The sequence below is a fragment of the Pedobacter polysacchareus genome, assembly GCF_019802255.1.
In the GTDB taxonomy this organism is placed as follows: domain Bacteria; phylum Bacteroidota; class Bacteroidia; order Sphingobacteriales; family Sphingobacteriaceae; genus Pedobacter; species Pedobacter polysacchareus.
In genome coordinates, this window is the sequence record NZ_JAHYSS010000004.1 from 324,621 (window position 1) to 439,963 (window position 115,343).

Consider the following 115,343-nt stretch of genomic DNA (forward strand, 5'->3'; position numbering starts at 1 on the left):
TTTTGGTGGGAAATGAGGGGTTCGAACCCCCGACCCCCTCGGTGTAAACGAGGTGCTCTGAACCAGCTGAGCTAATTTCCCTTCTGCTGTACTCTATTTGTATCAAATACGAGCTGAGTAAGCTCTTTCCCGTTTTGCAAAGTTACCTTCGTTTTGGGATTGCAAATATACACCCTTAAATCAGTTTTGCAAAAATATTTTCAACTATTTTATGATAATATATCTTCCAGAACCTGATGTGAGCGGATTTCTCCAAAAGAAGCTGTGTGTAAGGTATAGTAAATCAGTATTTTATCAAGGATTCTACGACGGGTTTTATTATCTAATTTTATTTCAATTATTTTTTCGAAAGGCAAAATAAATAGTGAAATAAAGAGTGCTGCGTCGTCCTTATCGATAAAATGTGGGTGTACGGGAGGTAAAGATTTAAACTCTCCTTCTTGTAAATCGAAATAACTTTGGTCACTTTTGGTCTGTGAACTTGGTGCAAAACCGAGGTAACGCGATAATTTCAACAGAAAAGCCAGGTGAAAATTCACATTTGTACCCTGAGATTCATCAAACCAGCAGACCGCATTAAAGATAAAATCAAATAAATACTCGTCGGTCATCTGCTGACGGATGCTTTTATACAGCACTTCATTCAGGAACATGGCCATTGTACTTTTCAGAATGTCGTAAGGAATACTGCTAAAAATAGGAGATGGTCTCAGTTCAGAAATGCGTTGGATGCTGGAGTTTACTTTATGGTAAACCACCATATCTACCAGATGCAGGGGCTGCAGCATGTTCATTCTGATCTTTGCCTTCGGTTTTTTCACCCCGTTGATCAGGTAAGACTGCATGCCAAATTTCTCGGTAAACATTTGTACCACCACACTGCTCTCACTGTACAGTGTCGTTTTTAATACGATTCCACGTGTTTTATGCAGCATAATAGATTTTTGGCAGGAAAATGATCAATCCAATCAGAACAGCCGCAAAGGCTGCAATCAGCACTGCTCCGGCAGCCACATCTTTAATGATTTTTGCTTTTGGATGGATATCCGGGGAAACCAAGTCTACCAGTACTTCTATGGTGGTATTGAACAATTCTGAGCTCAATACAATCCCTGAAGCTGCTATAATCCAAAGCCATTCAGAGGAATCCAGCTGATAATACCATCCGGCAATGCCGACCAGCATCAGCACCACTACATGAAATCTGAAATTAAATTGGCTTTTGCTGGCGTAAGCGATTCCAGAAAACGCATAACCAAAACTCTTGATAAATTTAGTCATAGCTCCGGTACAAATTCTATTTTGTAACCTTACAAAGTACGTCATGCTTTACTGGATTTCCAATTATTAAATGCGCCATCTTGCTTTTAGTCGCAAATTGATGGAGAGGTCTCAGTGATGTTGGATCCGATTGCATAAATGTAGAAGATGATTTAATCCCGGTCGAAAATTAAAATAAGCTTACCTTTGGCGATCATTTAGCCGAAGGTAATGTCAATAGAGAAAAACGAGTTACACCCAAGAAACAAGCACCGTTCCAGGTATGATTTTCCGGAACTAATTAAAACATTGCCGGAATTACGTCCTTTTGTGGCGGTCAATCCATACGGTGATGAGTCCATAGATTTTTCAAATCCCATGGCGGTGAGGTTGTTGAATCAGGCGTTACTGAAACATTTCTATCAGATAGACTATTGGGATATTCCTGAAGGATACCTTTGTCCGCCGATTCCAGGAAGAGCAGATTATGTGCATTACCTGGCAGATTTATTGGCTTCCGTAAATGCTGGGGCTGTTCCTCAGGGCGGAAAAATTAAAGGCCTCGATATTGGTATCGGCGCCAATTGTATTTACCCCATCATTGGACATCAGGAATATGGATGGTCATTTGTAGGCTCTGATGTAGATTCTTACGCAATAAAGTCTGCTAAAAACTTAGCTACGATTAATCCAGCTTTATTGGCTTCCGTATTTCCAAGATTACAAGCGCATAAAAATCAGATTTTTAAAGGCATATTGAAACCGGGAGAGCTCTTCGATTTCACAATGTGTAATCCACCATTCCATGCTTCAGCGGAAGAGGCAAGAGCAGGATCACAAAGAAAAGTGAGGAATTTAGGTACGCAGAGAGGTAAAATTCCTGTGTTGAATTTCGGTGGACAGCAGGCTGAATTGTGGTGTGACGGTGGGGAAGTTGGTTTCATCAGAAAAATGATTCAGGAAAGTGAAACCATCGGGAAACAATGTTTTTGGTTTACCACACTGGTTTCTAAAAGCATGCATCTTCCTTTTATCTATACTGCTTTGGATAAAGTTAATCCGGTACAAATTAGAACAATAGAGATGGCACAAGGACAGAAGATCAGCCGTTTTCTGGCCTGGACATTTTTAACTATTGAGGAGCAGGAGCGTTGGAAGGCTGATCGCTGGTCTCAAAAGAAATAAGTACTGCGGCTTTTTTATTTTTGAAAGCGCCGATCGGCGCTTTCGTTTCTATATGTTTAAAGAATAACGCATCACTTTCTTTGAAGCGGTTTTTCACCATGCAATAAAGGTGAAGACATTTGATCCAATTCAGGGCAGTGGCTTTATCTTTCCATATTTCAGGATATAAATAAACCTCATTTCCCTCAATACGGATGATGTTTTTCTCTTCCAGTTCTTTTACATTGGCAATAATCTTTGCCGTTTGTGCGGCTAGATTTGCCGTATTTTGAACTTTCTTTTTTGCGTAAATCATGTGCTTAAGATTCTAGAAGTAAAGTATCGTCTTCATCATCGGTCAGGCTCAGTTGAATGGTGTCTGTACCGGCAATTCCTTCGATTGAGCCACGGATATGTGCGGCATTTAACATCACTTTTTCCAATTGTTTCTCTCTCGCTTTCCACATTTTCTCCATGGCATCACGTTCTTTCTGAATCGATAACTTCATGCTCATAAATCCTTCTCTGATTGCTTTCCACTGTTCAGAAAACTCGTTGCTGGTCAGGTAATCGTATAGCATGTGCATCTTATCACCACGGTTTTCCTGTGATTTGGCTGCAGAAAACAATTTCACAATACCATCCCTAAGGATGTAAGAAACTGCTTTTACCTCATCAAATGAACAGATCCATACGCCGTCCTTTTCACCAAAGCAATCCATTCCTTTCGGATAGCACTGGGTCACAATTACGGCTACATCTACACCCATGCTGCGCATGTCTTTCTTTAATTTCTCTATCCATTCTATAGAGAAATCCTTGGTACGCTTACTTTCATAAATGATTTTCCCACATTCCTGACCAAATTGATTCCTCACATGGTGAACGCAATCTGCACCTCTTACCCCCTTACCAACTTCGGTAATCAGGTCAAAGGGGAAGGCATTGCGCAATAATTCCTCAAGAATCAACTCCTGAACTTCTCCCTGTAATTGCATAGATCCTTGTTCCGCCTTGCGCTTCATTTCTTCCGCCAGCTTTTTCTGATCATCCAATTGTTTCTCCAGCTCTTTGACGCGGAGTTGGTGCTCGGTATCTTTAAGGTTGTTTTTTTCTGTTTCTTGTTTCCTGATCTGCTCCACCATTTCGGCACGCTGCTCCTGAAGTTTCCGATGCAGCTGCAGCTCCATCTCTTCTTCTTTCTCCTTCATTGCTTTTTCTTTCATCAGGAAATCCAGCTCTTTGGAACGTGCAAGCTTTAACTTTTCTTCCGCTTCCTTCTGGGCATTGTCCATCATGGCGAGTTTGTTCTCGAAATCACTTGCAATACTCTTCCTCAGCGTTTCCTCGATAGCTGTTTGCAGCATCTTCTTTTCTTCTGCCAACTGTTTCTCAAAAGCCTGGGCCTGCAGTTTTTGCTGCTGCTCATAAACCTGTTCCTGGTCTTTTTGCTGCTGTGTTAACTTGCTGAGCTTCTGTTGGTATTCTTCATCCTTTTGCTTTGTAAAAGTGACCATCTTTTCTCTGAGCTCTTTTTTATACTCCTCCGCCATCACTTCTTCTATTGGAAAAGTATGGGCACAATTCGGACATTTTATTTCTGTTGACATATTTTATCGTTGATGGAGGGTGATAAATAAACTTTCTGCAAACTTCATAGATACATTTCTGGCTTCCTGATCTGAGATCTGAATGCTCATAGAACCGTCGAAATCTATGCGTTCTAATACTTTTATAGGGGTTCCAATGGTAATTTCCAGTTTTTCCAGGTATTGCAGGAATACGGTAGAAGTATCTTTTACCGCGACTACCCAGCAAACTTCCTCTTCTTGCACTTCAGAAAGCAGGATTTTTTCCACTTTAGGCATATCGCCATTGGCTTTTGGAATGGGATCGCCATGTGGATCAAATTCAGGGAAGCCCAGAAATTCTTCTAACTTATCCACCAGCTTATTGGATTGGATATGCTCTAACTGTTCCGCGACCTCATGGACCTCATCCCAACTAAAATCCAGCTTCTCGTAAAGAAAAGTTTCCCATAACCGGTGCTTTCTTAAAATGGCAATCGCTTGCTGTTTTCCAGAATCAGTCAGTAAGATCTTTCCGTATTTCTTATAGCTGACCAATTCTTTTTCTTTCAACTTTTTCAGCATATCCGTGGCGGTGGCAGGCTTTACACCTAAATGGGCTGCCATTTCATTGGTGCCAGCTTCAGGCTTGTCCTCATTCTGAAAACTTAATTTCAGTAAGGCTTTTAAATAGTTTTCTTCCGTATAAGATAGCATGGAACAAATATAAAACAATAAATCTCAAATAACATTTGTTAGGTTAGTCTAACTTTTATAGTTTTGTATTGTTTTGTTAGTCTAACTTTTTGATTTAAGTATATATGAAAATAATTTTTACAAGATCCTTTGTCTTTATTTTGTTTTTACTCTGCAGTTTAGCGGTCGCCGCACAAACGGGTACTATCCGTGGAAGGGTGATTTCGGAAGGAAGTCCGCTTCCACAAGTCAATATTAGTATTGGGCAGCCGGCTATAGTGACCACTACCGATAGTGCTGGTTTTTATGAATTAACCTCATTAAAAGCGGGGGGGTATAAAGTTCAGGCCTCTGCAGTAGGTTTCAAGAAGATGTTTAAAAGCGTTGTTTTGAAACCGGAAGAAACGCTGCGGTTGGATTTCGACCTCAGTAATTTTCAAAACGACCTGAATGAAGTTGTGGTTACCGGTACGCTAAAAGAGGTGAACAGATTGGAAAGCCCAGTGCCAGTAGAGGTGTACACGCCTGCGTTTTTTAGGAAAAATCCAACACCTAGTATTTTTGATGCCCTGCAAAATGTGAATGGGGTAAGGCCACAGCTGAACTGCAATATTTGTAACACCGGAGACATCCATATCAATGGATTAGAAGGCCCTTATACGATGATTTTGATTGATGGGATGCCAATTGTAAGTAGCTTATCGACGGTGTACGGCCTTTCTGGAATTCCAAATTCTCTGGTAGAGCAGATCGAGATTGTAAAAGGGCCGGCCTCCTCTTTATATGGAAGTGAAGCCGTTGGAGGATTGATCAATATCATTACTAAGAAACCTCAAAATGCACCCTTGTTTACTGCCGATATCTTTGGAACTACTTATCAGGAGTTTAATGCAGATCTTGGGTTGAAAACTAAACTGGGTACCGCGACTGCATTAACAGGTGTTAATTATTATAAATTCGGGAATGTGGTAGACCATAACCACGATAATTTCACCGATGTAACTTTGCAGGATCGCATCTCCATTTTTCAGAAATGGAATTTTGAACGTAAAGATAACAGGTTGTTTACTGTTGCAGGTCGATATTTGTATGAGGATCGTTGGGGTGGGGAAACAAATTGGAATAAATCCTACCGGGGCGGCGATGAGGTGTATGGCGAAAGTATTTATACCAAAAGATGGGAATTGATTGGAAATTATCAATTGCCTGTTAAAGAGAAAATGTTTTTTGCCTTCTCTTTTAATAACCATGACCAGGATAGCCGATATGGTGATAAATCCTATATCGCCAGTCAAAAAGTAGGATTTGGTCAGCTGACCTGGGATAAAAAGATCAGCAATCATGATTTATTGATCGGAGCGGCTATGCGCTATACCTATTATGACGACAATACGCCGGCAACGGAGCTGAATAATCCCGCAAAAAATATCTGGCTACCCGGTGTTTTTATACAGGATGAAATCCGTTTGAGTGCTAAACATTCAGTTCTGGCAGGTTTCCGCTACGATTATAATTCTCTTCATGGTAATATTTTAACGCCAAGAGCGGCTTATAAATGGAAGCTGAACGATCTGAATATCCTTCGTTTAAATGCCGGAACCGGCTTTAGGGTGGTAAATATCTTTACCGAAGACCATGCCGCATTAACCGGTGCCAGGGATGTGGTCATTGCCGCAAAACTCAAACCTGAAAAAACGTATAATGTAAACCTGAATTTCCTAAGGAAAATGTACGCCAATGATGGGACATATTTTGGAATTGAAACCTCCGCATTTTATACACATTTCAATAACCGGATTATTGGAGATTTTGATACTGATCCGAATAAGATCATCTACGATAATCTTGATGGTTATGCCCTGAGTAAAGGCTTTACCGCAAATTTCGATATGGCTTTAAATAACGGTTTAAAAGTAGTTATAGGCGCTACCTACCAAGATGTAGCCACCTACGAACATGGCATCAAAAAACAGCAGATCCTGACGGAAAAATTTTCCGGAAATTGGGCAGTTTCGTATAAAATCAGAGCGCTGGATTTAGGAATTGATTATACCGGTAATGTCTACAGTCCAATGCGCCTGCCATTACTTGGTCCTCTAGATCCGAGGGAGGAATTTTCTCCGACCTGGAGCATCCAGAATATCCAGTTTACCTATAGTGGGTTTCAGCGTTTTGAACTTTATGGCGGTATAAAAAACCTGCTGAACTGGACACCAAACCGCGGAAATCCTTTTATCATCGCCGGAGCAAATGATCCTTTTGATAAAAATGTGGTTTATGACGACCATGGTAAAGTAAAACCCACAGAAAGTAATCCTTATGCCTTAACCTTTGACCCGAATTATGTGTACGGGCCAAATCAAAATATCCGTGGTTTTTTTGGCATCAGGTATACCATAAAATAGTACGAATAGTTTAACTTTATGGCATGATCTACTACTCGACCTATCAGGCAGCAAGGGTGATTGCCCCAAAAGTTGAAGCTATTTTTGCAGCACATCTTTCTGCTGCCCGGGAAAGTGGAGAGGATGATCTGGCGCCATTGCCTACTGCAAATGTGGTTGAAGCGATCATTGACGCTACTTTCTGGGCTAGTTTGCGCAAAGAGGAGGGTCATTCACCAAAGATTTCTTTGGCTTATCTTCCTCCTCAGCAGGCAGGAAATCCACTGCTTTTCAAACACCGACTGCCTTTAAGCGCGGGAATTCTAACTAAAATCGCACCTGGTGTGGAAAGAGCAGGAATTCACCTGGGGGTATGGATGGAAGATGATGAGCTTTTTATCTGGGGAACTACAGTAAGCATTCCTAATTTCTGCTTTGTACTCGATGTTTCTGAACCGGCTTTGTTGGTGATCAAACACCGCCGGATCTACGGATTTGGCAAGTTTACCAATATCGCTGTGCTCAAAGGAGATCAGGTGAAAATGGTAGAGGAAAACAATACCGATATGAGGGATTGTCCGCCGATGCTGCTTTCCCTGCTCGACCTTACCGCACCCTCTTATTGGAATGATTCGGTGAATGTGATGATTCAGCTTGCCGTTTCTATGCGGAGCCATGGACGAGGCGGAACCTTGCTAATCGTGCCAAATGAGACCAATCACTGGCTGCAATCTATTATCAAACCAATTCAGTACTATGTACAGCCGGCCTTTACAGGGCTTTCTAAATTACTGCAGCAAGACCGTAAAGAAGCGAGTCAGATTTTTTGGCAAACCGCCCTTAAGCGGGAAGTAGAACATTTGGCAGGTTTAACCGCTGTGGACGGTGCTACTGTGATCAGCAATGATTATGAGCTTTTAGCTTTTGGGGCTAAGATCGGCCGGGCGAAAGGAAAGGATAATATTGACGAAATTTCTTTCTCAGAACCGATTAAAGGTGGAGATGCTATTGTAGTTCATCCTACAAAAGTAGGTGGAACAAGACATCTTTCTGCCGCTCAGTTTGTTCATGACCAAAGAGATGCGACGGCATTAGTGGCCTCTCAGGATGGTCATTTTACCATTTATAGCTGGTCTGTCAGACAGGATAGGGTGCAGGCTCACCGGATTGATACCTTGTTGCTGTAATTCTTTATGGTAAAAAAGCTGAATGATCTTTTCTAAACGGATTTTGACCGCATAAAAAAAGCGTACAATAAGTACGCCTCAAAAATTAATTAATCTCTGTTTCTCCCCGATTTAGGAAAAAACAATCGCTCCAATAATCGTTGCCAGCAGCAAAAAGATCAGCACGATCCGATCTGCATTGATCCACTCTCTTTGCGTCAATGCCTTTTCAGTCTTTTCTTTCTTTTGCCTTGCAAAAACATGAAATATGGAAAACGATTTACTTAACATAGGTAGATGTTTTTCTTAGATATGCTTGATTTAATGCAAACTGCGAGCCAAACTTGCGGATAAATGTTGGAATGTTCATAAATTGTACTTTTCATTGATTTTTACATTTATTTAGTTCGTTTTTACACTCATTATCAGGTGTTTGGTGTGGTGTTTCCATTTGTACTGTACTCTTTTTAAGCTTTTTCTATAAATCTGTTGTTTTAATTGCTCATGAAAATAATGTCGCTGATTTTCAGCTATTTATGTGTTATATTTGTTTTTATATAGTACTATGCATTGCATATTACTATATAAAACACATAACTTTGAATTATGATAGCAGAAAATACACAAACACAAATGCGAAAGGGCATACTGGAATACTGTGTGCTCCTGATCATATCCAGAGGAGAGATCTATGCTTCTGATATTATCGCAGAATTAAAGTTGGCAAAATTGCTGGTGGTGGAAGGTACTTTGTATCCTTTGTTAACACGTTTGAAGAACAACGGCTTGTTGAGTTACAATTGGGTCGAATCGACTTCCGGGCCACCCAGAAAATACTACGTGTTAACCGAAGAAGGAAAAGCCATCCTTGGTCAGCTGGACCATACCTGGCAGGAATTGGCTTACGCCATCAATACCTCTAAAAAAGGAACATCTATGGAATCCGAAACCCAAATAAACCTAACCAAATCATGAAGAAGACTTTAAATATAAATATTGGCAACTCCATCATCCATCTGGAAGAAGATGCCTATGAGACGCTCACTGTTTACTTGAATGAAGTAAAACACCATTTTGCAAAAAATGCAGACGATTTCGAGATCGTAACGGACATAGAGAACAGGATTGCAGAGATGTTTGGAGAGCTATTGACGCAGCAGCAAAAGCAAGTAATCGATATTCAGGATGTGCAGTCGGTGATCGCCCAGATGGGTTCCGTTAAAGACTTTGAAAATTCGGAAGAGCAGGACGAAATACCGGGTAATCCGCAGCAGGCCATGCCCCCTCATGATGGGATAAAGAAATTGTTCCGTGATACGGATCAGGCTATGATCGCTGGTGTATGTGTTGGATTGGGACATTACCTGAATATCGAAGCACGCTGGGTGCGTTTGGCGGCATTGCTTTCCATCTTTATGGGTGGTTCAGGAATTTTAATTTACCTGATCATGTGGATCGTAATTCCTAAAGCAGAAAGCAAGTCTGATAAAATGGCTATGAGGGGAGAAGAAGCTAATTTGCGAGGTTTTATGAACAGTCACCAGAATCCTTTGGTAAAACAATCCCGTGGTTTTCTTGCCGAGTTCTTTGAGTTTCTTGGGAACTTTATCAATGGCACTGGAAAGGCTGCGCTTAAATTGGTGGCTACTGCCATCGTCATCTTCGGTTCCTTTTTACTGCTAATGCTGATCATCAGTCTGGCGGGCGTATTTGGAGTATGGGATGCAGATGTCTACTCTTATTTCCCTTTCAGTATCATCAATGAAGCTTATTTCAGCAAAATGATCCTCGCTGTTTTTGTGGTTTTCCTGATTCCAATCCTGGCACTGGTACTGTTTTCTATCCGGGTTGCTTTTAATGGCAAACCCATCCATAAAACAGTTTCTTTTGGCTTATTGGTGATTTGGCTGGCAGGTGTTGCGGTGTCAGTATTTTACATTGCTAAAGTAAGTGCTGAGTTTAAGGAAAGCGCGGAATTTGCACAGGTAAAGGAATTGGTGCCTCATCAGACGCTGGTATTGTCTGTTGATAAAACCAGGTTCTTCACGAAAGAAGACAGCTTGAACTACAAGATTGATCCGGTCAATTATAAAGGTCGCAGAATCTTAAAAGATGGCCGTGGGCCAATGGATCAGCCAAGAAATATGAACCTTAGACTAGAGAAAAGTGAGAACGGAAAAATGACGCTTTCGGAAAACTACAGTGCTATGGGGAAAACATTTGAGATGGCTTTGAAAAACGCGCAGAACATACATTATGATTTTCAGCAGCGCGATTCGGTATTGAATTTTAGTTCTGGTTTACAGCTGTTGAAGAAGGCGAATTATCGTGCTCAGGAAGTGCAGTTGGTTTTAAACATACCAGTGGGTACTCATTTAAAGATCAATCGCAATTTGAGAGAATACTTAACCGGGCACAATTACTGGGATTGTTATGCGGATGACAGCAAGGAGTTTTCGGAATGGGTGATGACCGAGAACGGATTAGAATGTCTGAGTGAACGTATAGACGATCACTCAGACGAATAAGTCTTATTATTTTACGGAGTAGCGGTAGACAAAGCGGCTTAAATTACCGAATTTGTCTACCCCTTCAATTACTGCTTTATACGTTCCTCTGCCATCGGCATTCCAATAGTCTAATACCAATGGTGCAGAACCATTAAAATTCACTTTAGGGTTCCAATAAATAGTGGTTCTCAGGTCGTTGAAGTTATAGGTGTTTGCAGGATTGATATATTTAGGCATATAAAATTCGCGCTGTTTGCTGAATCCTTTCGGGTTAAATTTAAGCATGTTTTCCTTAGGAAGGATTTTCTTTAAATCAGCAAGGCTCATCGTGCTTTTCACTACTTTTTTAGTGTTTACTACCAGTACACCATTCGTGTTGTACATCCTGTTGATCGTACCCAGATCGTCTTTTGTGAAGACCTCTACAGATTCTACTTCTTTCGGATTTACCCCTAATAATGCCATATAATCCAGGGCCATTCCATTGATAAATATTTGTACTGGAACCCTGCTGCCGGATTGGTAATCACGGGTCACATAGAAATTGTTCTCAAAATACGTTAAACCCATGGCCATTGTCTGTAAACATAAGGCCAGAGAATTGCAGTCCTTTAACCGGTCTCCATCAATTACTGTGGCATTGATAGAACTTAAGCCAGAAAGACTTGGATGGTCTGCATGACTCGGTCTTTTCACTTTAGCACCTTCAATTTTTACCTCTTTTAAGGTACGTAAGAAGTTGTATTGTTTCTTGCTATTGTTCAGGTAAGCAGATAAAGTACTGTCGATATTGTCTGCAGATCCAACATGGCTGATGTTCTTTCCTACATCGGGTAATGGAGAGCCATCCAGTAAAATCATCAGATTAGAACCATTGGTGCTATATTTTGCATTAATCAGCACTTCTGAAGAATCTGGAATAACCAGGTTTCCAAAAGCAAAAATACCCGAAGGGCTGGTAATCGCTTCTGCAGAAATACTTGTCCCAGGAACCGTTAAACGTAGCGCACCCTTTCTTACTGGCATCCCTGTACGATCTCTCAATGTGCCTGTAATGCGCATATCTTGCTCTGGTAATAAAGTGATTGATGCAGGTTTACCTGTTAGCAGTTCTTTCATGGCAAATCTGCGGAAGCCCTGTGTTAACAGGAGCAGGTCTAAATCTGCCAGCTTTTTCTCATCTGGTTTAGTGAAATAGTAATTCGGTTTTTCCACATAACCTTGTAGGTCTGAAGTTAATAAAAGAGAGCTCAATATGGTAGTTTCTGAATCTTCATCAACCGGAACCTTCGTTTCGTCGGTTACGGATACAGAGTAAGTGCCTTCTAAAGGTTGTGTCGCATTTTTAGGAATCACACTTAGTTTTACTTTTTGCCTTGGTTTATAGGTTGGCAAATCTGTTTTAAGGCTCAGATTCTCCTGTGTAGGATAATTGAATGCCAGACGTTCATTTAGCGGTTCTCCATTTTCAGCAATCAAAGTCACCTGTACGATTCCCGCTGGGAATTTTTCTTTAGGAATCTTTGCCGAGTTCACCTGTGTGGCCAGACGTGTTTTTGCGGCGTAATAGATGATCCCGCCTTGTGTACCTATAATAAAAAAGGTCTTTCCTTTATTTTGCTCAAAATATGGATCATTGGCAAGGATCTTCAGATTGAAATTAACTGGATCAGTATTGGTGATCTGGGTAATGATTCCTGAAGTATTTGCCTTTGGCAGATCAAAAGATTTCGTGCTGCCATCTTTGAAAGTCACATTCGCTTTATAAGTTTTTCCAGCTTCTGTGTTCAGGTAGAAGGAGCCCATTCCTAAAGCATTAGAGCTGAAGGAAGCCAAATTATTTCCTGCGTTATCGGTAATGTTTCCGGTTAATGGTGCAGCAAGGCCCTTTGCATTCAGGGATTTGAAACTCATCCTTACGGCCAGTCCATTGACCAATTCTCCACCTTCCGGGAAAAATTGGAGGTCATTGTCTGATTTAACCGGTCTTAAAGGGAAAGAGGAAGTCAGGATTTCTTTTTCTGTCAGGCTGAGGTCTGTGATCAACTCTCCATTGGTAATGAGCTCATTTTTTCTGGGCTCAATTTTGATTTTCAAAATTCCATTCTGATCTGTTGTCCCTTTTCCTTTACTTACCGTCTCATAATTAGAAATGACCCTCCAGTTCACTACTTTATTCGCCTGTACCACTTTATCCGCATTCTTAAATTGAATAATCGCGTTGATGCTTTGGCTTTTATCAGTTTGGGTGCTGGTATAATTGAAGTGGGTGATCAGTTGCTTTTCTATCGCTTCACCAATTGGAATGGTCTTTTTGAAAAAATACTGATCGCTAAAATTCAGCATCCATACTGTATAAGCCCTGATGAAATAGTTACCTTGTTTATAATTTCCAGGGGTTAATGGAATGTTTCCAGCAGCCACACTGTTTGTGGTTGGTAGTTTTAAAGTTTCTACCAATGAATCTCTTTCATTGATCACATCCACATAGACAATTTTACTGAGCTGCGATGGAATATTTTGCTCCATAGTCAGGTAAGCTTTAAACCAGATTGTATCCGCAACACTATAATAGGGCTTGTCGAAATGTAGGTACACTTTCTCTATAGGCTGTTCGTCGGAAAGTTTTTTGGTTTTGCTAATGATGTTGTTTAAAACAACACTGTCCTGTTGTGCATTTGCAGAAAAGTGCAAAGTGGTGGATAGCAAAAGAAAGGCAATAACGAAGTTTATCAGTTTCATCAAAATAGTTAAAAACGGTTAATATGGCTAATATATTCATTTATGGAGGGAATAGCCTTATGCTGAGTGATGTTTAACATATTTTTACATTTAAAAAAGGCGAAAGGAAGCAGAGTTTCTTTTTTGTAAATGTGGATTGTTTAATTGATTAAAGTGCTGATTGACTATAACTTAACAAGTTGTTATGGGCTTATCCACATAATTGTGTGGATAAGCGAGGTATTTATGGATTACTGATGTGGAAAAACTCGAAAATGTAGGGGATTTTTAAAGGATATACACATTTAATTTTTGTTCTTACCATAGGTTTTGGAGGAGAATGTGAGTTATGTAAGACTTTAAGTTGCTGTATTTATGATGATTAACAAGTTACTCACATTAGGTTGTTCACATTTGATTGTGGATAAGATCTGATGCTGTGGATAAACCACAGTTTTAGGCATAAAAAAACGCCTCTGTTTGCTGTTAAAGCATACAGAGGCGTCTCTTAGATAGATTTAACAGCTTTTAACTGTTAATAACCTTCCTTATTTAAATTCAATCAGGAAATCAGACATTGGAGTACGTACCTTTTTTAGGTTCACTAACCAGTCGCCAGTTTCTGATCTATATCCTAGAGGTAACAAAGTTGTGCTGCGCAATCCTCTTTCTTTTAATCCTAACAATTCATCTAATTGAGCAGGATCAAAGCCTTCCATTGGAGTCGCATCTACTTTCAATAAAGCGGCTTCTGCCAAAGCCACGCCGAAGCCAATGTAGGCTTGTTTTGCAGCATGATGGAAATTCTCTTCCGGTGTTTTTGCGGTATACATACCAATCAATCTGTTCAGGTAATCCGCATTGGCATCTGCTGGTAAACCACGCTCTATATTGCCTTGAGTAAATATGTGTCTGATGTTCTCTTCTGTATAGTTATCCCATGCTGCAAAAATCAACAGGTGTGAAGAATCTGTAATCTGCTCCTGACCAAAAGCTATCGCTTTGATTTTTTCTTTTAATTCCTGGTTAGTCACTACAATTACTTTGAATGGCTGTAAACCAGAAGAAGTAGGTGCAAGATGTGCAGCTGCAACAATCTGATCAACTTTATCTTGCGAAACTTTTTCGCCATTCATTTTCTTAGTGGCATAACGCCAGTTTAATGCTTCAATTAAGCTCATAATATATCTTTTATAATAAATATTCTTTTTCTTAGGCGTTAGTTATATAGCAACCAAATAAATAACACTGTTAGCAAATGTACGCATGTTACTATAATCTGTATTCATCTTTCTGGCTTTTTACTTTTAGATGATACTCGTTTATACCCAGACTGTACACTGTTATTCCTGATAGTTGTAAAATAACATTTGGATTATTTTAGTTAATTAACTAAACTCGTTAATTATTATGCAAGCATAGCTAATTTACTAAAACTCTATCTTACTATTATTGTTTAATAATTACCAATTTAATTCTAACCATATATGAAAAAGATTTTACTTAGTTGCTTGCTGGCCGTGCCCGTTCTGGGCTATTCCCAGTCTTTTCAGGTCAACCTGCAAGGACAAAAACAAACTGCCATGGGCGGGGCGGGGACAGGGCTGGCCTTAGATGAAGCCGCAGTGTTTTTCAACCCAGGTGCCGTATCCTTTCTGAAAAAGAATGGTGTACAGGCTGGAATCTCTCCATTGTACCTGAAAACAGCCTTCCGTGAGAATGGTTCCAATGTCACAGAATACAATAAAGATAAGATTGCAACCCCGATTATGGGGTATGCCGTATTCGGATCTCCTGAAAACAGGCTTCGCTTTGGTCTGGGAATTTACACACCTTTTGGTGGTGCCATGCACTGGAAGGAAGATTGGACCGGCAGATATTCAGTGACTTCGCTAGACTTGCAAGCCATTTATATCCAGCCAACCTTAAGTTTAAAGATTACTGATCACATCGGTATTGGTGGTGGTCTGGTTTATTCATTAGGAAAAGTAGACCTGAGAAAGGCCTTGCCTTATACCTTAAATGACGGCCGACAAGCTTCTGCAAAACTAAAAGGAGATGCTAAAGATTTTGGATGGAATGCAGGTATTTATGTGGAAACTGTATCTGGAGTCTCTATCGGGGTAACCCACCGCTCGCAGGTTACCGCAACGGTTAAAGATGGAGACGCTATTTTTGATGTACCTGATGCGATCAGAGGCCGTGTGCCTACTAAATTTGGTGCAGAACTTCCTTTACCTGCTACTACGTCACTGGGTTTAGGTTTCCATCCTTCGGATAAAACGACACTTGCCCTGGATGTGAACTGGGTACATTGGAGTAAATATAAAGAGCTGGCTTTTGATTATAACAATAATTTTGTGTCGCCTCCTTCTCCAAGAAATTACCATGATGCTGCGGCATTGCGTTTTGGTATTCAAAATCAAACCACCAATAGATTGGCTTTACGCGCTGGTATCGGCTATGCTTTTACCCCAGTAGGAAAAGGTTATGTGACGCCTGAAGTACCAGATGCGAACCGTCTTCTGCTGAGCGCAGGTATTGGGTTTAAAGCAACGGAGCGATTCAATATTGATTTCTCTTTCTTATATGAAAACGTGGAGAAAAGAAATGAAACAAATATTGAAACTCAGTTGAGCGGTGAGTTTAAAACACTGGCCTATATCCCGGGTATTTCTTTCTCTTATAAATGGTAATCCACCTCTTCAGACAAATCACAATGAACTCAAAATATATTTTTAGAAGTATGATTGCGGTCGCTATTCTTGGAATGGCCTCCTGCAAACCCGAACTAAGCACGATTACTCCATCTAAAGGAAACGCTGATTTTTCCAGATATATCGCTGTGGGTAATTCCCTTACTTCCGGTTATGCCGATAATGGGCTGTATCTGGAAGGACAGAAAAACTCTTTTCCTGAAATGATAGCTGCTCAAATGAAAACAGTTGGTGGCGGTGCTTTTTATACCCCTTTCTTTAATGAATCTCAAGCAGATGGTTCTGGATATAAGATCCTGAAAGGTTTTACCCCAGCAGGTCTGCCAATTATTGGTGATCAGAATACAAAAACCGCGGTGCGTGCGACTGCACCTACGGTATTGTTGACTAAATATGTTGGAGAAATCAACAATTATGGTGTTCCTGGAATTAAGCTGGTACATATCAATATCCCTCAATATGGTAACCTGAATAATTTCTACGAAAGAATGCTGCCAACAGATTTCCCTAATAACACGAGCACTACCTACCTGAATTTCGTGACTTCAAAACCATTTACCTTCTTTAGCATGTGGTTGGGTAACAATGATATCCTGGGTTATGCGACCTCCGGAGGGGCAAATCCTGCAGACCAGCCTACAGATAAAAATGCATTTGCCAGTTTGTATGCGGATGCAGCAAATAAGATGACCGCGAATAATGCCAAAGGTGTGGTAGCCACCATACCTGATATTTTGAAAACACCATTTTTTAATACGGTTACTTTGAATTCTCTATTGGCTGCCGTACATGTTACTGCTCCAACCATTAATACAATTTATATCAAAACAGGCAAGAATGCAACCAGAGCAGCTACTGTAAAAGACTATTTTGTATTGCCATTGTCATCAGCAAATCTTATTGGTACAGGAGCCGTTCCTTATGGTTTATTTCCTTCCAATCCAGTGGAAAGCCAATGGGTATTGGATGAAGATGAGGCTGGGATAGTTTCAGATTATGTAGCTTCTTATAATACAACAATTAAAGCTGTGGCTGCAAACAAAGGCTTAGCAGTGGTGGATGCTTTTGCATTGTTAAGAGAATATGGTGCTGGTAAAGTGGTAAATGGCGTGCCAATTAGTGCGGCTTACATCACCGGAAATCTTTTCTCTTTAGATGGGATTCACCTCACGCCAATGGGTTACGCCTTAGTCGCCAATGAATTTATCCGATCGATTAATTCGAAATATGGTTCTTCTATTCCAATTGTAGATGTAACGCGATACAGAGGGGTTAAATTCCCTTAATAAATACAGACTGAGCAACTGGTTTAGCTTTATATAAAACAGGGTGTATCATTATTTCTGATACACCCTGTTTTTTGCTAATGCCTCCCATTTAGGAGGTATACTATTGCGATGGATGAAATGTATCAAGGTTACTTCATGTCTTTTTTAAGCAAGTATTTATCTGCAAGAGGACCACTGATTTCTTTACCTTCCATGTCCAATTGTTTCAACATATTTTCTCCCACAAAATATTTACTTGGCCCATCTTTCAAGCCAATCAGTTCTACTTTTGATCCGCTCGTATCCCAGGCAAAAGTGCCATGATCTTCCGGAAAATGAGTGTCTTTACCCATATAATTGGTTTTTAGGGTATAGGTCATGTCTGAGTTTAAAGTTAGTTCTGTTTGAATGCCTTCGCAATCTGCACAAGGGGTGACGCCTTTATAAGTACCAGCCCAATCCAGTGAATTTTTTGCATTATGGGAATCGTTGATGACGGTGTCTGCTGATTTCTTTGTGCTATCGATATTGCTGGCCGTTTTTTGATCGCTGTTGCAGGCCATAAAAAACAGGGAAATGCTGGCGAGTGTTAAGATTTTCATTTTCATGGGTAGATTTTTTTAGTGTTACCTAAGGATGTACTGCCAATTAAACGAATTCATAAGGAATATGTTTGCAAAAAAAATCCCTGCCTGTTGATGTGTGATGCAATTGTTTTTACTCAATTGTACGGTTTAATTTTTTTTCAGCTTCGCCTTGAAAACCTTTTCCAGTTTCTCTAATTTAGGAAGGATGACTAACCTGCAATATGGCTGATTTCCATTCTTGTTGAAATAATCCTGATGGTAAGCTTCTGCTACATAAAACGGACCTGCTTTATCTATGGCAGTCACTACAGGTTTGCCATAAGCATTGGTCGCATTGAGTTCCTTTTTATACTTTTCAGCAATTTGTTTTTGTTCGTCATTGTGGTAAAAAACCACGGAGCGATATTGCGTACCTACATCTGCACCCTGACGATTTAATGTGGTCGGGTCATGACTTTTCCAGAATACTTCCAGCAACTCATCATATTTAATTTTTGCTGGGTCATAAGTGACCTCAATCACCTCAGCATGTCCGGTTGTTCCAGTACATACATCTTCATAACTTGGGTTTGGAACTGATCCACCTTCAAAACCCGATCTGACCGCCGTAACGCCTTCCAAACGTTGGAATAGTGCTTCTGAACACCAGAAACAGCCCATTCCAAAGGTCGCTTTCTGTAATTTCTTTGACTGTGCATCGACACTGCCAGCGGATAATAAAATTAGGATCATAATTGATAAATACTTCATGATAGTAGGGGCTAGTTGAAAACCATTCAAAATATAATACGTAAGTGTAGTGTTTATAGTTTTCTTAAAACCGTATCTATACCTAGTATTACAATCAACTGATAATTTACAGTAGCCTGTCTGTAAATGTGTATAACTTAATGTAGTTATTTTCAGTCAATTGCTTTTCATTTGTCTTGATATTTAACATTTATTAACAATACTTTGTTAAATTTGCGATGTTAATACCTATAAAAATATCGATATGTCAACACCTTATATTCCTAGTTTAGACCTGGGCTCATACATCAATGGAGATGATGCGCAGCGTAAAAAATTCTCTGATGAATTGGGCAGAGCTTTTAACGATTCTGGTTTTGTAACCATCACTAATCATGGTGTAGACCAAGAATTGATTGATAAACTATATGCCAACATTCAAGGTGTTTTTGCCTTGAAACCAGAGCAAAAGAAAAAATATGAAAGAGCAGAGCTTGCCGGTCAGCGTGGTTACACCAGTCCAGGTAAAGAGACTGCTAAAGGTGCTAAAACGGCAGATCTGAAGGAATTCTGGCAAATTGGTCAGGAAGTAACAGATGGTGATCCGATTAAATCGGAATACCCGGATAATGAAGTGCTGGAAGAACTTCCTGAATTTAATGCGGTAACCCGTGAAATTTATCAGCGTTTGGAAAACAATGGTAAACATTTACTGCGCGCCATTGCGACTTATCTGGAATTGCCAATCGATTATTTCGATAAACATGTGCACAACGGAAATTCAATTTTGAGAGGGATTCATTATTTCCCAATTGAAAATCCGGAAGCATTAGCGGCAGATGCAGTACGTGCGGGAGCACATGAAGACATCAACCTGATCACCTTATTGATTGGTGCAAGTGCTGATGGTTTAGAAGTATTGACCCGCAGCAATGAATGGCTGCCAATTAAAGCTGGTCACACAGATATCGTAGTGAATGTAGGAGATATGCTGCAGCGTTTAACGAATAACAAATTGCGTTCTACCACACATAGAGTAGTAAATCCACCACTAGAGCTGATGAAAACATCTCGTTTCTCTGTTCCTTTCTTTTTGCACCCACGTGCAAATATGGATTTGACAAGTCTGCCATCTACAGTGGATGAAGCCCATCCCAAAGTATATGCTGATATGACTGCTGGTGAATACCTTGATGAGCGTTTACGCGAGATTGGATTGAAGAAAATGTAATTATTTCCTCAAACAGGATTAAAAAGAGCGGCCATATCACATCTTGATACGGCCGCTCTTTTTTGATCAACAATAGTTGATTCTTTAAAGATGAAGGTGGTTATTTTCTTCTGCTGAACTGGATTTCCATGGTTTTCATTTCTTTTCCATCCGTGTTACAATACATTTCCATCACCTGATGGTCTTGGTCAACGAATTTGAAAACTTCACGGACATCCATGTCTTTTCCGGTCATCGGGTCAACGCACTTTCCTTTAAAATTAATGGTTTTTGTGGCGTCATCCCAAGTGCCTTCCATGTTCATGATGCCTGTACCCATGTTGTCTATCCAGGTGGAAAGAAAGGTCTTTTTTGAATTGTCGTAGCCCAATAGGCCCATTCCTTCAAAAGGCATTCCCATCATGCTTCCTTCATGAATAGATTGTTGATAACGGCCCCCCATGATCATTGTGTTTGTACTGCTGGTTTTACTTTTCGTGGGCGGAGCACCTGGCGCCATCCACATGGTAACGTCTCCATCCCATTTCCCATCGTCTTTTGCAATCATTTTGTGCACATCGCCGGGTGTCATGTACGCTTGCCATGCTTTCATCATGGCATCATCCTGAGCTTGAACCCGACAGGTTATGGCCAGCATCAGCAAAGCCACAACAGATAATGTTAACTTTTTCATTTTATTAGAATTAAGTTTTATATGGTATTCTAATTTACGAAAAACTGAAGCTAATTACTACCTTTTTCTATTGCTTTATAAATGGCGTCCTGGATTCTAGGTCTGATTTTTAAACTCCCTAACTTCTCTGATACTGTGGGATTTACCCGGTTGGATAGAAATACGTAAACAAGTCCTTTTGCGGGGTCTACCCAGACTGCCGTTCCGGTATAGCCAGTATGGCCATAAGTAAGGGGAGAGGCCAGTTGCGAAGGATATTTCTTGGTCGCGTCTGGATCCCATCTGTCAAAACCTAGTCCTCTTCTGCTCACATCTGATTGTTTCTTGGTAAACATGTCGACTGTTTGCGGCTGGAAATATTGGTTTCCGCCATAACTGCCTTTATTCAATAACATCTGGTAAATGATGGCGAGGTCATTTGCACTGCCAAATAATCCCGCATGACCGGATACGCCGCCTGCTAATGCTGCACCCTGATCATGCACATAACCTTCCAGCAATGTTTTTCTGAAATAATTGTCCTGTTCAGTAGGTACAATCTGATCTTTTGAAAAGCGGTTTCTCGGTAGGAAGCCGGCCGTTTGCATGCCCAAAGGTTTGTAGAAATTCTCCCATACATAGGTGTCTAATGGCATTCCGCTCAAGCGTTCACAGATTTCTTTCATCACGTACATGCTGATGTCGCTGTAAACGTATTTTCCGCGTGTTCTGATCGGGGAATTCAGCATTTTTGGCCACATCACCTCTTTGAAAAATCCTTTCTTGATGTAATAATTGTCGGCCACCTTAGTCGGAAAAACAGCACTGGAATCTCTGCTATAGTCTCCGGGTTTCACAAAATCGTGGAAAGGAATGAAAGGGATAAAGCCTGCCTGGTGCAACATCACTTCCCTTACTTTAATCTGATTCATGGGCGATAACCTTGCTTTAGGGATGTATGCGCCAATGTTTGTATCGAGATTTAATTTGTGTTCTTCAAATAAACGCATCACAGTTGGCGTCGTTGCAGTGGTTTTAGTGAGCGATGCCAGGTCAAAAATGTCGGTTACTTTTTCCGGTAAACCATTCACATAAGTATGATTACCATAAGCTTTATTGAAAATTACTTTTCCATCTTTCGCCACCAGGACCACAATTCCGGGAGCAGCTTTCTCACGGATGGCTTCATAAGCGATGTTGTCAATTTCCTTCAGATCATCGGAATTGACGCCTGCATCTTCCGGAAGCGTATATTTTAATCGGGTTTGGCTGGTACTGGCGCCTTGTCCAACAACATATTTCGGCGAGTAGCTGGCCGTTAATTTTTTAGTAAATGGAATGCCGCCAAAAATCATCTGAGGAACAGTAACCGCGGCTTCTTCATTGTATTGATTGCTCCAAACGATAGGCGCAGAAATTCCGTCAAATGCCAATAAGCTACCCGTTTCTCCAAATACGGCAATAATGATCTTTTTACTTTTCGCAATACTGTTGATGAAGCTGGTATTTCTTGGGTTGTTTATCGCCGAGACCGGTAATGCTACAATCACGAGATTGAAGTATTTCAAGTCATCTTCCAGGTCGTCCAGCGTAGTAGAAGCCAGGTAAGCATCAGAAGAAAAACTGCTGACTTTCGCATACTTATTTAAAAGGCTGTCAAACGAAGATTTGAAGCTGAAATCCAGGCTAACCGCAGCAATGTTTTTCTGATCCAATGCGGTTAAAGGGAGCAGATTTGTTTGGTTATTTAAGAGTACGGTATTGCTGCTGATCGTATTGATCACAGCGACTTTTTGCTGGTTCTGCTGATGGCTTTGCGCACAGGCGCTGAAAGTAAATAAGGCCATAAAGCTGGTGATCATGATCCCGGCAAGGTTACTTTTTTTGCTGTATTTTTTATTCATTTAGGTGTTTTTTAAGAAGGTAGGTTCCTTGCTGCTGATACTGCTGTAAAATTGAGTTGCGATCAGATCCGCTGATGATGTGTTTACAGCTGACGAATCGGAGGCTTCCAATAGTCGGGCCAATAGCTTTCTTTCCTGTCGATAAAGATAGAAAAAGGAACAAATAAAATGGAAATAGGCATTAAAAGACAAATTATTAACAAATGAAAACTGAGTATTGAGGCTTATTTTCCCTAAATTAGCAACCTTTACCAGAGAGAAATAAATGTCAGATATAATACAACTTTTACCGGATAGTGTTGCCAATCAAATCGCGGCCGGAGAGGTAGTGCAACGCCCGGCATCAGCCGTGAAGGAGCTTTTGGAGAATGCGATAGATGCAGGTGCAAACAAGATACAGTTGATTTTAAAAGATGCCGGTAAGGCATTGATTCAGGTGATAGATAATGGCTGTGGAATGAGCGTCACAGATGCACGCATGTGCTTTGAACGTCATGCTACCTCGAAAGTCAGAAAAGCAGAAGATTTATTCGCCATCCGTACGATGGGTTTCAGGGGCGAAGCTATGGCTTCCATTGCCGCAATTTCGCAGATAGAAATGAAAACCCGCCGCCATGAAGATGAGCTGGGTACCATGGTAGAAATCGAAGGTTCTGAGGTCACCAATCAGGAGCCGGTAGCTACTTCTGTGGGGACCAGTATCTCCGTAAAAAATCTCTTTTATAATACGCCAGCAAGAAGAAACTTTCTCAAAAGTACCTCCGCAGAAATGCGCCATGTGCTGGAAGAATTTCAACGCATTTCTCTGGCAAATCCAGCAATAGCTTTCAGCTTACACCATGACGGAGTGGAAATCCACCGTTTACCTGCCTCGGGCATGAAACAAAGGATCGTTCATTTGTTTGGAAATAATTATAACCAGCGCCTGATTCCTGTAGAAGAGGAAACGAGCATCATCAATATCAAAGGCTTTATTGGAAAACCTGAGTTCGCAAAGAAAACCAGGGGAGAGCAGTTCTTTTTTGTCAACAACAGGTACATCAAAGACGCTTACCTGAATCATGCAGTGAGCAAATCGTATGAAGATTTATTGCCTGATGATCATTTCCCAATGTATGTGCTGTTCATCGAAATTGATCCCGCAAAGATTGATGTGAATGTCCACCCTACAAAAACGGAGATCAAATACCTGGATGAGAAATCTATTTATGCGATCCTCCATTCTGCGGTAAAACGCTCTATTGGAAGGTTTAACATCAGCCCAACGATTGATTTTGATCAGGAAACTGGATTTAGCGGGATGATTACCCATAAAGCCCCGGAGGAAATTGTGCCGCCAAGCATCAGCTTCAATCCAGACTTTAACCCTTTTGCCGCGGATAAACCGACTAGGGAACCCGCTACTGCAGCAAGCTTTCCTACTGCCTTTCCAAGGTCAGGAAGTGGTGGCGGCGGAGCCAGCAGGGATGCCAGTGCTGCGATTGTACCAAATACCAAAGGCTGGGGCGCTTTATATGAAGTAGCCAACCATAGCGATACCGCACAGCAGGCAGCCATTGAATTACCTGGACAATTACCGGACGATTCTCTGGTACCCGTTCAGAAACAGCTGATGCAGCTGCACAATAGGTACATCATTTCGCAGATTAAATCGGGCTTGATGCTGATCGACCAGCAGGCTGCTCATGAAAGGATTCTTTACGAACGTTTCAGCAGACACCTGGATGATCGTAAAGGCGCTTCCCAGCAAAGTTTATTCCCGCAAACAGTAACCTTAAGTCCGAATGATTTTGAATTGGCAAAAAGCTTATTGGAAGACATTAAAAGCCTAGGTTTTGAGGTTCGGGAGTTCGGTAAAAATACGCTGATCATCGAAGGAATCCCAGTAGATTTAGGCAATAATAACGGCAATGAAACGCAATTGTTTGAACACCTGATTGAAGGATTTAAAAATTCTCAGCAAGAACTTAAACTGAGCAAAAGAGATGCGCTGGCCAGAAGTATGGCCAGAAACAGTGCCATCAAAAGCGGCGCAGTTTTAGGACAGCAAGAAATGAATACGCTGATTGAACAGCTTTTTGCTTGTCAAACACCTAACTTTAGTATGAGTGGGAAGCCGGTAATTCAAACCATCGGTCTGACTGAACTTGATAAAAAATTTGATAAATAGCAACGATGAATAATATCCATATTCCACCAGTAGTCAAAAACCTGCTCATTATTAATGCGCTTTTTTTCGCTGCCAAGTACGTGATGAAAAATGCAGGAATCGACCTGGATTATTTGTTGGGCGCTTTTTACTTCGACTCGCAGTTTTTTAGAATCTGGCAGCCGATCTCCTACATGTTCATGCATGGTGATTTTATGCACATTTTCTTCAATATGTTCGCCCTATTTATGTTCGGTGGTGTCATTGAAAACAGGTGGGGAGCGAAACGCTTTATAAACTTTTACCTGATCACTGGACTGGGGGCGGTAGCTCTGCAAATGGGGGTACAGGCCTATGAAGTATATCAAATTACAGGATCTGTACTGCATAACCCAGTAATGGTTGATTTAACCCGGGGGATGGCGCAGGTAGGTGTTCCCGGCATTTCCGCAGAAGCCAGAGATACCCTGATCGGGATTTATGGTTTCCCAATGGTAGGTGCTTCAGGTGCTATTTTCGGCTTGTTAGTGGCTTTCGGAATGTTATACCCGAATACGGAAATGTACATCATGTTCATCCCGATTCCGGTAAAAGCAAAATATATTATTCCTGTTTATATTTTAATGGAATTATCTTTAGGAGTAGCACGTGTTCCCGGCGACTCTATTGCCCATTATGCACACTTAGGTGGTGCATTATTAGGCTTTATATTGGTTAAACTGTGGAAAGACAAGGACAACAATAGATTTTATAAATACTATGAATAAGTCTTTTATTGAAGATCTAAAATACCGGGTGTTTCAATCCGGAAATCCGGTATATTTTTATATTGGCATCAATGTGCTGCTTTTTTTAATAGTGGCATTTCTGGGTATTCCTTTCTTCTTATCCGGTATCGGATCTGTAAATTTCCCTGCTTTTATCAGGGAATATCTGGGCTATCCGGCATCGATCGCCAAGCTGCCATTCCGCTTTTATACGGTGATTACCTATCAGTTTTTTCATGATGGATTTTTACACCTGCTATTCAATATGCTTTGGTTGTACTGGATGGGTAAAATCTTCCTGGATTTCTTAAAACCGCGTCAGTTTCATTTTGTCTACCTCGGCGGAGGGATTGCTGGTGCAGCAATGTACACGCTGGCTTATAACATTTTCCCTGTTTTTGCAGGATCAGTAGCAGGAGCAACAGTAATCGGTTCATCGGCTGCGGTAATGGCTGTAATTGTGGCTACTGCTACATTGGTGCCTGATTATAGCATTAGAATGTTATTGCTTGGGGATGTGAAATTGAAATATCTGGCCATGGCCTATATTGCAATGGAGCTGATTGGACTGGCTTCAGCCAATGCTGGAGGTAGTTTTACCCATATCGGAGGGGCCTTATTTGGCTTTGCTTACATTAAAGTGCTGCATAAAGGACGAGACTGGAGTCAGCTTTTCAAAAGAAAACCTAAGCTGAGAGTGGTGAGAAATGAACCTTCAAAATCTGCCCCAAAATCAACTGCAAGCTCCGTAAATCAGCATGAAATAGATGCGATTTTAGATAAGATCTCCAAATCAGGATATGATAAGTTAAGTAAAGACGAAAAGGAAACCCTGTTTAAGGCGAGCAAACATTAATGAAGCGATCAAAACCTACATTTTTTGATAAACTGGTCCGGGTATTGGCACTGGCATTGGCGCTGGCACTTGTACTGGGCTTTCTTGCCGGGAGATTTGACCCCAGGAAGTATCAGTTGATCGCTTTTTTTGGCCTTGCTTATCCTTTTATTCTCTTTCTGAATATTTTTATGGTGATCTGGTGGTGCCTGCGCAGACGCTGGATGTTTGCAATAGGCACAGTGGCGTTGATTCTGGTAGGATGGCAAGCTTTAACTGCAACCATAGGCGTTTTTGGCGATGAGGATAAAGGACCAAAATATAAGCCTGCTTCCTTACGGATGATGACTTACAATGTACATAGCTTTAAACCCTATGGACTGGAGAATGTAGAATCTGTGAAACAGCAGATGCTGGAACTGATCGAAAAAGAAAACCCAGATGTCATCTGTTTTCAGGAATATTTTACCCGTAAAAAAGGCTCATTCGACATTACCGATAGCCTTAAAAGAATCCTAAAAACCAAACACTTTTTCTTTGTGCCTTCCAGTAAGAATGATTATGAAGCAACAGGACTCGCCATCTTTTCCCGTTACCCGATCAAGGACACCGGAACGATCGCTTTCGGACCCAACTTTGGCGGTAATGCCAGTATTTTCATAGACATCGAAGTGAATCAAAAGAAATTAAGGGTGTACAATATTCATTTACAATCTATCTCATTTGATAAGCAGGATTACAGTTATATTGATAAGGTAGCGAAAAAGATGAATGCAGGAATTAAACCTTCTAAGAGAATTCTGGTATTGCTTAGAAATGCTTTTCTAAAGAGAAGTGAGCAGGTCGACATCATGAAGGCCCACATGGCCACTTGTTCGACGTCCTTCCTGATTGCTGGTGATTTTAACGATACCCCAGCTTCTTATGCCGTAACGCAGCTGACAAAATCTTTACACAATACTTTTCAGGAAGAAGGTACCGGCTTGGGAAGAACCTATAACGGGAAGTTTCCTAACTTCCAAATTGATTATATTGCCACTACAAAAGACATTAAAGTGTTGAATCATCTTGTGATTCCCGCTAAATTGTCAGACCATTTTCCTGTTCGCAGTGATTTGATATTAACACCCTAAAATTTTTACCTTTGCAAGATGAATACAGGCTTACAGCTCTACAATACCCTATCACGTAAAAAAGAACTTTTTGAACCGCTAAACGCACCTCATGTAGGTATGTATGTGTGCGGACCTACTGTTTACAGCGATGTGCACCTGGGCAATTGTCGTACGTTCATCTCTTTTGATTTGATCTTCAGGTATTTGAAATACAGTGGCTATAAAGTGCGCTATGTGCGCAACATTACCGATGCCGGCCATTTGGAAGGTGATCGTGATGAAGGAGATGATAAATTTGCGAAAAGAGCGAAACTGGAGCAATTGGAACCAATGGAAATTGTACAAAAATACACTTTGGGATTCCATGATGTATTGAGAATGTTCAACACATTGCCGCCAAGCATCGAGCCTACCGCTACCGGACACATCATCGAGCAGATTGAAATGATCAAAGAGATCATGAACAATGGTTATGCTTATGAATCCAATGGAACCATCTATTTTGATGTAGAAAAATATAGTGAGACTTATAACTATACCATTCTTACCAATAGAAACCTGGAGGATATGCTGGCGAATACCAGAGAACTGGGTGGACAAAATGAGAAACGCGGCAGGTTAGATTTCGCACTTTGGATTAAAGCAAAACCAGAAACACTAATGCGCTGGGCTTCCCCATGGGGAGAAGGTTTTCCAGGATGGCATATTGAATGTTCTGCAATGAGTGCCAAATATCTTGGTGCAGAATTCGATATTCATGGCGGTGGAATGGACCTTGCAGCAACGCACCATACGAATGAAATTGCCCAGTCTGAAGCTTGCAGTCATAAACAACCCGCAAAATACTGGATGCATACCAATATGCTGACCGTTAACGGTACGAGGATGTCGAAAAGTGCAGGTAACGGATTTTTACCGGAACAATTGTTTAGTGGAGACCATGCTTTACTGGAAAAAGGATTCAGCCCGATGACGGTTAAATTCTTCATGTTACAGGCGCATTACCGCAGTACACTTGACTTTTCAAATGAAGCTTTAGATGCTTCGGAAAAAGGATTTAAAAGGCTGATGAATGCCTTGAGTTTACTCGATAAATTGACACCAGCTGAAAGCAGCGATTTCGAAATCGATCCGATCATCGACAATTGCGTCAAAGCAATGAATGATGATTTCAACAGTCCGGTGGTGATTGCAGAACTTTTCGAAGCCAGCAGAATCATCAATACGGTGTATGATGGAAAAGGAAAGATCTCTGCAGCGGAACTGGACAAGCTTAAACAACTGATGCAGGATTTTGTGTATGATATTTTCGGACTAAAAGACGAGGAGACTTCTAATATCGCATTAAATTCAGTATTAGATATGGTGATCGACTTACGTCAGACGGCAAAAGAGAACAAGGATTACGCAACTTCTGATAAAATCAGATTGGGCCTGCAAAGTATGGGTATCCAACTGAAAGACAGCAAAGAAGGAACGACCTGGAGTAAAGCCTAAGGATGTTGAATTGTTAATTAATTTTGCAGCTCAAAAACATCAGAACAATTATATTCGTACCAAACAAAAATATCATTCAAACTATTTCAAATCATGATCAATAAATTCCTTTATACAGTAGTAGCCCTTTCTATGACAGTTGGTGCTTATGCACAGAAGTCGGACGGAACCACTAAATCTCTGGTTAAAGCAGAGAAAGAATTTGCCGAAAGCCTGGCAAAAAATGGCGCCAAAAGTGCTTACACTAGTTTTTCCGCTAATGATGCATTGGTATTTAGACCGAATCCGGTAAATGCGAAAACTTTTTATGCCACACAGGAAGATAGTAAAAATGTGAGTTGGACGCCAACTTATGCAAGAGTAGCTAAAAGCGGCGACTGGGGTTTCACTACAGGTCCTTATACAATCGATGGGGCAGAGAAAACTTACGGTCAGTACTTGACAGTTTGGAAAGCGAAAGATGGCAAATGGGAATTGGCATTAGATCTAGGTACTACGCATAATAAACCATTGAATAAACTGGAAACTGCTTATATCGAGCCTAAAGAATATTATAAACCTAAATTTGCAACCGATAAACAAAGAGCTGCGGGAACTGATATCATCGTGACCACAGAGAAAACCTTGAATACTACCCTGAAATCTTATGGTGTAGCTGCATTTGCAGGTTTCTTAAATCCTGATGCCAGAGTATTGTTCCCTGGATATGAACCGATCGTTGGAAAAGATAAAGCTATGGCTTTCTACAACGGTATGGTGAAAAATATGACCCTTAAAACGACGAAAGCAGATAAAGCCTTAGGTGGTGATCTTGCCTATACTTACGGTGTTGCAACCATTGATTATAAAGCAGACTTAAGAGAAAGCTTCAACTACGTGTTTATCTATGAGCGTCAGGCTGACCACAACTGGAACTTGATCATGCAGGTTTTCGCACCAGCTGAGCGTTAATCAAATGAAAATATAAGAGAAAAAGGGTTTTTAACAATTGGTTTAAAAACCCTTTTTTTATAGCTGATTTTTTATCCTTTGATCTTGCTGAGTTTTGTCTTTTGGATACCGCTTAGTATTAGCTTTTGAGATTTCCATTTTTAATCCTTTATTTTCATTGCGATATTGTTTTAATGTCCATCCATATAAGGATCATACTTTATCTGCGTTATGGATGAAGAGTAACCATAATTAATGAATAAATACATTTAATGAAGAAAAATATACTAATCCTTGCGGCAATGTTGATGGCCGGTCAAAGTCAGGCTCAGAAATTCGATTTACAGGGCCAGAGAGGCGCTCGTGGCATAATGCCTGAAAATACCATCCCAGGAATGATTAAAGCTTTAGATCTAGGTGTAAATACCTTAGTGATGAATACCGTGATTTCAAAAGATAAGCAGGTGGTGCTTTCCCAGGAGCCTTACTTTAATGCAGAGATCAGTTTGAAGCCAGATGGTAAAGCCATCAGCTTAAAAGATCAAAAGAAATACAACATCTACAAAATGAATTATGAGGAGGTGAAGAAATTCGATGTAGGAAGTAAAATTCACAACCGTTATCCTGGTCAGCAGAAATTTAAAGCATATAAACCACTATTGGAAGAAACGATTGATTCAGTGGAGTCTTATGTGAAATTGAACAAACTTGCTAAGCCTAATTACAGTATTGAAACAAAACTGATCCCTAAAGGAGATGGAGAATTTCAACCGGAACCTTCGGAGTTTGTAGACCTGATTATGGAAGTTGTGAAGAGAAAGAAACTGGAAAAAAGAGTGACCATCCAATCATTTGATATCCGTACACTTCAATACCTTCATGAGCATTATCCTAAAATCAAAACTGGATTGCTGATCGATGAAAAGGAAAACTTTGAAATTAACATAGAGGAATTGGGATTTAAGCCCACAGTATATAGCCCATATTCAGTATTGGTGGGAAAAAGCTTAGTGGATCGCTGTCACGAAGCTGGGATTAAAATTATTCCATGGACGATCAATTCTACTAAAGAGATGAAGTATCTGATTGATTTAGGAGTAGACGGTCTGGTAACGGATTATCCAAATCTGTTTAAACCATCCCTGCTGAAAGAAGATTAAAGGAAAGCAAATGCGGCATAAAAAGAAGGCCTTTGAAAATTTTCAAGGGCCTTGATATAAATCAGTTATCGTTATAAAATGAATGCTACTTTGGAATCGACCGATAGCCCTGTGTAGAACAGCGGAATCGCTTAATTTTAAAACAAGTTTTTAATGATCTGTTCCATAGAAAGACCTTCTGCTTCCGCACGGTAATTCCGAACAATCCTATGTCTTAATATTGCTTCTGCTACCGCCTGTACATCTTCAATATCTGGTGAATACTTCCCAGAAATCGCCGCATGGCACTTGGCACCAACTACAAGAAACTGAGAGGCCCTCGGACCTGCGCCCCAGCTGATGTATTTATTCACCTCCTCGGTCGCATGCGCAGTATGCGGACGCGTTTTACTAGCCAGTTTAACAGCATATTCTACCACATTATCTGCGATAGGAATGTTTCTAACCAGTTTTTGGAAATATTGAATCTGCTGTGCATTGATGACCTTTTTCAACTGAACATCCTGATTACTGGTCGTGTTTTTTACGATGGTCAATTCTTCTTGAAAAGAAGGATAGCCCAAATGCACATGGAACATAAAACGATCCAATTGTGCTTCTGGAAGCGGATAGGTGCCTTCTTGTTCAATTGGGTTTTGTGTCGCCAATACGAAGAAGGGATTCGGTAAGATATGTCTTTGTCCGGCTGCAGTAACTGCTTTTTCCTGCATGGCTTCTAATAGGGCAGCCTGTGTTTTCGGCGGCGTTCTATTGATCTCATCTGCAAGAATGATATTTGAAAATATCGGTCCTGGAATGAATTTAAAGTTGCGGTCTTCGCCAAGAATTTCCGCGCCAATGATGTCGCTGGGCATTAAGTCTGGAGTGAACTGGATCCTATTGAAATTAAGATCCAGCACATTCGATACGGTTTGAACCAGCAGGGTTTTAGCCAGACCGGGAACACCAACCAACAGACAATGGCCATTACTGAAAATAGCGATTAAAACCGATTTCACCACTTCATCCTGCCCAATAACCACTTTGCCAATCTCGGCCTTAATGTCTTTGTATACCTGATGTAAGGCGTCTACTGCTTTAATCTCATTTTCAAACGGCATAGATTTATTTTTTAGAAGTTTGAGCCCAGATTTTTAACTCATCGCACTGGTCATAATCAGGATTAATTCTGATGTAAGTATTTTCTCTTCTTTTCTCAAACCACTCACTCAGCGTACGGTCAATTTTAGCCTGCTGTGCTCTCTCTTTGAATTTCGAATAATCTTGTTCCAGATTTCCTTTGTGTGGTGGGATTTTAGATTTCAGATACAATAATTTGTAACCTTCTTTACCATCCTGACCTGTGAATAGCACTGGTTTAGATAGATCACCTACTTTCATCGTGTCTACCACTAAGAATACTTTAGGATCTAGTTTATCAGCAGGAATAAAAGTCGTTCTTGCGGTTACGTTATCTGCATAAAGCATCATTCCACCATTGTACTGTGATTCTTTATTGTCTGAATACAAAGAAGCAGCGGTAGAGAAAGTGATTTTTTTATTGACGATGTTGCTATAAATACTGTCTGCCTGCAGTTTTACACGCTCTAAACTGGCTGGCGTTGTTTGTGGACGAATTAAAATGTGACGGGCCTGGACTTGTTCTCCACGACGCTCAATCACCTGTAAAATATGGAAACCATGTTCTGTTTCAAAAACAGGGGAAACTTCACCGGCTTTCAATTTGAAGGCCCATGCTGTAAATTCTTTTACCATTTTTGTACGGTCAAAGAAACCTAAATCACCACCATCAGGTGCCGATCCTGGATCTTCAGAATATGATTTTGCAAGGAAGGCAAAGTCTTCACCACTTTTAACCCTTAACCTTAACGCATCGATTTTATCATAGAATTTTTGCTTCTCTGCTTTCGTTAGTTTTGGGTGAAGCACGATCTCTCCAACCTCAAATTCTGTAGGAATATCAGGTAAGCTGTCTTTTTTGTAAGAATCAAAGTATTTTTTTACCTCAAGAGGAGTGATGCTCACATCTTTTGTGATGTGCTGCTGCATATTGTCAGAAATCAACTGCTCTTTGATGTCTGGTCTGATTTCATCTTTGTATTGCAAAACAGAACGGTTTAAGAATTGCTCTAAGCGCTCTTCACCACCAGCACGTTGAATTTGCATACGCATCCTTTTCTCCACTTCATTGTCTACCTGATTCTCATCTACGGTAATTGAATCGATTTCCGCCTGTTGCTTCAGTAATTTTTGAGCAAGCATCTGTTGAAGGATATAACACTTTACCTTTTCATCAGGTGGGTTTCCAGAATTCAGGTATTGCGCATATTGTTGGTTCAAATCAGATAATAAAATGATATTATTCCCTAATACAGCAACAACTTTATCAATATTTTTCTTTTGCGCCTGTGTGTTTAAAAACAAACAGATTAAACCGCTTGCAATCACTAAAAATTTCTTCATTCTATGTACGTTCAATTATATTCTTTTGCAAATTTAACATTAATATTTTTGGGGCGCTGTGCTTATAATTTTGCCAGTTTTTTCAATTCCGCCTCATTTACTTTTACCGGATATCGATCCCTTAATTGGGTCACCCAATCTTTTTCCAGTGCTCTTTGATAATCAGCGATCACCACTCCTTTTTGTTCTTCAAAGGAACCATCACCATAAAGTGATTGATTTCTTTCATAAAAGTTGCGAAGCTGGTGGGTATCATTTTGAGCTTTATCCCAAACTTTTATCTCCGATACATTAAACATGAGTACCGCGTTCTTGTACTCATTGATGATCATCGAGTAGGTTTCCTTTGGAAGGGCCACCTTTTTCTGAGCACGCAGGGCGGTTTCATAGTATTTAATTTCTGAAAGATAGGCCGTATCCCTGTCAAATCCCATTTCTTTAGCATCGAGTACTTTAAGTTTGAAATCCAGGTAGAGGTTTAAATAATCTTCCAGTTCTTTAAATTCAATATTTGAAGTCCCAGGGTGGTTTTTCTTATAAACCCACATAAATTCTTTACTACTTACAGGTTTCCCATTAATACTGGCTACATTTTGTGCAAATGCGCCGGCAAAGGTCATACTGAAGAAGATAATGCAACAAGTTTTTCTCACGAAAGATATATGCTATATATATTTTAAGGCATAAAAGTAATAAATAAAGGCACTATAATAAGATATTTAACTAATTTTAACAGAAAAAAGATTTCCAACAAAATCAGCAATAATGGGTAGCGAACTAACAACCAACGGAGACGCTTTACGTTTATTTTTTACAGATGATATTTATTTGATTAAGGGGGAGGAAGGGTTTTCAACTGGAGAAGTACTGGAGTCTGATCTACAGAAAGTTAGCGCGCCGATTCCTGCGGAACCTATTGCTGCGGCGGATTTAGAAAATCCGGTGTCAGGGGTGGATACAGGTACTGTAGCTGCGGTTACTCCAATTCCTGCTCCTGTAATCCCTTCAGTCACGATCCCGATAACGATTCCTCAATTTCCTGCTATTGAAAAGCCAGCTGCCTTATCTTTCAAGTATCTTGGTCAGAATAAAAAGAAGATCCTTATTTTGGTAAATGATGCAGATCATGAGGTGAGTGATGAGGCAGGCAGAGAACTGTTGCGTAAAATCGTAAAATCGATCAATCTGACGGCCAGTGATTTTGCATTGTTAAATTATGCTAAATACCCGAAAACCAGCTTCTTGGATTTGCAGCAGCATTTTTCGAGCGTTTTGGTATTCGCTTTTGGCGTATCAGCGGCAGATTTACAGCTGCCTTCACATCCGGAGAATAAGATCGTGATGGAGGGGGATGTCCGCGTAATTTTCTCAGGAGAATTGAGAAAACTGGAACAGGATCCAGGCGGAAAGAAAACATTATGGGGAAGCCTTAAACAATTAGGACTATGATCACTGAATTGGTATTTGCCACAAATAATAAACATAAAACAGAAGAAGTCGGCAATTTATTGCGCGGCCAATATAAAGTATTGAACCTGTCGGATATCGGATGTACCGTAGACATTCCGGAAACAGGAAGCACATTTGCGGAGAATGCGACCTTAAAAAGCCAGTATGTATTGGAAAATTACCAGTTGGATTGCTTTGCTGATGATAGTGGTTTGGAAATCGAAGCCTTAAACCAGGAACCAGGGATCTATTCTGCCAGGTATTCTGGAATTAAGGATGATGCTGCAAATTTAAATCTTGTGCTGCAAAAGATGGAAGGGCAAACCAATCGAAAAGCCCGTTTTAGAACGGTAGTTTCCCTTTTCAAAAATCAGCAGAACTATCTTTTCGAAGGCATTATTAACGGTCATATCGCCGAAAAACCAATGGGTACGCAAGGTTTCGGATACGATCCGATTTTTGTCCCAGACGGTGATGACATCAGTTTTGCCCAAATGAGTATGGAGCAGAAAAATGAAATCTCACACCGTGCCATTGCCATGCGTAAGCTTATTGCTTTTTTGAAGGAGCAGTAACTGGTTTTGTTGTCGGGTTAAGAATAGCGGCTTTAATTGGAGCCGCTTTTTTTTTAATTACTTTTTTAAGACTATCTATTTGGGCGCTGTCTACCTTTAATGGGATAGCCTTTAATGCTTTTGTTTTTAAAGAATCTGGATTAAGGGAACCCGCTTTAGTTGCACTTGCTTTAATCGCTTCTTTTTTTATGGCCTCAGTGGAAGGAACCGGAACGCCATTGATACTTTTCGGCAGAGATTTCCCTGGAAGGATCTCCTTTTCAGAAATTGGCTTCCCATCAGGAGGGGCTACAGTGGCTTCTTTCTCATCTTTCTTTTCAGCCGGTGGTTTTGGCCCTTTAGGACCAGCTGGTTTCTTTGCGCCAGGTTTCGGTTTCGGCTTTCCATTGATGACTTCTTTCTTCGACAATGGCCTTAATTCCGGCTTCCAGATAAACCCGGTTAAGAAAACATCTGCTTTAAGCTCCTTAATCGGGGTTCTTACCCCTTCAGTATCTTTAATAGTGATGATCTCACTGATCTCTTTTTCCTTAAAAATGATCTTAATCCGGCTGCTGACCGTCTGGTTCATCTCTGTATAAATACTGTCTTTTTCCCTGTTGAAATAGATACTTTCCGCATTTCCATCTACAAACATCCTGTTCAGCTTGCCATTCACGAAAAATCCGGTGATCAGTTTCCCTTTGATTTGGTTGAACCTGGCAGAATCTAAATTTACATTCACCATAAAGGCGCTGCTGAGTACTTGTGATGTATTCAGTTGTTTATCTTTTAGTTTCAAATAAATGGTATCTCCAGTTTGCTGGGAACCTTCCGACCATAGTATTGGTTTGCCGTACCAGCGAAGGGTAGAGTCAGAACTGGTGTAGAACAAGGAGTCTGCTCTGGCCTGCATATTGGACTTGTAAACCCTCACATTGTGATAAGCCTTAATGATTCTTGTTTTTACCGTATCCGAAGGGTTAAAAGGAATTGAATCTTTGGCCATTACCGCATTCGCTGCTTTTACTGCTCCATTTTTAGCGCCTGCCACTGTTTTAGCTCCGGCAATGGCTTTATTTCCTGTATTGGTTTTTGCGCCTGAAATTGCCTTGTTTACTGCGCCTGCTTTATTTCCTGCCAGTGCTCCTGCAGTTTTTTTGGCCTCAGCGGCTGCCTTTTTCAGTGGATCTGTATTACCTTTCTCCAGCGCCGTTTTTGCGGAGTCTGTCAGCGATTCCGGCTGGATCACTTCCGCGGCCTTCAATACCACCAATATGGTGCTGTCTGCAACTATCTTTTTTGCGCCTTTTTTACTCAAGGGGGCTTCTTTCTTTTTTATAGGAATAGGATTACTTTTCAAGGTAATGGAATCCTTTTTCAAATGATCAGCGTCGTTTTTCAGTAGAATCGAGTCCTTTTTTAAGGGAGGGTTTCCTTTAGAGAGCGAACCGGCTGTACTGGGCAGCTTTGTTTTGCTGGAATCCGCAGCGCCCAGAGGGATTGCTGCAACCGGTTGTTTATCTTTTTTCTTATCTTTTCTTGGATCAGTCTCCGCAACTACAGCCGGTTTTTTGGTACCAACCTTCTCTTCCGGTGCTTCCTCTGCTTCTCCCATCTCATTGTCTTTCTTCAACACAGGGGAGGAGATTAATTTTAAGGTTTTAAGGAGTACCATCTGCGTTTCGAGCGTATCGGCACCCATCCATAAAGTATCCGGGACAAGTTTCTTACCCACCATAATAGAATCGGAAGTTCCCAGGCCTACATAAGGGTTTTTCGTCACCACCGTACGCTGGTCAATTTTGTAGTAATAGCCCAATTGACCGTACATCACGGTTTTATCCACCGTATCTCTAAACACAATGTTGCGGACGGCCTTACCGTATCCGGCAATCCCGTCATAATATAAACTGTCTCCTTTTAGCGATTTGGAACCTGTGGTATACAAGTTTTTTTTGCCGAAGTAAGCATATTGGGTTTTCGTATTGTAGGCACCGTTTTCTGTGTAAAGGTTGTCGTCTTTACCCATGATATTAGTTGGGCCATAGAAATAAGTCCAATTCGTTAAAGTGTTATACCTTAGCGTATCCGATTTAATGGTGGTTTCCGGGGTAACTACAACCACATTGTAGCGGAAGTAGGCGTCCCGGCTATTAGAAAAATAATAGCCGTTTTTGCTGGTCAGCGTTACGTCTTTATTGACAATCTTTCCACCAGTTACATAAGTTCCAACTTTACTGCCCAGGTTATAATCCAGGATATTAGTAGTTAAAATCGACTCTTTGTCGATCATTTTCACATTACTGGTCAAGTGTGCATTTTTTGTATTCCCATCATAGGTTAACCGATCCGAGTAAATATTGATCGTATCTGCCTGGTTGATGTGTACATTGCCAAAGGCATCAAACATATTTTTAGCTTCATAAAATATAGCACTATCGCAAGCCAAAGTCGCATTGTCCTGTTGAAATACCGGATTTCTCAGATAAGTCGTATTGCTATTCTTTTCTACCCTTGCACGCTGAGAGCTTTTAAGAATGATTTTGGTCTTCTGCTGAGCAAGTAGAGAAAACGATAGTAGAAATAAAATGAAAAAAATATATAGTTTCTGCACGTTACAAAGTTAGTTTTTTGCTTACCATTTTCATCAGAATAAATGGAGTTCAATTGCGCTATTTTTTTGTCTCCTAAATAGATCTGGAAATAGCCTTAGGGATCTTCTGATTGTCGCTACCCTCTAAACGTATAAATTACAATTATTGCTATACCGATCAAATTAAAATCCATTAGTAAATGCTATTTTTGAAAGATGTTACCTCTTCATCAATTTAAAGCATATATCCAGCAAAACGCCTTTTTCTCTAACGATGACCAGATTCTTCTGGCAGTGAGTGGGGGGAGGGATTCCGTTTTAATGGCCCACCTGTTTAAACTGGCAGGCTATAATTTTGGAATCGCACACTGCAACTTTAACTTAAGGGGCGAAGAATCTGTTCGTGATGAACATTTTGTGAAAATGCTGGGCACAACTTTAGGTGTACCCGTTTATGTAAAACATTTTCAGACGAAAGCATATGCCAATACGCATAAGATTTCCATTCAAATGGCGGCCAGAGACCTGCGTTACCATTGGTTTGAGGAATTGAGCAATCAGGAAGGTTACCAGCGTATTGCGCTGGCACAGCACCAGGACGATGCTATAGAAACCGTCTTGTTGAATTTAACTCGGGGTACAGGCATTGCCGGATTACATGGCATCTTGCCGAAAAGAGGAAAACTGATCAGGCCGCTGCTATTTTTAACACGTACCGCAATTAATGATTTAATCGATGCTGAAAACATTGATTATGTCGAAGACAGCTCCAACCTGAGCGCCAATTATGCGAGAAACAAAATCCGTTTAAAGGTCATTCCGCAGTTAAAGGAAATCAATGCAAGTCTGGAACTTACTTTTCAGCACAATATTCAGCGTTTCGCTGATACGGAACAGGTCTTACAGCAAGTGGTCACGGAATTGCGCAATGTGATGTTTAGAACTGAACACGACGGTATTTATCTATCCATTGAAAAAGTAAAAAGCCTGAATCCACAGAAACTGCTGATGTTTGAACTCTTGAAACCTTACCATTTTTCGGAAGCGGTGATTGCCGATCTGATCCAGGCATTGGACAAACAAAGCGGGATCTCTTTTTTCAGCAGCAGTCACCAGCTCACTTTAAATAGAGATGAACTCATCATCAGTCCAATACTATCAGTAGAAATCGGACAGCATTTACTCTGGCACCCAACAGCAGATAAACTAGAAACGCCAAATGGGACTTTCAGCAGCATTCGACTGAGCAAAGCAGCATTTGATGAAAATTACCAGATCGAAAGAGATCCTTGCAAAGCCTACCTCGATACCGATCAATTGATTTATCCCTTGATTGTGAGAAACAGGCAGCCAGGTGATAAATTCAAACCTTTCGGAATGAAACACTATAAAAAGCTCAGCGACTTTTTTATCGATGAAAAAGTTCCGCTTACCAGAAAAGATACGGTACCGATTTTGCTGAATGGAAATGGTGAGGTGATCTGGGTAGCTGGAATGCGCCAGGACAACCGCTATAAGCTGGACCCTGCCACAAAAAATATTACTATTTTAACCTTCTCAGCGCCATATATTACAAATTCTAAACAATCTTAACCCGGTTGCTTTACTATGCAAAGGAAAAAAAAAGTAACTTTATTGAAAATTATATAGATGGGGAACCGATACGCATTTTTGGAGAAACAATATATAGGCCGCGATTATATCCGAATCTGTATTCGTTTGGTCATGGCTGCATTTTGTTTTGCGGCTTATGTTTACGAACGTGACCGCGACAATACCCAGGACTTATTCCTGGTAGTCGGTTTCGGGATCATTGGTGTTTCCATTATTTTGATGTTCATGATTCAATATAAAACCATTATTGAAGACAAGAAGATCCTGATCGACGGATTATGGTCTGCTAGAAAGGTAGAAATCGACCTCAATACCATTAAAAGCGTCAGAAAAGATACTTATAGCAATTACCTGTTCAACAATCCTGTGTATAACCTGCACCGTAAAGGAAGTGTACGCTTCTATTCCTCTGGAAAAGATGCTGTTGTGCTGACCGATCATGATGGTTTTGAATACTTCATTGGTACCCAACGCCCCAATGAGATGTATTTGGTCATAAAAGACCAGATGAAATCTTAAATAATTGCATTTGTTTAACACAAAGCTCAGTTTAAGTATTGTTCTTTGCATCTGTAAAAACAAAAGAAATCAAACCGTTTTTCTGGATTGGTGTTGTCTTTACAGCACGTTAAGCAAGCGCTTGTGTCAGAGTAACATCACACAGCCTGATTCGTGTATTTGAGATAAGAATATCACAAAAAACAAATTCGCTAGAATGAAAATAGGTATTGTTTGTTACCCAACTTTTGGAGGTAGTGGTGTAGTCGCTACTGAATTAGGTAAAGCGCTCGCTGATGAAGGACATCAGGTACATTTTATTACTTATAGTCAGCCTGCACGCCTCGACTTTTTCTCTGCCAACTTATTCTATCATGAAGTATCTGTAAGGGACTATCCTTTATTTGACTACGCACCTTATGAATCTGCCCTGGCGAGTAAACTCGTAGATGTAGTTCGTTTTGAGCAGCTGGATATCCTCCATGTTCATTATGCCATTCCACATGCCTCAGCAGCATTTATGGCCAAGCAAATCCTGGAAACTTATGGAATCAATATTCCTTTTGTCACCACTTTACACGGAACAGACATCACCCTGGTAGGGAAAGATCCTACCTATAAACCTGTGGTTACCTTCTCTATTAATAAGTCTGATGGCGTAACCACGGTATCCCAAAATCTGAAAGAAGATACAGAAGCACATTTTGAGATCACCAACGAGATCAAAGTGATTCCTAACTTTATCGATTTCAACCGCTTTAGCTTAAAGCCAAAAGATCACTTTAAAAAAGCAATCGCACCTAATAACGAGCGCATCTTAATCCATACGTCTAACTTTAGAAAAGTGAAACGTACCCAGGATGTAATCCTGACATTTGAAAAGATTCAGAAAACAATCCCTTCTAAATTACTGATGGTAGGGGATGGTCCTGAACGTGTGTATTGTGAGCAGTTGTGCAGAGACCTGGGCATTTGCGAACATGTACGCTTTTTAGGGAAACAAGATGCGATAGAAGAAATTCTTTCCGTGTCGGATTTATTCCTGATGCCTTCGGAATCTGAAAGTTTTGGTTTGGCTGCATTAGAAGCAATGGCTTGTAAAGTACCTGCGATTACTTCTAACGCCGGTGGATTGCCAGAATTAAATGTTGACGGCTTCTGCGGTTTTATGAGTAATGTAGGAGATGTAAATGATATGGCTGCTAAAGGAATTCTGATTCTGGAAAATGATGAGGTGTTACAGCAGTTTAAAGAGAACGCCTTTATCAGAGCGCAAGACTTTGACCTGAAGAAAATTCTGCCAGTTTATGTAGACTATTACACGCAGATCATTGAAGAAGCAAAAATCAATAATCCTGTGAAGGGTGGTTTGAAAGCAGCAACCAAATAAGTTGAGTTGTTTTAGGAAAACACCTTCAAGAACAGTACACCATAAAAAGAAAGGCCTTTGGATCATCCAAAGGCCTTTCTTTTTATATTTTAATACCCAATTATATTCCACTCAGGTACTATAAAATCATTCCCTAATTATTTTACAGGAGCAAATACCAGGCAAACCGGTGCACCTACGGAAATTCTTTTTCCGGTGTCGGTCAGCGCGCCTGTTTCCAGGTTACGTTCAAAAATCACCACATCATTCGTATACTGGTGTGCAACCAGCAAATATTTTCCTGTTGGATCGATCGCAAAATTCCTCGGACCTTTTCCTAAAGTAGGTACATATCCTCTAACGCTTAGCAACCCACCTTTCTCAATAGCAAAAATGGTGATCTTATTTTCTGAACCTCTGTTGCTCGCGTACAAAAACTTGCCATCTGGCGATAAGTGAATATCAGCTGCACCATTTTCTCCTTTGAAACCATCTTCGGTAATTTTAGTTTTCTGAATTTCGGTCAGGTTCCCATCGCTATAACTGAATACAGTGATCCCTCCATCAATTTCATGGATCAGGTAAGCGTACTTGCTGTCTTTACTGAACACCAGGTGTCTTGGGCCAGCTCCAGGAGTGATGGCAACGCTGTCTTTAACCGTCAATACTTTATTACCGCCATCAGGATTGTAGGTGTATAAATAAACCTTATCTGTCCCTAAATCGTCTACGACAAGATATTTATGGTCTGGTGTAAATTGTGCCATGTGCACATGAGCACTTCCCTGACGGGCTTTATCTATGCTTTTTCCTGTATGTTTAACCAATTGTTTGATGGCGGATAGAGCACCACTTTTTTCAATGCCAAATACGGAGATACTGCCACCTGAATAATTTGCGGTAATCACATTCTTTTTATCTGCGATCACATAACAAGGATCTGCACCATTGGTGGCTTGTTTATTTAAGAAGGTCAGCTTGCCGGATGCCGCATCAAAGCCAAAAGCACTGACAGCACTGGTTTCTGAAGTTTCATTTACTGCATAAATTGCTTTATTACCATCACCTAAAGCCAGGTAACTTGGGTTCTCCACGTTTTTGGTCACAGTTTTTGCTTTAACAGCAGCGGTGTTAGTGTCGAAATCGTACACATAAATCCCTTCACTTTTCCCTGTATTCGTATAGGTACCTACAATTAAATTATAATCTTTTTTCTGTGCGCAGCTTTGTAGTGCCAGCATAATAACCGGGAAAAATAAGAGTTTCTTCATGAGGGCTAATTTATTTAAAATTATCTTAAAAAAACAAAAGCCTGTTCCTTACAGAAGTAAAGAACAGGCTAATGGTATTTTATTGGATCTTTTTACAAGAAATTACTTGATCAGATGCTTGATCTGAATCAATTCATGCTCTTCTAAATATCTCCATCTTCCACGAGGAAGGTCTTTTTTAGTCAGGTTACCGTAAACGACACGGTCAAGTTTCACAACATCATAACCTAAGTGTTCAAATATTCTTCTGACGATTCTATTTTTACCACTGTGGATCTGAATACCGATCTCTTTTTTACTACCACCGGCTACATAAGAAATGTTATCAGGTTTGATCAAACCATCTTCCAATTCTAATCCGAACTGGATTTTGTTGAAATCACCCTGACTTAAAGTCTTACTTAATTCTACATGATAGATTTTAGTGATGCCATTTCTTGGGTGAGATAATTTATCAGCAAGATCGCCATCATTGGTCATCAATAATAAACCTGTAGTATTACGGTCTAATCTTCCTACCGGATAAATACGTTCTCTGCTTGCTTTCTCTACCAATTGCATTACCGTACGACGTTCCTGAGGATCATCAGTAGTCGTAATGTAATCTTTAGGCTTGTTTAATAACACGTAAATTTTCTTTTCGCGTTTCAACAACTCACCATTATAACGGATTTCATCTTTCGCAGGGTCGATTTTATGACCAAGCTCAGAAATTGCTTCCCCATTTACAGATACTACACCAGCAGCAATCAGTTCATCCGCTTTACGACGGGAACAAATTCCTGAATTGGCGATGTAACGGTTTAAACGAATTAAGCCATCATCTTTAACGAAAGGTGCTTTTCTGCTGCGCATTGTGGTATTGCTACCTTCTTCGCGGTCAGGACGTGCATCACGAGGTTTGAAATCTCTTGAACCACCTTCGTCTTCTCTTTTTCTAAAAGGTCTGCTGTCCGTACTTCTTGAAGCGCCACCTTTATTATCATCAAATTTCCTGAAAGGCTGATCCCCTTTTCCGAAATGATCTTTCTTTATATAACTACGTGTTTTGTCAGAAGGAGGTACGTCTCTTGAGCTACCTGCACTATGAGGTCTTGAACTACCTTCACGTGGTTTGAAATCTCTTGAACCACCTTCACGTGGTTTGAAATCTCTTGAACCGCCTTCGCGTGGTTTGAAATCTCTTGAACCACCTTCACGTGGTTTGAAATCTCTTGAACCGCCTTCACGTGGTTTGAAATCTCTTGAACCGCCTTCGCGTGGTTTGAAATCTCTTGAACCGCCTTCACGTGGTTTGAAATCTCTTGAACCGCCTTCACGTGGTTTGAAATCTCTTGATCCACCTTCACGTGGTTTGAAATCTCTTGATCCACCTTCACGTGGTTTGAAATCTCTTGAACCGCCTTCACGTGGTTTGAAATCTCTTGAACCACCTTCGCGTGGTTTGAAATCTCTTGAACCACCTTCACGTGGTTTGAAATCTCTTGAACCACCTTCGCGTGGTTTGTAATCCCTTGATCCGCCTTCACGAGGTTTGAAGTCTCTTGATCCACCTTCTCTTGGGTTAAAATCTCTCGGGCCACCAAATTTTTTATCTTTCCCCTCTTTGTCGTCAAACTTGCTTTTATCTCTGTAAGAAGAGTCTCCTCCGCTACGATTTTGGCCTGTTGAACTTCTGTTGCCCGATTTGGACTTGTCATCCCGACTGTTCCTGTTGTTGTCTTTCATCATGATACGCTATTATTCCGCATAATTTATGCGGGTGCAAATTTAGTAAAAATCGAGCAATTTATTGCTACTATTTTGCGAAGTTGTAAGAGTTGTAAAAAATCGTGGTTTACGAGTGTTTAAACGTTGATTTTGGAAGCAGTTTTTGTAAAAGGTTGATAGTTAAGATAATATACGTTATCTTTGCAAACGTTTTAAAATTATTAACCAAAAAAAGGAGGAAAATGATAAAGAAACACATAATAACATTAACGGTAATTATAACATTACTGGTAATCGCAAAAGTGTTTGCTTACAACATGCCCCAAGCAGCAAAAAGTCTTTTAAAAGAAGAAAAAATAACAAAAAATACGGATACATTAGTATCAGAGATCGAGGAGCCAGCTCAAACAATGGCTGATCTAAAATTTGCAGAGGAAGGACTACCATTAGGGGATGCGATTGTGGAGCGGAAAATGGAAAAGGCCCTTGCTAAATTTAGTTACAGTAATCTACAAACCAACCGTTTGCACAATAAAGCAGCAGAATGGTTTCCTGTAATAGAACCCATACTTGCCGCCTACGGCATTCCTGAGGACTTTAAGTATATGCCTTTAGTGGAATCAGGGTTAAAAGCGGGCGTTTCTCCAAAAGGAGCAGCAGGATTCTGGCAGTTTATGCCGGCTACTGCACGCAGCTATGGTTTGAAAGTAAATTCGAAAGTTGACGAACGTAATAACTTACGCAAGTCTACGATCGCCGCCGCCAAATACATCAAAGAACTCTACGGAATATTTGACAATTGGGCACTCGTTGCGGCCGCCTATAATGTGGGAGATAACCACATGCGTAAACAGATCAACAGACAAAAACAAGACAACTATTTCAAGATGAAACTAAATAGCGAAACCGCTAGTTACGTTTACAAATTGATTTCCATGAAACAAATCATGGAATTTCCAAACCAGTATGGTTATAAAGCGTCAAGAGCGTTTTTAGCATACAGTGCGGAGAAGGCTGCCAGCGAAGCAGACAAAGTAGAGCGGGCAGAGTAATAAAAAAATTGACAAAGGGGGGAGCCGGAATTTATTCCGGCTTTTTGTTTTCTCGGAAAATCACTATTTTACTCGCCTATGAAACTGTTAAAATTGCGCATTACCGGGATGACTTATACACCGGGCGAAACTCTCCTCATCAGTTTTGAGCCAATAGCAGCAGAAAAACCTGTTTACCTGGCCGGACAATTCTTAACGCTTGTATTTGAGCGGAATGGAAAAGAATTGAGAAGATCATATTCCCTTTGCAGTTCCCCAGATCTGGAGGAACCTTTGGCAATTGCCATCAAAAGAGTAGAAAATGGAGAGATTTCCAGACTGCTGCACCACAATACGGCTGTTGGTGAGGAGCTGACTGCATTGGAACCGAACGGACAATTCAGCTATATTCCGCAGGAAGACATCAAAAGAACGGTGTTTTTATTCGCCGCAGGAGTAGGCATCACACCATTATTCTCGATATTGAAGACGGCATTGACCGTTGAAAAACATACTAAAGTCATTTTAGCTTACAGTAACAAATCTGCGGAAGGCAGCCTTTTCTATCAAGAACTGAACGAATGGCAGGCAAAATATCCAGACCGCCTAAAAATCATTTACCTTTTCAGTACGGCCAAAAACCTGATGATGGCCCGCTTAAACGGACAGCTGATTGAACGTATTGTAGCGGAAAATCTGGAATTTGAAAAAGACGATGCCTTGCTGTACACCTGCGGCCCCGTAGATTATATGGATGTCTGCAGAATTACACTATTGAACCTGGGTTTCCATCAGGCACAGATCAAAAAAGAAACGTTTGTGCTGCCGGAAGATGAGGCCGATGAAGACGATACGACAGAAAAGGTCATAAAAGACACGAATACCTATTCCGTGATCCTCCATTTTAAAGGAGAAATCAAGGAAATCAATGTGCCTTACCAGCAAAGCATATTAGATGCAGCTTTAGAACAAGGCATTAACCTGCCATACAGTTGCCATGCGGGGATATGCAGCACTTGTACTGCCAATTGCATCAAGGGGCGGGTCAGGATGGATTACAATGAAGTTTTAATGGACAACGAAATTGAAGCGGGAAGAGTGTTGGTTTGTACCGGACACCCCACTGAAAACGGCACCACATTAGTTTGGTAAAAATGATCAGCCATAGCGCTGTAAACTTTTCTTTTGATAAAATTTTTAGCATTTTTGTGGCTGAAAATTTGTTGTCTTAAATATATAGATATCAGTATTGTTTTAATAAAAATATGAGCAAAAATACCGTTGACCTGGGCGAGCAAAAGGATGTAGAAGTATATGGTGCCAGGGTACATAACCTTAAAAATATAGACATCTCCTTTCCCCGAAACCAGCTGGTAGTCATTACCGGATTAAGTGGAAGCGGAAAGTCCTCTTTAGCATTTGATACGATTTATGCGGAGGGACAGCGTAGGTACATGGAAACTTTCAGTGCCTATTCCCGCCAGTTTATGGGTGGAATGGAGCGTCCTGATGTGGATAAAGTATCAGGATTGAGTCCGGTAATTGCCATCGAGCAAAAAACAACCAGCAAAAATCCAAGATCTACTGTAGGTACCATCACTGAAATCTACGATTTTATGCGTTTACTGTATGCGCGTACTGCGGATGCCTTCTCTTACAATACCGGAGAGAAAATGGAGCGCATGAGCGAAGATCAGATCCTGAGCAATATCTATAAGAAATTTGAAGGGATGCCGGTCAATATCCTTGCGCCTGTAGTAAAAGGACGTAAAGGACATTACCGCGAGCTATTCGAGCAGATCCGTAAACAAGGCTATATTAAAGTGCGCATCGATGGAGAAATCCAGGACATGAGCCCTAAAATGCAGGTGGATCGTTATAAAATCCACGACATTGAGGTGGTGATAGACCGATTGATCATCGATAAAGAAGACCAGAAACGTTTACAGGACTCCCTGCAATCGGCAATGAAGATGGGAAAAGGCATCATTAAAATCAGTGATAAAGACAACAATGTATCCCATTTCAGTCGATTCCTGATGTGCCCGACTACCGGAATCTCTTATGATGAACCACAGCCCAACAGTTTCTCTTTCAATTCTCCTTATGGCGCCTGCGAAAGCTGTGACGGTTTAGGCTATATTTTCGTGATTGATAAGGAATCGGTGATGCCGAACCCTAAATTGAGCATCATGAACGGTGGTTTAGCACCATTAGGTGAATACCGCGACATCTGGGTGTTCCAGGTATTGAAAGCCCTAGCTAAAAAGTATAACTTCTCTTTATCTACTCCATTGGAAAAACTGACAGAAGAACAGATCGGGATCATCCTGGACGGTTCTCATGAGCTTTTAAGTGTGGCTGTAGAATACAACAAGTGGAATGTGCAAAACTACCAGATCACCTTTGATGGGATCATTAAACTGCTGGAAGAACAGCAGGAGAAAAAGGGGGAAGGCGCAATCGACGATATGGAAACTTTTCGTAAACTGAAAACCTGCCCGGTTTGTAATGGTGCAAGGTTGAAGAAGGAAAGTTTACACTTTAAAATTGACGGCAAAAACATCTTTGAGCTGGCAGAAATGGATATCAACAGCTTAAAAACTTGGTATGTAGACCTGGAAAGCCGCTTGTCGGAACGCCAGAATACCATTGCCAAAGAAATTCTTAAAGAAATCAGAACCCGGTTGGGCTTCCTGACGGACGTAGGGTTAAATTACCTTTCCCTGGACCGTACGGCACGTACTTTATCCGGTGGAGAGGCGCAGCGGATCCGTTTGGCCACACAAATCGGCTCTCAGCTGATGAATGTGATGTACATTCTGGATGAGCCGAGTATCGGCTTGCACCAGCGCGACAATGAGCGCTTAATTGGCGCTTTAAAAAACCTGAGGGATCTTGGCAATACCGTATTGGTAGTAGAACACGATAAGGACATGATTCTGGAAGCAGATCACGTAATTGATGTGGGGCCTGCTGCAGGTGTACGCGGTGGACAAATTGTTGCACAGGGTACGCCGGCAGAGATTCTGAAATCAGATACCTTGACTGCAGCGTATTTAAACGGTAAAAAAGGAATTGAAATCCCTAAAAAACGTAGAAAAGGAACCGGTCATAAACTGTCCATCATCAAAGCAAGTGGACATAATTTAAAAGATGTTTCAGTAGATTTCCCATTGGGTAAATTCATTGCCGTGACCGGTGTGTCCGGAAGCGGAAAATCCAGTCTGATTACGGAAACATTATACCCCATCTTAAACCATCACTTTTTCAGGGCCAAGAAACATCCTTTGCCTTATGAAAAGATCAATGGCATTAAAGAAATTGATAAAGTCATTGAAATCGACCAGGCACCGATCGGGCGTACGCCTAGATCGAACCCTTCTACTTATACAGGCGTGTTTTCTGACATCAGAAACCTCTTTGTACAATTACCGGAAGCGAAAATCAGAGGGTATAAACCAGGACGTTTCTCTTTCAATGTAAAAGGTGGAAGGTGTGAAACTTGTCAGGGGGGAGGAATGAAAGTCATCGAAATGAACTTCCTTCCAGATGTACAGGTGCCTTGCGAAGAATGCGGGGGAAGACGATACAACAGGGAAACCCTGGAAGTACGTTACCGCGGTAAATCCATCAGCGATGTGCTTGATATGAGCATTGAAGATGCTTGTGATTTCTTCGAAAACATGCCGGTGATCTACCGTAAAATCAAAACCCTTAAGGACGTAGGTCTAGGTTACATCACTTTAGGGCAGTCTTCTACCACGCTTTCCGGCGGAGAAGCACAGCGCGTGAAATTAGCGACCGAACTCTCTAAAAAAGATACCGGAAAAACATTTTATATTCTGGATGAACCGACTACTGGCTTACATTTTGAGGACATCAATGTACTCCTTGGTGTGCTGAACGAATTGGTAGAAAAAGGAAATACCGTGCTGGTGATTGAGCATAACCTGGATGTGGTAAAAGTAGCGGATTGGGTGATCGATTTAGGAGAAGAAGGTGGTGCCGGCGGTGGCAGGATCATCTTTGAAGGAACCCCTGAAGGATTGGTACAAAACCCGATCAGTTTAACCGGTAAATTTTTGAAGAAAGAAATGGGTTTATAAAAAAAATAATATGTCAGTTTTCCTGAATGCCTATTTGCCCGATACAGATCCATCGAGTAAAAAACAGGCCGTAGATCCTGGATTAACGAAACAAAGTACAGAATCGGCAGCTTCCCCTTATAAATTGGTGGAAGCCGCCGATATAAAAGGCATGCTGAAAATCAGGATGCCTTTTTCGCATAAAGGCACTTATGGTCATGCTTTGCTGATTGCAGGCGCACAAAAAACGATGGGTGCAGCGATTCTCTGCGCCAAGGGAAGTTTGTATGCTGGCGCAGGCTTGGTCAGTCTTTCTATTCCAGAGCAGGGCTTAACCGCACTGAATAGCATCTTGCCAGAGGTGATGTATCTGGAGCGTGCAGAATTACTCAGACCTAGAACATTAAATCACTATAATGCGATCGGGATAGGGCCTGGTATTGGCCGAATGGCGGAGCGTCAGCACATCATGCAAGCTATTTTTGAATTGAAACAACCGGCAGTAATTGATGCCGATGCTTTAGCGATATTAAAAGCACATCCGGATTCATTCCATCAGCTGCCAAAAGACTCGATCCTTACTCCGCATGTAAAAGAGTTTGATCAGCTCTTTGGTGCCCATGAAAACTGGTGGGAGCGTTTACAGACGGCCAGAAGAGAGGCTAAAAAAAGAGGGATCATTATCGTCCTTAAAAATCAATATACTTTCATTATCGATCATGAAGGTGATGTGTCTATCAATCAAACGGGAAATCCGGCGATGGCACAAGGCGGGATGGGAGATGTATTAACAGGGATGCTGACTGCCTATCTGGCTCAGGGATACAGCTCGAAAGCTGCGGCATTACTGGCTTGCTATTTTCATGGTAAATCCGGCGATGAGCTGAGCAGCACGCATTTCAATGTCACCGCCTCACAAGTTGCGATGCAGGTTCCTCTGACTGTAAAAAGTTTAGCTAATTTTTAGACCCCGCCCATGGCAATCATCTGATCCATAGTCGGACCAGGAGAACCACCTCTTTTTTCTAAAGTAACGGCAAAGGCCTCAGCACCTGCAATTTCTTTCATTTTCAAAAGAATGTGACTGCTGTCTGCTTTTACATCAAATACACCTAGATCTACCGGTTTTCCTTTTACCAGTGCCCACAGCTGATACTGATGCGCTTCATCATTTTTAGGAAGGCTCATTTTAGAGTTGTCCAGCATGACATGGCGACCAGAAGTATGCCAATAAACCGTCATTTTCGCCTCAGGATCCATTTTCGTACCTGCTAAACGTACCGTTTTCCAATCCGGATCTGCCGGCATATCTGCGATCGTCTGCAATTCCTTATTGGTTTCCGTCATGTAATTTACCGTAGTGGCAAATCGCTGTTTCTCTTGATTTAAAGCAATAATCTGATTTTTGGCTGTGCCTAATTCCGTATGTGCAGAATAAAGGGCAACACCTGCCACCAGCAGTAATGCAGCACAGGCTGCCAGTGCAATTCGTAAAGTTCTTATTTTTGATTCATACCCTGCTGGATATAGCGGTACAGTTGTAGCTTGCTGAGGCTCGGCAACAGCTGAAACTACATTCACTGCTGTTTTTTCCTGAACTACCGGAGCTGTAGCAACAATTTCCCCAAGGATGATCGTTTCCAATTCTGGGGAAGGTTCAATCGCATTGTGCATGGCATATTTTTCCATAGCAAGCTCAATTGCAGTAATTTCGGCTTTTACTTCCGGATATTTTGCTGCCATTGCTTCGACTTCATGTTGTTCCTGCGTGCTGAGCTCGCCGAGAACATAAAGTTCTAGTATGCCTGATTCGATATATGCTTTTCCCTCTTCCACCTTAATTAAAATGCTTTCTTAATTCCATAATAGCCATTCGTATACGGGTTTTAACCGTACCTAATGGCAAATCCAATTCCTCTGCCGCTTCGACGTGAGTATACCCTTTAAAATAAACCATGCTCAACACCTTGTTGAATTCCGGTTTAAGTGCGGTTACCATGTCTTTCAAACCAATCACGTCCGCGTTGAAAGTTGTGTCTTTCTGCGAGTCAATGAAATCTACGTTATTTTCGATGTCTTGGTTTTTATTCGCGTTCTTAAAATCTTTTGAACGGAGCTTATCGATAGCTAAATTCCGGGCAATATTCATCATCCAGGTAAATAGACGCCCTTTTGTGGCATCATAATGATCTGCCGAATTCCAGATTTTTAAGAAAGTTTCTTGTAGAACATCTTCCGCAACCTCAGTATGCGAAACAATTCTGGAGATGACACCAAACAAGGAAGCTGAATACATATCATACAATGCCTTCATGACATTGGTATCCTGAGCTTTTAAAGCTAGGATGAGCTGATCTTCAGATAGGGATATTTTCTTTGTCGTTGTCAAGGTCTACTAATATACAGTAATACAGTAAACCTTAACAAGGAAAATTGAAAATTTGTTTTTTTTACAGAAGATTTAAATCAAATAGGTGTTTTTCAGCATGGTAAGAAGAACGTACCAATGGTCCGCTTTCTACATATTTGAAACCTTTGGCCATACCTACTTCTTTATATTTAGCAAACTGATCTGGATGAATCCAATCCAGTACCGGATGGTGGTTGCGGGTAGGCTGTAAATACTGACCTAAAGTCAGGATGTGCACGCCATTGGCTACTAAATCGTCCATTGCTTCAAAAACATCTTCTTCGGTTTCTCCTAAACCCAGCATAATGCCTGTTTTAGTTCTCAATCCGAAATCAGAAATGCGTTTAAGACACTCTAAACTTCTGTCGTATTTTGCCTGGATGCGCACTTGTTTGGTTAAACGTCTTACCGTTTCAATATTATGAGACATCACCTCTGGTCTTTCTTCCAGTACGCGGTATAAATTGTCCCAAATCCCTCTGAAATCAGGGATTAAAGTTTCTAAAGTAGTCTCCGGACTTTCTCTTCTGATGGCTTGTAAAGTCTCGGCCCAGATGATAGAACCACCATCTTTCAGGTCATCCCTATCTACGGAAGTGATCACACAATGTTTCACCTTCATCAGTTTTACAGAATTTGCCACACGATTAGGCTCATCCATATCCACGGCTAATGGTCTGCCAGTGGCTACTGCACAGAAAGAGCAGGAACGTGTACAGATATTTCCAAGAATCATGAAAGTTGCAGTACCTGCACCCCAGCATTCGCCCATATTCGGACAATTACCGCTTTCGCAAATCGTATGCAGTTTATGCGTGTCTACCAGACTGCGTACTTGTGCATATTCTTTACCAACAGGAAGCTTAACTCTAAGCCAATCAGGTTTACGTTGTACTGTGTTTGCGGAAACCACCGGAAGTTCAATCATAGGACAAAGTTAAGCAATAGGTTTGAATAGTTATAAAAATGCAAGGTTTAACAACGCTAATCTGACAGTTTTAAAAAAATATGTTAATCTTGTGGTCTAAATACTAAAGCGATGGCAACTTCAAAAATAACTTATAACGGAGGTTTAAGAACAACTTCTGTACATGAACGTTCTGGAAATGAAATCATAACGGATGCGCCGGTAGACAACCATGGTAAAGGGGAGGCGTTTTCGCCGACGGATTTGCTGGCTACTTCCTTAGGAAATTGTATGCTGACAATTGTGGGGATTGCTTCCGCATCACATGGTTTTAACATTGATGGGGCCACTGCAGAGGTCACGAAGATCATGGCCGAAAATCCAAGGAGGGTTTCGGAAATTGTAATCAATTTCCAATTCCCAGCTAATGGTTATTCTGATAAGGATAAAACGATCATCGAGCGTTCGGCACGTACTTGTCCGGTAGCCATGAGTTTACACCCTGATATCAAGCAAACGGTATCTTTTAATTATTAATCATTTCGGCAACCTCCTCCGCGGAGATGTCGCTATGTGACGCATCAAGAATACAATCTCCGTCTTTGATCAATAAGATCTGCGGAGATTCATGATGCACCTGAAAGGTTTCCGCGATATTTGCGGAGATCTCTCTGAACGCTACTAAATCAAGAAAATATAAATTGGTAGCTTCAGGGATTGCTTCCCAGTCTAGTTCAAAACGTCTTTTTGCCATACTGCTCACCGAACAGCGGGTACTGTGTTTGAAAATTAAACTGTAACCCTCATTATTCTTTATCTCGCTGATCTGTGTAAGATCAGTTATCTGTTTCCACTGCATCAAAATTCTTTTAATAGGTATTTTTATTTAGTCCTTATCTTCTTTTCTGCGGATAAGAGCTGTAAGCCGGACAAAGTTTGTTCGAGCAGGCTTGCAGCAGCGTAACCGCAGTCCCTACGCAGAGCAATAAAATGACTAATTTTTTCATTCTCAACTGATTTAAAAAATTTCTTCTACGAAATTACCAATTTTAATACGAAGAAACAAAGCTTTGCTAGATAGTAACTGACAGTTCAGACATTTTCAGCGCAGTAATAGCCGCCTCATCGCCTTTGTTGCCATGTTTACCGCCAGCACGGTCAATCGCCTGTTGTAAATCATTGGTAGTCAGTACACCAAAAATTACCGGCTTGCTATGTTTTACACTCACCTGAGTGATTCCATTGGCTACCGCATCACAGATGAAGTCGAAGTGTTTGGTCTCCCCTTGAATCACACAACCTAAGCAGATCACCGCATTCAGGTCCTGGTGTTTGTTCAATAGCAGGTCTGCAGCTGAAGTCAGCTCAAAAGTACCCGGTACCGCAATAGAAAGAATGTTTTCTTCTGCAACGCCGTGCTCAAGTAAGGTTTTTAAAGCGCCATTAAACAGGCTGCCTGTAATTTCTGCATTCCACTCTGCCACCGCAATCGCGATTTTATAGGCTGATCCATTAGGAACAGTCGTGTGTGAAAAGTCAGATAGGTTTTTAAGTTGTGTTGCCATACTGCAAATATAAGTAAAGGGTACAAAAAAAGGCTAGCCGTAATGGCTAACCTTTGTCATAATATTTTGCGATCATCCTACTTGGCTTGAACAGCAGCGCGTGCGATGAATTCATCGATCATAGCTGCTTCCTGGCTTTCCGGATATTGAGTTTTAATTTTCGTGTAAGCATCTTCTGCAGATTTGAAATCTTTCAGGTGCTCATAAACCAATCCTAGTTTTTTAAGGAACATTGGAGAAGTGAATTTGTTGCTCGCTTTATCAGCTGCTTTCTTGTAATAAGTAGCCGCTTGTTTGAAGTCTTTCAACTCACTGTAAGCATCACCTAATAAACCTAGTGCCAATGGATCTGCTACCGGACTTCCTGTTTCAGCATATTTACCCAAAGCTTCAGTTGCTTTTTTGTACTCCCCTTTACGCAAATAAATACCACCTAAATAAAGGTTAGCTAAGTTTGCAGATTTGGTGTTGTCGTACTCTTCCGCAATTTTTTCTAAACCTGGATAACCACCATCGCCATTGATTGCTTTATTGGCAAGAGAATCTACTCCAAGAAACTGTTCTGCTTTATACATTTTTGCCGATGCTTCTACTGCTCTGTCTTTTAGATATACATTTTGATACCAAAAGTAGATCCCAATTAATAGCACTACAGCGCCTGCAATGAACAAAAGGCTTTTTGAATTTTCTTCTAAAAAGGAACCCTTTCTTACCGGGTGACTCGTTTCTTTTTCTGTTGTAGACATTTTATTTAAAAAAATTAAGGATTGCAAAAATACATTTTTATAGGAAAGTATCAACCCCTTTCGAAGGATTTCTTAAACTTTGTTGCCTAAATGGTTAAACAGAACTACCTGATGGTTAATAATCTACTGCATAGGGGCTAAAACCTGGTTTAGAGGGCGAATGATAAAAGGAGCGCAGCAGATGAAAAATAAATGACACAGTCACTTTACTATATGACAAAGCTAAACGGTAACTTTGCTCCATACAACTATGTGGTTAAAAAACATTACACTCCTCAATTTTAAAAATTATTCTGACGCCAGTCTAAGTTTTTCCAAAACTGTAAATGCGTTTGTAGGGAATAATGGCGCAGGAAAAACCAATTTACTAGATGCCATTCATTACCTGTGTTTATGTAAAGGGTATTTCAATCCCATCGACAGTCAGCAGATTAAAACTTCCGAAGATCTTTTCCTGATCCAGGGGGATTTTGAACGCGAGCAGAAAAATGAGAAGATCACCTGTGGGGTAAAAAGAAATCAGAAAAAACAATTCAAACGGAATAAAAAGGAGTACGATAAACTGGCCAATCACATCGGTTTATTTCCATTGGTGATGATCTCTCCCTATGATACGACCATTATTATGGAAGGTTCTGAGGAACGCAGAAGGTTTATGGACAATGTGATTTCCCAAACGGATGCCCATTACCTGGATGAACTGATCCTGTACAACAAGCACATGGGGAACCGTAATGCGCTGTTGAAGCAGATCGCGGTGACCAGAAGTTACGATCCCACCTTATTAGAAATCTACAATGAACAACTGGTCCTCTCCGGCAATAAAATCTTTGCCAAACGGGAGCAGTTCATGGCCGACTTTATTCCTTTATTTAATAAATATTATCAGTACCTGACGGATGATAAAGAGGAGGTAAGCCTCACTTATCTGAGTCAGCTGAAAGACACGCCTTTTTCAAAGCTCCTGAGCCAGTCTATCGAGAAAGATAAAATCCTGGAACGTACCACGACAGGTATTCATAAAGACGACCTGATCTTTACCATTACGGCAATGCCTTTAAAGAAATTTGGTTCTCAGGGACAGCAGAAATCTTTTTTAATTGCTTTAAAATTAGCACAATATGCTTATCTTCAGAAGTTTAAAGGATTCAAGCCCTTGCTGTTACTGGATGATATTTTCGACAAACTGGACGACAGCAGGATGCACAAGCTGATGGAAATGGTATCTCACCATGACTTCGGGCAGATTTTTATTACAGACACCGGTAAAGAACGGGTGCTGGCAGTATTCGAGAAGATCGATGTAGCAGTTACCTTGTTCGAAGTAAATAACGGAGCAGTAGAAAATGCGTAAACCTAATGACATCACCTTAAAAGAAGGGATCGGCAAATTACTGAATGTGTATAAGCTGAAGGGGAAGTTCGACGAAACGACCATTATCGCCTTATGGCCGGAACTGATGGGCGTAGCCATTGGCAACCGCACCACACAGATCTACATTTTTCAAAAGAAACTTTTTGTGAGAATTGAATCTTCGGTGATCAAGAATGAACTGATGATGGTCAGAACCGGGATCATTGAAAAATTGAATGAACGTGCCGGTTCTGAAGTAATCACAGAAATCGTGTTTTTATAGTGGATTAATCTCCGCCACCGCCAAATATCCGGCTCACTAGCCAGATTAACAATGCCAATACCAATACAACAACGATAATGCCGGTCCATACGCCAGCTTTAAAAATGCCTTGTACCAGTTCACAGCTCATGAGCGTACTGGAAAGCAAAGCCACAAGTGCCAGTGGGAAATATCTTTTTGCGATCATAGGTTTTTCTTTACCTCTAATAACAAAGCAATTTCCCAATGGTTTTCTGGCGGTTTATTTACCGTTTACTTTCAAAAGTTCTACTTCGAAAATTAAAGTGCTGTAAGGTGGAATGTCTGCACCTGCACCACGCTCGCCATAAGCAAGGTTGTAAGGGATGAAGAACCTGTATTTTGAACCTGTAGACATCAACTGGATGCCTTCTGTCCATCCTTGAATTACGCGGTTTAATGGAAGAGAAAGCGGCTCGTTTCTATCATAAGAGCTGTCGAACTGTTTTCCATTCAATAAAGTACCTTTATAATGTGCCAATACCGTGTCTGTAGCTACCGGCTTAACACCTGTGCCTTCCTGAAGCACGATATACTGTAAGCCACTTGCGGTTTCTTTTACGCCTGGCTGTTTCCTATTGTTTTCTAAAAATGTTTTTCCTTCGTTGATCATGGGTAAAAATTTCTTTTTGTTCAGGCCGTTAAATAGGTTGCTGATGGGTGTTTGTGATTGTTCTTTGCTAATTAATAATGTTTTTCCTTCGAGTGCATCCTTCATCCCTTTGATCATCAGATCGTAGTTTAAAGTCGTCAGCCCGTCTTTTTTCATACTACCTGCCATATTGGCGCCTAAAGCATAACTGGCCGAATCCAGGTTGTTCTTAAAAACTGGTTTTACCGGGCCCTTAGCCGCTGTTTTTGTGGCCGTAGCTTTTTTTGCCGGACTCGCCTTTGTTCCTTTTGTCTGCGCCATAGCCGCCAGACTGCAGCATGGAAGTAATAAGGTAATCAAAATTTTTTTCATCAATGCTGTTGTTTTTATAAGAGGGTTTGCCTGTTCGGGACCTACCCAATGGTTCATTTGGAGGGGAAAGGTACAAAGTATCCTGAAATTTTTTGTAAAGTTTGATCAGAGCTGCTGTAATTAGGGTAGAATGCTGGCCGGAGAAGGGTACCTATGAGGCCTGCTTTCTTATAGCCTTTGGATAGGGTTGCTATAGGGTTGCTATAGGATTGGGCTAGTTAACCCTATAGCAACCCTATAGCAACCCTATAGCAACCTTATCGGAACCCCTTCCGAACCTTATACTAATGCCCTTCTCTTCCCGGACTCTTCCCGGTGTCAACATTCAATAAAAATTCCTGATGTTTCCCGTTTTTTAAAATCCTGGGATCAGAAAAAAAAATGGGCTAAAAAAAAATAAGCACCCTGATCAGGATGCTTATTTTTTTTCCGCTTAGGGAATACTAGAAACGCTCAGCAGCAGTAAAGAAGAAATCTCCTTCGATTTGTGCATTCTCGTCTGAGTCAGAACCGTGAACCGCATTTGCATCAATAGATTTTGCATATTTAGCACGGATGGTACCTTCAGCTGCATCAGCTGGGTTAGTAGCACCGATTAATTTTCTGAAATCTTCAATTGCATTGTCTTTTTCTAAGATCGCAGCAACGATAGGTCCTGAAGACATGAAAGTTACTAAATCTTTGTAGAAAGGACGTTCAGCATGAACTGCATAGAACTGACCAGCAGTTTCTTCAGTCAATTTAGTATATTTTAAAGCAACGATCTTGAAACCTGCTGCAGTAATGTCGTTGATGATTGCGCCGATATGTCCGTTTGCAACAGCATCAGGCTTAATCATGGTAAATGTTCTGTTTGTAGTCATCTTATTTCAATTTTTTTGCAAAATTACGTTTTATACTGTTAATATTATAGCATCAAATATAATAGGCTCCAATTAATCATTTAATCACTAGCTTTGCAGTGAAAATTATGCTATCTGTTCCTGAATTAAAATCACTGCTGGCAACGCCGCAAAAAATTGTAATTACAACCCACCATAAGCCTGATGGCGATGCGATGGGTTCATCTTTAGGCTTGTACGCTTATCTGATCCAGAAAGGACATCACGTAACCGTGATTACGCCTACGGATTATCCCTACTTTTTACATTGGCTTCCCAATAATTGTGATGTCATCATTTACACAGAACAACAGGAGAAATCTGCGCAGTTAGTCGCAGAGGCAGCCTTGATTTTTTGCCTGGACTTTAACACCCTGAGCAGGATCAATGAATTGGGAGAATTGGTGAGGGCGTCCAATGCTTATAAATTGATGATCGACCACCATTTGGATCCGGAAGATTTTGATGATTACCGCCATTGGAGTATCAATGCCTGTGCAGCAGCACAATTGGTTTATGATTTTATTGTGAATGAGCTGGAAGACGGTCAATTCATGAATAAAGATATTGCCACTTGCTTATATACCGGTATCATGACAGATTCTGGCTCTTTCCGTTTCCCTTCCGCAAATTCTACCGTATACCGTATCGCGGCTGAACTGATTGATTTGGGGGCTGAACATTGGAAAATCCACCAATTGGTATACGATAATGCGACGGAAAACCGCCTGCGTTTCCTGGGCCATTGCCTGAGCAACAAACTGGAAATCCTGCCTGAATTCCATACTGCGATCATCACCGTGACCAAAGAAGAGTTGAAGTCATTCAATATTCAGACCGGTGATACAGAAGGTATTGTGAACTACGCACTGTCTGTAAACGGGATAAAATTAGCTGCATTTATTATTGAAAGAACTGATAAAGTTAAATTATCTTTGCGCTCCACCGGAGATTTCCCTGCAAATGAAATTTGTAAGAAATATTTCAATGGTGGCGGACATAGAAATGCGGCAGGTGGTTATTCAGATCAAAATCTGGAAGATACCGTAACGACTTTTAAAGCGTTACTAACAGACTATAAAACACAATTATTACAATAAAGGCTATAACCTGTTGAGCTGAAAATAAAAGAATGCTCGCCTTCAGTATAGAATAAAAAAAAATTAAATAAAAAACAAAAACTTAATAAACCACATGAAGAAAGGTATCGTAATTCTTTTCGCAGCAACACTTGGATTAGCTGCTTGTAACCAATACAAAAAAGGTCCGGGTGGCCTGATGTACACCATTCACAAAGATGGTGGAAAAGATAAAATCAAAGAAGGTGATATTGTAAAATTGAACTTTATTCAAAAAACTGAAAAAGACTCAGTAACTGTAAATACCTGGGATATGGAAGCACCACAAGTGTTCCCTGTACAGAAAAAAGTATATGCAGGTGATATGAATGATGTATTGACCATGTTTGGAGAAGGCGATAGTGCAACTTTCAAATTGGACTTAGATACCGTAGCTAAATATTCTGGTCAGCCAAAACCAGCAGGTCAAAAAGACAAATACCTGATCTTTACGATTAAAGTAGAAAAAGTATTGCAAAAAGGTAAAGATGAGGCTGACTCAACTTTCCAGAAAAAAGCAAGAGAGTTCTTTGAAAAAGACTACAAAGCAAACATTGAAAAAATGAAAGCTGCGGAAGCGGGTAAAATCAAAAAATATATCGCTGATAACAACCTTAAAACAACTACTACGGCTTCAGGATTACAATATGTAATCAGCAAACCAGGTAACAATGAAAAACCTGTTTTAGGTGATACCATGATGGTAAACTACACTGGTAAATTAACGACTAAAAAATCTGACGGTAAAGATAATATCTTCGATACCAGTGATGAGAAAATCGCTAAAGAATCAGGTAAACACAATCCAATGGCTACTTATGGTCCGCGTGCGATCACTTTAGGTAGAGCAATTCCAGGATTTGACGAAGGTTTACAATTGATCGGTAAAGGTGGTAAAATGACCATGATCATTCCTTCAGCTTTAGCTTATGGCGAAGGTGGAATGCAGCAAGGTGGTATCAGTCCTTTCGCTCCACTAGTATTTGATGTGGAATTAGTAGACATTAAAAAACCAAAAGCTGCCCCAGCTGCAACGTTGACTCCAGCAACAGCTGCGCCAACTGCTCCGGCAAAGAAAAAATAATTAAAAAGCATTAAAATAGAAAAGCCCGTCCGCATATAGTGGACGGGCTTTTTTTATTAACTTTGTCCATGCTTTTGACGGATACCCATACCCACCTATATTACGAGACAGACCCTGAAAAATTAGATATCTTGATGCAAAGATGTCTTGATAATCATGTGGAGCGCCTGTTTTTGCCCAATGTTGATATTGCTTCTATTGCCAAAATTGATGCGATGGTAGAAAAATACCCGCAGCATTGCTTTGCCATGGCCGGATTACATCCTTGTGATGTAAAAGAAGATTATGAACAGGTACTGGACGAAATCTGCGAAAGTATCGTAGGCAGGGAAATCTATGCCATTGGTGAGATCGGAATTGACCTGCACTGGGATAAAACTACTTTAGACATTCAGAAGGTTGCTTTTTCTGAGCAGATCAAATGGGCGAAAGACCTGAACCTGCCGATCGTCATCCATTGCAGAGAAGCTTTCGACGAGATCTTTGAGGTATTGGAAAAAGAAAGAGATCCCAAATTAAGAGGGATTTTGCATTGCTTTACCGGAAATGTAGCGCAGGCAAAACAAGCCATTGACCTTGGTTTTTACCTGGGTATTGGTGGAGTAGTCACCTATAAAAACGGCGGACTAGACACGGTATTGAAGGAAATCCCATTGGCCAACCTGGTGCTGGAAACTGATTCTCCTTACCTGGCACCGGTTCCTTTCCGTGGAAAACCAAATGAAAGCAGTTACCTGATACACATTGCGGAGAAATTAGCAGACATTTATCAAACCGACATCGAAGAAATTGCTGCAGTCACCACTGCCAATTCTAAAATTATCTTCAACATCTAACCAATGACTAAAATACTGATCATCTATACCGGCGGAACCATAGGAATGGTAAACGATCCTAAAACCGGTGTACTCATTCCCTTTAACTTTGCGCAAATTCAACAAAATGTTCCGGAACTGGCCAGGTTAAACTACGACCTTTCCGTACATTCTTTTGATCCCATCATCGACTCCTCTAACATGAATCCCTTGATTTGGGAACAGTTAGCCAGCCTAATCCGGGATAAATATGAGGAATTTGATGGTTTTGTAATTCTTCATGGTTCCGATACAATGTCTTTCACCGCTTCTGCATTGAGCTTTATGCTGGAGAACTTGTCGAAACCGGTGATTTTAACCGGCTCACAGCTGCCGATAGGAGAGATCAGAACAGATGCCAAAGAAAACCTGATCACCGCTTTAGAAATTGCAGCTACAAAGAAACAAGGGAAAGCAATGGTGCCCGAAGTGTGTATTTATTTCGACTATCAGCTGTTTCGCGGCAACCGATCCATAAAATACAATTCAGAGAAATTTGAAGCCTTCCGCTCGCCAAATTATCCGATTCTGGCAGAAGCAGGGGTACATTTATCTTTCTTTAAAAATTACATCGCCAAACAGCCTACAGAACCTTTAAAGGTACATACCAGGTTCAACGCCAATATTGGGGTACTGAAACTGTATCCGGGGATTTCTCCTCAGGCAGTTCATGCCATTACGAAATCAGGGGTGGATGCAATTGTGCTGGAAGCTTTCGGCTCCGGAAATACAACTACTGCAGATTGGTTCACTTCCAGTTTAGAGGATGCCATCAATAGCGGCAAACTGATCATCGACATTACCCAGTGCAAAAGGGGGGCTGTAGAATTGGGGAAATATGAAACCAGCAAAAAGCTGCAGCAGATGGGCGTCATCTGTGGTTATGATACCACTTTTGAAGCTACAGTTACCAAATTGATGTATTTAATGGGGCAGGATTATACCGCAGCAGAGGTAGGTGCTTTAATGGAGCAATCGCTTCGCGGAGAGCTGACTGCCTGATGTGCTTATCCTGTCAATGTAATTAAAAACCAAAATCTTGCGCTAGATCAATTATAACCTTAATTTTGCAGTTCAATAGCAAATTGGAATGAAGATAGAGCAGATATATACAGGTTGTTTAGCAGAGGCAGCCTATTACATAGAAAGTAATGGTGAAGCGGCAATTATTGATCCCCTACGTGAGATAGATCCCTATCTTAAACGTGCGGAGAAAGATAATGCAACGATAAAATATATTTTCGAAACTCATTTTCATGCTGATTTTGTGTCGGGTCATGTAGACCTTGCAGAAAAATCCGGTGCGGAAATCGTGTATGGCCCAACGGCCCAAACGACTTTCAAATCGTTGATTGCAGCCGACGGACAGCAATTTAAAATTGGTGCATTAACGATCACCACTTTGCATACACCTGGACATACACCAGAATCTACCACCTACCTATTGACGGATGAGGAAGGTAAAGCACATTGCATCTTTTCGGGTGATACCCTATTTATCGGTGATGTTGGCCGTCCGGATTTAGCACAGAAAGGGGAGCTGACCATGGAAGATATGGCCGCCACCCTGTACGATTCGCTGCACAATAAAATTTTAACACTTCCCGATCATGTATTGGTATACCCTGCACATGGTGCCGGTTCGGCCTGCGGAAAAAACATGAGCAAGGAAACTTTCGATACTTTAGGGCATCAAAAGGAAGTCAATTATGCCTTAAAAGCAAGTTCAAAAGAACAATTTATACAAGAAGTGACGGCAGGTATTTTACCGCCACCTCAGTATTTCGCCAAAAATGCCGCCATGAACAAACATGGTTATGAAAGCTTTGAAGAAGTTTGTGAGAAAGGATTGACGCCTTTAACACCAGACGAGTTTGAAGCAATGGCAAACAGTACCGGTTCCCTGATCCTTGATACAAGAGATCCTCAGGTCTTTGCTAAGGGCTTTATTCCTTCTTCGGTGAACATCGGGTTAAACGGTCAGTTTGCCCCTTGGGTAGGCGCTTTAATTACTGATCTCAAACAACCTTTACTGCTGGTGTGTGAGCCTGGAAAAGAAGAAGAAGCGATTATGCGTCTTTCCAGAGTTGGTTACGACAATACCATTGGGTTTTTAATGGACGGCATCAGCCTATGGGCCGCCACAGGAAAAGACCTGGACACCATTACTTCGATTTCCGCTGCGGAATTTGAAAAGGTATTGAATAACAATGAGAATGTGAAAGCCCTGGATGTGAGAAAACCAGGAGAGTATGAAGCAGAACATCTGGAGCAAACTTTAACACGTCCTTTGGATTACATCAACGACTGGACAAAGGAGATCGATCCTAAAGCAACTTATTACATCCATTGTGCCGGTGGGTACCGCTCTATGGTAGCCGCATCGATTCTTAAAGCCCGTGGGGTAGAAAACGTGATCGATGTTGCCGGTGGTTATGCAGCCATTAAAACGACAGGATTAAAACGTACGGATTTTGCCTGCCCTTCCAAACAGATGAAAGCTTAATCCATTATTAAAACGGATAAAATGAACAATTACGATGTACTGATTATTGGTGCCGGCCCGATTGGGATGGCCTGTGCGATTGAAGCTAAAAAGGCAGGACTGACGTATGTCATCGTAGAAAAAGGAGCATTGGTGAATAGCCTGTTCAATTATCCGGTGTTCATGACTTTCTTTTCTACTTCTCAGCGCCTGGAAATTGGGGATGTGCCTTTTGTGAGCATCAACCCTAAACCCAATCGCAATGAAGCGGTAGAATATTATAGGAGAGTTAAAGAAAAGTTCTCTTTAAATATTCATCTTTTTGAAAAGGTGGAACAGCTGAAGAAAGATGCCAATGGCGTATTTCAGGTGGCCACTTCAAAAACAAATTATACAGCCAAAAAAGTGATCATCGCGACGGGATTCTATGATGTTCCACTTATGATGAATATTCCAGGCGAATCCTTGCCGAAAGTGACCCATTACTATAAAGATCCGCATCTGTATGCTTTTCAAAATGTAGTTGTGATTGGAGCCAATAATTCTGGTATTGATGCCGCCTTAGAAACTTACCGCAAAGGCGCTAAAGTGACTTTGGTGATCCGCGGCGGAGAGATCGGTTCTTATGTGAAATATTGGGTACGCCCGGATATTGAAAATAGAATCAAAGAAGGTGCAATCACCGCGCATTACCATTCGGAAGTGACCGCGATTGAAGAAGGAAAGGTAACCATTAAAACTCCGGAAGGGGAGCATACCATCGACAATGATTTTGTGATTGCCATGACTGGTTATCATCCGGACTTTGCGATGCTCAAAAATCTTGGCGTAGAAATGGGAGATGGGACACAGCCCTTCTATAATGAAGAAACGATGGAAAGCAATCTGCCAGGTGTATACCTTGCAGGCGTAGTCTGCGGAGGAATGGATACGCACAAATGGTATATCGAAAATAGCAGGGTACATGCCGAACAGATCTTTGCACATATCGCTGCAGGGGAGAAGGCATTGCTGTAAAATGAAAAAGCGCCGTATCTCTTGTTTAGCAAGGTAGACAGCGCTTTAATACTATAGGATTAAGGTTGTGCCGCAGCCTTTTCAGCTATAGGAATCTTCAATACGTTTTTCACAAATTCATCTACCGCCTGTAATACAGTTGGGATGTCTTTAGAGGTAATGTAGGAACCTATAACATGGTCTCCAGCATTAGGAATTGCTTTTTTAACTTTCATAGCAGCCGGAGTTCCCAGTTCATCAAACATTTTCAATTCTGCAGATACCTTTACTGTTTGATCTTGTTCCTGCTCATTTTTATAATAATATAAGAGCAAGGTTGGCTGTGTTACTTTTTCAAAAGTTTGCTTGTTCATGGTCGTTTCTACCAATTCCTGCAGCTCAACTGCAGATTCCAAACGGTATTTAGTATACCAGTATTTAGCATATCTAGGATCACTGTCGTCTACTTCTCTTTCTTTTTTGCCGCCAAAGTTCAGACGCGCAATCTGTAATCCCCATGGGTTGTTTAATAGAAAAGCGAACTTCTCGTTGATCTCTACGTTTGGCGACATAAGCATCAAACTGTAGACCTCTTTAGGATAGGTCGCAGCCAGCTTTAAAGCCAGTGTACCACCAGTAGAAGTGCCCATCAGGATCACTTTCTTTCCTAATCTTCTTCCAATTTCTAAAGCTTGTTTGGCGCTTTCCCATGCCCGGTCTGGCGTATAATATTCCATTGCCGAAACGGTGTCAATCCCATGATCGGCAAGTCTGGCCAGGTATAAATTGGCATGTATCTCTTTTGCAAGGTGGGTATGAACAGGATTTCCCTCTTCCTTGGAGGCGGTATAGCCATGCAAGTAAACTATCGAATATTCCGACTGCTGTTTGTTCGCAGTATCTGCCCATACAATCTCCGCCTCATTACCTGGCTTGATCTTGTGTCTGGACTCGATAGATTTCACATAATTTTCAAGCTCTGGAAGTTGAGGAACAACAGGGAGCTGAGCGCTGTATTGTGGCTGCGCAGGTCTTGGACCCATAAAATATACCACGAGAGCGACTAAAATAACGGCGATAAGTACTTTGAATGTATTTTTCACTTTAAACTTTTTACTAAAAGTACGCTTTTAAAGATATTTAATTTATGTTTGCACACATATTTTTTCACCTGAATGCCGGGAATAAATCAGATAAAACTACCTATAGCCGCCGACATCGCTGCCTTCGAAGAAAAGTTCAAGGCCTCCATGCACAGTGACGCACCATTACTGGATAGAATTACCCATTATATTGTTAAAAGAAAGGGTAAACAAATTCGTCCGATGTTCGTCTTCTTTGCTGCAAAACTTTGTGGCGGAATCATTGAATCTACACATAGAGGTGCCGCTTTAGTGGAACTGCTGCATACTGCAACACTTGTTCATGATGATGTGGTAGACAATGCCTATGAGCGTAGAGGTTTTTTCTCCATCAATGCCCTTTGGAAAAACAAGATTGCCGTATTGGTAGGTGATTATTTACTGGCCAAAGGATTGCTGCTTTCTGTAAATAACGGGGAATTCCGCTTGCTGCAAATCGTTTCTGAAGCGGTAAAACAAATGAGTGAAGGGGAGCTGCTGCAAATTGAAAAGGTACGTAAGATGGACATTTCTGAAGAATTATACTTCGATGTGATCCGTCAGAAAACCGCTTCTCTAATTGCTTCCTGCTGTGCCTGCGGTGCGGCTTCGGCAGGTGCTGATGAAGAAACCATCGAAAAAATGAGGCTGTTCGGCGAAAAGGTCGGCATCGCTTTCCAGATTAAAGACGATACTTTTGATTTCGGTACGGATGATGTTGGAAAACCTTTAGGTATCGATATTAAAGAGAAAAAGGTGACTTTACCTTTGATCTATGCACTCAACCGTTCCGATAAAGCAGAGAAAAAGAAAATGATCAATCTGGTAAAAAACCACCAGGATGAGCCCGCTAAAATCCAGCAGATCATTGATTTTGTGAATGCCAAAGAAGGCGTTCGCTATGCGCATGAAAAGATGGTGCAGTACCAGCAGGAAGCTTTCGATATTCTCTATACTTTCGAACCTGGTGATGCCAGAACAGGGCTGGAGCAATTGGTTCGCTACACGACAGAACGCAAAAAATAATTCCCTGCCATCAATCTGCTATAAATTTGTTGCAAATAAAATGACCCACAAGTACAACTTGTAGGGCCAAAATCCTTATTTTCATTGAAATTTCCCCTTTATGAAAGCTTTTTTTAGTCTATTGATTTGTGCTGCTGCAGTTGCTGCGGAAGCTCAAACTACGGTACAAACTCCTGCCGAAACGGCTACACAAACTCTTGCACAGTCGACAGTCATCACATCCGTATCTTCAAAAATGAAGGTTCAGGATAATTTTGGCCCCGTTTTTCAGCAAATAAACACGGAAGTGCAAGCCAATTCCAAGGCTTATGATAACCTGAAATTCGCTACCGAAAATATCGGACACCGCCTAACGGGATCTGAAAATGGGGCGAAAGCAGAGGCTTATGTTTATCAGCTGCTAAAATCTTATGGTTATGACGTAAAATATCAGCCTTTTGAAGTAGAAAGCTGGAGCAGGATCAGCAATGAAACCAACATCGGGGATTCGGAAAAGGAATTGAAAAAAGTAAACTCGGTTACTTTGGCGCATTCGCCGGTAAAAGCCAGTGTAATTGGGGAGCTGGCAGATTTAGGAAATGGCCTGGAAGCGGATTATATCAAGGACGGAGGAAAGGTGAAAGGTAAAATTGCACTGGTTTATCTGGGCATACTTCCCGGATCTCCTGAAAAGACACCTTACCTGCACCGATCAGAAAAAGCAGCGATTGCCATCCAGCACGGTGCCACAGGAATTATCCTGATCAATGGCGTAAAAGGAGGGGTATTGCTGACTGGAACTGCTTCGGTTACCGGAAAACTGATTCCAATTCCTGCAATTTGCATCGGTTTGGAAGATGGCATGGCCTTAAAAGAAACGCTAAAAAATAAGCCGCAATATGCCAGCTTAAATATGAGTAATTTCTCTGGTGTGATTAAAGCGAGGAATGTCATTGCCACCTTAAAAGGAACTACATTGCCTGCAGAAAAGATTGTAGTGGGTGGTCATTTGGACAGCTGGGATCTGGCAACGGGTGCTATCGACAATGGGATTGGCTCTTTCGCCATTATTGATATGGCGCGAACCTTCAAAAAATTAAACTTAAAAACAACACGTACACTTGAATTTGTGCTGTTCATGGGAGAAGAACAAGGCCTGTTGGGCTCAAAAGCTTACGTAGCCGCAGCGCAGAAACAAAATGCATTGGATAAAGTCAGGTTTATGCTGAACTATGATATGGCCAATAACCCGAAAGGTTTTTCGACCAGCAGAAAAGAAATGAAAGATTTGTTTACAGCTTGGGGCAGTCAGATCAATCAGCTGGATAGCGGTTTCAAAAATATATTTTATGCTGGTGCTGGTTTGCACAGCGATCACCAACCTTTCTTATTGGAAGGAATTCCAACAGGTGGGGGTGCAGGAGAAGTACTGCCGAATAATTCCGGCCCTTTTTACCATTCCGATGGAGATGTATTCTCGCTCGTGAATGATCAGGAATTGAGAAATACAGTAAGGTTTAGTGCCATGCTGGCTTATGCCCTGGCCAATACACCAAATATTCCAGTGAGCAGACAATCAGATGAGGTCTTGAAGAAGTTCCTTCAGGAGAATGAGTTGGAAGTCCCGTTGAAAATTGCCGGAGAATGGAAGTGGTAAAGTGATCAATTAAAAAGCTCAGCATTCCTGTTAAGAAATGCTGAGCTGAAAGAGAGGTAGACTTATTTTTTACCAAACCTGCATTTAAGGCTGTTCAATAACCGCCTCCGGTTTATTCCAGTTGATCTTGACGGAGAAATACATCAGACAAGCCACGGTAATAAACAGACCAATACTGCCGAAGAGTAGCGCAAGATCTTGCAATTGGATAATAACATATATAAAGCTGTAGAATATACTGAGGATGATGGCAAAAATTATTGCTGCTTTTTTGTTCCTCAGGAAGGCTCCGATAAAGGTACTTACGAGGATCACTGTGGCGACAGAAGCGATGAAATAAGCGGCTCCAAAACCAACCTGTTCCGTAAAGGACAGCAGCAGGGTATAATAGATGATCATGGCAGCCCCAATCAGGACATATTGCAGCAGGTTTACTTTCACTTTATTCAGTAATTCGATGAAGAAAAGTGAGATGAAACTCAATAGGATGATGAGAATGGCATATTTTGCAGAGCGCATCGTTTTCTGATACTGATCTACAGGCAGTAAAAACTTCACCCCAAAAGTCGCTTTTATTTTGTTTTGTGGCGTCAGCACCGCTTGTCCGCCAAGCCATTGCTGGGGAAATGGCCTGTTGAAATTCGACATTTTCCAGGTACTGCTGAACTGTTTATCTGTGATGTTCCTGTTTTCCGGCAGAAAAGCACCTGTAAAACTGGGGTTGTTCCAATCGCCATTTACTTTGATGGTACTGTTTTTTCCGAGGTGAAGGAAATTCAATGCTTCACTGCCCCTCAGGTCTAATTCATAATTAAAACCGATGTCGGAACGCTTTGTGGCAGAAAGATCGATGAGTACGCCCAAATTATTGACCAATAGGTTTTCTGCTGCGAAGTCCGGTTCTGCAGTATAAGCCTGGCCTGCTACTTTAATGATAGGCGTGCTTTTTAAACCTTTAAAGTCGCTGATGCCAGCCACGATTTTCGCTTTATCCCATAACACCAATTCTGGATTGATCCCCGATTTATTCAATTCCAGCTCACTGAATTTACCATTTAAACGGATCTTCGTATGGTAGACCACGGCATCAAATATACCCCGGTGCAGGATTTCAGGTTTCACGTCACTTTGTATGTCCAGGCTTTCAGGGAGCAGATATATGGTGTTGAAACTTTCTTTCATGATCGATTTTCCGTTCACATCTAAGGCTTTGACCCAGGTTTTATAAGGGAGCTGCAGGATTGGGCTTTCAATCAGCTGCGGGCCCGACCATTTTTCGGAGATTTCCTGAATGGCCTCGTCTTGTCGGCCCTGGCGTTCCTGAATCAGGTATTGAACCCAGGAAGAGGGGATCAGCAGGAGCAGCGTCAGTACAGCGATTAAAAATAGTTTAGCACCCACAGATTCCTGTAGGAGGGCGAAAGTTGATTTTTCTTTAGGGAATTGAATGTTTTCCATGGTTTCTGTTTTTAAAAGTACTTTGTATCTCAAAGTATGTGGATAAAAAAAATTAAGATTTCTGTTGTTTGATTAAATTTTCCAGGGATTCCAGGTGTTTCAGGAAGGCGATCCTTCCTGCTTCTGAAGCGGCATAACTGGTATTGGGCTTTCTGCCCAGAAAGGATTTATAGACATTGATATACGCTTCTTTTTCCAGGGCTTTCAGATGGGAAGCCAGGTTGCCATCGGTTACTTCCAGCAACTCTTTCAGAGAATTGAAGTCGTAATTTTCATTGGCTACCAGAATGCTCATGATCTGCAGGCGAACCCGGTTTTCAAAGGCTTTATCAAAATTTGCTAATGTGCTTTTCACTTGTCGTATTTAAAATGCATGATCGTACCATAAATGATGTGGAGGATTCCGAAACCAATAGTCCAGAAAATAAGCCCATATCCAGGCAGTAAAGCGGCGAATATACCAAGAATCAGCTCCATTAAGCCAAGCCATTTTACATCTTCGAACGTATAGCTGCTGGCAGCAACAAGCGCCAGTCCGTAAAATATCAGACAGGTTGGGGCGATGACGCCATAATATCCTCTAAAAAATAAGATTAATATCAGTGCACCTCCGGTCAGTAAAGGCACCAACATGCTGAACAGTAGTTTTTTGCTGATGGGGTTCCATACTTTCTGTTGGTGTTTCCCGGCTTTTCGCAGGGTAAGGAAAATTCCTGTACTGATGGAAAGCAGCAATACGGCTAAAGCTATAAAAAATAAATTCCATAACAGGTCAGGCTCATTCACAAAATGCTCCCGGTAGTCCATGCTCATGGTTTGACCGTACACCAGTGAATAGGCGATACCTGCACCAATTAAGGCATAAACTCCAGCCAAAATTCCCGACAACCCGCTTAGAGAGATGAATTTTGCAGAACGTTCCATCAGGTTTCTGATAGAATGGAGTTCAGAATAGATTTCTTGCTTTTCCATAAAAGTACTTTGTACTACAAAGTAAAGTATTAATTATGGAAACTACAAGAGGGGCTTAAGAATTTTTCACGAGGATGCTTTCCAGCACATTCGCTACGTCATCGCATTTATCAGCCGCCATCTCCAGGATTTGCAGGATTTCTTTCTGTTTGATCAGTTCAATCGGACTGATGCCGGATTGAAATAAAAAGGCGATGGCTTGATTACATACGGCATCTGCCTGGCCTTCGCCTTTATAGATCCGCAGACAAACATCACTGATCAGTCCGGTATTCTTGAAAGTGCGTAGTTCTTTGAGGGCAATCTCCAGGTCGCGGCACATTTCGATCAGCAGTTGCGCCATACGGATCATTGGCTTATTGAGTGCTGTTACCTGATAGAGGTCTACATTAATGGCTGCAGTATGCATATAATCCGCGATGGCATACAAAGAGCTGATCAAAGAATGAATGTCTTCCCTGCTGAATGGGGTGATCAGGCTTTTGCTAAGGCTCAGGAATACTTTAGTACGGATTTGTTCGCCGGTATGTTCCATGCGCTCAATTTCCTTGATGTGTACTTTGCGTTCTTCCAGATCTGTGGTGCTGAAAGTAAGCAATAAGGTTTCCGAGAGGCGCACCAGGTTTCCGCCGCATTGTTCAAACAGCGGCTGGAACTTTTTATCCTTAGGACTAAAGGCTTTAAAAAAGTTGTTCATATTATAGATGATATAATTCAAAAATATCAATCGTAATATTAACAGGGGATGAAGTTTTTGCTATATTAAACGATGGTCACTTCGATGCCGAGGCTTTCCAGCTGCTGTAAAATCTGAGGGGAAATGCGGCTATCGGTAATGATGTGATCGACTTCTTCTATGCCGCAGATTTTTCCGAATCCTCTCTTTCCGAATTTGGTAGAGTCTGCCAGTACAATTACTTTTTGTGAGGCGTCCATCATTTGCTTGTTCAGCTGTGCTTCAAAAGCATTAGTGGTGGTGAGGCCAAAATCCAAATCAATCCCATCTACGCCAAGAAATAATTTACTGCAGAAAACATTGCTCAGGATATTGTCTGAATAGGGCCCGGTGACAGAAGTCGAGCTTTTTCTCAATAAGCCGCCCAACTGAATCACGTCAATGTTGTCGTGGTGGATCAATTCTAAGGCGACGTTCAATGCAGAAGTGATGACCGTGAGGTTACCCTGAGGCTTAATGGCTCTGGCCAATGCCAGTACCGTGGTGCCAGAAGCAATGATAATCGAATCATTGTCCTTGACCAATACTGCTGCCGCAGCCGCTATGCCCAGCTTTTCTGAAGATTGTAATTGCTCTTTCTCGTTTACAGGTCGATCTACCGTATAAGGGTTGTTTAACGTAGCTCCACCATGGGTTCTGAAAACCAGCTTTTTGTCTTCGAGTAGTTTCAGGTCCTTACGAATGGTCACCGAAGAAACATCCAGCTCCTTGCATAAAACCTGAACATCTACAGATCCTTCTGCTTGAATTCTATGGAGAATGAATTGATGTCTTTCTGCTATGTTGATCATTACGGGCCTTTTTTGAGGTTTTTGCTGGATTTTGAATTAAAGATGCAACAAAATTAAATGAAATAATAAATTATTCAGTGATGATTTTAGCTGATCCTATTCTGGTCTTTCATTTTGTTGTGATTTAATGTTAAGTGAAGGTTAACGAAATTTTTTTTTTAAGCGGGGCTAAAATGTACCTGCTTTTTTCCTTTGAAATTACTGGGGCTTAGGTGGTAATGGAGCTCGTTGACCTATTGATTGTGCTTGGTGTTTCGTTTTGTTTTAGGTCTGAAAAGGCCTTTTTTCATATTAATTGAGTGGTTTTTGCAGCTGAAGTTAACCTATCCATAATATTCGGGTAATAGTAATAGGGGGATATTTGCGGTGAAAGGCAGAATGGAAATGAAACGAAATGTGAAGCTCCATTCTGTTAAACACACACAATTGAAAACTATAATGAAGAAAACTTTTACCAAGGCATTTTTCCTGGCCATGGCCATTGTACCGGCCGGCCAGTCGCTGAGCGCTGCAGCAGTAGTTAAACCGCGCATTATTTTACAGGAGACGGTGACGATTAAGGGGGTAGTTAAAGATCAAAAAGATGGACAGCCTTTACCGGGTGTCACCATCAGTGATCAGCACCGAAAAGTACTGGGGGCCACCAATGGCGACGGTGCTTTTAGTATCAGTATTCCGAAAGGAAGCACACTGTCTTTTAATATGATCGGGTACAATGTAGTCAGCAGGACATTTTCTGAAAACCAGAGTCAGGTACTGATTTCTCTTGGAGAATCCAGCAGCGAGCTGAATGAGGTAGTGGTTACGGCATTAGGGATCAAACGGGAAGCAAAATCTTTAGGATTTGGGGCAACCGTAGTGAGTGGAAAAGAAATTTCAGATGCGCCCTCCAATAACTGGTCGGACGCCTTAAAAGGTAAAGTGCCAGGAATGACCTTGACACAAACCGGTTCAGGACCGATCAACAGTGCGCGAATTAACCTTCGCGGCGATCGTTCCCTGAGTGGTAATAACGAAGCGCTCATCGTGGTAGATGGGGTGCCGATCTTAACCCGTAGTGCGAGTTCAGGAGTAAGTGATGCGTATGGTGCCGGTTCTTCCGGTGCGGATAAAGACATTCCAATCGATTTTGGTAATGGGATTTCTGATATCAACCCAGATGATATTGCCTCAGTAACGGTATTGAAAGGGGCTGCTGCGGCTGCGCTTTATGGCAGCAGGGCACAAAATGGTGCCTTAATCATCACCACCAAATCAGGGAGTAAAAGGGAAAAAGGACTGGGCATTACTTTTAACTCCAATACCAGTATTAATGATGTATTGCGCTGGCCGGATTATCAATATGAGTATGGGCAGGGAAATGACAATAGAAATGCTGCAGGAGAATTGTACTATTCTTATGGCGCTTCTGCCGACGGGGTGAATACCAGTGCGACTTCCAGTGCGTTCGGACCAAAATTTAATGGACAGAGCTATTTTCAATATGATCCTAATTTAGAAGGTCAGGGTTTGACACGTACGCCATGGGTTCCTTATAAAGACAATATCAAAGGATACTGGCGCAACGGTTTTACGCTGCAGAATGGCGTAGCCCTGGATGGTGGTACCGATAATTTTACGGCAAGAGCTTCCATCACCCATACTAAAAATGAGTGGATTATGCCAAATACAGGATTTGAAAGATTGGTGGCCTCCCTGAATACCAGTATGCAGATTTCTAAGAAAATGAAACTGAATGGAAAGATCAGTTATACCAATAAAACCAGTGATAACCTTCCAGGAACAGGATACAACGGACAGTCGATCGCTTACTTTATGATTTTCCAGAACCCGAATGTGGACCTGGATTGGTATAAACCAATGTGGAAGAAAGGTCAGGAGCAATTGAAACAGATTCATCCTTTCAGCTCTTACATCGAAAATCCTTATTTGATTGCCAATGAAATGACAAATAGCCTGAACAGCACGAACCTGGAAGGGAACCTGCAGGGGCTCTATACTTTTAATAAGGACTGGGAATTGATGGTTCGTTCCGGATTAAACATGCGTGTGGATGCCCGTGAGCAGCGTCGTACTTTCGACACTTCAAATTTCCCATTGGGCTATTACAAACAACAGGATGTGAACTTTCAGGAGTACAATACGGATGCCTTGTTAAGCTATACCAAAACATTGACTCCTAAATTGGGTTTACGTGCGTCCTTTGGTGGAAACTTAATGAGAAGAACCTTAAAGGAAAACAATTCTGTTGTACGCGGACTGCTATCTCCGGGAGTATATAAACTGTCGAATGCTTTAACCAATGCACTTGCGGAAAATGAATTGATCAAAAGGGAAACACAAAGCGCTTTCGGATTGATCAACCTGGATTGGGATAAGAAAATTTATGTGGACATAACAGGCCGTAACGACTGGTCATCTACCTTACCAAAGGGAAATAATTCTTATTTCTATCCTTCGGTAAGTACCAGTTATATTTTATCGGATATGTTCAAAATGCCTAAAGCCATTTCTTTCGCTAAAGTCAGACTTTCATGGGCACAGATTGGCTCGGATACAGAACCTTATCGTACACAAAAATATTATGGTTCTTCGCTGTTTCCAGGTTCCGCTGAAGCACCGGGAACTTTATTCAATGACAACTTGAAACCAGAAATGTCTACTTCATGGGAAACAGGTGCCAATGTTGCTTTACTAAATAACAGAATTACTGCCGATGTAAACTTATATGTTTCCACTACCAGCAACCAGGTTTTATTAGTGCCATTAGACATCACTACCGGTTATTCTAAAGGGTTTGTGAATGGTGGTAAAGTGCGTAATAAAGGAATAGAGCTGATGCTGAGTGCTAAGCCGGTGGTATCAGCAGATTTTACCTGGACTACTACCCTTACCTGGTCGAAAAACCAGAACAGAATTCTGGAATTGAGTAAAGATGTATTGAGCGCACAGCAGATTATTGCACAAAGTGGCTCTGGCGCGGCTTCTATTATTGCGACTGTTGGCGGTACTACTGGTGATTTATGGGGTTACGGCTTGGTTCGCAACGACAATGGCGATGTGATCTTTGACAAGAAAACAGGATTTGCGGTTCGTCCTACAGATATGAAGAAAATCGGGAATGCGTATGCAGACTGGCGCGGTGGTCTCCACAATGAGTTCAGGTATAAAGATTTTACCCTAAGCGTATTGGTTGATGGCCAGTTTGGTGGTATTGTTTATTCTCAGACCCACCACAAAATGACGGAACAAGGAAAGCTAAAACACACGCTTGCCGGTAGGGAAGAAGGTGGCGTAATTGGTGATGGCGTGGTACAGAATCCTGATGGCAGCTTTTCGCCAAATACGACTAAAGTACCAGTGGCTACCTGGTATGCCGATTATTACCGTCGTGCGAACGTAGAAACAAACAGCTTTGATGCTTCTTACCTGAAGTTGAGAGAGGCTAGAATTGAATACCGATTGCCAAAAAACTGGACCAGGAAAATGAATATTACCGGCGCTACCATTGCATTATATGGCAGAGACCTGGCGATGATCTCTAAATTCCCGGCTTTTGATCCGGAAACAGCAGCATTGAATGGTTCGACCATCATGCCAGGTGTGGAAATGGGCCAATTGCCAAGTACCAGGACTTTTGGATTGAACTTAAGGCTGCAGTTATAATCAGACCGCTTCCTGAATCATCGGGAAGCCATCTGGAATTACTCAGAAGTTAAGCTGGACTGATTCAGCAAATGATAAAATAAATGGCCTCCGGCCGGAAAAATATAAAAGGTTACAAAAAATATAATCTAATGAAAATAAAGATAACAGCCATTTTTGCTTTAGTAAATCTAATGGTTTTTTCTTCTTGTACGAAGGATTTTGAAGAACTGAATACCAACCCCAACTTGGTGCAGACTGCTGTTCCGGGAAGTTTATTGACGCCAACCCTATATGGTATGAGCACTTATTTTACCGTAAGAAGCTATAATTTTACCTGGCAGATCATGCAGGTAGGGATGCCTAATCCTAGTCTTGCTGCCGGTATTCATCGCTATGATGTACAAGAATCTGAAGGAAATGGTACCTGGAACAATTGCTATAAATACCTGCGCAATGTAAAGGAGATGGAAGCTTCGGCAAAGGTGTTCAATATGCCGGTTTATAAGGCAGTTGCCACTACGATGAAAGCCTATATCACCGGAATCCTGACTGATAGCTTTGGTGATGTTCCCTTCTCGGAAGCGATGCGTGCAGAAGAAAAGATTACTCAGCCCCGATTTGATACACAGGAAGAAATCTATGTTGCTTTACTGCAGCAGCTGGAAGAAGCAAATGCCATTTATGCAACGGAAAAAGGTGCCATGTCTGGCAATGACTTTTTATATGCCAATAAAAAAGAAAACTGGCAGAAGTTCAACAATTCCCTGCTGATGCGCATGCTGCTGCGTCTTTCGAAAAGAACTGAATTTAAAAGTTATGAACGCTTGAAAGCCATGATTGCTGATCCGGTAAAATATCCGGTATTTGCCAGCAATGCGGAAGCAGCGATAGTGAAGGTTTCTGGAATTGCACCTTACGATTATGCCTGGGGCAGACGTCAGGATTATGTGAATTCTGAAGCCATGGGAGAGTTTTTTGTAGAAATGCTGAATGGGCTGAACGATCCTAGAAGAGCGCTGTTTATGACCAGAGCTTACAAAATTGTAAATAAATTACCGGTAGACCAGGGTTTTAAAGGATATCCTGCCGGACATTCCGGACAGGATTCACAATTCGGTTTTACGCCAAGCGGACCTAATGGTGATTTAATGTTCCCATCTGCTGTAGGAACGCCAATTAATGAGGTGCTGATGAGCTATGCAGAAGTAGAATTTATCAAAGCTGAAGTTGCTTTAGTAACCGGAGATCTGCCATCAGCTAAAACTGCTTATGAAAAAGGAGTGACTGCTGCGGTGACACAATGGCCTAATGGTGTGATGCCTGCTGATTATTTCCTGAATCCTAATGCGATTTTTAAAGGCACATTGGAGCAGATTATGAATCAAAAATATCTAGCATTATTCTTTAATGATTACCAGCAATGGTTTGAATACCGCCGTACAGGTTTCCCTAAATTGCCGAAAACAGAATTTATGCTGCACAATGGAGTGATGCCTACGCGCTTTGTGTACCACAATGATGTGCGCAGGTTTAATCCGGAAAATTATAGAATTGCTGCCGAGCGAATCGGTGGAGATAACGTGATGACAAAAGTTTGGTGGGAGAAATAAATCATGAACAGAAGACGATTTATACAGAATTTTAGCTTGCTGACTACCGGTTTGGTAGTCAGCTTGAATCATGAAGCTTTTGCGCAGCTGCAAAGGGGGAATGCCATTAAAGGCAGGGTCACTGCAGGAAAAAAAGGCCTGGCCAATGTAGTGGTCTCTGATGGGTATTCCGTGGTACTGACGGATGCCAAAGGAAATTATAAGCTCACAACCCATCCAATGGCTGCTACCGTTTGGCTGAGTACACCTGCAGGTTATGAGTTCCCGAAAAAAGCAAGTTTAGCCAGTCACTATCATACCCTGGGCAGCAGAACAGACTATCATTTTGATCTGAAACGTTTAAAAAAGGACGACCAGCAGCATGGCTTTATCATCTGGGCAGATCCACAGGTAAAGAACAAGAAGGATGTGGCTCAGATGATGGAAACTTCCGTTCCTGATGTGCAGCAGCTGGTGGCTGCATTAGGGGCTGATCCACTGATCCATGGGATTGGCGTAGGTGATCTGGTATGGGACAACCATGCGCTGTTTGAAGATTACAATGCTGCGGTGGCACAGATGAACATTCCATTTTTTCAGGCCTTAGGAAACCATGATATGGATTACCGCATGGGCGGAGATGAGACTTCCGATCGTACTTTTAAAGAGATTTATGGGCCTACTTATTATTCTTTCAATAGAGGGCAGGCGCATTATGTGGTTTTAGACAATGTGCGTTACCTGGGTAAGGAACGGGAATATGATGGTTTTATCTCCGAAAACCAATTGGCCTGGCTGGAAAAAGACTTACAGCAGGTATCGAAAGATCAGCTATTGATCATCAACTTACACATCCCGGTATACAATTCGGTAAAGAACAACACGGAATTTTATGCGCTGCTGGAAGGGTATAAAAATGTCCACATCATGTCAGGCCATACCCATTACAATGCCAACCACATTCAAAATGGCATTTATGAGCACAACCATGGTACGGTTTGTGGTGCCTGGTGGACTGGCCCGATCTGCAGTGATGGCACTCCAAGAGGATATGGGGTATATGAAGTTTCCGGAAATGAATTGAAATGGTATTATAAATCAACGGGGAAAGATAAGCAGGAGCAAATGCGAGTTTATGTGGATCAGCTGACCAACCAGACCCGTTTGCTGGCGAATGTATGGAACTGGGACCCGGAATGGAAAGTTGTTTATTTCCTGGACGGCCGCTTAATGGGGCCAATGGAACAGCAGAAGGGCTTTGATCCTTTAGCAGTTAAGCTGTATCTTGGGGATCAGCTGCCGCTGGGAAGGACCTTTGCAGAACCACAGAAAATAGACCATTTGTTTACCGCCCACTTCGACCCTTCGGTGAAAACTGTAAGCGTATTGGCTACAGATCGCTTTGGAAATGAATATCGTCAGGAAATGTCTTGTACTTAAAATCATAAATCATTGATCAATATAAATTGAAAACTATGAAAATTACCTCCTTATTGATGTGTGCTGCTGTGATCGGATTAGCTCCGGCAGGGCTGATGGCACAGGTAAAAGTAAGCGCACAGGCAGAATTCCCTTCTTTTAGTACGGAAGGTCATCGTGGCGCCCGTGGGCTGATGCCTGAAAACAGCATTATAGCCATGAAAAAGGCGATAGACCTGGGTATTACCACCTTAGAAATGGATACCCACGTGACCAAAGATGGAGAAGTGGTGGTGACGCATGATGATTATTTAAGTCCGGCGTTTATGCTGGATGCAAATGGAAAGGAACTCCTTCCCGGGGATGCTAAAAAATACCCGGTGTATCAAATGACTTATGTGCAATTGAAAAGCTTTGACCTGGGGTCGAAACCTTACCCAGCCTTTCCTCAGCAAGAAAAGATAAAAACGTTTATTCCCCGTCTGGAGGAATTGATTGACTCGGTACAGCTGTATATAGAACAAAGGGGCAAAAAGCAGATGTTCTATAATATAGAAACAAAATGCGGACCGGAAGGGGATGGGGTATTGAATCCGGATCCTGAAACATTTGTAAAACTGCTCATGGCAGTATTAGAGAAAAAAGGAATCACTCCATTTGTAGTCATCCAGTCTTTTGACAAGCGGACATTACAGGTGTTAAATAAAAAGCATCCGAAGGTCAGGACCTCTTATCTGGTGGCGAATACAAAAAGCTTTGAAGAGAATATGGCTGATCTGGGCTTTTCACCTTTCATCCTGAGCCCGTATTATAAAATGGTCAACACAGAATTGGTCAGGAAATGCCATGATCGAGAGATTAAAGTGATTCCATGGACGGTAAATTCGGCAAAAGAGATTCAGGAACTGAAAGATTTAAAGGTAGATGGCATCATTTCTGATTATCCGAATCTGTTGATACCCTAGTTCTTAAGCTTAGATTTTAGCAGCATTTGAAGCTTTCAAAAAGATCAGGTAATTCGTAGTTTAGCAGGTATATGAAAACAATATTTCGAAACCTGATCTGCAGCATTTGCCTGATCTTTCTTTTATCACCAATTTGTGCCCATGCCCAGGGGACAAAACTGGATACTGGTTACAGGTCCAAAGGTTACGTGGAGCGACTGGAAAAGTTTAAAGCGGAGCCATTGGCTAAGGGTGATATCGTCTTTTTAGGAAATAGCATTACTGCGGGCACCAACTGGGCAAAATTACTGGATATGCCCAATGCGAAGAATAGAGGGATTTCTGGTGACATTACCTTTGGCGTGTTGAATCGTCTGCAAGAAATCATTGACGCCAATCCCCGTAAGATATTTATCCTGATCGGGACGAACGACATTTCCAGGGAAATCCCTGATTCGATGATCGTGCAGAATTATAAACGCATGGTACAAAGGATCAAGGCAGGATCTTCTTCCAAAATATATTTCTTTACTGTATTACCGGTGAATCAGAATACAAACTTTCAAAAGCATAAAGGAAAGGCTGCTCACATCAAGTGGGTCAATTCAGAAATCAAAAAACTGGCCGCTAAAAATGTAGGGGTGATCGACTTGTACCGTTATTTTGTAGACGTTGAAGGTCAGCTTAAAGAGAATCTGAGCTACGACGGATTACACCTCAATGAAGCAGGCTACCAGGAATGGGCAAAAGTCCTTCGCGCCGGAAATTACCTTAAATAGGTTTTCTGTAAGTATTGAAATACTTCCTTTAGCGGATTAGCTGCGAATCGCAACAGGTTTAGCAGCGAGGAATACCGGCGCAGGGAAAGGAATCACTTCCCTGTTCACATAGCGGTCTGTCTTATAAGTTTCTTTTCCCAACTTCTTTAACATCTTGTAATGAGATTTTAAAGCGTCGCTGAAAGTAATACATTCATTATAAGGCAGATCATATTCTGCTGCGGTTTCTTTCACAATTTTGCTGATGGCAGGGTAGTGGATGTGACAGATTTTAGGGAATAAATGGTGTTCTACCTGTCTGTTTAAACCACCGCATAAGAACGCAGCCAGGGAGCTGTTAACGGCAAAATTAGCCGTTGTCTGTAATTGGTGCGCTGCCCAGGCCTCTTCAATGTTGCCATCTTCATTGGGCATAGGAAATTCTGTAGACTCTACCACGTGGGCCAGTTGGAATACCAGTCCTAATACCAGTCCCTGGGCAAATTGCATCGCCAGGAAACCAATGATAAATTGCCACCAGGTAATGTTCATCACCAATAAAGGCAGTACAATAAACAGAAAGTAATAAATGGCTTTATAAAAAAACAGGTTGAAGTATTCGATTTTCGGATGGCTCAATACATGTTCACCCACTTTTTTCTGAAAGAATTTCTTGTAGTCTTTTCTAAATACCCAGGAAAGCATGGCCAGACTGTAAAGCGCAAAAGCATAAAAATGCTGGTATTGCTGCACTTTGTTTACCGTTTCTGAGTTGGAAAAGCGGATTAATCCTGGAGCCACATCAATATCCTCATCATGACCTGCGATATTCGTATAGGTATGGTGAACAATATTATGGGTAATGTTCCAGACATAAGGACTTGCGCCCAATAAATTAAATATAAAACTGAAAATTTTATTTACTGCAGGGTAAGGAGATAGTGCTTTATGGATGGCATCATGGCAAACGTTAAAACCAACGAAGGCACCAAATACGCCCAGCATAATGGACAGTAATAACATTACAGGCGCGCTGAAGTTACCCAATAACAGGCCCAGATAAATGCCCGTTAAGCCGGTAAGGAAGAAAAAAACTTTGAACCACATCGCCGGATTGGCATAGCTGGTGGTGTTATTTGCTATAAAATAAGCATCAACTCGTTTTCGTACTGTAGTATAAAATGTTGATTTACTGGTGTTTGTAAACTTGATCTTTCTCGCCATAAATTATTTTGTCCGTACTGAATGTATGGCTTAATCTCCCTCTATTTTCAGCTAATGTAGCACAATTAATACCAGAATGTTTATTTCCTATATTATTATTTAGTTACGAAAATGCGAGCAGTTTAGATTTTCATCTATATTTACCCTAAATTAATGGTTATATATCAACCGTTTTTGGCAATAGATGGAGCGCATCAATATCAAGCAACTAGCTAAGGCCCTGAATTTATCTACTTCAACGGTTTCCAGGGCTTTTAGAGACAATAGTGACATCAGTAAGGAAACGAAGGAGAAAATCCTGTCGAAGGCAAAGGAGTTAAACTATCAGCCCAATCACTATGCAAGTAACCTTAGGGAGCAGAAAAGTAAAACGATTGCGGTAATTGTTCCTGAGCTGGCGAACAATTTTTTCTCCCAGGCCATTCATGGCATTGAAAAAATTGCGAGAGGGAAGGGCTATCATATTTTAATCTATGCCACCGATGATGATTATGAGAAAGAAGTTTCTTTCATCCGACATTTGCACAATGGCAGAGCGGATGGGATCATTATGTCGGTTTCCGGGGAAGCAAATGACCATACCTACCTGAATGAGTTGAGTCAGGAGCGCCTGCCTCTGGTGTTTTTCGATCGTGTTTATGAAGACATCATTACGCCAAGGGTCATTACGAATGATTACGACAGCAGTTTTTCGGCAACAGAGCATCTGATCAAGCAAGGCTGTAAAAAGATTGCCTACCTGGTGATCAATAAGAATTTATCCATCGGTAAGTTCAGGATGCAGGGCTATATTGATGCCCTGGCGAAATACGAAATTCCTTTTGAAGATCGCCTGGTGGTAGACTGCACCAATAGTTACGCGAAAAATTCCCTGATTTTAAAAAAGTTATTGCTGGAAATTAAGCCAGATGGGATCTTTACTTCAGTAGAACGTTTGGCTTTTGCCACTTACTATGCCTGCTACGACTTGAAAATTTCTATTCCTGAAGACCTGATGGTGATCGGTTTCTCCAGTCTGGAAATTGCACCTTTATTGAATCCTTCTTTAACCACGATTACACAGCCCGCTACCAAAATAGGAATTGAAGCGGCGAACCTTTTGTTCAAGATGCTGGATAATCCGATAGAGGTAAACCCAAATCAAAAGATTGTGCTCAATTCTAAACTGATCAAAAGGCGATCTACAGAACGAGATTAATTTTTATTGAAACTGCTGCTGTACCTCAGGATGATGGTCAACAAAGCAGCTTTTTTTAGGAAGAAAATCAGGGCTTTTTTTATGGGGTTTTCCTAGCCTGAAATGGCAGATTTTTTACTGCTCAAACCCCAGCTTTTTTAACGCTCAAAATCAGGCTTTTTTATCCCCCAAAAACTGGTGTTTTTTTCAAAAACTTTTCCATGTTTTCCGATTTTACGCAGAATTTGGTCTCTTGCTTTCCACAAGTTTTCCTAAAGCTGTGGAAAACCTCGGGAACGTTCCCGGTATCGTTCCCGAAAAACAGGCCAAAAACAACTAAGTGTAAAAATTACACATTGGAACTTGATTTTTGTTTGTAAGTTCTTGATTATTAATGATTAGTATTTTTTACGGCCATATTTCAGAAAACATAAAAACAAATTTTTGATCTCATTTTTTGATTTTTCAGATATTAAATATGGTGTTAAAAAAAAATAACATATAATATTTTGATTTCTCAGCTACGCTTCGCTTATTTACCAAGAGCATAACTAACACTGTACACTAACCAAATATTTACCCTAAAAACGAGCTATAAATATGAAAGTATTTTACCTGCTGAAGCCTTGTTTATTGCTGTTCATTGTTCTTGCAACATTGACCGCCCAGGCGCAAACCAGTTCACTAACTGGAACAGTATTAGATGAGACCGGGTTGCCACTTCCCGGAGCATCTATCCAGATCAAAAGTATCAATAAGAGTACCACCACTGACGCTGCGGGAAAATATCGCCTGAGCGGATTGCCAAATGGTGCAGCAACAGTAATTGCCAGCTATATCGGCTATACTTCTTTAACGCAGGAAGTAACGATCTCTGGTAATACCGTTTTCAACTTATCCCTTAAACCTGACGCGCAAAACCTGAATGAGGTGGTCGTAATTGGTTATGGTACCCAGCAAAAGAAAGATTTAACAGGCTCCATCGCTACGGTGAGCGCTAAAGATTTCCAGAAGGGAGCCATTACTTCACCAGATCAATTGATTCAAGGTAAAGTAGCCGGGGTAAATGTAGTCTCCAATGGTGGACAGCCAGGTGGAGGAAGTACCATCCGTATTCGTGGTGGAGCTTCCTTGAATGCCAGTAATGACCCACTTGTGGTGATTGATGGAGTTCCATTTAGCGGGAACAGTGTTAATAATGCACCTAGTCCGCTTTCTTTGATCAATCCGAACGACATTGAGACCTTTACCATTCTGAAAGATGCGAATGCAACCGCCATCTATGGATCAAGAGCTTCTAACGGGGTAATTATCATTACGACCAAGAAAGGGAGTTCTGTAGATCCGGTGATTAATTTCAATACCAATAACTCTTATGAAACTGTCGCTAAAAAAGTAGACGTGCTTTCTGCAGACCAAATCCGTGCTTATGTAAACCAGTTTGGAAACAAGAGCTACGACGATGATCCGACACATACTTACAAAGCTTTATTGGGGAATGCCAATACAGACTGGCAGGATGAGATCTATAAAAATGCCTTTTCTACCGACAATACTTTGAGTATTGGAGGCATTTTCAAAAATGTGCCTTACCGCGTTTCTGCAGGTTACCTGGACAAACAGGGTTTATTGATCACTGACAAATTTGAACGTGCAACTGGTACATTCAGCATCTCGCCAAGGTTGTTTAAGGATCATTTGAAAATTGACCTGAGCTTAAAAGGATCTTTATCAGAGGCGAGGTTTGCCAATGAGGCGGCAAGAGCTGCAGCCATTCAGTTTGATCCTACGCAGTCGGTAAATGCCGATAATCAATACGGTAATTATTTCGAATGGATCAAAGGCGGTGTGCCAAATCCAAATGCTCCGCGTAATCCGGTTGCTTTAGCACGCTTACGCAACAACACTGGTAAAACAGAAAGAAGTTTCGGTAATGCCAGATTTGATTATTCCTTTCACTTCCTTCCGGAATTACATGCCAACTTAAACCTTGGTTATGACATTTCTAAGGGATACGGCAGAATCCTTGTACCAGCCTATGCGGCACAAAATGCTTCGACAGATGGTTTCCAAACCCGCTCCCTAGATGAGCAAAACAACAAAGTTTCCGAGTTTTATTTGAGCTATGCAAAAGATATTGCCAGTTTAAAAAGCAGGATCGATGTGACTGCAGGTTATGGTTACTATGACAACTCCAGCACCAGTTATGGTTTTTCAACCTATAAAGCAGATGGGGTTTCTGAAGTGAGCAGACCAACAAATCTATTTAATGTAGAAAGAGAAAAATTGAATTCTTACTATGGTCGTTTGATTTATACTTATGATGAAAATTATATTCTTTCTGCCACAATGCGTGCAGATGGTTCTTCCAGATTCGGAGAAGATCACCGCTGGGGATATTTCCCTTCTGTAGGTTTTACCTGGAGAACGATCGGTGAAGATTTTATGAAAGACAGCAAGGTGTTCTCTGATTTGAAATTCAGATTAAGTTATGGTCAGACCGGAAATAAAGACGGTATTGGTAACTATAACTACATGGCCAAGTATTTCAAAAATAGCAGTTTTGGACAATATCAGATTGGTGATACTCTTTACGATTACTATACGCCATCGGCTTATGAGCCTGACTTGAAATGGGAAACGACTACTTCTTACAATGCAGGATTAGACTACGGATTCTTTAAAAACAGAGTTTATGGTAGCGTAGATGTGTATTACAAAAAAACAAAAGACCTTTTATCAACGGTAGATATTCCTTCAGGAACAAATTACAACAACCGTTTGCTGACCAATGTGGGTAATATGGACGTTCGTGGTTTAGAAGCCAGTATCAACGTTGCAGTGATAAAATCTGAAAATACCAATTGGGATATAGGTTTTAATATGGCTTACAACAAAAGAGAAGTCACCAACCTTACTTTCGATTCTGATCCTAACTTCAAGATTGATGCTGGTGGCATTACCGGTGGTACTGGTAACAACATCAAGTACAATGCAATTGGCCAGGCTCCTGGATCTTTCTTCGTGAAAAAACAGGTTTATGATGCAAACGGAATGCCTTTAGAAGGGGTGTACGCTGATCTTGACGGCAATGGGGTGGTAGATGCAAACGATAAGTATTTCTACCATTCTCCAGATCCAAAATTCACTTTTGGTTTTAACTCTGCTTTCAGCTATAAAAAATGGACGTTGAGCACGGTAATGAGAGCGAACATTGGTAACTACGTTTATGATAATGTGTCTTCTAACTTCGGTGTGAGGAGCAATATCTTGAGTCCAAGCGGATTGATCAACAATGCAAATGTAGATGTGTACAAAACCAATTTCACCAACAATGAATACCTGAGTGATTACTATATGAAAAATGCTTCCTTCCTGAAAATGGACAATGCAGGATTGGCATTTGATGCAGGTAAGATCTCAAAAAATGGAAATACCACCCTTCGTATATCGGCAAATGTTCAGAATGTGTTTGTGTGGACTAAGTATAAAGGATTGGATCCGGAAATTACAACGGGTATCGATTACAACTTATATCCAAGACCTAGAACTTATACATTGGGCTTAAATGTTGGCTTTTAACTTATATCAGGATGAGAAACTTATTTAAAATATTCACTATATCAAGCGTTTTACTGGTCTTTATCAGCTCATGTAAAAAGGACGCCTTGAACTTACGACCTACTAATGATTTAGTAGCGGATCAGGCTTATGCCGGCCCGGCAGGATATAAAAACCAGCTGGTTAAATTGTATGCCAGTTATGCTTTGACGCACCCAAGCGGTGCCTCTGCAGAAAGTGATATCGGCGGATTGAACCCAGGATTTACAGATTTCCTGAGGTTATTCTGGATGTCACAGGAACTACCAACAGATGAAGCCATCTGCGGATGGAATGATGATGGGATCCCGGATCTGGATAAGATGACCTGGACCTCAGAAAATGTATTTATCAGAGGTTTATACTCCAGAAGTATTTATCAGATTACTGTTTGTAATGACTTCCTGAGAGAAAGTACGCCTGAAAAACTGGCGAGCCGTGGAATCACTGGTCAGGATGCAACAGATGTGCAGCGCTATCGTGCAGAAGCCCGTTTCCTTCGTGCCTTCCAATATTGGGTATTGATGGATGGTTATGCCAATCCTCCTTTTGTAACAGAGAATGACCTGATTGGGAAAATTGCCCCTAAGCAAATTCAAAGAGCAGAGCTGTTCAAATATGTAGAGTCAGAATTGAAAGCAATTGAAGGAGAACTTGCAGCACCAATGACCAACGAATATGGTCGTGCAGATCAAGGTGCAGACTGGTCTTTATTAGCCAGGTTATACCTGAATGCTCAGGTTTATACCGGTACAGCCAGATATACTGATGCCATTACTTATTCCAGTAAAGTGATCAACGGTGGTTATAGCTTATCACCGATTTATAAAAACTTGTTTTTAACAGACAGCAGAAGTACTAGTAAAGAGAACATCCTGACCATTAATTATGATGGATTGCATACGCAGAATGATGGTGGAACAACTTACCTGATCAATGCCGCAATTAACGGAGACATGAACCCTACTTCGTTTGGTGTGCCAACCGGTGGTTGGGGCGGTAACCGCAGCAGGATTAATCTGCCTAAATTATTTACAGACTATTCCGGTACTACTGATCAAAGAGCAATGTTTTTTGGCCAGAAACTGGAAAATGATGATGTCAATACTTTTACCGATGGATTGAGGGTGATCAAGTTTAGAAATGTGGATTCGAAAGGTGTACCTGCACCTTCTAATGAAGGGAAATTCAGTTCATTGGATTTTGCTTTATTCCGCCTTGCGGAACAGTACCTGATCTATGGAGAAGCAGTAGCCCGTGGTGGTGCTGGCGGTTCCACCGGTCAAGCCATTACCTACGTGAATAACCTGCGTCAGCGTGCTTATGGCAATACTTCAGGAAATATATCAGCGATCAGTGTTGATTTCTTCCTGGATGAGCGTGGCAGAGAATTGTACTGGGAAGGTTTCCGCCGTACAGATTTAGTTCGCTATAACAAGTTCACAGAAGCGGGTTATTTATGGCCTTATAAAGGTGGCGTGAAATCCGGACAAGGAGTAGCTGCGACACGTAATATCTATCCATTGCCACTGGCCGACCTGATTGCCAATACCAATCTGATTCAAAATAAAGGTTACTAACCCTAAGCAGAAATTGAGATGAAATCAAACATTATAAAATATATTTCCTTTGTTTTAGTGGCCATAGGTTTATGGTCCTGTAAAAAGGATGGAACAGAGCTGGTGTCAAATGTGAGTCCGGCAGGTACGCTAACTGCAAGTACCACTACGTTAAATTTATCTTTAGCTGCCGCAACAAGTACGGCAGTCACTCTTACCTTTCCTGCTCCGGTGGTGACAGGCGTTATTGTTCCTGTAACTTCTACCATTCAGATTGATGTAAAAGGTAGAAATTTTGCTAACCCTAAGGAGGTGGTGATCGCAGGTACTACTTATGCCCCAACAGTAAGTGCCATCAATGCCATCATGCTGGCTTTTGGATTAAAAGCAAATGTTCCATCAGAACTGGAAGTTCGCTTAAAATCTGCTCCGGCACCGAATGCAGTCACTTATTCAAATGTATTGACCTTGAAAGCAACAGCATACCTGGCCACTTCATGGATTTTTGCTCCAGGAGCATACCAAGGATGGGCACCTGCAACAGCTGACAGTCTGGTTTCTCCTGATAGTGATGGTAAATACTTCGGAATTATTGTATTCCCAGCTGCTCAGTTAGAATTCAAAATTACGCCGGTAAAAACCTGGGACCTTTCTTATGGTGTCTTAGGTGGATTGCTTGCTAAGCAGTGCAGGAAATGCGGCCAATTTAACCGCGCCAAAAGCTGGTCCGCAACTGATTACAGTAGATATGAACACGAAAGCATTTAAAATTGAAGAGTCAAAAATCTGGGCGATGACAGGTAGTGCTACACCATTGGGATGGGGTAGTGATATTGACATGAAATTCATCAATGATGGAAAAGGTACTTATAAAGTAACTGCAAATCTGTTGGCTGGAGAATTGAAGTTCAGAGCAGATCGTGCCTACGATTTTAACTATGGTGGAAGTGGTGGCAATCTTGTATTTAATGGTGGCAATATTGCTGTCGCTGCGGCAGGAAATTATACGGTTACTTTCGATATTCCAAATTTAAAATACTCACTCGTTAAAAATTAATACCAGAACAGGTAGTCCGACAAGTCTTATGTCTTGCTGGACTATCTGTTTTTTTTAATCCATATCCTTACCTCAATCTTTTGCTCATGAAAAAACTTATCCTTTTACTCCTACTAAGTGTTTCTCTGACCACTTTTGCCCAAAAATTGGAGCGCATTGAACCAATGTACTGGTGGGTAGGTATGAAAAACCTTAAACTTCAATTGTTAGTTCATGGCGATCGCATCGCTGAGCTGGGTGTAGAGCTGAATTACCCAGGTGTAAAATTGGTAGGTGTAAATAAGGTCGAAAATCCTAACTACTTATTTGTAGACCTGGAAATTGAGGAATCCGCCGCTGCGGGAAAATTCCCTATCGCATTTACCAAAGGAGGGAAGAAAGTACTGCAGTATACCTATGAGCTGAAAAACAGAACATCCAACGCAAGTCGCATACAAGGGGTAAGCAGCAAAGACTTGATTTACCTGCTGATGCCGGATCGATTTTCTAATGGCGATCCCAAAAATGATGTGATTAAAGGAATGCAGGAAATTAAATTGAACAGAGATTCTATGTATTACCGTCATGGGGGTGATTTACAAGGATTGATTAATAAACTGGATTACCTGAAAGATTTAGGCGTAACCGCCATCTGGATGACACCAGAAATTGAAAATGATATGGCCAATGCGTCTTATCATGGCTATGCCGCTACGGATCATTATAAAATAGATCCACGCTATGGAAACCTGGCATTATACAAATCTTTCGTAGATAAAGTACATGAAAAGGGAATGAAAGTAGTGAAAGATATTGTACACAACCACGTTGGCACCGGACATTGGTTCTATAAAGATATGCCAATGAAAGACTGGGTAAACCAGTGGCCAGCATATACGCAGACCAGCTACCGGGATGAGCCGGTAATGGATCCTCATGCTTCAAAAGCAGATCAAAAGAAAATGTTAGACGGATGGTTTGTACCAAGTATGCCTGACCTCAACCAAAGAAATCCTTACGTACAGAATTACCTGACTCAAAATCACATCTGGTGGATAGAAGATGCAGGAATCGACGGACTAAGGTTAGATACGTATCCATATAATGACCCGGACTACATGAGGGACTGGGCGATCAAGATAAAAGCAGAATTTCCAACGCTTTCGGTTTTTGGCGAAACATTAGTGAATTCTGTAGCTGCACAAGCCTTTTTTACCGGTGGAAATACCGTAAGCAGAGGTTTCGATACCGAGTTGCCAGGTGTAACAGATGCAGTACTTAAAAATGCAATTTATGAAGCTTTGAATGGGAAATCAGGCTGGACCGATGGGATATTCAGATTGTATACCACCATCGCACAGGATTTTCTATACCAGAATGCCGACCGTAACGTGATTTTCATGGACAACCATGACATGAGCAGGTTTTATTCTATGGTGAAAGAAGATCTCGACAAGTATAAATCTGGAATGGCTTTACTGTTAACGTTAAGAGGTATCCCTCAAATGTATTACGGAACAGAGATTTTAATGAAGAACTATTCTGATCCTGATGGCTTGGTACGTTCTGACTTCCCAGGTGGATGGCCGGGTGATAAAACAGACAAGTTTACTGCCGCAGGTCGTACTGCACAGGAAAATGAAGCCTGGAACTTTGTGAAAACACTAGCCAATTACAGAAAAAATAGCCCGGCTTTACAAAGCGGGAAAATGATGCAGTATGTACCTGAAAATGGTATGTATACTTATTTCAGGTACCTGCCGGAAGGTGGAAAGACCGTGATGGTGATTGTCAATATTGACGATCAGGCGAAAAGTCTGGAGACTTCCAGGTTTGAAGAACGCCTAGGCCAGGCCAGTTCTGCCACCAATGTGATCACAAAAGAGAAAATAAACACTTTAAAAAACATCGCTGTTCCTGCAAAGACCACAATGGTGTTAGAATTAAATTAAGACTATAAATACATAGATGCAACATACTACAGAACCTATCGCCTGTATTTTCGACCTGGATGGCGTATTGGTAGACACTGCTGTTTATCATTATAAAGCATGGAAAGCGCTGGCCAATTCCTTAGGCTTTGACTTTACAGAGTTACAGAATGAGCAGCTGAAAGGCGTGAATAGAATGCGCTCTCTGGACATGATCCTGCAATGGGGCGGTGTGGAGCAATCAGCTTCAGAAAAAGAAGCATTAGCTGCAAAGAAGAATGAACAATATGTGGCCATGATAAGTAAAATGACGGTGCAGGAAGTATTGCCGGGTGCATTGGAACTGCTGACCGCTTTGAAAGCAGCCGGGATTAAAATTGCCCTTGGCTCTGCCAGCAAGAATTCTTCCCTGATTTTGGAACGGACAGAATTGGCTCATTTTTTTGATGCCATCGTAGACGGAAATTCCGTGACGACTTCAAAGCCAGATCCGGAAGTGTTTTTGAAAGCCGCAGAATTGTTGAATACCGCTAAAGAAAATTGTGTGGTATTTGAAGATGCAGCAGCAGGAGTACAGGCGGCCATTGCAGCAGATATGATGGTGGTTGGAATCGGTAAGGCCGAGCATTTACCCGGAGCTCAGGTAGTTATCAATGACCTTTCGGAAATTACCATCAGCGAGATTGAAGCATTGAAAAATCACTAAGAAAACATTCATCATATTACTTAGTACTAATTGTCCGGCTAGCTAAGCCGAATTAGCATAAATAAAAAGATAAATCTAAAGCGCATCTCAGGTGAATAAAAAATAAATGAAAACGTGTTCCGGTGACATCACCGCCGGAATACCAGAGCAGCATATACCATGAAAAATTATATAAAAGCAGACGAGTGGAACATTGTTGAGGAAGGTTTTGATCCTCATTTAAATAAAATATCAGAGAGTTTATTTAGTATTGGAAACGGCAGAATGGGACAGCGTGCCAATTTTGAAGAGGACTATACTGGAGAAACCTTGCAGGGAAATTACGTAGCAGGAGTTTACTACCCAGATAAAACCAGGGTGGGCTGGTGGAAAAACGGTTATCCTGAGTATTTTGCTAAAGTACTGAATGCCACAAACTGGATTGGTTTAAACATTCAGATTGATGGAGAAACGTTAGACCTGAATACTGCCACAGTCACCGATTTTAAAAGGGTACTGAACATGAAAGAAGGAACTTTGAGCCGCCAATTTACTGCGAAATTGAAAAGTGGTAAAATGGTACAGGTGGAATCGATCCGTTTTTGCAGTATTGTAGATGATGAAGTGGCCGCTTTACATTACCGTATCAAAGCCCTGAATTTTGAAGGCCAGATCAGTATCACTTCATTTATTGATGGTGATGTGAAAAACCAGGACTCGAATTATGACGAGAAATTCTGGGAGGAAGTGGCGCAGCAGCAGGAAGTGAATACCGATTACTTAGTGCTCAGAACAAAAAAAACAGAATTTGACGTTTGTACGGTAAGTCAGACCAGCATTTTCAAGAATGGGGAACTGCAAACTTTAAGTCCGGTGGCGAAAGATAAATACCTTGGACAGCAGGCTTCTTTTGTGCTAGCTCAAAATGAGGTGATTGATTTGTATAAGATCGCAGCCAATTTATCTTCTCAGAACTATGATAAATCAGATTTATTGAGTGCTGCAAAAGCAACTATTTTGAAGGCTGCGGAGAAAGGTTTTGAGCAATTGAAACAAGAACAGGCCATTGCATGGGCTCAGAAATGGGAAGAAGGCGACATTGTGATTGAAGGTGATGTGGCTGCTCAGCAAGCGATCAGATTCAACATCTTTCAGCTGAACCAAACCTATACTGGCAAAGATGCCCGTTTAAATATCGGACCTAAAGGGTTCACAGGAGAAAAATATGGAGGTTCTACCTATTGGGATACCGAGGCGTACTGCATTCCTTTCTACCTTTCGGTAGCACCACAGGAAGTGGCTAAAAATCTATTGGTTTACCGCTATAAACACTTGGATAAAGCGATAGAAAATGCCGCTAAATTAGGCTTTAACAATGGTGCGGCCCTGTATCCGATGGTGACTATGAATGGCGAAGAATGCCACAATGAATGGGAAATTACTTTCGAAGAGATCCATAGAAATGGAGCAATCGCCTTTGCGATTTTCAACTATATCCGTTATACTGGTGATGAGCGATACCTGGCAGATTATGGTCTGGAAGTATTGATCGGTATTGCCAGATTCTGGAAACAAAGGGTAAACTGGAGTGCAGAGCGAAACAAATTTGTGATGCTTGGCGTAACTGGTCCTAATGAATATGAGAACAACATCAACAACAACTGGTACACAAATAAATTAGCCGCCTGGTGTTTAACCTATGCGATGGAAGCTGCGGAGAAAGTAAAGTCGCTGGATCCGGAACAATATTTGAAAATTGTTGAGAAGACAAAATTGCAGAAATTGTCTGAGTTTAAAGACTGGAATTCGGTAGCTACTCAAATGTATTATCCTTATCATGAGGGAGAGGAGGTCTTCTTGCAGCAGGATGGTTTTATGGACAAAGAGCAGATTCTGGTAAAAGATTTACCTGCAGATCAGCGTCCGCTGAACCAGAAATGGAGTTGGGATCGCATTTTACGTTCTTGCTATATCAAACAAGCTGACGTATTGCAGGGCATGTACTTCTTTGAGGAAGAATATGACCTGGAAACGCTGAGAAGGAACTTCAACTTCTATGAAAGCAGGACTGTTCATGAAAGCTCTTTATCACCATGTGTACATAGTATCCTTGCGGCAAAGCTGAACGACGAGGAAAAAGCATACGAATTTTACCTGCGCACCGCACGTTTAGACCTGGACGATTATAACAACGATACTGAAGATGGCTTGCACATTACTTCAATGGCAGGTACCTGGATGAGTGTGGTAGAAGGTTTTGCAGGAATGCGTGTGAAGGAGGATAAATTGTCTTTCCAGCCTTTTTTGCCGAAAAACTGGGCTGCTTTCTCCTTTACTATTGGTTTCAGAGGATTACAGCTGAAGGTTCAGATCAATGAATCGGAACTGATCATTAGAAACTATTCGAAGGAAAGCTTAACATTAAGGGTATTCGAACAGGAATACGCTGTACCACCGGGAGAAAAAACAATTGTTTACAAGACCTCATTGGTATGATAAGAGCATTCGGTAGTAAGAAAAAGGAGCTGATGGTTAAAAGAGGAATGTTCCTTGGTATTATTTTAACAGGATGCACGATTGTCGGATTTTCAAGTCATAGTATGGCCCAGGGTAAACCTATTATTTATCAATTATTGCCCAGGTTATTTGGGAATAAACAAAGTCAGAACCTCCCTTACGGAACTATTCAGCAGAATGGTTCCGGCAAGTTTGCCGATATCAACAACAAGGCGCTGGATGGAATTAAAGAATTAGGCGTGAGCCATGTCTGGTATACCGGTGTCATCGCCCATGCCAGTCTAACGGATTACAGTGCTTTTGGCATCCCCATGGATAATGCAGAGGTGGTAAAAGGACGTGCAGGATCTCCGTATGCAATTCGTGATTACTATGATGTAGATCCTGATCTGGCAGTTGATGTGAAAAACCGAATGAAAGAGTTTGAAAACTTAATCGCAAGAACACATCAAAAAGGAATGAAGGTAATCATTGATTTTGTACCCAATCATGTGGCTCGTTCTTACCATTCTCAGGCAAAGCCGAAAGGAGTAACTGATTTTGGTGCGAAGGACGACCACACTAAAAGTTTTAGCCCAGCTAATGATTACTATTACACGCCAGGAAAGGACTTTGTAGTTCCGGTATCGGAAGTCATCGTTACAGAAAGCTCCGCTATAAAGGGCAGCAGCAGGTCAGCCGCAAATGTTTTAGTCCCGCTGGAAAAACAGACATTTAAGGAAAGTCCGGCCAAAGCGACCGGAAATAACGTGTTTTCTGCGAGTCCTTCAAAAGGCGACTGGTATGAAACGGTGAAACTGAACTATGGATTGGATTATGCCAATGGGGAGCAGCAGCATTTTAGTCCAATCCCTGGTGTATGGCTTAAAATGAAAGATATTTTGAGCTATTGGGCGTCAAAAGGTGTGGATGGTTTCCGTTGTGATATGGCGGAAATGGTGCCTGTAGAATTTTGGGAATGGGTAATTCCGGAACTGAAAAAGAAACACGCTGGACTGATTTTTATCGGTGAAGCTTATAACCCGGCAGTTTATTATACCTATCTGAGCAGGGGTCATTTTGATTACCTATATGATAAAGTTGGTTTATATGATGGTTTAAAAAAACTGATCAGAAATGAGCAGGAAGGGAATGTAAAAGATATTTCAAAAGTATGGCAGGTACAGACTGCCGGATTTGGAGAAAGGATGCTGAGCTTTCTGGAGAACCATGACGAGGAGCGGATTGCCTCTGCAGGTTTTGCGGGAGATGCGGTTCATGCTATCCCAGCGATGGTTGTTTCTGCCACTTTATCTGCGGGACCTGTGATGCTGTATTTTGGACAGGAAGTTGGGGAGCCAGGAAAAGGAATAGAAGGTTTTGGAAAAGAAGACAACAGAACTACGATTTTTGATTACTGGGGTGTACCTGAACATCAGAAATGGATGAATAATGGTGCCTTTGATGGTGCGTTATTAGATTCAAAGCAGCGAAATTTACGTCGTTTTTATAAAGAGCTCATGCACATCGCCGCCAATTCAGCAGCGATCACTAAGGGTGACATCCTGGATGTTCCGCTTGGAGAACAGCGCATGTATGCCTTTTTGAGGTATACCGAAGGTCAGCGGTTACTGATTGTTGCTAATTTCGACCGGACACAAACACTGGCGAAAAACCTGGAGATCCCAGGACTGCTGTTGAAAAACCGGGAAATTAAAGAAAGCATAGATTTATTGTCTAAGCAGAAAGTAGAAAACACTTCGCAATCCCTATATTTAAAAGTGCTGCCCGGGACTGCTCAAATCATTCAATTTTAATTATTAATACCTGATGGAAAAGAAAATCGCGCTTAGTAAACCAAGATTATCGTCCCTGCAGATCTTTAACATGAGTGCCGGTTTTTTCGGGATTCAGTTTGGATTTGCACTACAAAATGGAAATGCTTCCAGGATACTGCAAACTTATGGTGCAGATGTGGAGCATTTATCGCTTTTTTGGTTAGCAGCCCCTTTAACGGGGATGATTGTTCAGCCCATCATTGGTTATTATAGTGATAAAACCTGGAATAAATTTGGCCGGAGACGGCCATATTTCCTGATCGGTGCCGTTTTAACTGCGATTGCGTTGATCTTGATGCCGAATTCTGCGGCAATGGCCAGTCTGCTGCCGCCAATTATTATTGGTGCTGGTATGCTGATGATCATGGACGCTTCGATTAATGTGGCGATGGAACCTTTCCGCGCATTGGTGGCTGATAAGCTGCCCGAAAGCCAAAGGAGTTTTGGCTTTTCCATGCAGACCTTCCTGATTGGGGCAGGAGCCATTACCGGTTCCTGGTTACCTTATATCCTTTCAGAATATATGGGTGTCTCTAAAGTTGCTGCTGTCGGACACGTTCCGCTCAATGTGATTTATTCCTTTTATGTGGGGGCTGCGGTATTGGTAGGCACCATTCTGTGGACGGTGATTACTACCAGTGAGTATCCACCGGAAGAAATGGAGAAGTACCATGATGGTGCTCCGGAAGAAGAAAGCAAGGGCATCATGTCTATCTTCACCGATTTTTCTAAGATGCCGATCACCATGCGTCAATTGGGACTGGTGCAGTTTTTCTCCTGGTTTGCTTTGTTCTCCATGTGGGTATTTACAACGCCAGCGATTGCCCAGCATATCTATAAGGTACTGCCTGGAGATACTTCCTCTGTACAGTTTGCGGATGCAGGAAACTGGGTAGGTATTCTTTTTGGGATTTATAATGGTGTTTCCGCGATTTATGCATTACTATTACCGGCTATTGCCAGGGCTACGAGTAGAAAAATCGCCCATGCTTTCTCTTTAACTGCGGGCGGATTGGGCTTATTGTCCATTTATTTTATCACAGATCCACAGCACCTCATTTTCTCTATGATTGGGGTAGGACTGGCCTGGGGAAGTATCTTATCTATGCCTTATGCCATTTTATCGAGCTCTATTCCTGCAAGGAAAATGGGCGTATACATGGGGATTTTTAACTTCTTCATCACCATGCCTCAAATTATAAATGGCTTTTTTGGAGGGATGATTGTAGAGAAATTCTACGATGGAAAGGCGATTTATGCGATTGTATTGGCAGGAATTTTCATGATTCTCGGTGCGATTTCGGTGCTTTATATCCAGAGCAATAAAGAAAATGCAGGGTAATAATCATCTGGAAATTCTGCTTAAACGCCGGAAATACGGCGATATTATAGAATTTATATTAAAATTTTTGCCTAAAGCCGGGTGGTCTGCAAAGTTTTAAATAAAATGCCTATTTTTACAGCCCACTTATGGAACAGATAAAAACATCATTTGATTTCGAAAAACCTTTAGTTGAATTAGCTCAGCAGATTGAAAAGGTTAAACAGGTTGCCGATAAAACGAAAGTAGATATGTCTGCTACCTTGACTGAACTGGAAGAGAAGTTAGCTGATACTCAGCAGACGCTTTACACCCATCTCACAGGATGGCAGAAAGTTCAGATGTCCCGTCATCCGGAAAGGCCGCAAACCTTGGATTACATCAGTATGATCTGTGATGATTTCATCGAGATGCATGGCGACAGAACTGTAAAAGACGATAAAGCCATTATTGGTGGTTTCGCTACAATTGCTGGTCAAACGGTAATGGTGATCGGACATCAGAAAGGTAAAAACACGAAAGAGCGTCAATATCGTAATTTCGGTATGGCGAATCCTGAAGGTTATAGAAAAGCATTGCGCTTAATGCGTCTTGCGGAAAAATTCAATAAGCCAGTGATTTCTTTTATTGATACGATGGGTGCTTATCCCGGATTGGAAGCAGAAGAACGTGGACAAGGGGAGGCGATTGCGCGTAACCTGTTAGAAATGTCTGTTCTAAAAGTACCTATCCTTTGTTTCGTGATTGGTGAAGGTGCATCAGGTGGTGCATTGGGTATCGGTATCGGCGATCGTGTATACATGTTAGAGCATACCTGGTATTCTGTAATTTCTCCTGAATCCTGCTCTTCTATTTTATGGCGCAGTTGGGACTTCAAAGAAAGAGCAGCAGAATGTCTTAAACTAACTTCTGATGACATGTACAAAAATCAACTGATTGATGGCATCATTAATGAACCGCTGGGAGGTGCACACCAGAATCCTGAGCTAATGGGCGCAACGATCAAAGAACAGATCATCAGCGACCTTAAAGAGATTAAGAAACTAAAAACGGAAGCCATGATCACCAAGAGAATTGATAAATTCTGTGCAATGGGTGTGGTAAACGAATAATAAAATAACCAACATAAAAGAAAAGGGCTGCAATTTATAAATTGTAGCCCTTTTCTTTTACGATCAGATCCTGGAATAAACTTTGGTCATAAAAAAAGGAGCATCCGTAAAACGAATGCTCCTTTTTTTTACCGGAACTGATTATTGCGCCGGGAAGAAAGGGGAGAACCTTGCTTCTAATAGGTTAAACTTATCAGCGAGTTCTTTGCTCAGTTTATCTTGCTTGTTTTCGGCAGTCGTTCTGGTCATAGAGTTCAGGAAGGATAGGCCTAACTGTACATTTTGTCCGCCTATAAACCTTTTCTTGCTTTCAGAAACATCAGCCAGGTAAGTCAGCTCTTTCATAATATAGTCTGCTGATTTCTCAATCAATGCATTTGCTCTTTTGCTATCCCCTAATTGGTATAGGTTTTCTGCCATAAAGTAAGCACCCATCATAGAACGCATGCCGTAGAATTTCTCTGGCATCACTTCAAAATAACGGTTCACTACTTTCTGTGCATCTTCTTTTTTACCTTCTTTCAATAATCCGCTGATGGTATTGTTGAATACATTGGTAAAGATGGAAATGTCATCAGAAGATTGTGGATCCAGGTATTTAGCGTTCTTCACATTACCCCATACAAATTTGTTCATCACATTATTGTATAATACAGGTGTATTGATCAGTTCGTTTCTGGAAGCTGCGGTATCTACTTTTAAAGGCATTAAATGTAAAGCCAGACCTTCATTGTAAAGGTATTTGTCTAAACCATTGTATTGCTCTGAAGGTACTGTGCTTGCGAAATAGATCGGTCTTTTCCAGTTGTTATGCACGAGAATGTCAAACATGGCTAAAGTTCCTTTAGTCACGTAGTTTTTGTTGAACGTCCATTCTATAGCAGGAACAATTTTGGCAGAATCAGCAGGGCTAACCACACCGTTTTTAAGCACTGCTGCTTTATCTACTGTGATCTTGAAGTTCTTGGTAGGGATGAAGTTTACTTTTCTACCATCATTTAATGGCAGTTTATCTTCGCTGTTTTCAGAAAGCAATAGTTCTAAAATGTTCTTCAGCTCAATATTTCCTGCAATATCCGCATTTTGGTAATACATTACGTCTCTAACGCCCTGAACATACTGTGACTCGTTCATCGAGATCGGCAGTGGCTCAGATTCGTTCATTTTACGTTTCATACCATTAATGTACCAATCGGTATCAAACAAACTCAGGTTGACTAACCTAATGTCAGGTCTGATGTTTTCCACCTCTTGTGCATACCATAATGGATACGTATCGTTATCACCATAGGTGAACAGGATCGCATTTGGTGCGCAGGACTGCAGGTAATCCACGGCAATATCATGTGCTACCATTTTAGTAGAACGGTCATGATCATCCCATCCCTGAGCAGCCATAATCACTGGTGCGGCAAATAGACCGATGACTGTCGCTAAAATACCGCCGGTGGCAGGTGTTAATTTTTTGAACAACCATTCACGCAGTGCGAGGACACCAAATCCGATCCAGATGGCAAAGGCATAGAATGACCCCACATAAGCGTAATCACGTTCCCTTGGTTCCATTGGTTTCTGATTCAGGTATAAAACAATTGCCATACCGGTAAAGAAGAACAATAAGGCTACAATTCCTGCATCTTTCTGATTTCTTTTGAAATGCCAGATGGCACCCAATAAGCCCAGGATTAGGGGAAGGAAGAAGAAACGGTTGTAAGCATTACTTTCTGTAATAGAAGGAGGGAGGTTTTTCTGACTTCCCAGGTGAAGTGCATCAATTGGCTTAATACCGCTCAACCACTGACCTTCGTATAAACTACCTTGTCCCTGGTCGTCGTTTTGTCTGCCGACAAAGTTCCACAAGAAATACCTCATGTACATTTGTCCGGTTTGGTACGAGAGCAGGAATCCGATGTTATCAATTAAGCTAGGGAAGTGATCATCACTAAAGCCCATCATGTCTTTATAATACGCCACGTGGCCAGCATCATCACTGTACATACGTGGGAAAGGCGTAATTCTATCGTATTCATAGTCGGACTTTTTACCGGCTACTTCATATTTCTCTGCACCTTTTCTATATAGTGTCTTTCCTTCTACAGAATTTATGGCCTGTGAGTTATAGTTAGGACCGAATAATAGAGGTCTGTCGCCATATTGCTCCCTGTTCAGGTAACCTAAGAAAGAGAATACATTGTCTGGAGCACTGTTGTTTAAGTTAGGATTTGCTTTTGCACGGATGATGATCATCGAGAATGAGCTGTATCCAAAAAGGATCAGTACTACTGAAAGTAAAGAAAGGTTCAGGATTTTTTTCTCATGTTTAATAGAGTACCTGATGCCCCATACGAAACCGCCAATCAATAGGATGGCAAAAACCATTACGCCGGTGCCGAAGCCCATTCCTAAAGTATTCACAAAGAATAAATCGAAGTAAGCACCAAATGAGACTACGTATTGAATGATACCATACTGAACTACGGCAAGAATCAGAATCCCTACAATACCTGCTTTGATGGTACCGGCAGTAGTTGGGTTTTTAACTTTCTTGAAGTAATAAACAAAGGCAATTGCTGGAATGGTCAATAAGTTCAATAAGTGAATCCCGATGGATAGGCCCATGATATAAGCGATAAACAACAACCAGCGATCTGCACGCGGCTCATCGGCAACAGCTTCCCATTTCAAAATCCCCCAGAATACGATGGCGGTAAATAGAGAAGAAAGCGCATATACTTCCGATTCTACTGCTGAAAACCAGAAACTGTCTGAGAAGGTATAAGCTAAAGCACCTACCACACCTGCACCCATAATGGTGATGAGGTTGGCTTGACTTACTGCTTCTTTTTCTTTAATCAGCGCTTTTTTCGCCAATGCGGTGATGGTCCAGAATAGGAATAAGATGGTGGCACCACTGGCAATAGCGGAACCTACGTTCATAAAGTAAGCGATTTTAGTCAGGTCACCAAAAGCAAAAAGTGAGAAGAACCGCTGTATCATTAAGAATAATGGCGCTCCCGGTTGGTGAACTACCTGCATTTTTAAGGCTGAGGCGATAAACTCACCGCAATCCCAAAAGCTGACAGAGGGTTCTAATGTTAGAATGTACGTTACAGTAGCAATCAGAAAACAAAGCCAGCCGGTAAGGTTGTTGATTTTTGAATAATTCATTTTTTAAGTAAAATAGTTATTGATTCGCGCTAATAAAATGCAGCCGAAAATAAAGAATAAGATTGATAAACTCATAAAGTAAGGGGGAGTTTAACATATTTAACCCTCAATATTCAGGTATCTTTTCTGTGGTTTGAATTCAGCAGGAGGATATCCTGTGTTTTTCGATTCTTTAGAATCCTTAAATTTTGCTTCTGTTTAAATGATTTTTAAATATTTTAATCTTGCCTGAGGCCTAAATGCAGGTGCTTTTTCAGTTTAAAAGGAAAAGCCTAAATTTTTATTAAAAAAAAGTGATTTTTTTTACGCGAAGCAACTTCCTCATTTTAAATAGTTTATTTCCTTTCCGAATTGTTAACGCAATATTTTTTAAACTTTTTTTGCGGCAGGATTTGCAGATATCAAAAATGTGCGTACATTTGCATCAGATTTCAGAGCAACAATTATCCGCTTCGAAATTAAAATTGAAAGATTGCCCGATAGTATAAAGGTAGTACAACGGTTTTTGGTACCGTTTGTCTAGGTTCGAATCCTGGTCGGGCAACAAAACATATTCGGATTGTGGTTTATTTCACAATCCGATTTTTTTTAACCAGCATTGATACACCTCTAATCATGCCATTGCAGTTTAATCCAGTTAAACTTTTTGCCGGAACAGGTACAAAAGAATTAGCAATCAAAATTGCCGAGAGCTACGGCAAACCTTTAGGTGACGTCACCTTGAACAGGTTTAGCGACGGCGAATTTCAACCTTCTTACGATGAAACAGTACGCGGTTGCGATGTCTTCATCATCAATTCTACTTACCAGCCAAATGATAACTTAATGGAGTTGCTGTTAATGATTGATGCCGCTAAGCGTGCATCTGCTCATTACATCACTGCGGTAGTTCCTTATTATGGTTTGGCGAGACAGGATAGAAAAGATAAGCCACGTGTTGCGATTGGTGCCAAATTGGTAGCGAACTTGTTAAAATCAGCAGGTATCCATAGAATCATGACGATGGACCTTCATGCTGCTCAGATCCAAGGTTTCTTTGATATTCCTGTAGACCACTTAGATGGTTCAGTAATTTTCGTGCCTTATATCAAAAGCTTAGGCCTGGAGAATCTAACGATTGCTTCACCGGATATGGGTGGTTCTTATAGAGCGCGTACTTTTGCAAAGTTCTTCAATGCAGAGGTAGTGATCTGTGATAAGAGACGTAAACGTGCCAATGAAATTGAGTCAATGTCGATTATTGGTGATGTAGTTGGTTTAGATGTGGTTTTAATTGACGATATTTGCGACACCGCAGGTACTTTGTCCAAAGCAGCAGCGCTGATCATGGAAAAAGGAGCGAAAAGTGTGCGTGCAGTTTGTACACACCCGGTGTTATCAGGTAAGGCTTATGAAACGGTTGAAAACTCAATGTTAGCAGAGTTGATCGTGACAGATACCATTCCTTTGAAGCGTCAGAGTGACAAAATCAGGGTATTGAGTACTGCTGAGTTATTTGCAAAAGCAATTGCCAATGTAAATGAGCACGGTTCTATCAGTGACCTGTTTAGAGTTTAATATTAATAATAAATATATATATAATGAAAACAATCGCAATTAGCGGTTCTCCAAGAGAGAACGTAGGGAAACGCGATGCTAAAGAGCTTCGCTATGAAGGTAAAGTTCCTGCAGTATTGTATGGTGGTACAGAGCAAAAACACTTTGCTGTAATTACAACCGAATTAAAGGATGCTATTTACACTCCAGAAGCAAACTTCGTTGAAATTGACATTAATGGTACTAAAACTAAAGCTATCATTAAAGAATTACAATTTCACCCATTAACTGACCTATTGTTACACGTAGATTTTCTTCAGTTATTTGATGACAAAGAAATCTTAATGGAAATCCCAGTTAAATTAACCGGTACTTCTCCAGGTGTTAAAATGGGTGGTAAATTAGTTCAGAAATTACGTAAACTTCGTGTTAAAGCATTACCTAAGGATATGCCTCAAACAGTTGAAGTGAGCATTGCAAAATTAGAAGTTGGTAACTTGTTCCGTGTACGTGATATCGCGAAAGCTGATTACACGATCACTAACACTCCAGAAGATACTATCGTGTCTGTTGGTATGTCAAGAGCTTTAAAACAAGCTGAGAACGAAGCTAACAAGAAATAATTTCTTTTTAGTCCAATCTAGAAAAGCAGTATCGGCAACGGTACTGCTTTTTTTTATGGAATAAAATGATTCAATGGCTGTTCTCAGCTAAACTATTATATTTGCAGCAGATGAAATACTTAATTGTTGGTTTAGGGAATATAGGTCCTGAATATGCGCATACCCGTCATAATATTGGTTTTGATATCGCTGATGAGCTGGTAAAGGAACTTGATGGCTCTTTTTCTAATGTTCGTCTGGCCTATTATGCCGAGGTTTCTTTTAAAGGGAGAAAACTGCACGTCATCAAACCCACTACGTATATGAACCTGAGTGGAAAAGCAGTGAGTTACTATATGAGGGAATTGAGAATCCCATTGGAAAATGTATTGGTGATCGTGGATGATCTTGCTTTGCCATTAGGTAAACTCAGGTTGAAAATGCAGGGCAGCAGTGCAGGCCATAACGGCTTGAAGAGTATTGAAGAACTTTGCGGCGGACAGGCTTACCCGAGACTACGGTTCGGCATCAGCGACAATTTCTCTAAAGGCAGGCAGGCGGACTATGTACTAGGCCATTTTGATAAGGACGAACAACTGGAACTTCCAGCACTGATTGGTAAAAGCGTGGACCTGATCAAAAGTTTTGTGACCATTGGTCCAGCTTTAACAATGACTGCCTTTAACAAATAGTTCAGGCCTCTTGAACTGCGTATTTCATGATTTTCTGGTGCAGTACATCCAGTTCAAACGGTTTGCTGACCACATCATTTGCACCGGCATCAATAGCAGTCTGCTTGTCAGTTTCCAATACTGCTGCAGAGAAGGTGATGATCGGAATCGTTTCTTTGCCGGGTACAAATCCTTCACGGATCAGTTTTATGGCATCCAATCCATTCATCACTGGCATGAATGTATCCATCAAAATCAGGTCGTAATCGGATTCTTTTAATTTGTCCAGCGCCTCTTTTCCGTTCTCTACCACGTCTGGAAAGATCTGCCAGTCTTTCAATATTTTTATGATCAGGAACTTATTGATCGGGTTATCTTCTGCCACGAGGACTCTTAATCCTGGAAAATGATTTAAAGTAGTTTTCCCGACTGATTTAATCACCACCGTTTCTTTTACGGTTTCATACCAGTTGCTAAAAGCGAAAGTACTGCCAACTCCTTCTTCACTGGAAACTTCCAGGGTACCGCCTTTTAATTTTGCCAGGTTTTTCACAATGGATAAGCCTAATCCCGTGCCACCAAATTTTACGGTTGTTTGCTCATCGGCCTGTTCAAAGGTTTCAAAGATCTTATCGATGTTATTTTTGGCAATACCGATACCGGTATCTTTCACAGAAAACTTAATCAGTAAGTTGTTTCCTTTTCTATCAATGATCTCTGTTTTTAAATGTACACCTCCCTGAATAGTGAATTTAATCGCATTTCCAATCAGGTTCATCAGGATCTGGTTCAGGCGCAGGGAATCTGCCAAAATAAATGTAGGCAGATCCGGGTCTAATTCAATCGTCAGGTCCAGTTCTTTCTCCATGGCACGAATGCGCAGCAGGTTCACTACGGCATGGCAGATCTTTGCAATATCTGTCTCGGAACGGTTGATTTTGAATTTACCGGATTCAATTTTCGACAAGTCGAGAATGTCATTGATCACCCCTAAAAGAGAGTCTGAGGAGATTCCCAGCAGGTTGACCATTTCTTTTTGTTCAGGAGTCAGGTTTGTTTTTCCCAGCAAGTTGGCCAGTCCGATGATCCCATTAATTGGGGTACGGATTTCATGGCTCATATTGGCCAGGAAGTTCTCTTTGATGCGCTTGCCCTGTTCCGCCTGTTCTTTCGCTTTGATCAATTCTTTCTGGTATTCCAGCAGCTCTTTATTTTTTCTCTTGATCTCCCTTTCTGTCCGAACCAGGTGGATAAAAGAATCCACTTTTGCAGAAGTGACATAAGGATCCAGTGGTTTATACAAATAATCTACCGCACCGGTATTCAATCCTTTGACCGCATATTTGGTTTCCTTCGATATAGCAGTTACAAATATGATCAGGATTTCCTTGGTTCGAGGATTACTTTTTAAGATTTCTACCAGTTCAAAGCCATCCATTTCCGGCATTTGAACATCTACCATTGCAATCGCAATATCCATTTCCCAGGATATTCTCAATGCCTCATTTGGGTTAGTGGTGGTAATGATATTGATGTCTTTCCGCTGCAGCAATGCCTCCAGTGCAATGATGTTCTCCGGTCGGTCATCAACAATGAGTATATTAATCTTTTCCATATTAGGTCTTTCTGCAGGGGGTGATTATAGATGATAAAGACCCTTAAGCTATTTTTTGATAAATGTTGTTTTTCTTATCGATGATTTTGAAGCGGCCGGTTTCGGTGCTCCTCAGTGTTTCTTTGGCCCCGAGACATAGGAAGCCGAAATTCGCCAGACTGTTGTAAAATAATTCAATTACTTTTTTCTGCAAATCTGTATTGAAATAAATCAGGACATTTCGGCAGGAGATCAGCTGAAATTCGTTAAACACGCCGTCTGAAGCCAGGTTATGTGCAGAAAACAGTAAGTTCTTTTTTAAAGAATGGTTGATGGATGCCGCTTCATATCTGGCCGTGTAATAATCAGAAAGGGTATGGATTGCTCCGGTCTTCTGGTAGTTTTCCGAAAACTGCTTCATCTTCTGTAAATCATAGATGCCGTCTTTGGCGAAATCAAGTACATCATTATTGATGTCCGTTCCATAAAAGAAACTCCGGTCGTACAGCTCCTCATCCGAAAAAAGGATGGCATAAGAATAGACTTCTTCGCCAGTAGAGCAGCCCGCATTCCATACTTTTATACGCTGATAGGAGCGCAGATAAGGAATAATGTTTTCCTTAACGGAACGGTAAAATGAAGGATCTCTAAACATTTCAGTGACGTTAACCGTAATTTCAATGAGGAAAGACTCAAAATAATCATGGTCGTTGGTCAATAAAGTACGTAAGTCAAAAAGACTTAGCTTTTGCAACTGCATGATTCTGGTAACCCTTCTTTTCAGAGAGGCCGGGGAATAATCGCCGAAATCAAACCCATGTATGTTTTTTATAAAATCAATTAGTTCTGCCAACTGATCGTAACTGATATATTCTTCTTCTTTATTCATATTAACTTAACCAGACTCTTAACATCGATAATAACTTATCCATGTCAACAGGTTTAGAAATGTAGTCGTTTGCTCCGGCTTCAATACAACGCTCCCGATCATTTTTCATTGCTTTTGCGGTTAACGCAATGATTGGGAGTTTGGCAAAGCGCTTTTCTTGTCTGATCGCTTTCATGGCTTCGTAACCGTCCATTTCCGGCATCATGATGTCCATTAATATCAGGTCGATCTGTTCAGATTCTTCCAGCTTTTCTAAAGCTTCCCGGCCATTGGTGGCGATGACGATTTTTAGGTCGTATACCTGCAAGGCGCTGGAAAGCGCGAAAATATTACGCATGTCGTCATCAGTAATCAGAATGGTTTTATCTTTCAGTACCTTTTCCATGGTAGACACGCTTTTTCCTTTTGAGGTGCTTGGTTTTGCCGGTCCGTCTTGTTTCAGTTTATTTATAAACAGGCTGACCTCATCAATCAGACGGTCGTTGGATTTGTTTGATTTTAACACCATTGCATCTGTATACCTCATGATGTGCGCCATTTTTTCCTGATCCAATTCCATCGCGGTATTGATGATCACTGGGATGTGTGCATGTTTTGCCTGCGACTTGATCTGGTCCAATAAATCAAAGCCTGAAATATCTGGAAGTTTGAGGTCCAGAATGATGCAGTCAAATACCTGATCATTTAAAAGATCTAAGGCTTCTTTACCGGTAAATGCCTGTTTCACCGCTACTCCTTTATCTCTCAGCTGCTCGGTCAGTTCTCTGCTTTGTAACTCCTGATCTTCGATCACCAGTACACTTCTGAAGTTATATTTCAGATAAGCGGCACTTAATAAATTAAAGGCTTCATCGAGCTGTTCTTTTTCTACCGGTTTTTTCAGGAAGCCAATTGCCCCTTCTTTTTTTGCTCTACTGGCTTTTTCATTTCCAGCCGACATCATGTGTACCGGGATATGTTTTGTTCTTGGATCTGCTTTTAGCTTTTTAAGAATCGTCCATCCGTCCATTACTGGCAGCATAATATCCAGTACAATGGCATCAGGCAGCTCATCAAATGCCATGGCTAAGCCAGTATCTCCACTATGAGCGAGCAGTGGTTGAAACCCTTTTTCTATCGCATAATCGTTCAATACATCAGCAAATACCGCATCATCTTCGATAATCAGGATCCTTTGTGATTCATTCCCTTGTCTGTCCGGCTCTTCGTTTAACTCAAAAGCAGGAGGAGCAGGGGAGTAAGTTTCCTGTGCAGCAGGAGCTACCTGCTCTGGCAGCTGAAACTCATTGATTCTTGGGATATATAAAGTAAAGGTACTGCCTTCATTAGGTTTGCTGCTTACCTGGATTTCTCCACCAAGCAGGTACGCGAGTTCTTTACTGATGGATAAGCCCAGACCGGTGCCTCCAAACTTTCTGCTGGTAGAACCATCGGCTTGCTGGAAAGCTTCAAAGATGAGCTTCTGCTTGTCTTCCGGAATGCCAATCCCAGAATCTTTAACGGTAATACCGATGATTTCTTCTTTTGTATTTCTTAGGCGCTCAGAGAAGAATGAGGTGCCTTGCTCTGGCCTGCTGATGTTTAACGTAATGCGTCCATACTCCGGTGTAAATTTGAAAGCGTTGGACAATAAGTTTTTCACAATCTGTTCTACTCTGGACTGGTCACTGACCATATCCTCCGGCAAGTCATCCGCCAGGATGGTTTGGAAATCTATCTTTTTGCTTCTGGCCAGTTCTGAAAACAAGGATTCCATGCTATGATTGATTGCAGTCGGTTTGATCCTTTCCATGTTCAGGTCGACCTTTCCAGATTCAATCTTAGATAAATCAAGGATGTCGTTAATCAGGCTTAGTAAATCATTCCCTGCATTGTGGATCACTCCAGCATATTTTACCTGGTCTTCATTCAGGTTTTCTGGTCTGTTCTCTTTTAATATTCTGGCCAGGATCAGGATACTGTTTAAAGGAGTCCGAAGCTCATGACTCATATTTGCCAGGAATTCCGATTTATATTTACTAGAAACTTCCAGCTCTTCGGCTTTCAGACTGATGGCCTCTCTGGCCTGGTTGATAGAAATGTTGCGTTCTTCCAGTTGCTGTGCCTTTTCTTCCAGCTCTGCATTGGTCTGACGCAGCTCTTCTTGCTGTACCCTCAGTTCTTCCTCTGAAGATTGCAGCTGATCGGTTTTGAACATCAGTTCTTCATTGGTAGTCCTCAGTTCCTCCTGCTGACTTTCCAACTCTTCTGCCTGCTGCTGTGTTTGCTCAAATAAAGCCCTTAGTTTTACCCTTGCTACTGCACTGTTGACAGCCAAACCTATACTTTCACTGATGGTACTCAAGAAAAGCACGGTTTTTTCGTCTGGTTCCTCCTGTAAGCCCAGTTCAATCACGGCTAATGTTTCATCTTCAAAGACGATAGGCACAAGGTATATACATTGAGGCAGTGTGCTGCCCAATCCCGAACGGATCTTCAGGTAATCTAAAGGTACGTTCTTAAATAATTTAGGCTGCTGCTCTGAAGCGGTTTGTCCCACCAGGCCTTCTCCATAATGGTATTGATTGCGGTCTCCTTTTTTCGGTTGATAAGCGTAACCTCCGGTATAGCGGAATAAATTTCTAGACTTGCTGAGTAAGAAGAATGCGCCAACTGGTGCACCTATATAATTGCTGATCCGGCTCACGATATTCGCAGAAAGCTCTTCTACTTGTTGTTCGCCACGCATGGCATCATTTACTTCAGATGCTCCGGAAAGCAGCCAGTTCTTTTGCTCGTTTTCCCCTGATATTTTTTCCAGTTGTAAATTAGACTCCCTAATGTGGCCTTCCGTTTCTTTCTGCTGGTCAAAAGTCTTTTTGATGTAGCTGAACAGGAATAAGATTAATCCAAAAATAATCAACGCACTCAGTGAAATAATGATGGTACTTCGCTGACTGCTCAATGCGGTATTTTCTTTTCGCCTGGCCAGGAGTTTGAATTCCTCATCAATCATCTTTTTGCTAACGGAAAGGATTTTATCTTTATAGAATTGCCCGTTACCGTCTAGTACACGGGTAGCGGCAGCTTCGGGACTTTCTCTATCATAAATACGGATCACTTCCTGCATCTCCGCTACTTTTTTATGGGCATAAAAATCGAGGGAATCCGCCAGTTCCTGTTGATCTGTATTGTCGGAAATTAATCTTTTTAAATCTTGTACAGTCTCCAGTATCAGTGGCGCATTTTTATTGTAAGGTCGGAGATAATCACTCTTCTTAGATAAAATAAAACCTCTTAAAGCGCTTTCTGAATTGAGGACTTGGATTTCTGTGTTTTTAAGCAGATTGATGACCTCATAGGTATGGCTTTGCCATTTCGTATCATCCTTTAATTTCTCTACGCTGAGGTAGGAAGTAATGGCAGAGACCAGCACAAACAATAAGGAAACAGCAAATCCTGTTAATACCTGTTGTTTGAAAGTAAATTTAAACATAAATGCGAACTATTAAGTATAGGGAAAATATCCGCAATGGTAGGGGAAGGTAGATTACAAACTGTCCATAACTTGTCCTTTTACGGGCTGTATTTCAAAGAAATAAGACCATAGTCCGGCATGCTGTTATTTTTTGTGCAAAATCATTTAGCTCCCCCACAGAGCTAGACAAAATCAACACAATATTAACGATAATAAATTTTATTTTTGTGCTTATGATCATATACGGAATACCAAATTGTAACACAGTAAAAAAGGCCAGAACTTGGCTGGCAGAACAAGGATTTAATCCAACCTTCCACGATTTCAAAAAACAAGGCATTACCGCAGAGAAACTGCAGGAATGGTGTACTACTTTTGGATGGGAAAAAGTATTGAATAAAAAAGGGACGACCTGGAAAAAGTTGAGCACTGAGCAGCAAAATAGTGTGGTAGATCAGGACAGCACAGTTCAGATTTTATTGAACAATACCAGCGCGATCAAAAGGCCAGTCGTAGAATTAGATGGAAAAGCAGTGCTGATTGGTTTTGACGAGACTGCTTATGAAACTATTTTAAAATTTTAAATCTTTTGAGGTTAATTTTTGTTAAACAGTTTTATAAAGAACGAAACAGTGTTACATTTGGGTATGGTTAAATATTTATTTTTATTCTTCGTGAGTATTGCTCCTTTAGGTTTGTGGGCACAAACAACAACAGTAACCGGTGCGGTTTACGACTTTGACAACAAGTCTTTCCCGATGCAGGATGTGCTCGTTAGAAACCTGGACAATAAGAAGTCTATAAAAACAAAAGCTGCCGGACAGTTTAGTCTGCCTGCTAAAGTGGGTGATTTAATCGAATTTTCTCATCCAGGATACCATACTGATACTTTATACCTGATTGACCTGAAGCCAAAAATGGTTTATCTTCCTGTTAAATCTACGGATCTAAAGGGAGTAGAAATCACCAGTGCGAAGGTAAATCCGTCTGTCATGGTAGATGGAACAGGTAAACCAATCAAAAGAGTGATGACTGATGGCCTGGAGGGTAAAAAGAATACTGACAGAGCAGGAGGGGTGGTGCTGAACCTTGGTTATGGTAAAATGAAAAGAGATAGAGAGAAAGTTCGCTTTCTGGAAGAGAGAGATGCTTTCGAGACGGAAATCAGAGATAATTTTAATGAAAAGACCATTACTGATTTGGTGAAACTGGATGGGCAGGAATTGAAAGACTTTATGGTGATGTACCGTCCAAATGTAGCGCTTGTCATGAGTGAACGCCCATTCAATTATAAATACTATATCGCAAAAGCTTATAATAGCTGGAAAAAACTCCCAGCGGGTCAGCGGAAATTACCGCCGATGCCTAAGTTATAGTTATAGTCGAACTAATAAAACCGTTACAATGGTTTGGTATAAATATTCATTTTATATCTTTAGTTCGAATCTATAACCAATAAATACAATGATGAATAAGTTTACCTTTTTAGGGGTATTGTTATGCGCATTTGGTTTCAGTTCCATGGCGCAGCAAGCCACTGGTAACTACGACCCTCATGCTGCATTTAACCCGTTGTTTTACACTCAGAATGGAAATGAGTTCCGTTCTGCAATCGGCTATCCGGGTCCTAAATACTGGCAGAACCGCGCGGATTACCAGATCACAGCAAATCTTGATGAAACTAAAAACCTGGTAACGGGAACCGTTACCATTACCTATAAGAATAATAGTCCGGATAAACTGCCTTACCTATGGCTGCAGTTGGACCAAAATCTTTTCGCGGAAAACTCCAGAGGAAACTCGCTGATTGCTGCAGGCAGCCGATATGGTGCCAGGGGCGAAAAAGTGGAAGGCGGTTATAAAATTGACGGACTTAGCGTAAGTCAGAAATTGAAGCCGGTAAAATTCAGTTCTATCACGGAAGATACCAGAATGCAGATTCGTTTAGAGCAGCCATTGGCTGCAAACGGAGATCAGGTGACCATCAAAATGAACTTCTCGTTTATCATTCCTATTAATGGATCTGACCGTATGGGGCATTTAACTACTAAGAACGGGGAGATATTTGCAATTGCACAATGGTTTCCAAGAATGGCGGTTTATGATGATGTGATTGGATGGAATACCCTTCCTTATTGGGGTGCTGGAGAGTTTTACTGTGAGTACGGAGATGTTGATTTTGCCGTTACTGCTCCTGCAAATCATATTGTAATGGGTTCTGGCGAATTATTAAACCCTCAGGAAGTATTTACGCCTACGGAATTGTCTCGCTGGAATGCGGCAAAATTAAGCGATAAGACGGTAACTGTACGTTCTGAAGAAGATGTAACCAATCCGAAGTCGCGCCCGGCAACTGGAAAATTAACCTGGAAATTCAAAATCAAAAATACACGCGACGTGGCCTGGGCTTCTTCGAAAGCATTTGTATTGGATGCGGCCAGGATTAACCTGCCAAGTGGTAAAAAATCTTTAGCGGTTTCTGCGCATCCTGTAGAAAGCAATGGAAAAGATGGTTACGGCCGTGGTGCTGAATATGTAAAAGCTTCTATCGAGTACTACTCTAAAAAATGGTTTGAATACCCTTATCCAATGGCGATCAACGTGGCCAGTAATGTAGGTGGTATGGAATATCCTGGGATTGTTTTTTGTGGCTGGAAAGCTAAAAACGGAAGTGCATGGGGGGTAATCGACCATGAATTTGGCCATACCTGGTTCCCAATGATTGTGGGCAGTAACGAACGTAAATACGGTTGGATGGATGAAGGTTTCAATACCTTTATCAACGGATTATCTGCTGCTGAGTTTAACAACGGTGAGTATAAACGCAAGCCAGACAACATGCAGGCCGTTGGTAAATCTCTGGCCAATGATAAATTGGAATATGTGATGCTGACGCCAGACGCAATGAAAGAAGCCAATATCGGCATCAACCTATACTTTAAGCCAGGTTATGGTTTAAACATTTTGAGAAATCAGATTTTAGGCGCAGATCGTTTTGACTATGCTTTTAAGAAATACATTGAAAACTGGGCTTTCAAACACCCTACACCATTCGACTTTTTCCGTTCTATGGAAAACGGAGCAGGAGAAGATCTTTCCTGGTTCTGGAGAGGCTGGTTCCTGGAAAACTGGAAAACAGATCAGGCGATCGCTGATGTGAAAGAAGTCACTAAAGATGGCACAATTACTGGATACAATATTCAGATTGCGAACCTTGAAAAGATGCCGATGCCAATCATTCTGGAAGTGAAAACGAAAAGTGGAAAGACAGATGTCATTAAGTTACCTGTGGATATCTGGATGAGAAATAACAGCTGGACGGTGAACTACCCAACTACAGAAGAAGTAGTCTCGGTAACTTTGGATCCAGAACAGGTGCTTCCTGATTTCAATTCGGATAACAATAGCTGGAAGAAATAATTCTTTTTTTAGCAAATGAAACAAGCTTTAAAATAAAACTAATAAATATGGGAAATAGGGTGTCTATAAAGGCACCCTATTTTTGTATAGGTTTTTTGGTTTTAAACCAGAAACCTTTTTTATATCTTTTCATGGGGCACTTCGATTTCATAGATCTCCAGGTCAAAGAACCTAGCGGAAGCCAGTAGATGATCAAATATATCTGCCATGATGTATTCGTAATCAATCCATTTTGTAGTTCCGGTAAAGGCATAAATTTCTATGGGTAGGCCGGTTGTAGTGGGGGCGAGCTGTCGCACCATCATGGTCATCTTTTTATGGATGCCGCTGTGGTTGGAAATGTAGTTGTCTATATATTTTCTGTAAAGTCCTGCATTAGTCAGGTTCCTTCCGTTGATGAGTAAAGATTTGTCGGCACCAACGCGTTCATTATTTTTATTGATGTCTTTCTGACGGTGGTCGATGTAAGCAGTCAGCGATTGTATTTTTCTGAATTCTTCCAGTTCATCAGGAGTGATGAAACGGATGGTCGACTGTCGGATAAAAATCGCACGTTTGATTCTTCTTCCTCCGGATTCACTCATGCCCCGCCAATTTTGAAAAGAATCGGA

The 115,343-nt window shown here is 41.2% G+C and carries 96 protein-coding genes and 2 tRNA genes (1 of these 98 only partly in view); 58 read left to right on the top strand and 40 right to left on the bottom strand.

The genetic code is table 11. The features are described from left to right. Positions 1 to 3: 3 nt before the first annotated feature. The 3 genes from K7X70_RS12585 to K7X70_RS12595 all read right to left on the bottom strand — a co-directional run bounded on the left by K7X70_RS12585 (position 4) and on the right by K7X70_RS12595 (position 1,281). Positions 4 to 81 (bottom strand) — tRNA-Val (locus K7X70_RS12585). 128 nt (positions 82 to 209) lie between these two features. After that, complete coding sequence (recO, locus tag K7X70_RS12590; RefSeq protein WP_222537425.1) at positions 210 to 935, bottom strand: DNA repair protein RecO; 726 nt, start codon at positions 933 to 935, stop codon at positions 210 to 212. Next, positions 925 to 1,281, bottom strand: a complete 357-nt coding sequence (locus K7X70_RS12595; RefSeq protein ID WP_222537426.1) for a diacylglycerol kinase family protein — start codon at positions 1,279 to 1,281, stop codon at positions 925 to 927. The genes recO and K7X70_RS12595 overlap by 11 nt, the downstream gene beginning before the upstream one ends. Positions 1,282 to 1,491: 210 nt before the next feature. Here K7X70_RS12595 and rlmF point away from each other — a divergent pair, with 210 nt between their 5' ends. Beyond that, positions 1,492 to 2,445, top strand: a complete 954-nt coding sequence (gene rlmF / locus K7X70_RS12600; RefSeq protein ID WP_222537427.1) for a 23S rRNA (adenine(1618)-N(6))-methyltransferase RlmF — start codon at positions 1,492 to 1,494, stop codon at positions 2,443 to 2,445. Here rlmF and K7X70_RS12605 read toward each other — a convergent pair. The 3 genes from K7X70_RS12605 to K7X70_RS12615 are packed head-to-tail and all read right to left on the bottom strand — an operon-like array spanning position 2,393 to position 4,709. Then, positions 2,393 to 2,740 carry a hypothetical protein gene (locus K7X70_RS12605; RefSeq protein ID WP_222537428.1) on the bottom strand — a complete coding sequence of 116 codons (348 nt, stop codon included), beginning with the start codon at positions 2,738 to 2,740 and terminating at the stop codon, positions 2,393 to 2,395. The genes rlmF and K7X70_RS12605 overlap by 53 nt on opposite strands. A gap of 4 nt (positions 2,741 to 2,744) precedes the next feature. Continuing rightward, a complete protein-coding gene (locus tag K7X70_RS12610; RefSeq protein ID WP_255607132.1) occupies positions 2,745 to 4,034 on the bottom strand; it encodes a DUF2130 domain-containing protein in 1,290 nt (429 codons plus the stop codon). Between the two features lie 3 nt (positions 4,035 to 4,037). After that, a complete protein-coding gene (locus K7X70_RS12615; RefSeq protein WP_222537429.1) occupies positions 4,038 to 4,709 on the bottom strand; it encodes a metal-dependent transcriptional regulator in 672 nt (223 codons plus the stop codon). Positions 4,710 to 4,813: 104 nt separating this feature from the next. Between K7X70_RS12615 and K7X70_RS12620 the strand changes: the two genes are divergently transcribed. Next, a complete protein-coding gene (locus tag K7X70_RS12620; protein ID WP_222537430.1) occupies positions 4,814 to 7,093 on the top strand; it encodes a TonB-dependent receptor in 2,280 nt (759 codons plus the stop codon). A gap of 23 nt (positions 7,094 to 7,116) precedes the next feature. Then, positions 7,117 to 8,259 (top strand): putative sensor domain DACNV-containing protein, encoded by a 1,143-nt coding sequence (locus K7X70_RS12625; protein WP_222537431.1) that lies wholly within the window; start codon positions 7,117 to 7,119, stop codon positions 8,257 to 8,259. 111 nt (positions 8,260 to 8,370) lie between these two features. Here the strand turns inward: K7X70_RS12625 and K7X70_RS12630 are convergent, their stop codons facing one another. Next, entirely contained in the window at positions 8,371 to 8,529 is a 159-nt protein-coding gene (locus tag K7X70_RS12630; RefSeq protein ID WP_222537432.1) for a hypothetical protein, read from the bottom strand. A 315-nt stretch (positions 8,530 to 8,844) separates the two neighbouring features. Here K7X70_RS12630 and K7X70_RS12635 point away from each other — a divergent pair, with 315 nt between their 5' ends. Next, positions 8,845 to 9,213 carry a PadR family transcriptional regulator gene (locus K7X70_RS12635; protein ID WP_222537433.1) on the top strand — a complete coding sequence of 123 codons (369 nt, stop codon included), beginning with the start codon at positions 8,845 to 8,847 and terminating at the stop codon, positions 9,211 to 9,213. Next, entirely contained in the window at positions 9,210 to 10,766 is a 1,557-nt protein-coding gene (locus K7X70_RS12640; RefSeq protein WP_222537434.1) for a PspC domain-containing protein, read from the top strand. The genes K7X70_RS12635 and K7X70_RS12640 overlap by 4 nt, the downstream gene beginning before the upstream one ends. A 6-nt stretch (positions 10,767 to 10,772) precedes the next feature. Here K7X70_RS12640 and K7X70_RS12645 read toward each other — a convergent pair whose 3' ends face one another. Together K7X70_RS12645 and K7X70_RS12650 are read right to left on the bottom strand one after the other, a co-directional pair. Then, positions 10,773 to 13,490 carry a carboxypeptidase-like regulatory domain-containing protein gene (locus K7X70_RS12645; RefSeq protein ID WP_222537435.1) on the bottom strand — a complete coding sequence of 906 codons (2,718 nt, stop codon included), beginning with the start codon at positions 13,488 to 13,490 and terminating at the stop codon, positions 10,773 to 10,775. Between the two features lie 527 nt (positions 13,491 to 14,017). Then, positions 14,018 to 14,650: an NAD(P)H-dependent oxidoreductase gene (locus K7X70_RS12650; protein ID WP_222537436.1), complete on the bottom strand. Its 633-nt coding sequence runs from the start codon at positions 14,648 to 14,650 to the stop codon at positions 14,018 to 14,020. A 306-nt stretch (positions 14,651 to 14,956) separates the two neighbouring features. On the opposite strand from K7X70_RS12650, the gene K7X70_RS12655 reads away from it, so the two are divergent. Both K7X70_RS12655 and K7X70_RS12660 read left to right on the top strand, forming a co-directional pair. After that, positions 14,957 to 16,165, top strand: a complete 1,209-nt coding sequence (locus tag K7X70_RS12655; RefSeq protein ID WP_222537437.1) for an OmpP1/FadL family transporter — start codon at positions 14,957 to 14,959, stop codon at positions 16,163 to 16,165. A 23-nt stretch (positions 16,166 to 16,188) separates the two neighbouring features. Continuing rightward, the gene (locus K7X70_RS12660; protein WP_222537438.1) at positions 16,189 to 17,472 is read left to right on the top strand and encodes an SGNH/GDSL hydrolase family protein; all 1,284 of its coding nucleotides are present in this window, start codon (positions 16,189 to 16,191) and stop codon (positions 17,470 to 17,472) included. 131 nt (positions 17,473 to 17,603) lie between these two features. Here the strand turns inward: K7X70_RS12660 and K7X70_RS12665 are convergent, their stop codons facing one another. Next, positions 17,604 to 18,062, bottom strand: a complete 459-nt coding sequence (locus K7X70_RS12665; RefSeq protein WP_222537439.1) for a copper resistance protein NlpE — start codon at positions 18,060 to 18,062, stop codon at positions 17,604 to 17,606. A 126-nt stretch (positions 18,063 to 18,188) separates the two neighbouring features. Beyond that, entirely contained in the window at positions 18,189 to 18,773 is a 585-nt protein-coding gene (msrA, locus tag K7X70_RS12670) for a peptide-methionine (S)-S-oxide reductase MsrA (RefSeq protein ID WP_255607133.1), read from the bottom strand. 262 nt (positions 18,774 to 19,035) lie between these two features. Here msrA and K7X70_RS12675 point away from each other — a divergent pair, with 262 nt between their 5' ends. Then, positions 19,036 to 20,001, top strand: a complete 966-nt coding sequence (locus K7X70_RS12675) for an isopenicillin N synthase family dioxygenase (RefSeq protein WP_222537441.1) — start codon at positions 19,036 to 19,038, stop codon at positions 19,999 to 20,001. A 100-nt stretch (positions 20,002 to 20,101) separates the two neighbouring features. On the opposite strand, the gene K7X70_RS12680 is transcribed toward K7X70_RS12675, so the two are convergent. Then, a complete protein-coding gene (locus tag K7X70_RS12680; RefSeq protein WP_222537442.1) occupies positions 20,102 to 20,674 on the bottom strand; it encodes a DUF1579 domain-containing protein in 573 nt (190 codons plus the stop codon). A 50-nt stretch (positions 20,675 to 20,724) separates the two neighbouring features. Continuing rightward, positions 20,725 to 22,557 carry a serine hydrolase domain-containing protein gene (locus tag K7X70_RS12685; protein WP_222537443.1) on the bottom strand — a complete coding sequence of 611 codons (1,833 nt, stop codon included), beginning with the start codon at positions 22,555 to 22,557 and terminating at the stop codon, positions 20,725 to 20,727. 265 nt (positions 22,558 to 22,822) lie between these two features. Between K7X70_RS12685 and mutL the strand changes: the two genes are divergently transcribed. The 7 genes from mutL (at position 22,823) to K7X70_RS12720 (ending at position 31,010) form a co-directional block, all read left to right on the top strand. Further along, positions 22,823 to 24,727 (top strand): DNA mismatch repair endonuclease MutL, encoded by a 1,905-nt coding sequence (gene mutL / locus K7X70_RS12690; protein ID WP_222537444.1) that lies wholly within the window; start codon positions 22,823 to 22,825, stop codon positions 24,725 to 24,727. Between the two features lie 5 nt (positions 24,728 to 24,732). Then, positions 24,733 to 25,473, top strand: coding sequence for a rhomboid family intramembrane serine protease (locus K7X70_RS12695; protein ID WP_222537445.1), 741 nt, complete (start codon positions 24,733 to 24,735; stop codon positions 25,471 to 25,473). Beyond that, on the top strand, positions 25,466 to 26,329 hold the full coding sequence (locus tag K7X70_RS12700) for a rhomboid family intramembrane serine protease (RefSeq protein ID WP_222537446.1): 864 nt from the start codon (positions 25,466 to 25,468) through the stop codon (positions 26,327 to 26,329). The genes K7X70_RS12695 and K7X70_RS12700 overlap by 8 nt, the downstream gene beginning before the upstream one ends. After that, positions 26,329 to 27,441, top strand: a complete 1,113-nt coding sequence (locus K7X70_RS12705; protein WP_222537447.1) for an endonuclease/exonuclease/phosphatase family protein — start codon at positions 26,329 to 26,331, stop codon at positions 27,439 to 27,441. Before K7X70_RS12700 ends, K7X70_RS12705 begins: the two co-directional genes overlap by 1 nt. Positions 27,442 to 27,459: 18 nt before the next feature. Further along, complete coding sequence (gene cysS / locus K7X70_RS12710; RefSeq protein WP_222537448.1) at positions 27,460 to 28,920, top strand: cysteine--tRNA ligase; 1,461 nt, start codon at positions 27,460 to 27,462, stop codon at positions 28,918 to 28,920. A gap of 93 nt (positions 28,921 to 29,013) precedes the next feature. Continuing rightward, complete coding sequence (locus K7X70_RS12715; protein WP_222537449.1) at positions 29,014 to 29,871, top strand: nuclear transport factor 2 family protein; 858 nt, start codon at positions 29,014 to 29,016, stop codon at positions 29,869 to 29,871. 251 nt (positions 29,872 to 30,122) lie between these two features. Further along, the gene (locus tag K7X70_RS12720; RefSeq protein ID WP_222537450.1) at positions 30,123 to 31,010 is read left to right on the top strand and encodes a glycerophosphodiester phosphodiesterase family protein; all 888 of its coding nucleotides are present in this window, start codon (positions 30,123 to 30,125) and stop codon (positions 31,008 to 31,010) included. Between the two features lie 137 nt (positions 31,011 to 31,147). Here K7X70_RS12720 and K7X70_RS12725 read toward each other — a convergent pair whose 3' ends face one another. The 3 genes from K7X70_RS12725 to K7X70_RS12735 form a co-directional block, all read right to left on the bottom strand. Beyond that, positions 31,148 to 32,110: an AAA family ATPase gene (locus K7X70_RS12725; RefSeq protein WP_222537451.1), complete on the bottom strand. Its 963-nt coding sequence runs from the start codon at positions 32,108 to 32,110 to the stop codon at positions 31,148 to 31,150. 4 nt (positions 32,111 to 32,114) lie between these two features. Then, complete coding sequence (locus K7X70_RS12730) at positions 32,115 to 33,473, bottom strand: peptidylprolyl isomerase (protein ID WP_222537452.1); 1,359 nt, start codon at positions 33,471 to 33,473, stop codon at positions 32,115 to 32,117. 62 nt (positions 33,474 to 33,535) lie between these two features. Continuing rightward, the gene (locus K7X70_RS12735) at positions 33,536 to 34,093 is read right to left on the bottom strand and encodes a hypothetical protein (protein WP_222537453.1); all 558 of its coding nucleotides are present in this window, start codon (positions 34,091 to 34,093) and stop codon (positions 33,536 to 33,538) included. A 145-nt stretch (positions 34,094 to 34,238) separates the two neighbouring features. Between K7X70_RS12735 and K7X70_RS12740 the strand changes: the two genes are divergently transcribed. Beyond that, positions 34,239 to 34,922, top strand: a complete 684-nt coding sequence (locus K7X70_RS12740) for a hypothetical protein (protein ID WP_222537454.1) — start codon at positions 34,239 to 34,241, stop codon at positions 34,920 to 34,922. Further along, a complete protein-coding gene (gene rdgB, locus K7X70_RS12745; RefSeq protein ID WP_222537749.1) occupies positions 34,922 to 35,497 on the top strand; it encodes an RdgB/HAM1 family non-canonical purine NTP pyrophosphatase in 576 nt (191 codons plus the stop codon). Before K7X70_RS12740 ends, rdgB begins: the two co-directional genes overlap by 1 nt. Here the strand turns inward: rdgB and K7X70_RS12750 are convergent. Continuing rightward, positions 35,472 to 38,093 (bottom strand): OstA-like protein, encoded by a 2,622-nt coding sequence (locus K7X70_RS12750; RefSeq protein ID WP_222537455.1) that lies wholly within the window; start codon positions 38,091 to 38,093, stop codon positions 35,472 to 35,474. The genes rdgB and K7X70_RS12750 overlap by 26 nt on opposite strands. A 195-nt stretch (positions 38,094 to 38,288) precedes the next feature. Between K7X70_RS12750 and tilS the strand changes: the two genes are divergently transcribed. The 3 genes from tilS (at position 38,289) to bshA (ending at position 41,574) form a co-directional block, all read left to right on the top strand. Further along, positions 38,289 to 39,665 carry a tRNA lysidine(34) synthetase TilS gene (tilS, locus tag K7X70_RS12755; protein ID WP_222537456.1) on the top strand — a complete coding sequence of 459 codons (1,377 nt, stop codon included), beginning with the start codon at positions 38,289 to 38,291 and terminating at the stop codon, positions 39,663 to 39,665. A gap of 57 nt (positions 39,666 to 39,722) precedes the next feature. Next, a complete protein-coding gene (locus K7X70_RS12760; protein WP_222537457.1) occupies positions 39,723 to 40,205 on the top strand; it encodes a hypothetical protein in 483 nt (160 codons plus the stop codon). Between the two features lie 196 nt (positions 40,206 to 40,401). Next, complete coding sequence (gene bshA, locus K7X70_RS12765) at positions 40,402 to 41,574, top strand: N-acetyl-alpha-D-glucosaminyl L-malate synthase BshA (RefSeq protein ID WP_222537458.1); 1,173 nt, start codon at positions 40,402 to 40,404, stop codon at positions 41,572 to 41,574. A gap of 137 nt (positions 41,575 to 41,711) precedes the next feature. On the opposite strand, the gene K7X70_RS12770 is transcribed toward bshA, so the two are convergent. Then, positions 41,712 to 42,824, bottom strand: coding sequence for a lactonase family protein (locus K7X70_RS12770; protein WP_222537459.1), 1,113 nt, complete (start codon positions 42,822 to 42,824; stop codon positions 41,712 to 41,714). A 102-nt stretch (positions 42,825 to 42,926) separates the two neighbouring features. Next, the gene (locus K7X70_RS12775) at positions 42,927 to 44,555 is read right to left on the bottom strand and encodes a pseudouridine synthase (RefSeq protein ID WP_222537460.1); all 1,629 of its coding nucleotides are present in this window, start codon (positions 44,553 to 44,555) and stop codon (positions 42,927 to 42,929) included. A 221-nt stretch (positions 44,556 to 44,776) separates the two neighbouring features. Between K7X70_RS12775 and K7X70_RS12780 the strand changes: the two genes are divergently transcribed. The 4 genes from K7X70_RS12780 to K7X70_RS12795 all read left to right on the top strand — a co-directional run bounded on the left by K7X70_RS12780 (position 44,777) and on the right by K7X70_RS12795 (position 50,620). After that, positions 44,777 to 45,586 carry a lytic transglycosylase domain-containing protein gene (locus K7X70_RS12780; RefSeq protein ID WP_255607135.1) on the top strand — a complete coding sequence of 270 codons (810 nt, stop codon included), beginning with the start codon at positions 44,777 to 44,779 and terminating at the stop codon, positions 45,584 to 45,586. Between the two features lie 78 nt (positions 45,587 to 45,664). Beyond that, positions 45,665 to 46,717 carry a ferredoxin--NADP reductase gene (locus K7X70_RS12785; RefSeq protein WP_222537461.1) on the top strand — a complete coding sequence of 351 codons (1,053 nt, stop codon included), beginning with the start codon at positions 45,665 to 45,667 and terminating at the stop codon, positions 46,715 to 46,717. A gap of 113 nt (positions 46,718 to 46,830) precedes the next feature. After that, a complete protein-coding gene (uvrA, locus tag K7X70_RS12790) occupies positions 46,831 to 49,674 on the top strand; it encodes an excinuclease ABC subunit UvrA (protein ID WP_062550493.1) in 2,844 nt (947 codons plus the stop codon). A gap of 10 nt (positions 49,675 to 49,684) precedes the next feature. Then, positions 49,685 to 50,620 carry an NAD(P)H-hydrate dehydratase gene (locus tag K7X70_RS12795; RefSeq protein WP_222537462.1) on the top strand — a complete coding sequence of 312 codons (936 nt, stop codon included), beginning with the start codon at positions 49,685 to 49,687 and terminating at the stop codon, positions 50,618 to 50,620. On the opposite strand, the gene K7X70_RS12800 is transcribed toward K7X70_RS12795, so the two are convergent. The 3 genes from K7X70_RS12800 to lipA all read right to left on the bottom strand — a co-directional run bounded on the left by K7X70_RS12800 (position 50,617) and on the right by lipA (position 52,991). Then, a complete protein-coding gene (locus K7X70_RS12800; RefSeq protein ID WP_222537463.1) occupies positions 50,617 to 51,489 on the bottom strand; it encodes an anti-sigma factor in 873 nt (290 codons plus the stop codon). The two genes, K7X70_RS12795 and K7X70_RS12800, sit on opposite strands and share 4 nt — an antisense overlap. A gap of 1 nt (position 51,490) precedes the next feature. Beyond that, entirely contained in the window at positions 51,491 to 52,042 is a 552-nt protein-coding gene (locus K7X70_RS12805) for an RNA polymerase sigma factor (RefSeq protein WP_222537464.1), read from the bottom strand. 61 nt (positions 52,043 to 52,103) lie between these two features. After that, a complete protein-coding gene (gene lipA, locus K7X70_RS12810; RefSeq protein ID WP_222537465.1) occupies positions 52,104 to 52,991 on the bottom strand; it encodes a lipoyl synthase in 888 nt (295 codons plus the stop codon). 111 nt (positions 52,992 to 53,102) lie between these two features. On the opposite strand from lipA, the gene K7X70_RS12815 reads away from it, so the two are divergent. Beyond that, a complete protein-coding gene (locus K7X70_RS12815; RefSeq protein ID WP_222537466.1) occupies positions 53,103 to 53,507 on the top strand; it encodes an OsmC family protein in 405 nt (134 codons plus the stop codon). Here K7X70_RS12815 and ytxJ read toward each other — a convergent pair. The 3 genes from ytxJ to K7X70_RS12830 all read right to left on the bottom strand — a co-directional run bounded on the left by ytxJ (position 53,497) and on the right by K7X70_RS12830 (position 55,281). Further along, positions 53,497 to 53,829, bottom strand: coding sequence for a bacillithiol system redox-active protein YtxJ (gene ytxJ, locus K7X70_RS12820; RefSeq protein ID WP_222537467.1), 333 nt, complete (start codon positions 53,827 to 53,829; stop codon positions 53,497 to 53,499). The two genes, K7X70_RS12815 and ytxJ, sit on opposite strands and share 11 nt — an antisense overlap. Before the next feature lie 214 nt (positions 53,830 to 54,043). Further along, entirely contained in the window at positions 54,044 to 54,535 is a 492-nt protein-coding gene (gene ribH, locus K7X70_RS12825) for a 6,7-dimethyl-8-ribityllumazine synthase (RefSeq protein WP_222537468.1), read from the bottom strand. A gap of 77 nt (positions 54,536 to 54,612) precedes the next feature. Continuing rightward, positions 54,613 to 55,281 (bottom strand): tetratricopeptide repeat protein, encoded by a 669-nt coding sequence (locus tag K7X70_RS12830; RefSeq protein ID WP_187665801.1) that lies wholly within the window; start codon positions 55,279 to 55,281, stop codon positions 54,613 to 54,615. Between the two features lie 250 nt (positions 55,282 to 55,531). Here K7X70_RS12830 and recF point away from each other — a divergent pair, with 250 nt between their 5' ends. Both recF and K7X70_RS12840 read left to right on the top strand, forming a co-directional pair. Then, positions 55,532 to 56,635, top strand: coding sequence for a DNA replication/repair protein RecF (gene recF, locus K7X70_RS12835; RefSeq protein WP_222537751.1), 1,104 nt, complete (start codon positions 55,532 to 55,534; stop codon positions 56,633 to 56,635). Beyond that, positions 56,628 to 56,918, top strand: a complete 291-nt coding sequence (locus K7X70_RS12840) for a DciA family protein (RefSeq protein WP_222537469.1) — start codon at positions 56,628 to 56,630, stop codon at positions 56,916 to 56,918. Before recF ends, K7X70_RS12840 begins: the two co-directional genes overlap by 8 nt. 4 nt (positions 56,919 to 56,922) lie before the next feature. On the opposite strand, the gene K7X70_RS12845 is transcribed toward K7X70_RS12840, so the two are convergent. The 3 genes from K7X70_RS12845 to K7X70_RS12855 all read right to left on the bottom strand — a co-directional run bounded on the left by K7X70_RS12845 (position 56,923) and on the right by K7X70_RS12855 (position 58,763). Continuing rightward, a complete protein-coding gene (locus K7X70_RS12845) occupies positions 56,923 to 57,105 on the bottom strand; it encodes a hypothetical protein (RefSeq protein ID WP_062550483.1) in 183 nt (60 codons plus the stop codon). Positions 57,106 to 57,159: 54 nt separating this feature from the next. Then, the gene (bamJ, locus tag K7X70_RS12850; protein WP_222537470.1) at positions 57,160 to 57,900 is read right to left on the bottom strand and encodes a BamJ family beta-barrel-assembly machinery protein; all 741 of its coding nucleotides are present in this window, start codon (positions 57,898 to 57,900) and stop codon (positions 57,160 to 57,162) included. A 443-nt stretch (positions 57,901 to 58,343) separates the two neighbouring features. Then, positions 58,344 to 58,763: a nucleoside-diphosphate kinase gene (locus K7X70_RS12855; RefSeq protein WP_222537471.1), complete on the bottom strand. Its 420-nt coding sequence runs from the start codon at positions 58,761 to 58,763 to the stop codon at positions 58,344 to 58,346. Between the two features lie 107 nt (positions 58,764 to 58,870). Between K7X70_RS12855 and K7X70_RS12860 the strand changes: the two genes are divergently transcribed. The 6 genes from K7X70_RS12860 (at position 58,871) to K7X70_RS12885 (ending at position 65,339) form a co-directional block, all read left to right on the top strand. After that, positions 58,871 to 59,881, top strand: a complete 1,011-nt coding sequence (locus tag K7X70_RS12860) for a DHH family phosphoesterase (RefSeq protein WP_222537752.1) — start codon at positions 58,871 to 58,873, stop codon at positions 59,879 to 59,881. A gap of 94 nt (positions 59,882 to 59,975) precedes the next feature. Next, positions 59,976 to 60,983: an FKBP-type peptidyl-prolyl cis-trans isomerase gene (locus K7X70_RS12865; protein WP_222537472.1), complete on the top strand. Its 1,008-nt coding sequence runs from the start codon at positions 59,976 to 59,978 to the stop codon at positions 60,981 to 60,983. A gap of 68 nt (positions 60,984 to 61,051) precedes the next feature. Then, complete coding sequence (locus tag K7X70_RS12870; RefSeq protein ID WP_222537473.1) at positions 61,052 to 61,819, top strand: TatD family hydrolase; 768 nt, start codon at positions 61,052 to 61,054, stop codon at positions 61,817 to 61,819. Between the two features lie 3 nt (positions 61,820 to 61,822). Then, positions 61,823 to 62,839: an asparaginase gene (locus K7X70_RS12875; RefSeq protein ID WP_222537474.1), complete on the top strand. Its 1,017-nt coding sequence runs from the start codon at positions 61,823 to 61,825 to the stop codon at positions 62,837 to 62,839. Positions 62,840 to 62,927: 88 nt separating this feature from the next. Further along, positions 62,928 to 64,343, top strand: a complete 1,416-nt coding sequence (locus K7X70_RS12880; RefSeq protein WP_222537475.1) for an MBL fold metallo-hydrolase — start codon at positions 62,928 to 62,930, stop codon at positions 64,341 to 64,343. 21 nt (positions 64,344 to 64,364) lie between these two features. Then, on the top strand, positions 64,365 to 65,339 hold the full coding sequence (locus K7X70_RS12885; RefSeq protein WP_222537476.1) for a YpdA family putative bacillithiol disulfide reductase: 975 nt from the start codon (positions 64,365 to 64,367) through the stop codon (positions 65,337 to 65,339). A gap of 59 nt (positions 65,340 to 65,398) precedes the next feature. On the opposite strand, the gene K7X70_RS12890 is transcribed toward K7X70_RS12885, so the two are convergent. After that, positions 65,399 to 66,421 carry an alpha/beta hydrolase gene (locus tag K7X70_RS12890; RefSeq protein WP_222537477.1) on the bottom strand — a complete coding sequence of 341 codons (1,023 nt, stop codon included), beginning with the start codon at positions 66,419 to 66,421 and terminating at the stop codon, positions 65,399 to 65,401. Between the two features lie 72 nt (positions 66,422 to 66,493). On the opposite strand from K7X70_RS12890, the gene K7X70_RS12895 reads away from it, so the two are divergent. Continuing rightward, complete coding sequence (locus K7X70_RS12895) at positions 66,494 to 67,465, top strand: polyprenyl synthetase family protein (RefSeq protein WP_187665812.1); 972 nt, start codon at positions 66,494 to 66,496, stop codon at positions 67,463 to 67,465. A gap of 100 nt (positions 67,466 to 67,565) precedes the next feature. Then, a complete protein-coding gene (locus K7X70_RS12900; RefSeq protein WP_255607136.1) occupies positions 67,566 to 69,101 on the top strand; it encodes a M28 family peptidase in 1,536 nt (511 codons plus the stop codon). An 84-nt stretch (positions 69,102 to 69,185) separates the two neighbouring features. Here the strand turns inward: K7X70_RS12900 and creD are convergent, their stop codons facing one another. From creD to K7X70_RS12925, 5 genes are all read right to left on the bottom strand, one after another. Further along, a complete protein-coding gene (gene creD, locus K7X70_RS12905) occupies positions 69,186 to 70,559 on the bottom strand; it encodes a cell envelope integrity protein CreD (protein ID WP_222537478.1) in 1,374 nt (457 codons plus the stop codon). Positions 70,560 to 70,611: 52 nt separating this feature from the next. Next, positions 70,612 to 70,914, bottom strand: a complete 303-nt coding sequence (locus tag K7X70_RS12910) for a winged helix-turn-helix domain-containing protein (protein ID WP_222537479.1) — start codon at positions 70,912 to 70,914, stop codon at positions 70,612 to 70,614. Beyond that, the gene (locus K7X70_RS12915) at positions 70,911 to 71,531 is read right to left on the bottom strand and encodes a hypothetical protein (protein WP_222537480.1); all 621 of its coding nucleotides are present in this window, start codon (positions 71,529 to 71,531) and stop codon (positions 70,911 to 70,913) included. Before K7X70_RS12915 ends, K7X70_RS12910 begins: the two co-directional genes overlap by 4 nt. A gap of 55 nt (positions 71,532 to 71,586) precedes the next feature. Then, positions 71,587 to 72,228, bottom strand: coding sequence for a DUF47 domain-containing protein (locus K7X70_RS12920; protein ID WP_222537481.1), 642 nt, complete (start codon positions 72,226 to 72,228; stop codon positions 71,587 to 71,589). A 65-nt stretch (positions 72,229 to 72,293) separates the two neighbouring features. Next, on the bottom strand, positions 72,294 to 73,058 hold the full coding sequence (locus tag K7X70_RS12925) for a DeoR/GlpR family DNA-binding transcription regulator (RefSeq protein WP_222537482.1): 765 nt from the start codon (positions 73,056 to 73,058) through the stop codon (positions 72,294 to 72,296). A 426-nt stretch (positions 73,059 to 73,484) separates the two neighbouring features. Here K7X70_RS12925 and K7X70_RS12930 point away from each other — a divergent pair, with 426 nt between their 5' ends. The 5 genes from K7X70_RS12930 (at position 73,485) to K7X70_RS12950 (ending at position 81,437) form a co-directional block, all read left to right on the top strand. Next, complete coding sequence (locus K7X70_RS12930; RefSeq protein ID WP_255607137.1) at positions 73,485 to 76,724, top strand: SusC/RagA family TonB-linked outer membrane protein; 3,240 nt, start codon at positions 73,485 to 73,487, stop codon at positions 76,722 to 76,724. A gap of 131 nt (positions 76,725 to 76,855) precedes the next feature. Continuing rightward, positions 76,856 to 78,316 carry a SusD/RagB family nutrient-binding outer membrane lipoprotein gene (locus K7X70_RS12935; RefSeq protein WP_222537483.1) on the top strand — a complete coding sequence of 487 codons (1,461 nt, stop codon included), beginning with the start codon at positions 76,856 to 76,858 and terminating at the stop codon, positions 78,314 to 78,316. A gap of 3 nt (positions 78,317 to 78,319) precedes the next feature. Continuing rightward, complete coding sequence (locus K7X70_RS12940; protein WP_222537484.1) at positions 78,320 to 79,735, top strand: calcineurin-like phosphoesterase C-terminal domain-containing protein; 1,416 nt, start codon at positions 78,320 to 78,322, stop codon at positions 79,733 to 79,735. 35 nt (positions 79,736 to 79,770) lie between these two features. After that, entirely contained in the window at positions 79,771 to 80,679 is a 909-nt protein-coding gene (locus tag K7X70_RS12945) for a glycerophosphodiester phosphodiesterase family protein (RefSeq protein WP_255607139.1), read from the top strand. Positions 80,680 to 80,750: 71 nt separating this feature from the next. Next, a complete protein-coding gene (locus tag K7X70_RS12950; protein WP_222537485.1) occupies positions 80,751 to 81,437 on the top strand; it encodes a GDSL-type esterase/lipase family protein in 687 nt (228 codons plus the stop codon). A gap of 36 nt (positions 81,438 to 81,473) precedes the next feature. Here K7X70_RS12950 and K7X70_RS12955 read toward each other — a convergent pair whose 3' ends face one another. After that, on the bottom strand, positions 81,474 to 82,640 hold the full coding sequence (locus K7X70_RS12955; RefSeq protein WP_222537486.1) for a fatty acid desaturase family protein: 1,167 nt from the start codon (positions 82,638 to 82,640) through the stop codon (positions 81,474 to 81,476). A gap of 184 nt (positions 82,641 to 82,824) precedes the next feature. Between K7X70_RS12955 and K7X70_RS12960 the strand changes: the two genes are divergently transcribed. The 11 genes from K7X70_RS12960 to K7X70_RS13010 all read left to right on the top strand — a co-directional run bounded on the left by K7X70_RS12960 (position 82,825) and on the right by K7X70_RS13010 (position 99,395). Further along, complete coding sequence (locus K7X70_RS12960) at positions 82,825 to 83,838, top strand: LacI family DNA-binding transcriptional regulator (protein ID WP_222537487.1); 1,014 nt, start codon at positions 82,825 to 82,827, stop codon at positions 83,836 to 83,838. A 579-nt stretch (positions 83,839 to 84,417) separates the two neighbouring features. Next, positions 84,418 to 87,399 (top strand): SusC/RagA family TonB-linked outer membrane protein, encoded by a 2,982-nt coding sequence (locus K7X70_RS12965; RefSeq protein ID WP_222537488.1) that lies wholly within the window; start codon positions 84,418 to 84,420, stop codon positions 87,397 to 87,399. An 11-nt stretch (positions 87,400 to 87,410) separates the two neighbouring features. Beyond that, on the top strand, positions 87,411 to 88,997 hold the full coding sequence (locus tag K7X70_RS12970; protein WP_222537489.1) for a RagB/SusD family nutrient uptake outer membrane protein: 1,587 nt from the start codon (positions 87,411 to 87,413) through the stop codon (positions 88,995 to 88,997). A gap of 18 nt (positions 88,998 to 89,015) precedes the next feature. Continuing rightward, positions 89,016 to 89,744, top strand: a complete 729-nt coding sequence (locus K7X70_RS12975) for a SusE domain-containing protein (RefSeq protein WP_222537490.1) — start codon at positions 89,016 to 89,018, stop codon at positions 89,742 to 89,744. Continuing rightward, entirely contained in the window at positions 89,725 to 90,033 is a 309-nt protein-coding gene (locus K7X70_RS12980) for a cadherin repeat domain-containing protein (protein WP_222537491.1), read from the top strand. Before K7X70_RS12975 ends, K7X70_RS12980 begins: the two co-directional genes overlap by 20 nt. 86 nt (positions 90,034 to 90,119) lie before the next feature. After that, complete coding sequence (locus K7X70_RS12985) at positions 90,120 to 91,964, top strand: glycoside hydrolase family 13 protein (protein ID WP_222537492.1); 1,845 nt, start codon at positions 90,120 to 90,122, stop codon at positions 91,962 to 91,964. Positions 91,965 to 91,980: 16 nt separating this feature from the next. Continuing rightward, positions 91,981 to 92,649, top strand: coding sequence for a beta-phosphoglucomutase (gene pgmB, locus K7X70_RS12990; protein ID WP_222537493.1), 669 nt, complete (start codon positions 91,981 to 91,983; stop codon positions 92,647 to 92,649). Between the two features lie 159 nt (positions 92,650 to 92,808). After that, entirely contained in the window at positions 92,809 to 95,124 is a 2,316-nt protein-coding gene (locus K7X70_RS12995; RefSeq protein WP_222537494.1) for a glycoside hydrolase family 65 protein, read from the top strand. Then, positions 95,121 to 96,941, top strand: a complete 1,821-nt coding sequence (locus K7X70_RS13000; protein ID WP_255607145.1) for an alpha-amylase family protein — start codon at positions 95,121 to 95,123, stop codon at positions 96,939 to 96,941. The genes K7X70_RS12995 and K7X70_RS13000 overlap by 4 nt, the downstream gene beginning before the upstream one ends. 13 nt (positions 96,942 to 96,954) lie before the next feature. Next, positions 96,955 to 98,304 carry an MFS transporter gene (locus K7X70_RS13005; RefSeq protein WP_222537495.1) on the top strand — a complete coding sequence of 450 codons (1,350 nt, stop codon included), beginning with the start codon at positions 96,955 to 96,957 and terminating at the stop codon, positions 98,302 to 98,304. A 128-nt stretch (positions 98,305 to 98,432) separates the two neighbouring features. Further along, on the top strand, positions 98,433 to 99,395 hold the full coding sequence (locus K7X70_RS13010) for an acetyl-CoA carboxylase carboxyltransferase subunit alpha (protein ID WP_222537496.1): 963 nt from the start codon (positions 98,433 to 98,435) through the stop codon (positions 99,393 to 99,395). A gap of 141 nt (positions 99,396 to 99,536) precedes the next feature. Here the strand turns inward: K7X70_RS13010 and K7X70_RS13015 are convergent, their stop codons facing one another. Next, positions 99,537 to 102,563, bottom strand: a complete 3,027-nt coding sequence (locus K7X70_RS13015) for a glycosyltransferase family 117 protein (RefSeq protein WP_222537497.1) — start codon at positions 102,561 to 102,563, stop codon at positions 99,537 to 99,539. 473 nt (positions 102,564 to 103,036) lie between these two features. Between K7X70_RS13015 and K7X70_RS13020 the strand changes: the two genes are divergently transcribed. From K7X70_RS13020 to pth, 4 genes are all read left to right on the top strand, one after another. Continuing rightward, positions 103,037 to 103,107: transfer RNA gene (locus K7X70_RS13020), tRNA-Gln, on the top strand. 71 nt (positions 103,108 to 103,178) lie between these two features. Then, complete coding sequence (locus tag K7X70_RS13025) at positions 103,179 to 104,120, top strand: ribose-phosphate pyrophosphokinase (protein WP_187665828.1); 942 nt, start codon at positions 103,179 to 103,181, stop codon at positions 104,118 to 104,120. 23 nt (positions 104,121 to 104,143) lie between these two features. Beyond that, positions 104,144 to 104,722, top strand: a complete 579-nt coding sequence (locus K7X70_RS13030) for a 50S ribosomal protein L25/general stress protein Ctc (RefSeq protein ID WP_187665829.1) — start codon at positions 104,144 to 104,146, stop codon at positions 104,720 to 104,722. A gap of 110 nt (positions 104,723 to 104,832) precedes the next feature. After that, positions 104,833 to 105,393, top strand: a complete 561-nt coding sequence (gene pth, locus K7X70_RS13035) for an aminoacyl-tRNA hydrolase (protein ID WP_222537498.1) — start codon at positions 104,833 to 104,835, stop codon at positions 105,391 to 105,393. A 1-nt stretch (position 105,394) separates the two neighbouring features. Here the strand turns inward: pth and K7X70_RS13040 are convergent, their stop codons facing one another. Genes K7X70_RS13040 through K7X70_RS13050 form a run of 3 tightly spaced genes read right to left on the bottom strand, consistent with a single transcriptional unit; the run spans position 105,395 to position 111,330 of the window. Beyond that, the gene (locus K7X70_RS13040) at positions 105,395 to 106,987 is read right to left on the bottom strand and encodes a hybrid sensor histidine kinase/response regulator (protein WP_222537499.1); all 1,593 of its coding nucleotides are present in this window, start codon (positions 106,985 to 106,987) and stop codon (positions 105,395 to 105,397) included. Between the two features lie 43 nt (positions 106,988 to 107,030). After that, positions 107,031 to 107,855: a CheR family methyltransferase gene (locus K7X70_RS13045; RefSeq protein WP_222537500.1), complete on the bottom strand. Its 825-nt coding sequence runs from the start codon at positions 107,853 to 107,855 to the stop codon at positions 107,031 to 107,033. A gap of 1 nt (position 107,856) precedes the next feature. Continuing rightward, complete coding sequence (locus tag K7X70_RS13050; RefSeq protein WP_222537501.1) at positions 107,857 to 111,330, bottom strand: response regulator; 3,474 nt, start codon at positions 111,328 to 111,330, stop codon at positions 107,857 to 107,859. Positions 111,331 to 111,545: 215 nt separating this feature from the next. Here K7X70_RS13050 and K7X70_RS13055 point away from each other — a divergent pair, with 215 nt between their 5' ends. The 3 genes from K7X70_RS13055 (at position 111,546) to K7X70_RS13065 (ending at position 114,732) form a co-directional block, all read left to right on the top strand. Further along, positions 111,546 to 111,896, top strand: coding sequence for an arsenate reductase (locus K7X70_RS13055; RefSeq protein WP_222537502.1), 351 nt, complete (start codon positions 111,546 to 111,548; stop codon positions 111,894 to 111,896). 63 nt (positions 111,897 to 111,959) lie between these two features. After that, positions 111,960 to 112,688: a hypothetical protein gene (locus tag K7X70_RS13060; RefSeq protein ID WP_222537503.1), complete on the top strand. Its 729-nt coding sequence runs from the start codon at positions 111,960 to 111,962 to the stop codon at positions 112,686 to 112,688. 88 nt (positions 112,689 to 112,776) lie between these two features. Then, positions 112,777 to 114,732: a M1 family metallopeptidase gene (locus K7X70_RS13065; protein WP_255607146.1), complete on the top strand. Its 1,956-nt coding sequence runs from the start codon at positions 112,777 to 112,779 to the stop codon at positions 114,730 to 114,732. 119 nt (positions 114,733 to 114,851) lie between these two features. Here the strand turns inward: K7X70_RS13065 and K7X70_RS13070 are convergent, their stop codons facing one another. After that, positions 114,852 to 115,343, bottom strand: the final stretch of a protein-coding gene (locus K7X70_RS13070; RefSeq protein WP_222537504.1) for a mechanosensitive ion channel family protein. 777 nt of this gene lie beyond the right edge of the window; 492 of the gene's 1,269 nt are visible here — the last part of the coding sequence; its start codon lies off the right edge, out of view; the stop codon is at positions 114,852 to 114,854.

Excerpts from the sequence above, each read along its gene's own strand:
- K7X70_RS12630 (WP_222537432.1), bottom strand. The coding sequence starts at position 8,529 with ATGTTAAGTAAATCGTTTTCCATATTTCATGTTTTTGCAAGGCAAAAG.
- K7X70_RS12975 (WP_222537490.1), top strand. The coding sequence starts at position 89,016 with ATGAAATCAAACATTATAAAATATATTTCCTTTGTTTTAGTGGCCATA.
- K7X70_RS12885 (WP_222537476.1), top strand. The coding sequence starts at position 64,365 with ATGAACAATTACGATGTACTGATTATTGGTGCCGGCCCGATTGGGATG.
- K7X70_RS13040 (WP_222537499.1), bottom strand. The coding sequence starts at position 106,987 with ATGGAAAAGATTAATATACTCATTGTTGATGACCGACCGGAGAACATC.
- K7X70_RS12830 (WP_187665801.1), bottom strand. The coding sequence starts at position 55,281 with ATGTCTACAACAGAAAAAGAAACGAGTCACCCGGTAAGAAAGGGTTCC.
- K7X70_RS12650 (WP_222537436.1), bottom strand. The coding sequence starts at position 14,650 with ATGAGCTTAATTGAAGCATTAAACTGGCGTTATGCCACTAAGAAAATG.
- K7X70_RS13030 (WP_187665829.1), top strand. The coding sequence starts at position 104,144 with ATGAAAACAATCGCAATTAGCGGTTCTCCAAGAGAGAACGTAGGGAAA.
- K7X70_RS12970 (WP_222537489.1), top strand. The coding sequence starts at position 87,411 with ATGAGAAACTTATTTAAAATATTCACTATATCAAGCGTTTTACTGGTC.
- K7X70_RS12720 (WP_222537450.1), top strand. The coding sequence starts at position 30,123 with ATGAAGAAAAATATACTAATCCTTGCGGCAATGTTGATGGCCGGTCAA.
- creD (WP_222537478.1), bottom strand. The coding sequence starts at position 70,559 with ATGGAAAACATTCAATTCCCTAAAGAAAAATCAACTTTCGCCCTCCTA.
- K7X70_RS13015 (WP_222537497.1), bottom strand. The coding sequence starts at position 102,563 with ATGAATTATTCAAAAATCAACAACCTTACCGGCTGGCTTTGTTTTCTG.
- K7X70_RS12855 (WP_222537471.1), bottom strand. The coding sequence starts at position 58,763 with ATGACTACAAACAGAACATTTACCATGATTAAGCCTGATGCTGTTGCA.
- K7X70_RS12960 (WP_222537487.1), top strand. The coding sequence starts at position 82,825 with ATGGAGCGCATCAATATCAAGCAACTAGCTAAGGCCCTGAATTTATCT.
- K7X70_RS12795 (WP_222537462.1), top strand. The coding sequence starts at position 49,685 with ATGTCAGTTTTCCTGAATGCCTATTTGCCCGATACAGATCCATCGAGT.
- K7X70_RS12945 (WP_255607139.1), top strand. The coding sequence starts at position 79,771 with ATGAAAATTACCTCCTTATTGATGTGTGCTGCTGTGATCGGATTAGCT.
- K7X70_RS12985 (WP_222537492.1), top strand. The coding sequence starts at position 90,120 with ATGAAAAAACTTATCCTTTTACTCCTACTAAGTGTTTCTCTGACCACT.
- cysS (WP_222537448.1), top strand. The coding sequence starts at position 27,460 with ATGAATACAGGCTTACAGCTCTACAATACCCTATCACGTAAAAAAGAA.
- K7X70_RS12715 (WP_222537449.1), top strand. The coding sequence starts at position 29,014 with ATGATCAATAAATTCCTTTATACAGTAGTAGCCCTTTCTATGACAGTT.
- K7X70_RS12705 (WP_222537447.1), top strand. The coding sequence starts at position 26,329 with ATGAAGCGATCAAAACCTACATTTTTTGATAAACTGGTCCGGGTATTG.
- K7X70_RS12695 (WP_222537445.1), top strand. The coding sequence starts at position 24,733 with ATGAATAATATCCATATTCCACCAGTAGTCAAAAACCTGCTCATTATT.
- K7X70_RS13050 (WP_222537501.1), bottom strand. The coding sequence starts at position 111,330 with ATGTTTAAATTTACTTTCAAACAACAGGTATTAACAGGATTTGCTGTT.
- K7X70_RS12615 (WP_222537429.1), bottom strand. The coding sequence starts at position 4,709 with ATGCTATCTTATACGGAAGAAAACTATTTAAAAGCCTTACTGAAATTA.
- K7X70_RS12950 (WP_222537485.1), top strand. The coding sequence starts at position 80,751 with ATGAAAACAATATTTCGAAACCTGATCTGCAGCATTTGCCTGATCTTT.
- K7X70_RS12895 (WP_187665812.1), top strand. The coding sequence starts at position 66,494 with ATGCCGGGAATAAATCAGATAAAACTACCTATAGCCGCCGACATCGCT.
- K7X70_RS12860 (WP_222537752.1), top strand. The coding sequence starts at position 58,871 with ATGCTATCTGTTCCTGAATTAAAATCACTGCTGGCAACGCCGCAAAAA.
- K7X70_RS12965 (WP_222537488.1), top strand. The coding sequence starts at position 84,418 with ATGAAAGTATTTTACCTGCTGAAGCCTTGTTTATTGCTGTTCATTGTT.
- K7X70_RS12675 (WP_222537441.1), top strand. The coding sequence starts at position 19,036 with ATGTCAACACCTTATATTCCTAGTTTAGACCTGGGCTCATACATCAAT.
- mutL (WP_222537444.1), top strand. The coding sequence starts at position 22,823 with ATGTCAGATATAATACAACTTTTACCGGATAGTGTTGCCAATCAAATC.
- K7X70_RS12735 (WP_222537453.1), bottom strand. The coding sequence starts at position 34,093 with ATGACCTTTGCCGGCGCATTTGCACAAAATGTAGCCAGTATTAATGGG.
- K7X70_RS13060 (WP_222537503.1), top strand. The coding sequence starts at position 111,960 with ATGGTTAAATATTTATTTTTATTCTTCGTGAGTATTGCTCCTTTAGGT.
- K7X70_RS12725 (WP_222537451.1), bottom strand. The coding sequence starts at position 32,110 with ATGCCGTTTGAAAATGAGATTAAAGCAGTAGACGCCTTACATCAGGTA.
- K7X70_RS12940 (WP_222537484.1), top strand. The coding sequence starts at position 78,320 with ATGAACAGAAGACGATTTATACAGAATTTTAGCTTGCTGACTACCGGT.
- K7X70_RS12640 (WP_222537434.1), top strand. The coding sequence starts at position 9,210 with ATGAAGAAGACTTTAAATATAAATATTGGCAACTCCATCATCCATCTG.
- K7X70_RS12995 (WP_222537494.1), top strand. The coding sequence starts at position 92,809 with ATGAAAAATTATATAAAAGCAGACGAGTGGAACATTGTTGAGGAAGGT.
- K7X70_RS12780 (WP_255607135.1), top strand. The coding sequence starts at position 44,777 with ATGATAAAGAAACACATAATAACATTAACGGTAATTATAACATTACTG.
- K7X70_RS12955 (WP_222537486.1), bottom strand. The coding sequence starts at position 82,640 with ATGGCGAGAAAGATCAAGTTTACAAACACCAGTAAATCAACATTTTAT.
- K7X70_RS12775 (WP_222537460.1), bottom strand. The coding sequence starts at position 44,555 with ATGATGAAAGACAACAACAGGAACAGTCGGGATGACAAGTCCAAATCG.
- K7X70_RS12680 (WP_222537442.1), bottom strand. The coding sequence starts at position 20,674 with ATGAAAAAGTTAACATTATCTGTTGTGGCTTTGCTGATGCTGGCCATA.
- bshA (WP_222537458.1), top strand. The coding sequence starts at position 40,402 with ATGAAAATAGGTATTGTTTGTTACCCAACTTTTGGAGGTAGTGGTGTA.
- ytxJ (WP_222537467.1), bottom strand. The coding sequence starts at position 53,829 with ATGCAGTGGAAACAGATAACTGATCTTACACAGATCAGCGAGATAAAG.
- K7X70_RS12595 (WP_222537426.1), bottom strand. The coding sequence starts at position 1,281 with ATGACTAAATTTATCAAGAGTTTTGGTTATGCGTTTTCTGGAATCGCT.
- K7X70_RS12620 (WP_222537430.1), top strand. The coding sequence starts at position 4,814 with ATGAAAATAATTTTTACAAGATCCTTTGTCTTTATTTTGTTTTTACTC.
- pgmB (WP_222537493.1), top strand. The coding sequence starts at position 91,981 with ATGCAACATACTACAGAACCTATCGCCTGTATTTTCGACCTGGATGGC.
- K7X70_RS12610 (WP_255607132.1), bottom strand. The coding sequence starts at position 4,034 with ATGTCAACAGAAATAAAATGTCCGAATTGTGCCCATACTTTTCCAATA.
- K7X70_RS12635 (WP_222537433.1), top strand. The coding sequence starts at position 8,845 with ATGATAGCAGAAAATACACAAACACAAATGCGAAAGGGCATACTGGAA.
- K7X70_RS12845 (WP_062550483.1), bottom strand. The coding sequence starts at position 57,105 with ATGATCGCAAAAAGATATTTCCCACTGGCACTTGTGGCTTTGCTTTCC.
- K7X70_RS12740 (WP_222537454.1), top strand. The coding sequence starts at position 34,239 with ATGGGTAGCGAACTAACAACCAACGGAGACGCTTTACGTTTATTTTTT.
- K7X70_RS13000 (WP_255607145.1), top strand. The coding sequence starts at position 95,121 with ATGATAAGAGCATTCGGTAGTAAGAAAAAGGAGCTGATGGTTAAAAGA.
- K7X70_RS12645 (WP_222537435.1), bottom strand. The coding sequence starts at position 13,490 with ATGAAACTGATAAACTTCGTTATTGCCTTTCTTTTGCTATCCACCACT.
- K7X70_RS13025 (WP_187665828.1), top strand. The coding sequence starts at position 103,179 with ATGCCATTGCAGTTTAATCCAGTTAAACTTTTTGCCGGAACAGGTACA.
- K7X70_RS12785 (WP_222537461.1), top strand. The coding sequence starts at position 45,665 with ATGAAACTGTTAAAATTGCGCATTACCGGGATGACTTATACACCGGGC.
- recO (WP_222537425.1), bottom strand. The coding sequence starts at position 935 with ATGCTGCATAAAACACGTGGAATCGTATTAAAAACGACACTGTACAGT.
- K7X70_RS12625 (WP_222537431.1), top strand. The coding sequence starts at position 7,117 with ATGATCTACTACTCGACCTATCAGGCAGCAAGGGTGATTGCCCCAAAA.
- K7X70_RS13005 (WP_222537495.1), top strand. The coding sequence starts at position 96,955 with ATGGAAAAGAAAATCGCGCTTAGTAAACCAAGATTATCGTCCCTGCAG.
- K7X70_RS12865 (WP_222537472.1), top strand. The coding sequence starts at position 59,976 with ATGAAGAAAGGTATCGTAATTCTTTTCGCAGCAACACTTGGATTAGCT.
- K7X70_RS12660 (WP_222537438.1), top strand. The coding sequence starts at position 16,189 with ATGAACTCAAAATATATTTTTAGAAGTATGATTGCGGTCGCTATTCTT.
- K7X70_RS12920 (WP_222537481.1), bottom strand. The coding sequence starts at position 72,228 with ATGAACAACTTTTTTAAAGCCTTTAGTCCTAAGGATAAAAAGTTCCAG.
- K7X70_RS13045 (WP_222537500.1), bottom strand. The coding sequence starts at position 107,855 with ATGAATAAAGAAGAAGAATATATCAGTTACGATCAGTTGGCAGAACTA.
- K7X70_RS12770 (WP_222537459.1), bottom strand. The coding sequence starts at position 42,824 with ATGAAGAAACTCTTATTTTTCCCGGTTATTATGCTGGCACTACAAAGC.
- K7X70_RS12870 (WP_222537473.1), top strand. The coding sequence starts at position 61,052 with ATGCTTTTGACGGATACCCATACCCACCTATATTACGAGACAGACCCT.
- K7X70_RS12760 (WP_222537457.1), top strand. The coding sequence starts at position 39,723 with ATGGGGAACCGATACGCATTTTTGGAGAAACAATATATAGGCCGCGAT.
- K7X70_RS12700 (WP_222537446.1), top strand. The coding sequence starts at position 25,466 with ATGAATAAGTCTTTTATTGAAGATCTAAAATACCGGGTGTTTCAATCC.
- K7X70_RS13065 (WP_255607146.1), top strand. The coding sequence starts at position 112,777 with ATGATGAATAAGTTTACCTTTTTAGGGGTATTGTTATGCGCATTTGGT.
- K7X70_RS12980 (WP_222537491.1), top strand. The coding sequence starts at position 89,725 with ATGAACACGAAAGCATTTAAAATTGAAGAGTCAAAAATCTGGGCGATG.
- K7X70_RS12875 (WP_222537474.1), top strand. The coding sequence starts at position 61,823 with ATGACTAAAATACTGATCATCTATACCGGCGGAACCATAGGAATGGTA.
- K7X70_RS12605 (WP_222537428.1), bottom strand. The coding sequence starts at position 2,740 with ATGATTTACGCAAAAAAGAAAGTTCAAAATACGGCAAATCTAGCCGCA.
- K7X70_RS12665 (WP_222537439.1), bottom strand. The coding sequence starts at position 18,062 with ATGAAAATGAAAATCTTAACACTCGCCAGCATTTCCCTGTTTTTTATG.
- bamJ (WP_222537470.1), bottom strand. The coding sequence starts at position 57,900 with ATGAAAAAAATTTTGATTACCTTATTACTTCCATGCTGCAGTCTGGCG.
- recF (WP_222537751.1), top strand. The coding sequence starts at position 55,532 with ATGTGGTTAAAAAACATTACACTCCTCAATTTTAAAAATTATTCTGAC.
- uvrA (WP_062550493.1), top strand. The coding sequence starts at position 46,831 with ATGAGCAAAAATACCGTTGACCTGGGCGAGCAAAAGGATGTAGAAGTA.
- K7X70_RS12880 (WP_222537475.1), top strand. The coding sequence starts at position 62,928 with ATGAAGATAGAGCAGATATATACAGGTTGTTTAGCAGAGGCAGCCTAT.
- K7X70_RS12840 (WP_222537469.1), top strand. The coding sequence starts at position 56,628 with ATGCGTAAACCTAATGACATCACCTTAAAAGAAGGGATCGGCAAATTA.
- K7X70_RS12655 (WP_222537437.1), top strand. The coding sequence starts at position 14,957 with ATGAAAAAGATTTTACTTAGTTGCTTGCTGGCCGTGCCCGTTCTGGGC.
- pth (WP_222537498.1), top strand. The coding sequence starts at position 104,833 with ATGAAATACTTAATTGTTGGTTTAGGGAATATAGGTCCTGAATATGCG.
- K7X70_RS12915 (WP_222537480.1), bottom strand. The coding sequence starts at position 71,531 with ATGGAAAAGCAAGAAATCTATTCTGAACTCCATTCTATCAGAAACCTG.
- K7X70_RS12815 (WP_222537466.1), top strand. The coding sequence starts at position 53,103 with ATGGCAACTTCAAAAATAACTTATAACGGAGGTTTAAGAACAACTTCT.
- msrA (WP_255607133.1), bottom strand. The coding sequence starts at position 18,773 with ATGATCCTAATTTTATTATCCGCTGGCAGTGTCGATGCACAGTCAAAG.
- K7X70_RS12685 (WP_222537443.1), bottom strand. The coding sequence starts at position 22,557 with ATGAATAAAAAATACAGCAAAAAAAGTAACCTTGCCGGGATCATGATC.
- tilS (WP_222537456.1), top strand. The coding sequence starts at position 38,289 with ATGTTACCTCTTCATCAATTTAAAGCATATATCCAGCAAAACGCCTTT.
- K7X70_RS13010 (WP_222537496.1), top strand. The coding sequence starts at position 98,433 with ATGGAACAGATAAAAACATCATTTGATTTCGAAAAACCTTTAGTTGAA.
- rlmF (WP_222537427.1), top strand. The coding sequence starts at position 1,492 with ATGTCAATAGAGAAAAACGAGTTACACCCAAGAAACAAGCACCGTTCC.
- lipA (WP_222537465.1), bottom strand. The coding sequence starts at position 52,991 with ATGATTGAACTTCCGGTGGTTTCCGCAAACACAGTACAACGTAAACCT.
- K7X70_RS13055 (WP_222537502.1), top strand. The coding sequence starts at position 111,546 with ATGATCATATACGGAATACCAAATTGTAACACAGTAAAAAAGGCCAGA.
- K7X70_RS12925 (WP_222537482.1), bottom strand. The coding sequence starts at position 73,058 with ATGATCAACATAGCAGAAAGACATCAATTCATTCTCCATAGAATTCAA.
- K7X70_RS12935 (WP_222537483.1), top strand. The coding sequence starts at position 76,856 with ATGAAAATAAAGATAACAGCCATTTTTGCTTTAGTAAATCTAATGGTT.
- K7X70_RS12730 (WP_222537452.1), bottom strand. The coding sequence starts at position 33,473 with ATGAAGAAATTTTTAGTGATTGCAAGCGGTTTAATCTGTTTGTTTTTA.
- ribH (WP_222537468.1), bottom strand. The coding sequence starts at position 54,535 with ATGGCAACACAACTTAAAAACCTATCTGACTTTTCACACACGACTGTT.
- K7X70_RS12900 (WP_255607136.1), top strand. The coding sequence starts at position 67,566 with ATGAAAGCTTTTTTTAGTCTATTGATTTGTGCTGCTGCAGTTGCTGCG.